This window comes from Phenylobacterium sp. CCH9-H3, assembly GCF_001557235.1.
In the GTDB taxonomy this organism is placed as follows: Bacteria; Pseudomonadota; Alphaproteobacteria; order Caulobacterales; family Caulobacteraceae; genus Phenylobacterium.
This window is the reverse complement of sequence record NZ_LSJI01000230.1, coordinates 1-96457: the sequence shown is the minus strand read 5'-3', so window position 1 is coordinate 96457 and position 96457 is coordinate 1. Positions and strand designations below refer to the sequence as shown.

Annotated in this window: 107 protein-coding genes, 1 tRNA gene and 1 pseudogene; 52 read left to right on the top strand and 57 right to left on the bottom strand. The window is 70.0% G+C overall.

The window, feature by feature from the left end:
• The coding region (locus AX721_RS20705) for a GTP-binding protein (RefSeq protein WP_068877872.1) at positions 1 to 920 on the top strand (920 nt) is incomplete at its 5' end.
• A gap of 8 nt (positions 921 to 928) precedes the next feature.
• Here AX721_RS20705 and AX721_RS20700 read toward each other — a convergent pair.
• From AX721_RS20700 to AX721_RS20690, 3 genes are all read right to left on the bottom strand, one after another.
• Positions 929 to 1114, bottom strand: a complete 186-nt coding sequence (locus AX721_RS20700; RefSeq protein WP_068877871.1) for a hypothetical protein — start codon at positions 1112 to 1114, stop codon at positions 929 to 931.
• A 97-nt stretch (positions 1115 to 1211) separates the two neighbouring features.
• The gene (locus AX721_RS20695) at positions 1212 to 1631 is read right to left on the bottom strand and encodes a biopolymer transporter ExbD (protein ID WP_068877870.1); all 420 of its coding nucleotides are present in this window, start codon (positions 1629 to 1631) and stop codon (positions 1212 to 1214) included.
• Positions 1632 to 1763: 132 nt separating this feature from the next.
• Complete coding sequence (locus tag AX721_RS20690; RefSeq protein ID WP_068877869.1) at positions 1764 to 2207, bottom strand: biopolymer transporter ExbD; 444 nt, start codon at positions 2205 to 2207, stop codon at positions 1764 to 1766.
• Positions 2208 to 2370: 163 nt separating this feature from the next.
• Here AX721_RS20690 and AX721_RS20685 point away from each other — a divergent pair, with 163 nt between their 5' ends.
• Together AX721_RS20685 and AX721_RS20680 are read left to right on the top strand one after the other, a co-directional pair.
• Positions 2371 to 3339 carry a WD40 repeat domain-containing protein gene (locus tag AX721_RS20685; RefSeq protein ID WP_068877868.1) on the top strand — a complete coding sequence of 323 codons (969 nt, stop codon included), beginning with the start codon at positions 2371 to 2373 and terminating at the stop codon, positions 3337 to 3339.
• A 63-nt stretch (positions 3340 to 3402) separates the two neighbouring features.
• Positions 3403 to 3651, top strand: coding sequence for a hypothetical protein (locus AX721_RS20680; protein WP_068877867.1), 249 nt, complete (start codon positions 3403 to 3405; stop codon positions 3649 to 3651).
• On the opposite strand, the gene ald is transcribed toward AX721_RS20680, so the two are convergent.
• The 4 genes from ald to mtgA form a co-directional block, all read right to left on the bottom strand.
• Positions 3648 to 4760: an alanine dehydrogenase gene (gene ald / locus AX721_RS20675; protein WP_068877866.1), complete on the bottom strand. Its 1113-nt coding sequence runs from the start codon at positions 4758 to 4760 to the stop codon at positions 3648 to 3650. The two genes, AX721_RS20680 and ald, sit on opposite strands and share 4 nt — an antisense overlap.
• Positions 4761 to 4885: 125 nt before the next feature.
• A complete protein-coding gene (locus AX721_RS20670; protein ID WP_068877865.1) occupies positions 4886 to 5311 on the bottom strand; it encodes a CBS domain-containing protein in 426 nt (141 codons plus the stop codon).
• A 158-nt stretch (positions 5312 to 5469) separates the two neighbouring features.
• On the bottom strand, positions 5470 to 5673 hold the full coding sequence (locus tag AX721_RS20665; protein WP_068877864.1) for a PEP-CTERM sorting domain-containing protein: 204 nt from the start codon (positions 5671 to 5673) through the stop codon (positions 5470 to 5472).
• Between the two features lie 168 nt (positions 5674 to 5841).
• Positions 5842 to 6543: a monofunctional biosynthetic peptidoglycan transglycosylase gene (gene mtgA, locus AX721_RS20660; RefSeq protein ID WP_255355351.1), complete on the bottom strand. Its 702-nt coding sequence runs from the start codon at positions 6541 to 6543 to the stop codon at positions 5842 to 5844.
• 69 nt (positions 6544 to 6612) lie between these two features.
• Between mtgA and AX721_RS20655 the strand changes: the two genes are divergently transcribed.
• The 3 genes from AX721_RS20655 (at position 6613) to AX721_RS20645 (ending at position 8463) form a co-directional block, all read left to right on the top strand.
• Complete coding sequence (locus AX721_RS20655; protein WP_068877863.1) at positions 6613 to 7278, top strand: nitroreductase; 666 nt, start codon at positions 6613 to 6615, stop codon at positions 7276 to 7278.
• Positions 7275 to 7928, top strand: a complete 654-nt coding sequence (locus AX721_RS20650; RefSeq protein WP_068877862.1) for a lysoplasmalogenase family protein — start codon at positions 7275 to 7277, stop codon at positions 7926 to 7928. The genes AX721_RS20655 and AX721_RS20650 overlap by 4 nt, the downstream gene beginning before the upstream one ends.
• Positions 7929 to 8010: 82 nt before the next feature.
• Positions 8011 to 8463, top strand: coding sequence for a hypothetical protein (locus tag AX721_RS20645; protein ID WP_156467297.1), 453 nt, complete (start codon positions 8011 to 8013; stop codon positions 8461 to 8463).
• Here the strand turns inward: AX721_RS20645 and AX721_RS20640 are convergent.
• Positions 8460 to 9227, bottom strand: a complete 768-nt coding sequence (locus AX721_RS20640) for a hypothetical protein (RefSeq protein WP_068877860.1) — start codon at positions 9225 to 9227, stop codon at positions 8460 to 8462. The genes AX721_RS20645 and AX721_RS20640 overlap by 4 nt on opposite strands.
• 88 nt (positions 9228 to 9315) lie before the next feature.
• Here AX721_RS20640 and AX721_RS20635 point away from each other — a divergent pair, with 88 nt between their 5' ends.
• Positions 9316 to 10170, top strand: coding sequence for a dienelactone hydrolase family protein (locus tag AX721_RS20635; protein WP_068877859.1), 855 nt, complete (start codon positions 9316 to 9318; stop codon positions 10168 to 10170).
• A gap of 6 nt (positions 10171 to 10176) precedes the next feature.
• Here the strand turns inward: AX721_RS20635 and AX721_RS20630 are convergent, their stop codons facing one another.
• From AX721_RS20630 to AX721_RS20620, 3 genes are read right to left on the bottom strand one after another with little or no spacing between them, the layout of a single operon-like run.
• Positions 10177 to 11541 (bottom strand): M20/M25/M40 family metallo-hydrolase, encoded by a 1365-nt coding sequence (locus AX721_RS20630; RefSeq protein ID WP_068877858.1) that lies wholly within the window; start codon positions 11539 to 11541, stop codon positions 10177 to 10179.
• Positions 11542 to 11561: 20 nt separating this feature from the next.
• A complete protein-coding gene (locus tag AX721_RS20625; RefSeq protein ID WP_068877857.1) occupies positions 11562 to 12287 on the bottom strand; it encodes a branched-chain amino acid aminotransferase in 726 nt (241 codons plus the stop codon).
• Positions 12284 to 13195: an aminotransferase class IV gene (locus tag AX721_RS20620; RefSeq protein ID WP_068877877.1), complete on the bottom strand. Its 912-nt coding sequence runs from the start codon at positions 13193 to 13195 to the stop codon at positions 12284 to 12286. The genes AX721_RS20625 and AX721_RS20620 overlap by 4 nt, the downstream gene beginning before the upstream one ends.
• Before the next feature lie 109 nt (positions 13196 to 13304).
• On the opposite strand from AX721_RS20620, the gene AX721_RS20615 reads away from it, so the two are divergent.
• Complete coding sequence (locus AX721_RS20615; protein WP_068877856.1) at positions 13305 to 14486, top strand: Xaa-Pro peptidase family protein; 1182 nt, start codon at positions 13305 to 13307, stop codon at positions 14484 to 14486.
• Positions 14486 to 15676 (top strand): gephyrin-like molybdotransferase Glp, encoded by a 1191-nt coding sequence (gene glp / locus AX721_RS20610; protein ID WP_068877855.1) that lies wholly within the window; start codon positions 14486 to 14488, stop codon positions 15674 to 15676. Before AX721_RS20615 ends, glp begins: the two co-directional genes overlap by 1 nt.
• Before the next feature lie 23 nt (positions 15677 to 15699).
• Here the strand turns inward: glp and AX721_RS28450 are convergent.
• Positions 15700 to 16578: pseudogene (locus AX721_RS28450) on the bottom strand (XdhC family protein); the annotation flags it as partial.
• Between the two features lie 115 nt (positions 16579 to 16693).
• Here AX721_RS28450 and AX721_RS20600 point away from each other — a divergent pair.
• Positions 16694 to 17560: a bifunctional regulator KidO gene (locus tag AX721_RS20600; RefSeq protein WP_068877854.1), complete on the top strand. Its 867-nt coding sequence runs from the start codon at positions 16694 to 16696 to the stop codon at positions 17558 to 17560.
• Here the strand turns inward: AX721_RS20600 and moaC are convergent.
• The 7 genes from moaC to moaA all read right to left on the bottom strand — a co-directional run bounded on the left by moaC (position 17557) and on the right by moaA (position 22535).
• Complete coding sequence (moaC, locus tag AX721_RS20595; RefSeq protein WP_068877853.1) at positions 17557 to 18024, bottom strand: cyclic pyranopterin monophosphate synthase MoaC; 468 nt, start codon at positions 18022 to 18024, stop codon at positions 17557 to 17559. The genes AX721_RS20600 and moaC overlap by 4 nt on opposite strands.
• Positions 18021 to 18569 carry a molybdenum cofactor biosynthesis protein B gene (gene moaB, locus AX721_RS20590; RefSeq protein ID WP_068877852.1) on the bottom strand — a complete coding sequence of 183 codons (549 nt, stop codon included), beginning with the start codon at positions 18567 to 18569 and terminating at the stop codon, positions 18021 to 18023. Before moaB ends, moaC begins: the two co-directional genes overlap by 4 nt.
• A 41-nt stretch (positions 18570 to 18610) precedes the next feature.
• A complete protein-coding gene (glmS, locus tag AX721_RS20585; protein ID WP_068877851.1) occupies positions 18611 to 20428 on the bottom strand; it encodes a glutamine--fructose-6-phosphate transaminase (isomerizing) in 1818 nt (605 codons plus the stop codon).
• Positions 20429 to 20440: 12 nt separating this feature from the next.
• On the bottom strand, positions 20441 to 20713 hold the full coding sequence (locus AX721_RS20580; protein WP_068877850.1) for a hypothetical protein: 273 nt from the start codon (positions 20711 to 20713) through the stop codon (positions 20441 to 20443).
• Between the two features lie 103 nt (positions 20714 to 20816).
• A complete protein-coding gene (locus tag AX721_RS20575; RefSeq protein WP_068877849.1) occupies positions 20817 to 21257 on the bottom strand; it encodes a molybdenum cofactor biosynthesis protein MoaE in 441 nt (146 codons plus the stop codon).
• A complete protein-coding gene (locus AX721_RS20570; RefSeq protein WP_068877848.1) occupies positions 21254 to 21493 on the bottom strand; it encodes a MoaD/ThiS family protein in 240 nt (79 codons plus the stop codon). Before AX721_RS20570 ends, AX721_RS20575 begins: the two co-directional genes overlap by 4 nt.
• 1 nt (position 21494) lies before the next feature.
• A complete protein-coding gene (gene moaA / locus AX721_RS20565; protein WP_068877847.1) occupies positions 21495 to 22535 on the bottom strand; it encodes a GTP 3',8-cyclase MoaA in 1041 nt (346 codons plus the stop codon).
• Positions 22536 to 22564: 29 nt separating this feature from the next.
• Between moaA and AX721_RS20560 the strand changes: the two genes are divergently transcribed.
• The gene (locus AX721_RS20560) at positions 22565 to 23161 is read left to right on the top strand and encodes an NTP transferase domain-containing protein (RefSeq protein ID WP_068877846.1); all 597 of its coding nucleotides are present in this window, start codon (positions 22565 to 22567) and stop codon (positions 23159 to 23161) included.
• On the opposite strand, the gene AX721_RS27545 is transcribed toward AX721_RS20560, so the two are convergent.
• Positions 23151 to 23324, bottom strand: coding sequence for a hypothetical protein (locus tag AX721_RS27545; RefSeq protein ID WP_156467296.1), 174 nt, complete (start codon positions 23322 to 23324; stop codon positions 23151 to 23153). The genes AX721_RS20560 and AX721_RS27545 overlap by 11 nt on opposite strands.
• A 232-nt stretch (positions 23325 to 23556) precedes the next feature.
• On the opposite strand from AX721_RS27545, the gene AX721_RS20555 reads away from it, so the two are divergent.
• Together AX721_RS20555 and AX721_RS20550 are read left to right on the top strand one after the other, a co-directional pair.
• Positions 23557 to 24030 carry a hypothetical protein gene (locus tag AX721_RS20555; protein WP_068877845.1) on the top strand — a complete coding sequence of 158 codons (474 nt, stop codon included), beginning with the start codon at positions 23557 to 23559 and terminating at the stop codon, positions 24028 to 24030.
• Positions 24031 to 24192: 162 nt separating this feature from the next.
• Positions 24193 to 24426: a hypothetical protein gene (locus AX721_RS20550; RefSeq protein ID WP_068877844.1), complete on the top strand. Its 234-nt coding sequence runs from the start codon at positions 24193 to 24195 to the stop codon at positions 24424 to 24426.
• 45 nt (positions 24427 to 24471) lie between these two features.
• On the opposite strand, the gene cysQ is transcribed toward AX721_RS20550, so the two are convergent.
• A complete protein-coding gene (gene cysQ / locus AX721_RS20545; RefSeq protein ID WP_068877843.1) occupies positions 24472 to 25254 on the bottom strand; it encodes a 3'(2'),5'-bisphosphate nucleotidase CysQ in 783 nt (260 codons plus the stop codon).
• Positions 25255 to 25260: 6 nt separating this feature from the next.
• The gene (locus AX721_RS20540) at positions 25261 to 25455 is read right to left on the bottom strand and encodes a DUF3553 domain-containing protein (RefSeq protein ID WP_068877842.1); all 195 of its coding nucleotides are present in this window, start codon (positions 25453 to 25455) and stop codon (positions 25261 to 25263) included.
• Between the two features lie 65 nt (positions 25456 to 25520).
• Here AX721_RS20540 and chpT point away from each other — a divergent pair, with 65 nt between their 5' ends.
• The 3 genes from chpT (at position 25521) to AX721_RS20525 (ending at position 27436) form a co-directional block, all read left to right on the top strand.
• Complete coding sequence (gene chpT, locus AX721_RS20535) at positions 25521 to 26171, top strand: histidine phosphotransferase ChpT (RefSeq protein WP_068877841.1); 651 nt, start codon at positions 25521 to 25523, stop codon at positions 26169 to 26171.
• Positions 26172 to 26255: 84 nt separating this feature from the next.
• The gene (locus tag AX721_RS20530; RefSeq protein ID WP_068877840.1) at positions 26256 to 26624 is read left to right on the top strand and encodes a PleD family two-component system response regulator; all 369 of its coding nucleotides are present in this window, start codon (positions 26256 to 26258) and stop codon (positions 26622 to 26624) included.
• Positions 26621 to 27436, top strand: coding sequence for a protein-glutamate O-methyltransferase CheR (locus tag AX721_RS20525; protein ID WP_068877839.1), 816 nt, complete (start codon positions 26621 to 26623; stop codon positions 27434 to 27436). The genes AX721_RS20530 and AX721_RS20525 overlap by 4 nt, the downstream gene beginning before the upstream one ends.
• A gap of 66 nt (positions 27437 to 27502) precedes the next feature.
• On the opposite strand, the gene AX721_RS20520 is transcribed toward AX721_RS20525, so the two are convergent.
• Genes AX721_RS20520 through AX721_RS20505 form a run of 4 tightly spaced genes read right to left on the bottom strand, consistent with a single transcriptional unit; the run spans position 27503 to position 30210 of the window.
• Complete coding sequence (locus AX721_RS20520) at positions 27503 to 27640, bottom strand: entericidin A/B family lipoprotein (protein ID WP_068877838.1); 138 nt, start codon at positions 27638 to 27640, stop codon at positions 27503 to 27505.
• 42 nt (positions 27641 to 27682) lie between these two features.
• Positions 27683 to 29401 carry a sensor histidine kinase gene (locus AX721_RS20515; protein WP_068877837.1) on the bottom strand — a complete coding sequence of 573 codons (1719 nt, stop codon included), beginning with the start codon at positions 29399 to 29401 and terminating at the stop codon, positions 27683 to 27685.
• A gap of 12 nt (positions 29402 to 29413) precedes the next feature.
• On the bottom strand, positions 29414 to 30022 hold the full coding sequence (locus tag AX721_RS20510; protein ID WP_068877836.1) for a sigma-70 family RNA polymerase sigma factor: 609 nt from the start codon (positions 30020 to 30022) through the stop codon (positions 29414 to 29416).
• The gene (locus AX721_RS20505; RefSeq protein WP_068877835.1) at positions 30022 to 30210 is read right to left on the bottom strand and encodes a NepR family anti-sigma factor; all 189 of its coding nucleotides are present in this window, start codon (positions 30208 to 30210) and stop codon (positions 30022 to 30024) included. Before AX721_RS20505 ends, AX721_RS20510 begins: the two co-directional genes overlap by 1 nt.
• 233 nt (positions 30211 to 30443) lie before the next feature.
• Between AX721_RS20505 and AX721_RS20500 the strand changes: the two genes are divergently transcribed.
• Positions 30444 to 31244, top strand: a complete 801-nt coding sequence (locus AX721_RS20500) for a response regulator (protein WP_068877834.1) — start codon at positions 30444 to 30446, stop codon at positions 31242 to 31244.
• A 73-nt stretch (positions 31245 to 31317) separates the two neighbouring features.
• Here AX721_RS20500 and AX721_RS20495 read toward each other — a convergent pair whose 3' ends face one another.
• The 4 genes from AX721_RS20495 to AX721_RS20480 form a co-directional block, all read right to left on the bottom strand.
• Positions 31318 to 31485, bottom strand: coding sequence for a hypothetical protein (locus tag AX721_RS20495; protein ID WP_156467295.1), 168 nt, complete (start codon positions 31483 to 31485; stop codon positions 31318 to 31320).
• 84 nt (positions 31486 to 31569) lie between these two features.
• Positions 31570 to 31773 (bottom strand): YtxH domain-containing protein, encoded by a 204-nt coding sequence (locus AX721_RS20490; protein ID WP_068877832.1) that lies wholly within the window; start codon positions 31771 to 31773, stop codon positions 31570 to 31572.
• A gap of 285 nt (positions 31774 to 32058) precedes the next feature.
• Positions 32059 to 32502: an OmpA family protein gene (locus AX721_RS20485; protein WP_068877831.1), complete on the bottom strand. Its 444-nt coding sequence runs from the start codon at positions 32500 to 32502 to the stop codon at positions 32059 to 32061.
• Between the two features lie 83 nt (positions 32503 to 32585).
• Positions 32586 to 32927, bottom strand: a complete 342-nt coding sequence (locus tag AX721_RS20480) for a YMGG-like glycine zipper-containing protein (RefSeq protein WP_068877830.1) — start codon at positions 32925 to 32927, stop codon at positions 32586 to 32588.
• A 198-nt stretch (positions 32928 to 33125) separates the two neighbouring features.
• On the opposite strand from AX721_RS20480, the gene AX721_RS20475 reads away from it, so the two are divergent.
• The 3 genes from AX721_RS20475 to AX721_RS20465 are packed head-to-tail and all read left to right on the top strand — an operon-like array spanning position 33126 to position 35114.
• The gene (locus AX721_RS20475; protein ID WP_156467294.1) at positions 33126 to 33449 is read left to right on the top strand and encodes a hypothetical protein; all 324 of its coding nucleotides are present in this window, start codon (positions 33126 to 33128) and stop codon (positions 33447 to 33449) included.
• Positions 33436 to 34335, top strand: coding sequence for a diacylglycerol kinase family protein (locus tag AX721_RS20470; RefSeq protein ID WP_068877828.1), 900 nt, complete (start codon positions 33436 to 33438; stop codon positions 34333 to 34335). Before AX721_RS20475 ends, AX721_RS20470 begins: the two co-directional genes overlap by 14 nt.
• A complete protein-coding gene (locus AX721_RS20465; protein ID WP_068877827.1) occupies positions 34332 to 35114 on the top strand; it encodes a metallophosphoesterase in 783 nt (260 codons plus the stop codon). The genes AX721_RS20470 and AX721_RS20465 overlap by 4 nt, the downstream gene beginning before the upstream one ends.
• Positions 35115 to 35120: 6 nt before the next feature.
• Here AX721_RS20465 and AX721_RS20460 read toward each other — a convergent pair whose 3' ends face one another.
• The 3 genes from AX721_RS20460 to AX721_RS20450 all read right to left on the bottom strand — a co-directional run bounded on the left by AX721_RS20460 (position 35121) and on the right by AX721_RS20450 (position 36097).
• Complete coding sequence (locus tag AX721_RS20460; protein ID WP_068877826.1) at positions 35121 to 35306, bottom strand: DUF1328 domain-containing protein; 186 nt, start codon at positions 35304 to 35306, stop codon at positions 35121 to 35123.
• A gap of 70 nt (positions 35307 to 35376) precedes the next feature.
• Positions 35377 to 35778: a hypothetical protein gene (locus tag AX721_RS20455; RefSeq protein WP_068877825.1), complete on the bottom strand. Its 402-nt coding sequence runs from the start codon at positions 35776 to 35778 to the stop codon at positions 35377 to 35379.
• A 10-nt stretch (positions 35779 to 35788) separates the two neighbouring features.
• Positions 35789 to 36097: a DUF883 family protein gene (locus AX721_RS20450; protein WP_068877824.1), complete on the bottom strand. Its 309-nt coding sequence runs from the start codon at positions 36095 to 36097 to the stop codon at positions 35789 to 35791.
• A 155-nt stretch (positions 36098 to 36252) separates the two neighbouring features.
• Between AX721_RS20450 and AX721_RS20445 the strand changes: the two genes are divergently transcribed.
• Positions 36253 to 37665 carry an HWE histidine kinase domain-containing protein gene (locus AX721_RS20445; RefSeq protein WP_068877823.1) on the top strand — a complete coding sequence of 471 codons (1413 nt, stop codon included), beginning with the start codon at positions 36253 to 36255 and terminating at the stop codon, positions 37663 to 37665.
• 225 nt (positions 37666 to 37890) lie between these two features.
• On the opposite strand, the gene AX721_RS20440 is transcribed toward AX721_RS20445, so the two are convergent.
• From AX721_RS20440 to AX721_RS20425, 4 genes are all read right to left on the bottom strand, one after another.
• A complete protein-coding gene (locus AX721_RS20440) occupies positions 37891 to 39114 on the bottom strand; it encodes a CaiB/BaiF CoA-transferase family protein (RefSeq protein WP_068877822.1) in 1224 nt (407 codons plus the stop codon).
• A gap of 59 nt (positions 39115 to 39173) precedes the next feature.
• Positions 39174 to 40022 carry a hypothetical protein gene (locus AX721_RS20435; protein ID WP_068877821.1) on the bottom strand — a complete coding sequence of 283 codons (849 nt, stop codon included), beginning with the start codon at positions 40020 to 40022 and terminating at the stop codon, positions 39174 to 39176.
• 109 nt (positions 40023 to 40131) lie between these two features.
• Positions 40132 to 42345 (bottom strand): NAD(P)-binding protein, encoded by a 2214-nt coding sequence (locus tag AX721_RS28100; RefSeq protein ID WP_068877820.1) that lies wholly within the window; start codon positions 42343 to 42345, stop codon positions 40132 to 40134.
• A 46-nt stretch (positions 42346 to 42391) separates the two neighbouring features.
• Positions 42392 to 43975 (bottom strand): tetratricopeptide repeat protein, encoded by a 1584-nt coding sequence (locus tag AX721_RS20425; protein ID WP_068877819.1) that lies wholly within the window; start codon positions 43973 to 43975, stop codon positions 42392 to 42394.
• Positions 43976 to 44540: 565 nt separating this feature from the next.
• On the opposite strand from AX721_RS20425, the gene AX721_RS20420 reads away from it, so the two are divergent.
• From AX721_RS20420 to AX721_RS20405, 4 genes are all read left to right on the top strand, one after another.
• Positions 44541 to 45221: a fumarylacetoacetate hydrolase family protein gene (locus AX721_RS20420; RefSeq protein ID WP_068877818.1), complete on the top strand. Its 681-nt coding sequence runs from the start codon at positions 44541 to 44543 to the stop codon at positions 45219 to 45221.
• The gene (gene maiA, locus AX721_RS20415) at positions 45221 to 45865 is read left to right on the top strand and encodes a maleylacetoacetate isomerase (protein ID WP_068877817.1); all 645 of its coding nucleotides are present in this window, start codon (positions 45221 to 45223) and stop codon (positions 45863 to 45865) included. Before AX721_RS20420 ends, maiA begins: the two co-directional genes overlap by 1 nt.
• Positions 45865 to 46491, top strand: a complete 627-nt coding sequence (locus AX721_RS20410; RefSeq protein ID WP_068877816.1) for a carbonic anhydrase — start codon at positions 45865 to 45867, stop codon at positions 46489 to 46491. Before maiA ends, AX721_RS20410 begins: the two co-directional genes overlap by 1 nt.
• A 96-nt stretch (positions 46492 to 46587) precedes the next feature.
• Positions 46588 to 48384: a M2 family metallopeptidase gene (locus AX721_RS20405; RefSeq protein WP_068877815.1), complete on the top strand. Its 1797-nt coding sequence runs from the start codon at positions 46588 to 46590 to the stop codon at positions 48382 to 48384.
• A 42-nt stretch (positions 48385 to 48426) separates the two neighbouring features.
• Here AX721_RS20405 and AX721_RS20400 read toward each other — a convergent pair whose 3' ends face one another.
• Entirely contained in the window at positions 48427 to 49380 is a 954-nt protein-coding gene (locus tag AX721_RS20400) for an isopenicillin N synthase family oxygenase (protein ID WP_068877814.1), read from the bottom strand.
• A gap of 21 nt (positions 49381 to 49401) precedes the next feature.
• Positions 49402 to 51282: a monovalent cation:proton antiporter-2 (CPA2) family protein gene (locus tag AX721_RS20395; RefSeq protein ID WP_068877813.1), complete on the bottom strand. Its 1881-nt coding sequence runs from the start codon at positions 51280 to 51282 to the stop codon at positions 49402 to 49404.
• A 110-nt stretch (positions 51283 to 51392) separates the two neighbouring features.
• Here AX721_RS20395 and AX721_RS20390 point away from each other — a divergent pair, with 110 nt between their 5' ends.
• The gene (locus tag AX721_RS20390; RefSeq protein ID WP_068877812.1) at positions 51393 to 52100 is read left to right on the top strand and encodes a CoA transferase subunit A; all 708 of its coding nucleotides are present in this window, start codon (positions 51393 to 51395) and stop codon (positions 52098 to 52100) included.
• 1 nt (position 52101) lies between these two features.
• A complete protein-coding gene (locus AX721_RS20385; protein WP_068877811.1) occupies positions 52102 to 52755 on the top strand; it encodes a 3-oxoacid CoA-transferase subunit B in 654 nt (217 codons plus the stop codon).
• Between the two features lie 7 nt (positions 52756 to 52762).
• Here AX721_RS20385 and AX721_RS20380 read toward each other — a convergent pair whose 3' ends face one another.
• Together AX721_RS20380 and AX721_RS20375 are read right to left on the bottom strand one after the other, a co-directional pair.
• Entirely contained in the window at positions 52763 to 53407 is a 645-nt protein-coding gene (locus AX721_RS20380) for an NrsF family protein (protein WP_068877810.1), read from the bottom strand.
• Positions 53397 to 53948, bottom strand: coding sequence for a sigma-70 family RNA polymerase sigma factor (locus tag AX721_RS20375; RefSeq protein ID WP_068877809.1), 552 nt, complete (start codon positions 53946 to 53948; stop codon positions 53397 to 53399). Before AX721_RS20375 ends, AX721_RS20380 begins: the two co-directional genes overlap by 11 nt.
• A gap of 152 nt (positions 53949 to 54100) precedes the next feature.
• On the opposite strand from AX721_RS20375, the gene AX721_RS20370 reads away from it, so the two are divergent.
• From AX721_RS20370 to msrA, 5 genes are all read left to right on the top strand, one after another.
• The gene (locus tag AX721_RS20370) at positions 54101 to 54382 is read left to right on the top strand and encodes a DUF2282 domain-containing protein (RefSeq protein WP_068877808.1); all 282 of its coding nucleotides are present in this window, start codon (positions 54101 to 54103) and stop codon (positions 54380 to 54382) included.
• Between the two features lie 24 nt (positions 54383 to 54406).
• The gene (locus AX721_RS20365) at positions 54407 to 55237 is read left to right on the top strand and encodes a DUF692 domain-containing protein (protein ID WP_068877876.1); all 831 of its coding nucleotides are present in this window, start codon (positions 54407 to 54409) and stop codon (positions 55235 to 55237) included.
• Positions 55230 to 55991, top strand: a complete 762-nt coding sequence (locus tag AX721_RS20360) for a DNA-binding domain-containing protein (protein ID WP_068877807.1) — start codon at positions 55230 to 55232, stop codon at positions 55989 to 55991. Before AX721_RS20365 ends, AX721_RS20360 begins: the two co-directional genes overlap by 8 nt.
• Positions 55988 to 56449, top strand: a complete 462-nt coding sequence (locus tag AX721_RS20355) for a DoxX family protein (RefSeq protein ID WP_068877806.1) — start codon at positions 55988 to 55990, stop codon at positions 56447 to 56449. The genes AX721_RS20360 and AX721_RS20355 overlap by 4 nt, the downstream gene beginning before the upstream one ends.
• A 69-nt stretch (positions 56450 to 56518) precedes the next feature.
• A complete protein-coding gene (gene msrA, locus AX721_RS20350; protein ID WP_068877805.1) occupies positions 56519 to 57097 on the top strand; it encodes a peptide-methionine (S)-S-oxide reductase MsrA in 579 nt (192 codons plus the stop codon).
• Here msrA and AX721_RS20345 read toward each other — a convergent pair.
• Entirely contained in the window at positions 57072 to 58610 is a 1539-nt protein-coding gene (locus AX721_RS20345) for a glycosyltransferase family 39 protein (RefSeq protein ID WP_068877804.1), read from the bottom strand. The two genes, msrA and AX721_RS20345, sit on opposite strands and share 26 nt — an antisense overlap.
• A gap of 204 nt (positions 58611 to 58814) precedes the next feature.
• Between AX721_RS20345 and AX721_RS20340 the strand changes: the two genes are divergently transcribed.
• The 7 genes from AX721_RS20340 to AX721_RS20320 all read left to right on the top strand — a co-directional run bounded on the left by AX721_RS20340 (position 58815) and on the right by AX721_RS20320 (position 65654).
• Positions 58815 to 61199: a TonB-dependent receptor gene (locus AX721_RS20340; RefSeq protein WP_068877803.1), complete on the top strand. Its 2385-nt coding sequence runs from the start codon at positions 58815 to 58817 to the stop codon at positions 61197 to 61199.
• Between the two features lie 132 nt (positions 61200 to 61331).
• A complete protein-coding gene (locus AX721_RS20335) occupies positions 61332 to 62324 on the top strand; it encodes an agmatine deiminase family protein (protein ID WP_068877802.1) in 993 nt (330 codons plus the stop codon).
• Entirely contained in the window at positions 62324 to 63202 is an 879-nt protein-coding gene (aguB, locus tag AX721_RS20330) for an N-carbamoylputrescine amidase (protein WP_068877801.1), read from the top strand. Before AX721_RS20335 ends, aguB begins: the two co-directional genes overlap by 1 nt.
• A 317-nt stretch (positions 63203 to 63519) precedes the next feature.
• Entirely contained in the window at positions 63520 to 64158 is a 639-nt protein-coding gene (locus AX721_RS28830; RefSeq protein WP_082765781.1) for a Fic family protein, read from the top strand.
• Positions 64056 to 64679 carry a hypothetical protein gene (locus AX721_RS27535; protein WP_156467291.1) on the top strand — a complete coding sequence of 208 codons (624 nt, stop codon included), beginning with the start codon at positions 64056 to 64058 and terminating at the stop codon, positions 64677 to 64679. Before AX721_RS28830 ends, AX721_RS27535 begins: the two co-directional genes overlap by 103 nt.
• 12 nt (positions 64680 to 64691) lie before the next feature.
• Positions 64692 to 65090, top strand: coding sequence for a hypothetical protein (locus AX721_RS20325; protein ID WP_068877800.1), 399 nt, complete (start codon positions 64692 to 64694; stop codon positions 65088 to 65090).
• A gap of 36 nt (positions 65091 to 65126) precedes the next feature.
• Entirely contained in the window at positions 65127 to 65654 is a 528-nt protein-coding gene (locus AX721_RS20320; RefSeq protein WP_068877799.1) for a GNAT family N-acetyltransferase, read from the top strand.
• On the opposite strand, the gene AX721_RS20315 is transcribed toward AX721_RS20320, so the two are convergent.
• Both AX721_RS20315 and AX721_RS20310 read right to left on the bottom strand, forming a co-directional pair.
• Positions 65651 to 66430, bottom strand: a complete 780-nt coding sequence (locus tag AX721_RS20315) for a phosphatase PAP2 family protein (RefSeq protein WP_068877798.1) — start codon at positions 66428 to 66430, stop codon at positions 65651 to 65653. The two genes, AX721_RS20320 and AX721_RS20315, sit on opposite strands and share 4 nt — an antisense overlap.
• Positions 66431 to 66444: 14 nt before the next feature.
• Positions 66445 to 67320 carry a MaoC/PaaZ C-terminal domain-containing protein gene (locus AX721_RS20310; RefSeq protein ID WP_068877797.1) on the bottom strand — a complete coding sequence of 292 codons (876 nt, stop codon included), beginning with the start codon at positions 67318 to 67320 and terminating at the stop codon, positions 66445 to 66447.
• 182 nt (positions 67321 to 67502) lie between these two features.
• Here AX721_RS20310 and AX721_RS20305 point away from each other — a divergent pair, with 182 nt between their 5' ends.
• Complete coding sequence (locus tag AX721_RS20305) at positions 67503 to 68300, top strand: SapC family protein (RefSeq protein WP_068877796.1); 798 nt, start codon at positions 67503 to 67505, stop codon at positions 68298 to 68300.
• Positions 68301 to 68412: 112 nt separating this feature from the next.
• Here the strand turns inward: AX721_RS20305 and AX721_RS20300 are convergent, their stop codons facing one another.
• On the bottom strand, positions 68413 to 68805 hold the full coding sequence (locus AX721_RS20300; protein WP_068877795.1) for an acyl dehydratase: 393 nt from the start codon (positions 68803 to 68805) through the stop codon (positions 68413 to 68415).
• 127 nt (positions 68806 to 68932) lie between these two features.
• Between AX721_RS20300 and AX721_RS20295 the strand changes: the two genes are divergently transcribed.
• The 10 genes from AX721_RS20295 to trxA all read left to right on the top strand — a co-directional run bounded on the left by AX721_RS20295 (position 68933) and on the right by trxA (position 83306).
• Entirely contained in the window at positions 68933 to 71059 is a 2127-nt protein-coding gene (locus tag AX721_RS20295) for a protein-disulfide reductase DsbD (RefSeq protein ID WP_068877794.1), read from the top strand.
• 27 nt (positions 71060 to 71086) lie between these two features.
• A complete protein-coding gene (locus tag AX721_RS20290) occupies positions 71087 to 71698 on the top strand; it encodes a thioredoxin family protein (protein WP_068877793.1) in 612 nt (203 codons plus the stop codon).
• A gap of 10 nt (positions 71699 to 71708) precedes the next feature.
• On the top strand, positions 71709 to 73325 hold the full coding sequence (gene pgi / locus AX721_RS20285; protein WP_068877792.1) for a glucose-6-phosphate isomerase: 1617 nt from the start codon (positions 71709 to 71711) through the stop codon (positions 73323 to 73325).
• A 37-nt stretch (positions 73326 to 73362) separates the two neighbouring features.
• Complete coding sequence (locus tag AX721_RS20280) at positions 73363 to 74235, top strand: GNAT family N-acetyltransferase (protein ID WP_068877874.1); 873 nt, start codon at positions 73363 to 73365, stop codon at positions 74233 to 74235.
• Positions 74232 to 74675, top strand: a complete 444-nt coding sequence (gene tsaE / locus AX721_RS20275) for a tRNA (adenosine(37)-N6)-threonylcarbamoyltransferase complex ATPase subunit type 1 TsaE (protein ID WP_068877791.1) — start codon at positions 74232 to 74234, stop codon at positions 74673 to 74675. The genes AX721_RS20280 and tsaE overlap by 4 nt, the downstream gene beginning before the upstream one ends.
• Complete coding sequence (amgK, locus tag AX721_RS20270; protein WP_068877790.1) at positions 74659 to 75753, top strand: N-acetylmuramate/N-acetylglucosamine kinase AmgK; 1095 nt, start codon at positions 74659 to 74661, stop codon at positions 75751 to 75753. Before tsaE ends, amgK begins: the two co-directional genes overlap by 17 nt.
• Positions 75750 to 76481: a nucleotidyltransferase family protein gene (locus AX721_RS20265; RefSeq protein WP_082765779.1), complete on the top strand. Its 732-nt coding sequence runs from the start codon at positions 75750 to 75752 to the stop codon at positions 76479 to 76481. Before amgK ends, AX721_RS20265 begins: the two co-directional genes overlap by 4 nt.
• Complete coding sequence (gene addB / locus AX721_RS20260; protein WP_068877789.1) at positions 76478 to 79432, top strand: double-strand break repair protein AddB; 2955 nt, start codon at positions 76478 to 76480, stop codon at positions 79430 to 79432. Before AX721_RS20265 ends, addB begins: the two co-directional genes overlap by 4 nt.
• The gene (gene addA, locus AX721_RS20255; RefSeq protein WP_068877788.1) at positions 79429 to 82899 is read left to right on the top strand and encodes a double-strand break repair helicase AddA; all 3471 of its coding nucleotides are present in this window, start codon (positions 79429 to 79431) and stop codon (positions 82897 to 82899) included. Before addB ends, addA begins: the two co-directional genes overlap by 4 nt.
• Before the next feature lie 77 nt (positions 82900 to 82976).
• Complete coding sequence (trxA, locus tag AX721_RS20250) at positions 82977 to 83306, top strand: thioredoxin (protein WP_068877787.1); 330 nt, start codon at positions 82977 to 82979, stop codon at positions 83304 to 83306.
• A gap of 14 nt (positions 83307 to 83320) precedes the next feature.
• On the opposite strand, the gene AX721_RS20245 is transcribed toward trxA, so the two are convergent.
• From AX721_RS20245 to aroA, 12 genes are all read right to left on the bottom strand, one after another.
• Complete coding sequence (locus tag AX721_RS20245) at positions 83321 to 83527, bottom strand: hypothetical protein (protein ID WP_068877786.1); 207 nt, start codon at positions 83525 to 83527, stop codon at positions 83321 to 83323.
• 14 nt (positions 83528 to 83541) lie between these two features.
• Entirely contained in the window at positions 83542 to 84903 is a 1362-nt protein-coding gene (locus tag AX721_RS20240) for a folylpolyglutamate synthase/dihydrofolate synthase family protein (RefSeq protein ID WP_231733445.1), read from the bottom strand.
• Positions 84878 to 85798 carry an acetyl-CoA carboxylase, carboxyltransferase subunit beta gene (gene accD, locus AX721_RS20235; protein WP_068877785.1) on the bottom strand — a complete coding sequence of 307 codons (921 nt, stop codon included), beginning with the start codon at positions 85796 to 85798 and terminating at the stop codon, positions 84878 to 84880. The genes AX721_RS20240 and accD overlap by 26 nt, the downstream gene beginning before the upstream one ends.
• A gap of 5 nt (positions 85799 to 85803) precedes the next feature.
• On the bottom strand, positions 85804 to 86637 hold the full coding sequence (gene trpA, locus AX721_RS20230; RefSeq protein WP_068877784.1) for a tryptophan synthase subunit alpha: 834 nt from the start codon (positions 86635 to 86637) through the stop codon (positions 85804 to 85806).
• A gap of 13 nt (positions 86638 to 86650) precedes the next feature.
• Positions 86651 to 87871, bottom strand: a complete 1221-nt coding sequence (gene trpB / locus AX721_RS20225; RefSeq protein WP_068877783.1) for a tryptophan synthase subunit beta — start codon at positions 87869 to 87871, stop codon at positions 86651 to 86653.
• Positions 87872 to 87880: 9 nt separating this feature from the next.
• Entirely contained in the window at positions 87881 to 88534 is a 654-nt protein-coding gene (locus tag AX721_RS20220) for a phosphoribosylanthranilate isomerase (protein ID WP_068877782.1), read from the bottom strand.
• Positions 88535 to 88568: 34 nt separating this feature from the next.
• Positions 88569 to 88985 (bottom strand): large-conductance mechanosensitive channel protein MscL, encoded by a 417-nt coding sequence (gene mscL / locus AX721_RS20215; RefSeq protein WP_068877781.1) that lies wholly within the window; start codon positions 88983 to 88985, stop codon positions 88569 to 88571.
• Between the two features lie 32 nt (positions 88986 to 89017).
• Positions 89018 to 89308 (bottom strand): integration host factor subunit beta, encoded by a 291-nt coding sequence (locus AX721_RS20210; RefSeq protein ID WP_068877780.1) that lies wholly within the window; start codon positions 89306 to 89308, stop codon positions 89018 to 89020.
• 150 nt (positions 89309 to 89458) lie between these two features.
• Positions 89459 to 91414, bottom strand: a complete 1956-nt coding sequence (locus AX721_RS20205) for a DUF3857 domain-containing protein (RefSeq protein WP_068877779.1) — start codon at positions 91412 to 91414, stop codon at positions 89459 to 89461.
• Positions 91415 to 91528: 114 nt separating this feature from the next.
• Positions 91529 to 93235, bottom strand: a complete 1707-nt coding sequence (rpsA, locus tag AX721_RS20200; protein WP_068877778.1) for a 30S ribosomal protein S1 — start codon at positions 93233 to 93235, stop codon at positions 91529 to 91531.
• Between the two features lie 164 nt (positions 93236 to 93399).
• On the bottom strand, positions 93400 to 94074 hold the full coding sequence (cmk, locus tag AX721_RS20195) for a (d)CMP kinase (protein ID WP_068877777.1): 675 nt from the start codon (positions 94072 to 94074) through the stop codon (positions 93400 to 93402).
• The gene (aroA, locus tag AX721_RS20190) at positions 94074 to 95417 is read right to left on the bottom strand and encodes a 3-phosphoshikimate 1-carboxyvinyltransferase (RefSeq protein ID WP_068877776.1); all 1344 of its coding nucleotides are present in this window, start codon (positions 95415 to 95417) and stop codon (positions 94074 to 94076) included. The genes cmk and aroA overlap by 1 nt, the downstream gene beginning before the upstream one ends.
• Before the next feature lie 124 nt (positions 95418 to 95541).
• Between aroA and AX721_RS20185 the strand changes: the two genes are divergently transcribed.
• Both AX721_RS20185 and AX721_RS20180 read left to right on the top strand, forming a co-directional pair.
• Positions 95542 to 95997: a TIGR02300 family protein gene (locus AX721_RS20185; protein WP_068877775.1), complete on the top strand. Its 456-nt coding sequence runs from the start codon at positions 95542 to 95544 to the stop codon at positions 95995 to 95997.
• Between the two features lie 116 nt (positions 95998 to 96113).
• Positions 96114 to 96189 (top strand) — tRNA-Ala (locus AX721_RS20180).
• Positions 96190 to 96457: the final 268 nt, after the last annotated feature.

Below are 96457 nucleotides of genomic sequence, written 5' to 3'. Positions count from 1 at the left end.
ACGAAGAGGTCTTCGAGATGAACAACGGCTGCGTCTGCTGCACGGTGCGCGGCGACCTTATCCGGGTGCTCTCGGGCCTGATGAAGCGCAAGGGGCGGTTCGACGGCATCATCGTGGAGACCACGGGCCTGGCCGATCCCGCCCCGGTGGCGCAGACCTTCTTCGTGGACGACGACGTCCGCGCCCGCACCGAGCTGGACAGCGTCACCACCGTGGTGGACGCCAAGCACCTGCCGCTGCGGTTGAAGGACTCCCGCGAGGCGGCCGAGCAGATCGCCTTCGCCGACCAGATCATCCTCAACAAGACGGACCTGGTCACCGAGGCGGAGCTGGCCGAGGTGGAGCGGGCGATCCGCACGCTCAATCCCATGGCGCCGATCCGCCGCGCCCAGCGCTCGAACGTGCCGCTGGACGCCATCCTGGGCCGGCATGCCTTCGACCTCGCCCGCGTGACCGAGCTGCAGCCCGATTTCCTGAACCCCGCCCATGGCGAGGCCGGGCATGTGCATGACGAGCACTGCGACCACGACCACCACGACCATGGGCACGTGCACGACGAGCATTGCGGCCACGACCACCACGATCACGGCCACGCGCACATCCACGACCACGTGGCCGAGAGCGGCATCTCCTCCATCTCGCTGACGGCCCAGAAGCCGATCGACGGGAACAAGGTAACCGCCTGGCTCAACAACGTCCTGCAGACGCAAGGCGTCGACATCCTGCGCGCAAAGGGGATCCTGGACGTGAAAGGTGAGGAGCGCCGCCTGGTCTTCCAGGCGGTCCACATGATCCTGGAAGGCGACTTCCAGGGCCCCTGGAAGGATAGCGACAACCGCTATTCGCGCCTGGTGTTCATCGGCCGCAACCTCAACGAGGACGCGCTGCGGGCCGGCTTCGAAAGCTGCATCGCCGCGTAAGGACGGCCTCAGGCCGCGATCGGCTGGCCGGCGACGCGGCGGAGAAGCTGGGCGGCGACGATCTCGGGGCGGAGCATTCCGCACCACACGGCCGTTCGTCCGCCGCGCCATTCCAGGATCAGCCGCCGGCCCTCGAGCCGGTAGCGCCCGCGGTGGATGGCGTGACCCGCCGTCACTTCAATCGTCTGCCACATCGCTGCGCCTTTGCGCTGGTCTCCGGGCGCGTTCTGCCCCCGCTTCAGGCCAAGCTTAGGCGCCTGGGGTTGCCTCGCGATTAATGATGAACGCGGGCTAGAACTCCTCGCCCACCAGCCCGACCTTCTCGAAACCGTGGGCGCGAAGGCGGTTCATCACGTTCATCAGGGCGCCATAGCGCACGCCTTCGTCGGCGCGGACATAGATCCGTTGTTCCGTGGGACGGGCGCCCGCGCCGGCCGCGACCACGGCGGGCAGATCGTCGAGCCCCACCGCCCGCTCCCCGACATAGACCTGTCCCGCCAGGGTCAGGCTGACGATCACGGGCGCCTGGGCAGGGGTCGGCGCCGCCTGGGCCTGGGGCAGGTCCACCTTCACCGACACGGTGGAGACCGGCAGCGCGACCATGAAGATGATCAGCAGCACCAGCATCACGTCGACGAAGGGCGTAACGTTGATGTCGGCGTTCTGGGTGACGTTCCAGGCATCGTTGCGGGCGGAAAGGGAAGCGGCCATCTGCGTCCTCCTGATAAGTGACGCATGTAATATATTATGGTTGTAATTCGCCGCAAGCCCCGAATCTCGCGCAAGGAAAAGGCCCGCCGGAGTGTCCTCCGACGGGCCTTCTCAAAATTCGGTCCGAAGCGCCTAGAGCTCTTCGTTGATCAGGGCCACCTGATAGAAGCCGTTGCCCTGCAGGTCGTTCATGACGCCCATGAACTCGCCGTACAGCACGTCCCGGTCGGCGCGGATGTAGACGCGCTGCTCGGTCGGCGGGATGGCCGGGTCATCGACCTGGAGGCGGGCCGACAGGTCCGACGCCAGACGGTCCAGGGTCGTGGCCTGTTCACCGATGAAGATGCGCTGGCCGCGCTGGATGTTGATGAGCGTCGGCTCCTTGACCACCGTGCCAGGGGGCGGCGGGATCGCGGGCGGCAGGTCGAGCTTGATCGACACCGTCGCCGCGGGGATCGACACCATGAAGATGATGAGGAGCACGAGCATGACGTCCACGAAGGGCGTCACGTTCATGTCGGAGTTCTGGCCGAGGTCGAATTTGGATCCGCCCCCTCCGCCAACCTTTGCACCCATACGTCCTGGTTCCTTACCCTAGGGCCCGCGCAGACCGGGCCTCTCGTGGCGACCATTGGCAAGCCGCCGGGAGCTTGTAAAGCCGAAAGCGCCGGAACGGTGTTCCCCTTTCGAAATCGCCCCGCGCTTGCCCGGCGGGACGTCGCCTCCTAGGAAGCGCGCCATGACCTTCAGCTTCGACGCCTATGTCACGGCCGCCCATTTCGACCGCGCGGGACGCGCCGTCTTCGCCCTCGGCGACGGCACGGTGCGTTTCGAGAGCGGCGAGTCGGTCCAGGCCCACGACGGCGCGGCGCTGTCCGCCTGCCTGCCGCCGAAGGGCGAAGGGCTGCTCACCGGGGGCGACGACGGCCGCGTGGTCCTGTCGACACCGGCCGGCGCCCAGGAAATCGCCAACCTGCCCGGAAAATGGATCGAGTCGGTGGCCGCCAGCGCCGAGTCGGGGCTGATCGCCTTCGCCGCGGGCCGCGAGCTTCACGTGCGCGATCCCGCCGACCCGGCGTTCGCCCGCGTGTTCGCGCATGAGAAGTCCGCCGCCGAGATCGCGTTCGACCCCAAGGGCCGGCGGATCGCCGTGGCCACGTATGGCGGCGTCTGGCTCTGGTACGCCCGCATCGCCGACCAGAAGCCGGTGATCCTGAAATGGGCCGGAAGCCACATCGCCACCTGCTGGAGCCCCGACGGCAAGTTCCTGGTCAGCGCCATGCAGGAGAACCAGCTCCACGGCTGGCGCGTGGCCGACGAGAAGAACATGCGCATGGGCGGGTATCCGTCAAAGGTGCGCAGCCTGGCCTTCATGTCCAAGGGCGCCCTGATGGCGACCTCGGGGGCCAACGGCGCCGTCTGCTGGCCGTTCGCCGGCGCGACGGGGCCTATGGGGAAGCAGGCGGCCGAAATCGGCTACGACGAGGCGGCGATGACCACGCGGATCGCCGCCCGGCTCGACCGAACCTGGCTGGCCGCCGGCCTGGACGACGGGCGGGTCTGGGCCGCCGACGTCACCGGCGAGCGGCTCGTCCCCCTCAAGTCGGAGAAGGGCGCCGCCATCTCGGCCCTGGCGCTGAGCGTGGACGCCACGCGGGTGGCCTGGGGCGACGAGGACGGCAACGCCGGCGTCGCTGCGATCCCCTGAGGGATCGCAGGCCGCCCTGCAGCGTTGTCAACCGGGTCCAGACATCCCGATAGGACCCCGACGATGCGAACCAACCTGGCGATCGCAGCCCTCGTCTTCCCGATGGCGCAGGCCGTGGTCTTCGGCGCCGGCCTGCTCGTTCTTCTCGCCCTGGGAGCGCCCCAGGCGGCCTTTGCGCCCGTTATCGCGGCCACCTTCGTCGTGTCCGCGCCCATCGCCGTCCTGATCGCGCCACGGCTGCGATCCCGGTCCTGGAAGCGGCGCCAGCGGCTGCGCCTGGTCCACGCGGTCCAGACGTCGCCGCGGAACTAGGCCCAAGCCCCGTAGGGATCGGCGAACGGCTTGCCCAGCGCCTCGGCGACGGCGGGGTGAGTGACTTGGCCGGCGAGCACGTTCAGGCCTTTGGCGAGGTGCCGGTTCGACGCCAACGCATCCAACCCCTTGTCGGCGAGCAGCAGGCCGAAGGGCAGGGTCGCGTGGACGAGGGCTTCGGACGAGGTCCGGGGCGCTGCGCCCGGCATGTTGGCGACGCAGTAGTGCACCACGCCGTCGACCGTATAGGTCGGATCCTTGTGGGTGGTCGGCCGGCTGGTCTCGAAGCAGCCGCCCTGATCGATGGACACGTCCACCAGCACCGAGCCCGGCTTCATCTTCGACAGGTGCTCGCGCTTGACGAGGGTTGGAGCCGAGGCGCCGGCGGTCAGCACGGCGCCGATCACCACGTCGGCCTTCAGCACCTCCTCGTCCACCGCATCCTGGGTGGAATAGCGGGTCAGGACGCGGCCCTGGAACATGTTGTCCAGCTCGCGCATGCGGGGGATGGAGCGTTCCACCACCACGACCTCGGCGCCCAGGCCCGCGGCCATTCGCGCCGAGTTCATGCCCACGACGCCGCCGCCCAGCACCAGCACGCGCGCCGGCGGCACGCCGGGCACGCCGCCGATCAGCAGGCCCATGCCGCCGTTGTGCTTGAGCAGCGTCTCGCCGGCCGAGAAGACGGCGATACGGCCGGCGACCTCCGACATGGGCGCCAGCAGCGGCAGACCGCCGGCCGCGTCGGTGACCGTCTCGTACGCCACGCCGGCGCAGCCCGAGGCCAGCAGGCCTTCTGCCTGGGCGGGGTCGGGCGCCAGGTGCAGGTAGGTGAAGAGGATGTGGTCGCTCTTGAGCCGCGCCCATTCGGCAGGCTGCGGTTCCTTGACCTTCACGATCAGCTGCGCGCCGGTGAAGACGGCGTCGGCGTCGGGCACGATCCTGGCGCCCGCCCGCATGTAGAGGGAATCGGCATAGCCGGCGCCGACGCCGGCCCCCGCTTCCACCAGCACGTCATGGCCGTGGGAGACGTACTCCCGCACAGCCGTGGGCGTCAGCCCCACCCGATATTCGTCCGGCTTGATCTCGCGGGGCACGCCAACGCGCATCTTGCGACCTCCCAGGGTCTGTTATTGCGATTGGGAGGGCATTTGGGGAAATGGCGTTGCGGGGTCAAGCCAAGACGGTGGAATGGCCCATCAGCGCCGCGCCATTCCGCCGCCGCCCGCCGGCGCTAGTGCGCCGCCGGCGTGTTCTCGGAGATTTCCTCCAGCGTCTCGCCGACCTTCTTCGCCCCGTAGTCGATGGCGATGTCGCCGAGCGAGACGATGCCGGCCATCCGGCCCTGGTCGTTCAGCACCACCAGGCGGCGGATCTGTTTCGCGCCCATCTTGGCGGTGGCGTCGGCGACGTTGTCGTCCTCGCGGCAGGTCTCCACGCCTTCGGTCATGACCTGGGCGATGGGGGTGTCGAGGCCCAGGCCCTCGGCCACCACGCGGATCACGATGTCGCGGTCGGTGACCAGGCCCACCACCTTGCCGTCGTCGACCACCGGCACGGCGCCGCTTTCGATCTGGGCCATGGTCTTCGCCACCTCGGCGATGGTGGACCGGGGCGTGGCGGTTACCACCTGGGCGGTCATGACTTCGCTGATGTTCATGCTCGGAGCTCCTTCGGGGCTTTGTCGGCCACAAGAACCCCTGCGGAGCGGCGCCGTTCCACCCCAGCGCCTCCTTCACGACCATTCAATATTCATTGAATATTGAAGTAACTATCAGGGCCGGGCGGGCCGGCCGCTCGCGGCGTCTTCGGGGCGCGTCAGGCGGGAGCCCGCCGGCGCCGGAGCCTGAGCATGGCGCCGGCTGCGCCGAAACCCAGGATCATCAGCCCCCAGCCCACCGGCTCGGGCGCAACGATAGAGCCCTGCGTGTTCTGGCCGGCGGCGCCCGCGGTATCCGCCAGCGCGGGCATGGCAAGCGAGAGCGTGAACGCCGCCGCAGCCAGGGTCGATCTCAATCTCATGACGCCGATCCTCTACCGAGTGCCGTTGGCGCCTCCCCACGCCCTGACGCTATCGTGGGTTTGCTGCACTGCAATGACAATCGGCGGATGAATCGCTGCACTGCAAAATTGCCGGCGGCATGGGCGCCGCGCGCACAGTCTATCGGCGTTCCGTGGCGAGAGCGGCGGCTACAGCACGCAGGCGGTCAGGCCCTCGCTCCGCACGACGCGGGCGTTGCGGTTGATGCTGCCGGCCCGCCGCTTCATGTACGGCCCCGGCTTGGCGGCCTTCCAGGACAGGGGCTTGGGCACGATGGCCGCCAGCCGCGCCGCCTGGGTGGCGGTCAGCTTCGAGGCCGGAACCCGGAAGTTCTTCTGGGAGGCCGCCTCCGCGCCGTAGACGCCCGGGCCCCATTCGATGGAGTTCAGATAGACCTCCATGATCCGCTCCTTGCCCCAGCCCACCTCGATCAGGACCGTGAACCAGGCCTCGAGGCCCTTGCGCACCCAGTCGCGGCCCGGCCAGAGGAAGACGTTCTTGGCCGTCTGCTGGCTGATGGTTGAGCCGCCGCGCAGCTTCTTGCCCGCGGCGTTGGCCTTCATGGCCTTCTCGATGGCCTCCAGGTCGAAGCCGTGGTGCTCGCAGAACCGCGCGTCCTCGGCGGCGATCACGGCGCGGACCAGGGCCGGGGAGATCTTCTCCAGAGGGACCCATTCGCGCTCCAGCCCGTGGCCCTCGAACAGCCGCTGGACCATCAGGAACGTCACCGGCGGCGGCACGAAACGGTAGACGGCCACCACGATCACCGGGCCGATGAAGAACACCATGATCGCGGCGACGAACACCGCCTTCACGACGTTCCAGAACCCGCTCTTGCCTCGTTTCGCCACGCGCGCTTGCCTTCACCTAGGGTGCGAATGCTAGGCGCGATTCGTGAGCCTGAGGTCAATGAGCCAGCCATGAACGTTTCCGACGCCATCGCGCACCGCATCTCGGTTCGCGCCTTCACCGACAAGGTCCCCTCGCAGGCCGTCGTGGCCGACATCCTGGAGAAGGCGGCCCGCGCCCCCTCGGGCGGCAATCTGCAGCCCTGGCGCGTCTATGCCCTGAGCGGCGAGCCGCTGGCCGCGTTCAAGGCCGAGGTTGCGAAGAACCCCATGGGCGAGACGCCGGAGTACGACGTCTATCCGCCGTCCCTTTGGGACCCGTTCCGCACGCGCCGATTCGAGAACGGCGAGCAGCTCTACGCCTCGGTCGGCGCTGCGCGCGACGACAAGGCGACCCGCCTGCGCTGGCTGGCGCGCAACGCCGAGTTCTTCGGCGCCCCGGTGGGCCTGTTCTTCTGCCTCGACCGCAAGCTGGGACCGCCGCAGTGGGCGGACCTGGGCATGTACATGCAGAACGTCATGCTGCTGGCGGTGGAAGCCGGCCTGGACACCTGCGCCCAGGAGTTCTGGGCCCGTTATCCGCAGACCGTGGGCCGGGCGTTGGACCTGCCCGACGATCACATGGTGTTCTCCGGCATGGCCCTCGGCTACCGCGACCCCGATCATCCGATCAATTCCTGGCGCTCCACGCGCGACGCCGCCACCGTGTGGCTGGAACTGAAGGGCTTCGAAGGTTGAGCCGCATCGTCCTCTGGGCCGCCCTGCTTGGCGGGATCACCTATGTCGGCGGCTGGTTCCTCGACCTCCCGCCGGGCTGGAGCACCGCCTGGAAAGGGACGGGCGTCGGCCTGCTGGCGCTCTACGCCGCGCTGAACGCCCGCGGCCTCGACGGCTGGCTGTTGGCGGTGGTCCTGGCGTTCGGCGCCCTGGGCGATGTGCTGCTGGAGACGCATGGGCTGGTGACCGGAGCCCTCGCGTTCCTGGCCGGCCATCTGACGGCGATCTGGCTCTACCTCAAGAACCGCCGCCCCAACCTGGCTGCCCGGCACTGGGCCATGGCGGCGCTGCTGCTGGTCACGATCACGGGGGTCGCCTACCTGCTGCCGCCCGACCGCGCGGGGGCGCCCGGCATCGCCCTCTACGCCGCCGGCCTCGCGGCGATGACGGCCGCCGCGTTCCTCAGCCGCTTCCCACGCGCGCTGGTGTTCGCGGGCGCCCTGATGTTCGCGGTGTCTGACCTCTTGATCTTCCTGCGCACGGGACGTCCGGCGCTGGATAGCTTCCCCATGGGACTGGCGGTCTGGGGGCTCTACTTCGGCGGCCAGGCGCTGATCGCCACGGGCGTGGTGCGAACGCTGCGCGACGGCTCGTCACAGGCGGTCCGGTGACGAACGGCTAACCAACGATCTTCAACGGGCCTTCACCGCATCCGGTCATGGTTTGGCGACCCTGCCGGACCTCAAGGACCCCATGCGGCTCACGCCCCACAAGCTGATGATGCTGCTGCGCGCGGGGGCCGTGGTCGCCGGGGTGTCGGCCGTGATCGCCCTGACCGGACCGTTCCGCTACGGGGACCTCAACCTGCCCTTCCCGGACACGGTGGCCCACGCGCTCCTGTTCTATGCGCTGACCCTGGTCGCCAGCGGCGCCCTGCCCCGATCCCGCGCGTCCGACGTCGCCTTGGCCTTCCTGGGCCTGGCCGTGGCCAGTGAGCTCGCGCAGTCTGTCGTCGGCCGGGAGATGTCGCTGCACGACCTCTTCGGCGATGCGTTGGGCGTGACGGCCGCCTACCTGCCCGTGGCCATGGGCCGGCTGCGCGAGCTGGCGCGAACGCACCCTCATGCCACCTTCGCCGAACTGCGCCGCATGGACCGCCGCCACGCGCGGACCGCCCCCGCGACCGCTCCGGACACCGCGGCCTAGAGGCGGTAGGCGGCGGCGAAACTCTCGATCGGAGCCTCCGTCGCCAGGACGCGCAGCGGGAAGGCCAGCCACGGCGCAGCCGGATCCAGGCTCTCCAACCGCTCGAACAGGGCCTCGCGGACGTCCGGCCGGATGCGCTCATGCGCATCGATCAGCTGCCCCCAGCTCGACGTGCCGTTCAGGCGAAGCGGACCCGACGCCACGGTGCGCGAGGCGGCGTAGTCCTCCGGAAACAGCCGGCGATAGGCTTCCAGGTTGTAGAGCCACGACTTGCCGCGGATGCAGGTGGCCTCGGGATAGGCCGCGCGGACATGCGCCACCAGGCTGGCGAGCTCGGCGCGCCGGCGCGGGATCTTCGACGCGGCCAGCGGCCCGCCGTCCGCGTCGGTATCCTGGTTATTGAAGTGCAGGCGCACGGCGCCGTCCTCGCCCGGGGCTTCGCAGGCGAAACAGCCGAACTGGCGCTGGCCCTGCAACGGCAGCACCTCGTCGGCGCCGCGCACGAAGGCGGCGAGGGTCGCCGCGAGCTGCGCCGGACCGTCCGCCGCCGCCTCGAGGGCGCAGGCGTAGTCGGCCCAGCCGGGCGCCGGGGGCCCGCCCAGGACATTCACTCCGAACCCCAGGCGACGGTGGAGGTTGGTGAACTGCAGGACCGCGGCGGCCAGCGGCGTCCCGGTCAGCTCGGCCATGCGCGCCGCCAGCCGCAACTGCGCGTCGAAATAGGGACCGAGGCGTTCGGCGCGGAGGTTGCGGTCTGCGATCATGCGGCCGGTCTAGCGCGCCGGGAAATAACACCGCAACATTCCGCCCGACGCTTGGCGACCCAGACAACAGAACGAGCGGGAGGCTCCCATGTGCGACGACATCCACGAAGGCCTGATCCACGATCCGACGGTCTCGCGCCGCACGTTCGGGCTGATGTCCGTGGCCGCGGCCGGCGCCGCCACCTCGGCCTACGCCGCCGACGTGGTGGAAAAGGATGTGGAGGTGAAGACCGCCGACGGTGTGGCGGATGCGGCCCTCTACTACCCCGCCGGCAAGGGGACCTGGCCGGCGGTGCTGATCTGGTGCGACTTCCTTTCGCTGCGGCCGGTCTTCCGCGAGATGGGGCGGCGGCTGGCCAGTAGCGGCTACGTGGTGCTGGTCCCCAACTTCTACTATCGCTCGCGCAAGGCCCCGGTGTTCGACGGCGCCTTCGACTTCGCCAACCCCGAGCATCGCGCCAAGATCACGCCGATGCGGACGGCCCTGACGAACGAGGCCGTCCAGCGGGACGCCGCGGCCTATGTGGACTTCCTCGACGCCCAGCCCCAGACCGACCGGAAGAAGGGCGTCGGCGTGCAGGGCTATTGCATGGGCGGGCCGCTCACCTTCGCCACGGCGCTCGTGAAGGCCGACCGGGTGCGGGCCGCGGCCACCTTCCACAGCGGGGCCCTGGTGACCGCCGATCCGCAGAGTCCGCACCAGGGCATTCCCAGGACCAAGGCCGCCTATCTCATCGCCACCGCGGAAAACGACGACAAGCAGCGGCCGCAGGAGAAGGACCAGCTGAAGGCGGCCTTCGCCGAGGCGAAGCGGCCGGCGACGGTCGAGGTCTATCCGGCCAATCACGGCTGGTGCGTGAAGGGCAGCCCCGTCTACGACGAGGCCGCCGCCGAGAAGGCCTGGGCCGAGCTGCTGAAGCTCTACAAGTCGAACCTGGGCTGACGGGCGTTACTTCGGCGCGCCGCCCCGCTCGAACGTTCCGGCGGCGCCCGGGAAGACCACCGGGCTCTCATAGCTGTCGGCGCCGATGGCGCTGACGCCGAAGAACCAGTCGTCGATGGTGACGCCCGTGAGCTTGGCTTCGCCCGTCGTTCCCACGACGCGGGAATAGCGCCACTGCGGATCGGTCGTGGACCGCCACCAGACCCGATAGGCGGCGGCGTCCGCGGCCGGCTTCCACTTCACGGTCGTGTCGGGGCTGACGGCGCCGGCGATCTCCACCCCCGTCGGCGGAGCCGGCGCCATGGCGAGCGCGGCCATGGTCGCCACGTTCAGCCGCGTCACCTGGGCCAGGTACGCGAAGTCCACGCCGTCGATGGTGTCGCCGTACTTGATGCCGTTCTCGGTCCGCAGATCCTGGTGCTGCCGGGTGTAGTTCTCGACGGCCTCGGTGATGCGAACGGCAGGGAAGCCGGCGCGCAGCATCTCCACCTGATCGCCGCCGCGGCCGAAGCGGTCGGTGCGATAGACCATCACCACGTCGAGGTTGGTCAGGTAGCGATCCGCGATGCCGTCCATGAAGCGGGCGAGGTTTCGCGAGGGGCTATCCACCTCCCCGCCGTTATAGCGCCGGCGGTTGGCCTCTTCCGGTGTCTCGGTGGAGCGCGTGCCCTCGGAGAAGACGCGCACATGGGTGTTGTCGCGCACTCCGCCCATGCCCTCGGTGTTGCCGATGATGTCGTTGTTGAGGTTGGCCTCGACCCGCCAGCCCTTCTCGATGGCGAAGTCGGCCAGGATCTTGCCGCCCAGCAGGCCCTGTTCCTCGCCGGCCAGGGCCGCGAACACCAGGGTGGCCGGGAACTGATGCTTGCACAGCACCCGCGCGGCCTCGATCACCGCCGCCGTGCCCGATCCGTCGTCGTTGGCGCCCGGCGCGTCCGAGGTGAAGTTCTTCGCGTCGGTGACCCGGCTGTCGTAGTGACCGGAGATCACGATCACCCGGCTGGGATCGCTGGCGCCCGGCAGGATGGCGACCACGTTCATCACCTCGGTCGGCCCCGCCAACCGCTCGGCGGTCATCACGCGCGAGGGCGTCTCGACCGTCAGCCTTCCGCCGCAGTCCTTGGAGGCCGCCTGGAACTCCGAGGCGATCCAGCGGCGGGCGGCGCCGATGCCGCGCTTGTCGGACTTGGTGTCCGAGCCGGTGTGGCGGGTGCCGAAGGACACCAGCTTCTCGATGCTCGCCTTCTGGCGGACGGGAGAGACCGCGGCGGTCACCTCCCTCAGCAGCGGCTGCTCGCCGCCGAGCGGCTGGGCCTGGGCGGTGGTGGCGAAGAGGCCGGCGGCGGCGAGCAGGGGGATGGCGATGCGCATGGCGCGACCATACCCAAAGCTCAGGCCGGCGAAAGCCTGTGCGCGCGCAGCGCCTCGTAGTGCGGGCGCGCGGCCTCGGCGATGCGACGCAGGTCGTCGGGCAAGGCCGGCGCCTCTCGCTCGCGCGGCGCCTCGAAGCCCGTTGAGCGCTCGACGGCGTCGTACCAGGCCGGCGCCCAGACACCGTCCGAGTCGCGACGGCCAGCGGGCCAGTTCAGCATCGCCGCGTCGAAACTGATCCCCAGCGCCGCACAGAGCGCCTGCAACATGCGGCGCGGATCGGCCAGGACGTCGGCGCCCTGCACCACCGGCGGCGCGCGGCCCAGCCGGTCGGCCTCCCGGTCGAACAGCTCGCGCTGCCGGACGACGCCGATGTCGTCCAGGGTCACCTCGGCGCGCTTGACGGTGTAGGAGGCCAGCACCTCGGCCGGGTCGCGGATCAGGAAGGCGTTGGCCCGACCCGCCGTCCAGTCGAGGCCGAAGCCCGGCAGCATGTGGTGGGTCATGTGCTTTTCGTAGACGACCGACCCGTCCAGCGCATCGAGGCCGGCGACCACCTCGCCCCAATCCTGCGGCTGAGACTCCAGCACGGCCTCGCGCATGGGATGGTCCAGCCCGGTCCGCGCCAGATAGGCGGCGTAGAAGGGCTCATCGACCACCTGGCAGTCCGCCCGGTTCTCGAAGCTGCGCATCATGGCCGTGGAGATGTTCCTCGGCCCCGACCACATGGCGATCCGCACCGTCACAGGCCGGCGTCCTCGTCCTTCAGCGCCTCGTAGGCGGCGCGGAGGCGGCGGGTCATCGGTCCGGGGAGCGCCTCGGGCAGGGCGTGGCCGTCGATGCTGCGCACGGGCGTCAGGCCGCCGAAGGTGCCGGTGACTAACGCCTCGTCCGCCTCGGCCACGTCGGCCAGATCGAAATCGCCCAGGGTGATCGGGATGTCGTGGCGGCGGCACAGGGCGATGACATTGGCCCGCGTCACGCCGTTGAAGCAGTAGTCACCCGTCGAGGTCATCACCCGCCCGTCCCGGACCCAGAAGAAGTTGGTGGCGTTGCAGCTCGACACGAAGCCGTTGGGGTCCAGCATCAGCGCCTCGTCGCCGCCCTTCTCGATGGCGTCCAGTAGGGCGCGGATCAGCGCGAGTCGACTGTGCGAGTTCAGCCGCATGTCGAACATCTCGGCCGGCGTGCAGAGGATCGAGGAGGTGGCCAGGGCGAGGCCGCGGGTCAGGATCTCGGGCGAGGGTTCCTTGTATTCGGCCGTGATGACGATGGTCGGCTTGCCCAGCCAGTTGCGCGGGTCCTGGTTGACCGCCTTCTTCTCACCGCGCGTCACCATGAGCCGCAGGTGCGCCCCGTGCTCCATGCCGTTGGCGTCCAGGGTGCGCTGGATCTCCGTCGTCAGCTCAGCCGGCGTCATGCCGATGTCGAGCGCGATGGCCCTCAGCCCCTCGTACAGCCGCTCCAGGTGGGCCTCCAGGAACAGCAGCCGCCCCTTGTGCAGGCGCAGGCCCTCCCACACCCCGTCGCCCAGGACGAAGCCCGCGTCGAACACCGAGACCCGCGCCTGGTCCTTCGGGACCAGCTCGCCGCTGACATAGACCTTGAGATCGGCGTTCCGGGGGTCCGCCGCGAAATCCTGACTTCCAGCCATGCCCTTTCCTAGCGCGCCGCCTGCGCCTGTCACCCGGGTTTCGCGAAGCGCGCTTTCCGCCGTGACGCGGGAGAGGTAGAGCGCGAGGGCGCTGACAAGGGAGTTTTGCATGATCGGCGGATCGACGGCGGAACGAGAGCTCGCGGAGCTGGGGCCCTGGCCGAGCCCGGCCCCGGCCATCACGCGGGAGGAGAGGCTCGCCCGCCTGGCCAAGGCGCAGTCGCTGATGACCACCGACGCCCTGATCATCGGCGCCGGCGCCTCGCTGCGGTACTTCGCGGGCGTCGGCTGGAACGCCACCGAGCGGATGGTGGCGATGCTGCTGCCCAAGTCCGGCGCGCCGATGATGATCTGCCCGCGCTTCGAGGAGGGCTCCTTGCTCGCCTCCCTGGGGATCGAGGCGCCAATGCGCCTTTGGGAGGAGCATGAGAACCCGGCCGTACAGGCCGCGCAGGTGCTGGCGGAATGGGGCGCGACGTCGCTCGCCATCGACCCGGCCCTGGCCTTCGCCATGTTCGACGCGCTGCGTCTGGCCGCGCCGGACGTCGCGACGGTCAACGCGGCCCCCGTGGTCGACGGCTGCCGGTCGATCAAGTCGCCGGCCGAACTGGCGCTCATGAGCCAGGCCAAGGCCATGACGCTGGAGGTCCACCGCCGCGCCGCCCGCATCCTGGCGCCCGGGATCACCACAGGAGAGGTTCGGCGCTTCATCGACCAGGCGCACCGGGCGCTGGGGGCCGATGACGGGTCGTCGTTCTGCGCCGTGCAGTTCGGCGAGGCCTCCGCCTATCCCCACGGCCTGCCGGGCGAGCAGAAGCTGCAGGATGGCGACCTGGTGCTCATCGACACCGGCTGCCGCGTACAGGGCTACAACTCCGACATCACCCGCACCTACGTCTTCGGCCAGGCGACCCAGGAGCAGCAGCGGGTCTGGGAGGTGGAGAAGAAGGCCCAGGCCGCCGCCTTCGCCGCCGTGAAGCCGGGCGTGCCCTGCGAGGAGATCGACGCGGTGGCCCGCCGCGTGCTCGCGGAGGAAGGTTTCAGCGCCGACTACGACCTGCCGGGCCTGCCGCACCGCACGGGCCACGGCATCGGGCTGTCGATCCACGAGGCGCCCTATCTGGTCCGCGGCGACAAGACACCGCTGCAGCCCGGCATGTGCTTCTCCAACGAGCCGATGATCGTGATCCCGGGCGAGTTCGGCGTGCGCCTGGAGGATCACTTCCACGTGACGGACGACGGGGCCGCCTGGTTCACGCCGCCCCAGCCCGCCATCGACCGGCCCGTCTGATGAAGCTGCTGTCCGTCGACGAGGCGCGGGCGCGGATGCTGGCGGAGGTCGCCGCCCTGCCCGCCGAGGCCGTGGCCATCCAGCACAGCATCGGCCGGGTGCTGGCCGAGGACGTGACCGCCATCCGCGACCAGCCGCCTTTCGCCGCCTCGGCCATGGACGGGTGGGCGGTGCGCAGCGCGGACACGCCTGGCGACCTGCGCATCGTCGGCGAGAGCGCGGCCGGGCACGGCTACGAGGGCGAGGTCCAGCCCGGCGAGGTGGTGCGGATCTTCACCGGCGCGGCGCTGCCCGCCGGCTGCGACGCCATGGTGATCCAGGAGGACGCTCGCCGCGAGGGCGACACGGTCACCGTCCCAGCGGTGGAGCCTGGGCGCCATGTCCGGCCTGGGGGCGGAGACTTCCGGGCGGGCGAGGCGCTGCTGTCGCGTGGAACGCGGATCGATCCCTGGCGGCTGTCGCTGGCCGCCGCGGCGGGGCGCGCGGAGCTGTCGGTGAGGCGCCGGCCCCAGGTCGCCCTCTTCTCCACGGGGGAGGAGATCGTCGAGGCGCCGGCGGTCCCCGGGCCTTTCCAGATCTACGACTCCGGATCCCGCGCCCTGGCGGCGCTGGCGTCGACATGGGGCGCGGAGGTGCGTCGCGCCCGGCCGGTGAAGGACGAGCTTGCGGCGACGGTCGAGGCCTTGCGACAGGCCGAGGGCGACCTGGTCGTCACCGTGGGCGGAGCCTCGGTCGGGGACCATGACCTGGTGCGCGCCGCTGCCGAGGCGCTCGGCCTGCAGATGAAGGTCGCCAGCGTGGCCGTGCGTCCGGGCAAGCCGACCTTCTTCGGCGTCCTGGAGGATGGCCGCCGTCTGCTGGGCCTGCCCGGCAACCCCGCCTCGGCCCTGGTCTGCGCGGAGCTGTTCCTGAGGCCGATCCTGGCCGCCTTTTCGGGGGCGGAGCCGGCGGTCCGGATGCTGCCGGCCCGGCTTTCCGAGCCGCTACCGGCGAATGGGCCGCGCGAGCACTGGATGCGGGCGAAGCTGAACTTCGAAGGCGGCGAAGTCCGGGTCCAGCCCTTCGGGGATCAGGACTCTTCGCTGGTCAGCGTCTTCTCGGCGGCCGACGCCCTGCTCAAGCGGCCGGCCGGCGCGTCCGCCGCCCCCGCCGGCGACGTGGTCGAGGTGCTGCCGCTTCCCCGGGCGTAGCGCAGGGCGGTGATCTCGCCGATCACGGACACGGCGACCTCGAACGGCGCCTTGCCGCCGATGTCGAGGCCGATGGGGGCGTGAAGCCGCGCCAGGGCCCCCTCGGCCATGCCTTCGTTCTGGAGTTCGGCGAGACGCCCCGCCAGCCGCCGCCGTGCGCCCAGCAGGCCGACGTAGCCCGCCTGGGACGGCAGGGCGGCCTTCAGCGCGGCGCGATCCGTCTCCAGGTCGTGGGTGGCCACCGCCACGCTGGTCCAGGGGTCGAGCCCGATAGCCCCCAGCGCCGGCGCCGGCTCGTCGCGCCGATAGGCCACCCCGGGGATTGGCGGGGGGACCTCCGGTCCCTTGGGTCGCACAAGGGTGGTCTCGAACCCTGACTTCACCCCCAGTTCGGCGATCGCCAGGGCGGTCGGGTCGCCGCCCACCACCACTAGGCGCGGCGTGGGCTCATAGTGCTTCACCACCGCCGCCTCCGGCCAGGGCGAGACGTCGGCGGCAGCGAGCCGGGTCGTCCCGTCGCTGACATAGGTCACGGGACGGCGCTCGGCCGTCGCGCTCAGCAGCTCGGCCAGGGCCGAATCACCCGCCGTGATTCGTTCGAGGAAAATCTCGATCCGAGCCCCGCAGAGCAGCCGGATGTCCGGCCAGGGGCTGCCCTCGCCATAGACCAGGGTCCGCGGCGCCCCGTCCTCGAGACAGGCCCAGGCGTGGCCGGCGACATCGCCCTCGACGCATCCGCCGGAGAAGTAGCCGGCCAGGATTCCCGGGGCGAAAACCATCTGCGTCCCCTCGGGACGGGGCCCGCCACCCGCCACGGAGACCAGGGTCGCCAGCACCAGCGCCCGGTGCTCATCCGAAGCGCGCCGCAGGGCCGGACGCACGTCTTCGGCGACGCCGAACATCGGCCACTCGGGAAGAGGGTCAATCACACCTTAACCTTCGCAGGGATACGGCTTCTTAGCCTTTCCTGCGGCAAAATGGCCCTTCGAACGGAATAGACCAAGCTTTTCAGGGCGCATGACCTCAACCCTCAGCAAGCTCGGCCTCGGGACCAGCCAGTTCGGTCTCGATCAGCCGCCCGGCCCGCGGGGGAAGCCGCGGGAGGCTGAGGCCAGGGACATCCTGTCCATCGCCGGCCGCTCCGGCCTGTCGGTCCTGGAGGTCGCCCGAGGCTCGTCTTCGGCCGACGGTCTGCTGCGCGGGGCCCTGCCCCAGCCCAATCCTTTCCGCCTCACTCTGACCAGCGTCCGGCCCGATCGCGGGCCCGAGATGGTGGAAGCCGAGCTGCGCGCGCAGATGCTGCGCCTGGGCGTCGAGCGGGTGGACACCATCGTGGCCCCTTCGGCCACGGATCTCTTCTCGCCCCTCGGGCCCCAACTCTGGGATCGGCTCAAGGCGCTGAAGGACGAGGGCCTCTGCCAGCGGATCGGCGTGCCGGTCTACGCCTCGGACGATCCGGTGGGCGTCGCCCGCCGCTTCAAGCCCGACCTGGTCCAGGCGCCGGCCTCCCTGCTCGACCAGCGGCTGCTGCTGGACGGCTCGCTCTCGACCATCGCCGAGATGGGCATCGAGGTGCACCTGCGCTCGATCTTCCTGAACGGCGTGCTGTTCCTGCCGCCGGACCGGGCCCCGAGCCACCTGAAGGCCGCCGCGGGCCGCATCTCGCGCGCGCGCCGCCTGATCGCCGAGGGCCGCTCAGACCCGCTACAGGCCGCCCTGGGCTTCGCCCTGACGCGTCCGGAAGCCTCCCACGTGCTGGTCGGCGTGACCTCGGCCGCCGAGATGAGCGCCGTGGTGGCCGCCGCCATGAGCCCGCCGCCGGACCTGGACTGGGACGAGATGGCGATCGACGATCCCGACGCGCTGAGCTGGGTCGCGGCTTAAGCCGTCCAATCTCCGCTCTTGCCGCCGGTCTTCGAGACCAGCCGCACCGCCTCGATCACCATGCCCTTCTCGGCCGCCTTCAGCATGTCGTAGAGCGTCAGGCAGGCCACCGACGCGGCCGTCAGCGCCTCCATCTCCACGCCCGTCCGGCCGGTGGTCTTCACCCGCGCGGTGACGGCCAGGCCGCCCTCGGCCGGCTCGACGCGCACTTCGGCCTTGGCGATGGGCAGGGGGTGGCACATGGGAATGAGGTCGGACGTGCGCTTGGCGGCCATCACGCCGGCGATCTCGGCCACCGCACGGACGTCGCCCTTCTTACCCTCCCCCGACAGCGCCAGGGCCAGGGTTTCGGGCTGCATGCGCACGAACCCCTCGGCCACCGCCTCGCGCGTCGTCACCGCCTTGTCCGAGACGTCGACCATGCGGGCGCGGCCGGTCTCGTCGATGTGAGTGAGGCGGCTCACGCCTCCATCAGCCGGGGCATGAGCTCGACCATGTTGCAGGGGCCATGGCGGCTGTCGAGCTGGGCCGAGATCACCTTGTCCCAGCCGTCCTTCACCGCCCCGTTCGAACCCGGCAGGCAGAAGACGAACACGCCCTTCACGATCCCGGCCAGCGCCCGCGACTGGAGGGTGGAGAGGCCTACCGACTGATAGCTGACCATGTGGAAGACCACCGAGAAGCCGTCCAGCTCCTTGTCGAACAGCGGGCGCACCGCCTCGGGCGTCACGTCGCGGCCGGTGATGCCGGTGCCGCCGGTGGTCACGATCGCCTCGACGAAGCCGGAAGCGGCCCAGGCCTCGATCTTCTCGCGGATCGCCACGATGCTGTCGGGGACGATGGCCTTGTCGACGAGCTCGTGGCCGGCCTCGGTGACACGCTGGGCCAGGAGATGGCCGGAGGTGTCGCTCTCCTCGTCCCGGGTGTCCGAGATGGTCAGGACGGCGATCTTCACCGGCTTGAGCTGGCGGGCGGTGTCGATCCGGCCGCCGGGCGTGAACGCGTTCATGGGAAGCTCCTTCGCCGGCAATCTAGCGCGGGCGACCGCCCCTATTCCACCGTCACCGACTTGGCCAGGTTTCGCGGTTGGTCGATGTCGCGGCCCAGCCCCTTGGCCACCTGGTAGGCAAGCAGCTGCAGCGGGATGTTGAGCAGGATCGGATCGAGCTCCGGCTCGGAGCGCGGCACGGCGAAGCTGGCCTCCAGGCCGGGGGCGTCGACACCTGGGTGCGTGATCGCCACCACCGGCCCACCCCGCGTGCGCACCTCGGCGATCGTCGAGAGGTTCTTGGGCAGAAGGTCGTCGTCGGGCAGGACGATGAGCGTCGGCGTCTCCGGCGAGATCAGCGCCAGGGGGCCGTGCTTGAGCTCGGAGGCGGCGTAGGCCTCGGCGTGGAGATAGCTGATCTCCTTGAGTTTCAGCGCCCCCTCCATGGCCACGGCGTAGCCGGCGGCGCGGCCGAGGAAATAGGCGTGGTCGGCGCCGGCCAGCCGGGCGGCCAGGGGCGCCAGCTCGGTCTCTCGCGCCACGATGTCCGCGATCTGGTCCGGCAGGGCCGCCAGCGCCGCCAGCAGGCGGGCGCCCTGTCCGGCCGACAGGTCGCGCACCCGGCCGAGCTGCAGCGCGAGCAGGGCGAACGCGACGGCGGTCGAGGTCCAGGTCTTGGTGGACACCACCGCCACCTCCGGCCCCGCATGCAGATAGACGCCGCGGCCGCACTCCCGCGCGATGGTGGAGCCCACCGAATTGACGACGCCCAGCACCCGGCCGCCCTTGCGCTTCACTTCCTGGATGGCGGCGAGCGTGTCGAAGGTCTCGCCCGACTGGCTGACGGCGATGTAGAGGGTGTCCTGTTCGATCACCGGGTTGCGGTAGCGGAACTCGGAGGCCGGCTCGGCATGGGCGGGGATGCGCGCCAGCTGCTCGATCAGATGCGCGCCCAGGGCGCCGGCGAAGAAGGCCGAGCCGCAGCCCAGGATCTTGACCCGCCGGATGTCCAGCATTTCGCGGGCCGCCAGTTCGATGCCGCCCAGGTGCGCAGTGGAGAAGCGATGGTCCAGGCGGCCCAGCAGGGTCCGGCGCACCGCCTCGGGCTGCTCGCCGATCTCCTTGCGCATGAAGTGGGCGTAGTCGCCCTTGTCGAAGCCGGCGACGTCGCCCGAGAGCTCCAGGGTGGCCTTGGTCGCCTGGCTGCCCTCCAGCGTCAGGACCGTGAAGCCGTCGGCCCGGACCTCGGCGATCTCGCCGTCGTCCAGGTGCGCCACCGAGCGCGCATGGCCCATCAGCGCGGCGGCGTCCGAGGCGACGAACATCTCGCCGTCCCCGACCCCGATCACCACGGGCCCGCCGTTGCGCGCCGCGACGATGGCCTCGGGCCGCGCGGCGTCGATCACCGCGATGCCGTAGGCGCCTTTCACCTGACGCAGCGCCGCGCGGACGGCTTCGGCAAGGGACGCCTCGGGCCGGCGGGCGATCAGATGGGCCAGGACCTCGGTGTCGGTCTCGGACCGGAACGTCACGCCGTCGGCCTGCAGCGCGCGCTTCAGCTCGGCGGCGTTCTCGATGATGCCGTTGTGGACAACGGCGATCCGCCCGCTGGCGTCGGTGTGCGGGTGGGCGTTGAGGTCACTCGGCGCGCCGTGGGTCGCCCAGCGGGTATGGGCGACGCCCACCGCCCCCGGCAGCTCGGCCGGCAGGACGCTCTCTAGTTCGCGCACCTTGCCCTTGCGTTTATGGACGATCAGGCCCCCCGCCTCGGCGACCGCCACCCCCGCGCTGTCATAGCCACGGTATTCGAGCCGCCGCAGGCCCTCGAGGAGCAGCGGCAGGGCCGTGCGCGGACCGATGTAGCCGACGATCCCGCACATCAGACGCGCGCCTCAGCCGTAAATGATCCGGCGGATCTGGCGGAGGCTGTAGGACGGAGCCGGGAAGCGGCGCTGGGCCAGCTCGTCCGCGATCCGCGCGTAGATCTCCTCGTTGCGCCGGCCCAGCCGGAGCAGCGCCGCATGGCGGCGGCGCACGAAGTCTTCGGGACCTTCATCCAGGTAGGTGAGCACGTCATCGACGATCCGCCTCGCTTGCGACGGATCGAGATCGCTGGACCGGGCCACATAGGCCACGAGATCGTCCAGGTCGCCCGCATCCGACATCGAGGGGTCTTCTGGCGTTCGCATTCCCGCCAGACAACGCCTTTGCCCGAATTCGGGCAAGCTCCGAAACATCTATGATTCCACGTTCGTCGAACGTGTTATTTTATGTCCAGCGCTCGCGGTCGGCGTGATCCTGCGCTGTCGGCTCGACCCATCGCGCGCCGCCGGGCCCGTGCTCCTTCTTCCAGAAGGGCGCCTGGGACTTGAGATAGTCCATGAGGAAGTCACACGCTTCGAACGCCGCACGCCGGTGCCCGGCTGCGGTGGCCACGAAGACGATGGGCTCCCCCGGGCCGATCTTTCCCACCCGGTGCAGGATCGCCAGGTCGTGCAGGCCGAAACGCTCGCGGGCCTGGTCGGCGATCCTGCCGATCTCGGCCTCGGTGAAGCCGGGATAGGCCTCCAGCTCCAGAACGGTCGTCGCCCCCGCCTCGGCCCGCGCGATGCCGGTGAAGGTCGCCACGGCGCCCGTCTCGCTGCGGCCGCGGGTGAACTCGGAGAGCAGGGTCCCCGGGTCGAAAGCTGTCTCGACCAGCCTGATCATCCGCCGCTCATCGGGGGCAGGAAGGCGACTTCGCTCCCGGGCGTCAGGGGGGCATCGCCCCGCACCAGGGCCTGGTCCACGGCCGTCTGCACGCCCGGCCCGCCCAGGGCTTCGCCCAGCGCGGCGTCCTCGGCCGCCAACACCCCCCGCAGGCCCAGGAGCGAGGCCGCCTCGACCTCACGCTCGCGCCAGCCGGCGAGGTCGCGCAGAGGACCGAACAGGAGCACCCGCGCCATCTCAGCCGCCCGTGGTGGACATGTGCCGCGCCACCGCCGGCCGGGCGCGCGCGATCTCGAAGTCGTGGCCCTTCGGTTTGCCGAGCACCGCCTCGCGTATGACCCTCGTCAGCTCGGCGTCGTCGGCGCCGGCGCGCAGCACCGCGCGCAGGTCGGTGGCGTCCTCCTGCCCAAGGCAGGTGTGCAGGGTCCCCGTGCAGGTCAGCCGCACGCGATTGCAGGCCTCGCAGAAATTGTGGCTGAGCGGGGTGATGAACCCCAGCCGCCCGCCGGTCTCGGCCACCCGCACGTAGCGGGCCGGCCCGCCGGTGGACAGCGGCAGATCTTCGAACATCCAGAAGCTCTCAAGGTCACGGCGCACCTTTTCGAGCGACAGGTACTGATCCGTCCGGTCCGCCTCGATCTCGCCCAGCGGCATGGTCTCGATCAGCGTCAGGTCGCACCCCTGGCCGTGCGCCCAGGCGATCAGGTCGGGGATTTCCGCCGCGTTGTCGTCCCGCAGCGCCACGGCGTTGATCTTGACCGCGAGGCCTGCCGTCTGAGCGGCGGCGATGCCCGCCAGCACCTTGCCGACGTCGCCGCCGCGCGTGAGCCGGCGGAACAGATCCGGCTTCAGGGTGTCGAGGGAGACGTTGATCCGCCGCACGCCCGCGTCGGCCAGCTCGCCGGCGAAGTCCGCCAGGCGCGTGCCGTTGGTGGTGAGGGTCAGCTCATCCAACGCGCCCGAGCGCAGGTGGCGGCCGAGGTTTCGCACGAGATCCATCATGCCCTTGCGGACCAGCGGCTCGCCGCCGGTCAGCCGCAGCTTGCGCGTTCCCAGGCCCACGAAGGCCGAGGCGATCCGGTCCAGCTCCTCGAGCGTGAGCACTTCCGCCTTCGGGAGGAAGGTCATGTGCTCGGCCATGCAATAGACGCAGCGCAGGTCGCAGCGATCGGTGACCGAGAGCCGCAAATAGGTCACCGTCCGACCGAAGCCGTCGACGAGGGGCAGGCCCGAAGAGGCGACCTGGGGCGTTGCGGCGATGTTGTCGTACGGCGTCATCCGGCGTCCAAGATAGGAGGGAACCGCGCTTGGCGACAGTAGGCAGGTTCGCCGCGGTGGTGCTGGCGGCCGGCGCGGGCGCCCGCTTCGGCGGCGGCAAGCTGCTGGCGAACTACGGCGGCGTCCCGCTGCTGCACGCCGCCCTCGCCGCGGCGCGGGCCGCGCCCGTGCGATCCATCACCCTGGTGACCGGAATGGATGCAGGGGCGGTGGCCGCCTGCGCCGCGAGCTTCGACCCCACCATCAGAACGGCCCACGCTGCGGACCACGCCGAGGGGATGGCCGCCTCGCTCCGGGCAGGGATCGCCAGCCTGGAGCCCGGGCTGGACGGCGCCTTCGTCTTCCTGGGCGACATGCCGCGCGTACCCCATGCCGTGCTGGCGCCGCTCGCTGCGGCCGTGGAAGCGGGCGCGCCGGCTGCAGCGCCGGTCTTCGCGGGACGGCGCGGAAACCCGGTGGTGCTGGGCCGCACCCTCTTCGGCGACGTCGGCGCGCTGCGCGGCGATGTCGGCGCGCGGCCGATCCTGCAGAGCCTCGGTGCGAAGCTCGCACTGGTGGAGGCCCCCGACGACGGCGTGCTGTTCGACGTCGACGTCCGCGAGGACCTGTCCCGCCCTAGACCTTGATGTCCAGCTGCGGGGTGGGCGCGGCCGGATGGATGCGCACCTGATCGGCAATGTTGAGCGTCTTCACGGCTGCGGCGATCGTCTGCGCCACCTGCACCGATGTGGGCAGGGTGAACGGCAGCCAAAGGCCTGAGCCGGAATTTCGCAGCTGTACGCTGACCATAGCGTCTGCCTCGATATTCTGGCGGTCACCATACAAGATCACCTCTTAACCGGGGGTTAATCGGAATCTCAATTGCCGGTTGCGGGCCTATGTGTCGCAGGTCGCCCGCCGAGTCCCCTCTCGGAGCGCGGTCCGCACGCCCGCCCCACTCGGCGATCCGCGTTCGCGGGACATGGTACGCGGACCGTGACCTGGACTTGCCGCGCTCCACCATGGCGCGCATGCTTGGCGGATGTTGAGCCGCGTCCTCCCCCTCCTCCTGGGCATTGTCCTGTCGGCGTTGGCCGGCGTGGCGGCCGCTCGGGACTACATCGTCGTCGCCTCGACCGACCCGGGGATTCCAAGGGGCGCCTCCTACGACGCGGGCGCCAGGGCGCCGCTGGCGCCGGGCCGCACGCTGACCCTGATGCACGCCTCCGGCGACATGGTGCGGCTGAAGGGCGCCCCAGGCGGCGTCGCGGTCCCGACGCGCAAGGCGGGCCAGGCCGAGGCCGAGCGGCTGGCCGTCCTGCGGACCATCGTAGCGCCCCCCGAGCGGACCAAGGCCGGGCTCTATGCGGCGCGGACGAGGGCGGGTGTCTGCCCCGAGGTCGCCAGCATCGCGACGCTGGACGCCATCGTTCAGGTTCACCAGGGCGGCTGCACCGATGAGGCGGCCCAGGCGCTCGAGAGCTGGATGGCGAACCATCCGGCGACGGACGGCTGAGAGCGCCCCGATCCTATCCTAGGTTAGCCCGGGTCCGTCGGCGTTCCGACACAAAAGAAAAAGACCCTTCATCGGGCCGAACCTTATGCTGGCTCAAGGCTTTAAGGGACGCAGCGCCGACCGCGGCGGACGCTGTCCATCGCCAACACGGAAGGACGAATCATGGGCCAGGACAACAATATGAACCAAGGCCAGAACGACCAGACCCGTCGCCCGCAGCAGCAGCAGGACAACCAGTCCCAGCAGCAGCCGAACCAGCAGAACCAGCAGAACCAGGGCGAACGCCAGGGCCAGCAAGGTGGCCAGCAGGACCGTCAGGGTCAGGAAAACCAGGCGGGCCAAGCCGGCCAGTCGGATCAATCCGACCAAGCCGGCCAGCGCGACGAAAACCGCTGACGGCGGACGAAGCCTCTCCCGGACGACGGGGGAGGCTTCGCCTCTTCAGTCAGCGCCGCGCGCCACGAACCAGCCGTTCCTGAAGCCGTCGCTCGCCTTTCCGTAGGCGAACGGCTTCCCCTCGGGCGTCAGTACAGAACCACCTGCAGCCTCCAGCACGGCGTGCCCGGCGGCGATGTCCCATTCCATCGTCGGCCCATGCCTCGGATAGATGTCCGCCGAACCTTCGGCGATGCGGCAGAACTTGATCGACGAGTCCATCGGCTCGCGCAGGTCGAAGCCGTACTGCTCGGCGAGCTTGACCGCCGTCTCCTCTTTCATGGTGTGGCTGACGAGCGCCACGGCGCTCCCCTTCGGCCACGGCCGTACGGCGACCGGAGCCGCAGCGCCGCCGTTCACGCGCTTCAGCGCCGCGCCGCCTTTCGTGAACCAGGTCTCTCCGGTGGGCGGGGCGCAGACGGCGCCGGCCACCGGGCGGCCATCCTCGATCAGGGCGACGTTCACGGTGAAGTTCGGATCGCCGCGAACGAAGGCCTTGGTGCCATCCAGCGGATCCACCAGGAAGAAGCGGGGGCCGATCGCATCCGGCGTCCCGAATTCGCTGGCGTCCTCCTCCGAGACGACCGGCACGCCCGGAAAATGACGGGCCAAGTGCTCCAGGATCAGCTTCTCGCCACGTTGGTCGGCCTCGGTGACCGGGCTCTCGTCGGCCTTGGTCAGGACTTCGACGCCGGAGCGCCACAGGGGCAGGATCAGGGCGGCGGCGGCCTCGCAGATGTCGGCCAGCACGTCGCCGACATCGTTCGCGTTCACGGAGCTCTCGGTCAATTCGTCCTACTTTCGGGGATCATCGCCCGCGAACACCAGCGTCACGACGGCGGCGTCGATAGTCTGCTTGCCCGCGTGCTCGAAGTTCACGGTCACCTTGCGCCCGGCCACGGACTGAACCTGGCCCAGCCCCCACGCGGTTTCGGTCGGGTGACGCACCAGGACGCCCGGTTCCAGGAACGGATCCCAAAACGTGTCCATGGGCGGGTCTATTAGAGAGGCCCAGGCGTTTCCCCAAGGCGCAAATCGCGCCAAGGTTACGCTCCATGACCGACGCCAACGCTCCCGCCGTGCGGCCCGCCGAACTCGCCGCCTATCTCGCGGCGCGGATGTGCCACGACTTCATCAGTCCGGCGAGCGCCATCTCCTCCGGGCTGGACCTCTTGGACGATCCCTCGGCGCAGGACATGCGCGAGGAGGCCATGGGGCTGATCACTTCCTCGGCCAAGAAACTGGCCGACCTGCTGTCGTTCTGCCGCGTCGCCTTCGGCGCTTCGGCATCGGCCGAGACCTTCGACGCCCGCGACCTGGAAAAGCTGGCCCAAGGCGTGTTCGCCCACATGCGCGCCGAGTTGGTCTGGGCTGTCGACACGCCGGCGGTGAACAAACCCGCCGCCCGCACCCTGCTCAATCTGTCGCAGATGGCCGGCGCGGCGCTGCCCACCGGCGGCGTGGCCAAGGTGCGCGCCGTCCAGGAGGGCGCGTCGCTGGCGATCGCGATCGAGTCGACCGGGCCCCGCGCGCGGCTCCGGCCGGAAGTCCTGGCGGGCCTGCAGGGTCAGCCGCCGGGCGAAGGCCTGCACGGCCACTGGGTGCAGGCCTACTACACCCACCTGTTCGTCGCCGATGCGGGCGGACGCGTGTTCGCCGACGTCCAGGAAGAGCGGGTCATCTTCGCGGCGACCTTGCCGGCCTGACGCCAGCTTCCGCCGCCGCCCATACCCCGCGTTAACCAACTCGGCGCGACATAGGCATCCAGACTCCTGGAGCGCCGTAGACCCTTGCAGACCTGCCTCGTCGTCGACGACAGCCGCGTGATCCGCAAGGTCTCGCGCCGGATCCTCGAGGATCTGGGATTCGAGGTCGCCGAGGCCTCGGACGGCGTCGAGGCCATGGCCTGGTGCAGCGCCGTGATGCCCGACCTCATCCTGCTGGACTGGCGGATGCCGGCCATGGACGGGCTCGAGTTCCTGAAGAAGCTGCGAGGGGAGCTAGGCGGCGATCACCCCAAGGTGGTCTTCTGCAGCGTCGAGAACGAGATCGAATCCATCCGCGACGCCCTGGACGCCGGGGCGGACGAATACATCATGAAGCCCTTCGACGGCGGCATCATCGCCGGCAAGCTGGGCTACCTGGGGCTGGTCGGATGATCCCGGCGCAGGACCGCGAATTCCTCGCCTCCCTGTGCCTCGCGCGCGCTGGCCTGCGGATCGACGCCGAGAAGGCCTACCTGATCGAGAGCCGCCTGGCGCCGCTGGCCCGGCGCGAGTGCTTCAGTTCCTCCGAGGCTTTCATCGACGCCCTGCGGCACGGCGCGGACGATCGGCTGGTCTGGGCTGCGGTCGAGGCCATGGCCCTGCCCGAGAGCGAGTTCTTCCGGGGTCACCACGTCTTCACCGTCCTGGCCGACGAGGTCGTTCCCGCCCTGGCCCGCGCGCGGGGCGGCGAACCGGTGCGGATCTGGAGCGCCGCCTGCGGCGCGGGCCAGGAGATCTATTCCCTCGCGATGCTGCTGGCGGACGCGCCAGGCGTCGGCAAGATCGAACTCTTCGCCTCCGACCTGTCGGAGCGGAGCCTGGAAAAGGCCCAGAGCGGCCGCTACTCGCAGTTCGAGGTCCAGCGGGGCCTGCCCGCCCGCATGCTGGTGCGGCATTTCGAGAAGGACGGCGAATCGTTCGTCCTCTCGCCGCGGATCCGGCAGATGGTGCGCTGGCGGCGGGTGAACCTGATGGACGACCTGTCCCGCATCGGCCAGTTCGACCTGATCCTCTGCCGCAACGTGCTGGGCCAGCTCGCGCCCGAAGCGGGCGCGCGCCTGCTCGATCAGATCGGAGCCGCCCTCGCGCCCGGCGGCGGCCTGCTGCTGGGCCAGAACGACTCGGCGGGCAAGGCGTTCGTCCGCGTCGCCCCGGACATGGCCCTGTACGCCGCGGCCGAACCGCGCGCCCGCTCGGCCGCCTGACCCACCAACCGCCATAACAAAAGGCCCCGGAGCAAGCTCCGGGGCCCTCTCAATCGGGATCGGGCGCTACTTCTTGGCGTCTTCGGCGGTCTCAGTCACCGCTTCGCCGGCGGATTGCACGTCCCTGCCGGCGCCGGACACAGTGTTGCAGGCGCTGGCGGTGAGGCTTGCGGCCAGAACGGCCAGCAGAACGACTTTACGCATGGTGGATCTCCCGGGGCTTCTATTGGTCCCCGCGGCAACGCTTCAGGCCGCAGCCTGGTTCCCCCGCGAGGCCATGGTGGCGTGATCGGCCGCCGGTGTCGGAAAGATCAGCCGGGCGGTCACCCCACCCGCCTCGTTGCGGACGAGTTCGGCGCGGCCGCGCAGCTGGCGGGCGAAGGCCGTCATCAGGGTTCTTCCGACACCGGTCGAGACCAGGGCGCTTTCCTCCACCGCGCCGTCGTCGGATATCTCCAGCTCCGCCTCCTCGCCGCGGACGGTGAAGTTCAGGCGCAGGACGCCGCCCCGGGCCGAGAAGGCGTGCTTCTGGGCGTTGGTGATGGCTTCGACGGCGAACAGGGCGAGCGGGGCGAGCCGGTCCGGGTCGATCACGAGCGGGTCGACCTTGAGCTCGGTCCGTACGGTCAGCCCTTGGGACAGCTCGCCGTTCACCAGCTGGGCGGTGAGCTCCTCGAGGAACGGACGTAGATCCACCCGCTTGAGATCCGGCCCCTGGTAGAGCGCGCGGTAGATCAGCGCGAGAGCCGTGATCCTCTGGCGGGTGTCGCTCATGGCCGAGCGCGCCGCCGGGTCGACCAGCGAGCGCTGCTGCATGTTGAGCAGGCTGGAAATGACCTGCAGGTTGTTCTTCACCCGGTGATGGATCTCGCGCATGAGCGCGTCCTTCTGGGCGAGGCTGTCGCGGAGCGAGGCGTCGCGACCGACGATGGCGTCGGCCATATCCTCCAGGGTCTCCGCCAGGTCACGGATCTCGCCGGGCATCTGTTCGGCCTGGACCGGACGAACGCTCAGCCGCCCGCGGGCGTAGAGCGCCGCGATGCGTTGCAGGTAGACGATCCAGCGCACGACGACCCGTTCGGTCACCGCCGACACCGCGATCAGCGCCAGCAGGAAGGTCAGCAGCGGAAAGACGATCCCGGTGAGCGGGTTCAGGCGCGCCCAGGAGAGGATGCCCGGCGAGGCGGCCGAGAGCACCACATAGACCTCGTCGCCGACCACGGGGGCGGCCGAATAGACCCGGCGGCGGCCCTTGCCGTCCTGGCCGTACCAGACCAGCGTCCCGCGCGCCTCGACCTTGGCCCGCCAGTCTTCCGGCAGGCGCGGGAAAGCGCCCGCGTCGGTGAAGGTGATGTAGCGGCCGGTCTTCTCGACCAGCCCGACCTCGGCGCCCTTCGGGAGCGACGGATCGCTGACCTGCGGCTGGAGGCTGGAGAGCGCGATCACCGCTGCGAAGGCGCCGTCGAACGCGCCGTCGATCCCGGTCGCGCGCGCCGCCGTCAGGATCGCCGGCTCCTCGGCATAGGCGGAACCGGGGTCGCGCGTGATGGAGATGGCGCCGCCCTCGGCCAGCTGGCGGAACCAGGGACGCTGGGCGCGGGCCAGATCGGCCGGCACGCCGCCGGCTGCGCAGACCACCCGCCCCTGCCGGTCGAACCGGATCAGGTTGAGATAGCCCGGAATGCGGGCCGTCACCTGCTCCAGTCGCTTCTGGCACTGGAATCCGACCGCGCCGGGCGCGAGCGTCTGCAGGAGGACGTCGGCCCCCTCCATCCGCGCACGGGCCGTCGCGGCGCTGCGCTCGGCGGCGAAGCCGAGGTTCTGGCGCAGTTCACGGCCCTCGCGCTGGAACCCGATCGCCGATTGCAACGCGCCCAGAACGAGCACCGGCAGCAAGGCGGCCGCCAGGGCCGCGATCAGGCGGACCCGGATCGTGCCAAGCGAACTCCAGGGGGAACCGGGCATCAGCTATCCGTCCTACCGGACGGTGCTTAGACGCTCCGCGTCGGCCAGGATAGAACGCATCGCGTCCCCGGCGGACGCGCCGTCCCGATCGTAGGCCCCATCTTCGAGGATGGCGTGCAGGGCCCGCCGCGCCCGGCTGACCCGGCTCTTCACCGTGCCCACCGCGCAGCCGCAGATCTCGGCCGCCTCCTCGTAGGCGAAGCCGCCGGCGCCGACGAGGATCAGCGCCTCGCGTTGTTCGGCGGGCAGCATCGCCAGGCCCTGACGGAGTTCGTCGAGGGCCACCGGCGCCTCCGGGTCGTCCACGGCCACCAGCGTGCGCTCGGCGGCCTCCTGGTCGAGCTGGCTCTGGCGCCAGGATCGGCGCTTCTCGGAGTAAAACTGGTTGCGCAGGATCATGAAGGTCCAGGCCTTCATGTTCGTGCCCATCTGGAAGCTGGCGCGCGCGTCCCAGGCCTTCATCATGGCGTCCTGCGCCAGATCGTCGGCCGCGGTCGGATCTCCGCAAAGCGTGCGGGCGAACGCGCGAAGGTGCGGGATGAGCTGGACCAGTTCGCGCTTGAAGGCCGCGTCATCGGCGGCGCTACGCTCCGGTCGGATCTTCTCGGCTGCGCCCTCCATCAGGCCTTCTCCGAGCCACGTTCATCGGCCCGACGAAGAATTTCCAGGAATTCGTCCGGGACTTCCTCGTTCACGACCTCGTCGAACATCTGGCGCAGGCGCACGCCGATCGCCTGCTGGCGCAGACGGGCTTCATCAAGAGCTGCGGAGGCCTTGCGGCGCTCCGCTGTTGGACGCTGTTCGATCATTTCGTCGGCGCTCCGCTCACGCGGAGTCCGCCCCCTCTCGTGTTCCTTGCGACTGCTCAACGCCGTTGTCCGATTTCGGGTTCCCTCCGGGCGAGGAACAAGATGCGGAAAACCGAAGGCAAAGGGAACCGGTTCCCAGCGGTGACGTTTTTGACCATCATGGGGTTCGGTCGGGGAACGTCTCCCTGCACCGGGCTGCCGTGTTCGAAATGCAATACGGGAGGGGTGTACCCTTGAGTCTTCTAGCCCGACTGGCGCCGCATCTGCCGTACGTGCGCCGTTACGCCCGCGCGCTGACCGGCGATCAGACCACCGGCGATCACTACGTTCGCGTGGCTCTCGAGGCGCTGGCCGCCGGCGAACGCACGCTGGCCGATAACATGACGCCTCGCGTGGCGCTCTATCACGTCTTCCACGCCATCTGGTGCACCTCGGGCGCTCAGCTCGAAGGCCCCGCCGATGACGACCTGGGCATGGACGATGCGACGCGCCGGCTGATGCGCATCGCGCCCCGCTCCCGGCAGGCCTTCCTGCTCACCGCGCTGGAGGGCTTCACCCCCACGGAAGCGGCTCAGATCCTGGGGTCGGATTTCGGCGAGGTCGAGCGCCTCATCGCCGAAGCCCAGGCCGAGATCGACGCAGAATTGGCCACCGACGTCCTCATCATCGAGGACGAGCCCGTGATCGCAGCGGATATCGAGGCGCTGGTCACGGAGCTGGGCCACACCGTGGTGGATATCGCCGCCACCCGCACCGAGGCCGTCGACGCGGTGACCCGCAAGACGCCGGGCCTGGTGCTGGCCGACATCCAGCTGGCCGACGGCTCCTCGGGCATCGACGCCGTGAAGGACATCCTGCAGCGCTACGACGTGCCGGTGATCTTCATCACCGCCTTCCCCGAGCGGTTGCTGACCGGCGAACGGCCCGAACCCACCTTCCTCATCACCAAGCCGTTCCAGCCGGAGACGGTGAAGGCGGCCATCGGCCAGGCCCTGTTCTTCCATCCGCGGCGGCAGAACAAGCAGGCCGCCTGACAGGCAAGGGTCCAAACGACGAAGGGCGCCGCTTCCGCAAGCGGCGCCCTTTTTCGTGGGGCCAGATCGACCCCTACGGAGTCTGGGGGTTGGGCGGCGGCGGTTCGGGCGCGCCATAGCCGCGGCCGTCCACAGTCTCCTGCCCCGTTCCGGGCGGACCCTCGTCCGCGGATTTCCAGGTCCAGGCCGCGAACATGCCCAGGGCGGCCAGCAGTGTGCCGAACACGAGCACCCAGAACACAGGGCGACCCCAACGCGCTTGACGAGCGCGGGTGGCGTTCATGACCGGTCTTTCGGTCTCGCGGGACGACATGGATCGGTCTCCTTATTCGGATGGGAAATAGCTGAATGGACTGGTGCTAGAGGCCCTGTCGCTTTGAGGGGCGGTCAGCAGGCCGAAGGCCGCGCCCGTGGCGGCGAGGCCGAGCAGCGCGCCGAGGACCACAGCCCGCCGACGGCCGACCTGCTCTCGCAGGCTCGGGCTTCGGGCCAGCTTCAGACCCGTGGTGGCGATGAAGGAACTGCGCATGCAAGACGCCCTTTCCTGACGGCGACCGACTAACGCGCACGGTCAAGCCGGCGTTCCCCCGGGGTCGCGCGCGGGTCGCGACGCCCCTTCCGAAAAAAATCGCGAGGACCCGGAACGGTTCGCAGGCGCCGGTGTTCTATGTCTGCGGAGGCGGCGACGCCCCCCCCGACTTGAGGCTGGCGAGCACGCCAGTCTGCCGTCTCCGCACCCCTTTTCTCGATGATGCACACCTGGGCGGGCCGCAAAGGCCCGCCCTTCTCTTTGTGTGCGACGTGGGGACTGCGCCTATTTCCGGGCGAGCTTGAGGGTGATGTCCGCCCGGCGGCGGACCGGCTGGAGCTTGCCGTCCAGGGTGACCGACCCGGTCTCGCCCGCTGCGGTGAGATCGAATTCGGCCGGCGGCAGGCCGGCCTTCATCAGGGCGTCCGTGACCGAAGCGGCCCGCGCCTTGGAGAGCTCAAGGTTCGCCGCAGGGTCGCCGGCGGCGTCGGCCAGCCCCATCACCAGGACCCGCTCGACCTTGCAGCGCCGCGCCTCCGCCGCCTGCAGTGAGATGACCCGCCGACCTTCGGGCGTGAGCTCGGCGGCGTCGGCCTCGAAATAGATCGGAATACTCACGTCATGGCAGGCCGCGGGCGCCCGAACGATGCGGTCTCGGGCATGGCGCATGGTGGTGCAGGCCGACAGCCCGACGAGCGCCACGAGGCCGCTTACGAACACGATCTTCATCTAGGCGCTCCCATCCAGCAGAACGGAAAAGGGGCGGCCGGGTGTCCGACCGCCCCATACTCAGGTCTGTATTGGCGCCCGCATCAGCGCGGGGTGCCGTTTTCCCAGTAATACCGGCCCGTACCCGGGTCGTAGTAATAGTAGCGGCCGGCGCGCTCGTCGTAGTACTGGCGACGGTTCGGCGTATCCTTGCCGCAGCCGCCTTCGTCGCGGCAACCCTTCACGGCGCCGACGGTGCCGCCGACGGCCGCACCGACCGCAGCGCCCGTGCCCACGCCGACATCACCCGAGATGGCGCCGATCGCTGCGCCGCCGAGCGCACCGAGCGCCGCGCCGCCAAGGGCGCTGCGTTCCGTATGGCCGGTGCTGGTGCAGGCGGCGGCTAGGACACCGGCGCCCGCGATCGCGATAAGAGGCTTCAACATTCGAATAGCTCTCCTTTGGGGTGTCCCCGGCGCCCCGCCCGCGGGTAGGCCGCCAGATCACTCGATTCCGGAGCGCATCCTCCTGCCCTTCGGCGAGGGGCGCTCACGGCGGAAACGCGTCGCCACCTGCACAGTTCCGTCCGGAACCAAGGCGGGCGGGCGCCGTTGCAATCGGGGAACACCTTGGAGACGAACGCCGTGACCTCCTACAGTGACCGCGACGCCGAGCGCAGCGACCTGCGGCAGGCATATGAGCTGGGCCGGCGCGACGCCGCGAAGCAACGTCGCCGCCATCCCATTCTGATGACCTTCCTGGTGGTCGCCGCCGCGGTGGGCCTCATCGTCATGGCGCTGGCCGCCGTGAACGGATCGTTCGGCGGCGCCGGCACGGTCGTCGATCAAAACCTTGCCACGGCGGCCGAGCAGGCCGAACCTGCGGTGCGCAACGCCGCCGCCGAAGCCGGTCAGGCCGTGCGCGACGTGACATCGACCGACGGGACGCCGACGCCTGCCACAAACTGACGCCGACCCCGCCGTCCGACCGCGCCTCGGCAAGATCGAGGTTGTCGTCAACGTCGCCTCCGGCAGCGTCGGCGCCACCGCGCCCGCCGACCTGGAAAAGCTGCTCGCCGAATTCGGGATCGCGGCCCATGTCCGCACACCGCAGCCCGGCCAGCTGATCGATCAGCTGAAGGCGGCCGTCGACGCTAGCCCCGACCTCCTCATTACCCTGGCCGGCGACGGCACGGTTCGGGCCGCCGCCGAGCTCTGCGGATCGGACGGGCCGATGCTGGTCCCGTTGCCGGGCGGGACGATGAACATGATGCCCCATGCCGTCTATGGGCAGAGATCATGGCAGGACGCCCTGCGCGTCGCCCTTGAGGATGGCCGGGAACGCGACCTGGGCGGCGGTTGCATCGAGGGCCATCGCTTCCTCTGCGCCGCGATTCTCGGTTCGCCCGCCCGCCTGGCCTCGGCGCGCGAGGCGGCCCGCCAGGGCCATCTGATCGAGGCGGCCGGGCGCGTCCGCCACGCCGTGCAACGCGCCTTCACGGGGCGCCTGCGTTATCGCCTGGACGACGGCAGGCGGTCCAAGGCCGAGGCGCTGGTGCTCATATGCCCGATCGCGTCGAAGGTCATGCACGCCGAGGACCCCGCGCTGGAGGCGGCGGCGCTGAACCCCCGCGGCGCGGGCGAGATCTTGCGCCTTGGTCTCAACGCGCTGGTCCGCGACTGGCGCGTCGATCCCTCGGTCGAGGACCAGTTCTGCCGGCGCGCGCACGTCTGGGCCGCCCAGGGGATTCCGGCTCTCCTCGACGGGGAGGCCGTCCGCCTGCCCAGCGTGACGGACGTCCGCTACGATCCCAAGGTCTGCCGCGTTCTCACCCCGCCCAAGGACGAGCGGTGAAGGTCCGCCTGGCGCATCTTTCGGACATTCATTTCGGCGGCGAGAACAAGGCCGCCGTCGCCGCCGCGGGCGAGCGGATCCGGGCGGGACACTTTGACCTCACCATCGTCTCCGGAGACCTCACCCGCTACGCCGAGACGCCGGAATTCGAAGCTGCGGCCGCCTGGCTCAGGGATCTGCCCCAGCCGCAATTGGTCACACCCGGCAACCATGACGCGCCCTATCTGGCCTGGGCGGAACGCATCTTCGCGCCCTTCCGCCGCTTCGAGCGCCACGTGGGCCCTGCCCCCGCCCAGAACTGGCGGCGGGACGGCATCGCCGTCCACGGCGTCAACACGGCCCGCGGGGCGCAGCCGCGCATCAACTGGTCGAAGGGCCAGATCTCGGCCCGCCAGGCGCAGCGCGTGGTCGAGTGGTTCGAGCCCTCGGACCGGCTTCGCGTCGTGGTGGTCCACCACCCGCTGATCGAGATGCTTGGGGGCCCGATGACGGCCCGGGTGTGGGGCGGGGAGAAGGCGGCTAAGGCATTTGCCCGGGCGCGCGTCGACCTGGTGCTGTCGGGGCACATCCACGCGCCCTTCACCTGGCCCTATCCGCACGCCGACGGGCGGACCTATGCGGTGGGCGCAGGCACCCTGTCGGTCCGCGAGCGGGGCGTGCCGCCCGGCTACAATGAGGTCGAGGTCGAGGACGGCTGCATTCGCGTCACCGCCCTCGCCTGGACGGGCTCGCACTACGAGCCCTATCGGACCTGGGCGCTGGATCGGCGCCCGGATTAGCCGTGGCTAGAGCGGTCCGGGTCCCACGCCCCGGCCACGCACCAGGTGCATGACCAGCGAGACGACGAACAGCACCAGGAACACGAAGAACAGGATCTTGGCGATCCCCATCGCGGCGCCGGCCACCGAGGTGAAGCCGAGGACGCCGGCGATCAGGGCGACCACCAGAAAGGTCAGGGCCCAACCGAGCATGTCGTTACCTCCGTTCGCAGGTCGAACCGCCTGCGGCAAAGGCAACGCTCCGGGGCGCGCGCCGTTCCGGCTACTGCGGCGGCTTGGGCGTGTTGTTGCCTGCGACGAAGGCGCTGATCAGGGCCGTGACCATCGCCGGATTGCGGATCAGCACCGTGGCCGCCACCGCCGCGGCGCCTAGAGCCAGCAACGGTCGCTCCTTGGCCATGGCCACCACGCGATCGACCGGCGAGGCCGGCGGCGGCGGCGCGGCGCCCCGGGTCTTCGGAACCACCTTGCGCGTCGCGGCCCAGGCCACGGCCAGCGCGACCACGGCGAAGACTGCGGCCACGACCGCCGCGCCACCCGCCGGTCCGATATATTCGCGCGCGAACGCATAGATCGCGAACGACGCCGCGACGACGCAAACGGCCGCGGCCGCCGCGACGGCGGCGATCGCCGCGGCCAGGCTCAGGATCCGCCTGAAGTTCAAGGGCGCAGGATCAGCGCTTGGATGCGAGCAGCATGCCGATCAGCACGCCGATGCCCAGCGCGGCGCCGGTGGCCGCGAGCGGGCGGGCGCGAATCTGCTCGCTGGCGATGCGGCTGGCCTCGTCGATCTGCTCGCCCGCCACATCCGCATAGACGCGGGACTGGGCGCGCACCTGTTCGAGCGCCTGCTGGACGGTGGCCTCGATCCGCTTGGCGGCGTCGGCGATCGCCTTCTGCGCGTCCGCGGTGATCTTGGCGGCGGTGTCGTTGGCCGCGTCGGCCACCTCGTCGGTCGTCAATTGGCCGGCCTTGGGGGGCATGTGTCGTCTCCGAACGGGAATGCGCTCCCCCGGGCGTGGGAGCTGCGCTGCAGCATAGGTGGATATCCGAGTGGCCGCAAAGGGCCGGCGGAGCGCCACGAAAGTTTGCGCGGTTTCCCGTCGCGTCGAGCCGCGGGCATGCCTATGTTGGAATCATGACGCGCGAGTTGGGACGCAGCTCCGACAGAGAGCGTCTGGAGCTGGCCCTCCAGATCGCTGGCCTGGGAGAGTTCGAATGGGACCTCTCCAGGGACGTCCTGATCGTCTCCGATCGATTATCGGCGATAACCGGGCTTCCGGCCGGCGAGATTCCCGCCGAGGGCGGCGCGGCCTTCGACCGCTTCGTCCACCCCGACGACCGCGAGGCGCTGGCGGCCGAGCAGAAGCAGCATCTGCAGGCCGGGGACAGCTACGAGGGCCGTTACCGGATGATCCGGCCCGACGACGGCCGGGTCCAGTGGATGCGGACCGCCGCGAAGATCGTGCGCGACGAGGCCGGCCAGGCGATCCGGGTCTGCGGCGTGGTCGAGGACGTCAGCCGCGGTCACCGGGAAGAAGACCAGCGGATGCAGCTCATGGCCGAGCTGGATCACAGGGTGAAGAACGTGCTTGCCGCCGTCCAGGCCTTGGCCCAGCAGACGGCCAAGCGCACGACATCGCTCGACGCCTTCCTTCAGACCTTCGGCGGGCGGCTGAAGGCCATGGCCTCGGCCAACGAACTGCTCACCGCCGCTCGCTGGCGCGGCGCCGCCATCGATCACCTGGCCGCCGCCGAGCTGGGCGCGATCGCGCCCGGCCAGACCAGTTGGGAGGGACCGGAGCTCTTCCTGACGCCCCGCGCCGCCAACGCCCTGTCGCTGGCTCTGCACGAGCTCGCCACCAATGCGGTGAAGTACGGGGCCCTGTCGGTCGAGACCGGCCACGTCAACCTTCGCTGGAACACGCGGCCGGGCGGCGGCTTCGAACTCACCTGGACCGAGAGCGGAGGGCCGGTCGTGGCCTCGCCGGCGCGCCGGGGTTTCGGCTCCACCCTGCTGGAGCAGGTGACGGGTCGCGAGCTGAACGGCGACACCCAGGTCGACTATCGGCCCGCAGGCGTCGCGGTCCGGTTGCGCGCCGGACCTCAGGCCATGGCCGATCGGCCGGACGTCATGCCCGAGGCGCCGGTCGCCAGGGTCACCGAGACCGTGCCCACCTCGCGGGGGCCGGCCAGTCTCAAGGGCGCCCGCGTGCTGATCGTGGAAGACGCGGTCCTGCTCGCGCTGGAACTGGAGACCGGCCTCTCCGAAGCCGGCGCCCAGGTGGTCGGCCCGGCCTATGAGCTCGAGGAGGCGATGGCGCTGCTGGACCAGCCGATTGACGCGGCCGTGCTGGACGCCAATCTCAACGGCCACTCGGTGACTCCCGTGGCCGAGGTGCTGCACCAACGCCGGATCCCGTTCGTGTTCGCCACCGGCTACGGCGAGACCGGCGGGGCGCCGGGCGGCTTCGAGGCGCCGGTCATCCGCAAGCCCTACGACGTGACCCAGGTCGCCGCAGCGGTCGCCGAGCTGCTGGGGAATCGTTAATCATTTCCGTTAGCTGTGTGGCGCGGCCGGTGGTCGCGCGGCAGGACGGCGCTGTGGCAAGTCGCCACCTGCGCAATGGCCGCGGAGCCCTCTATGTCGACGTCACGAAGGCCCGCGGCGAAGGTTCGCGGGGGCCAGGCCGGTGGCCAGGGGTGCTCGCCCGGACTCAGGCGACCCGAGCTTCGACGGCGGTCCGCGGCATAGGTCGCGGGCCGACGACCTTCATCAGATGACGCCGGCGGCCCGAAGATCGGCCAGCTTCTGCGGCGAGCAGCCCGCCCGGGCGGCCAGCACCTCGTCGTTGTGCTGGCCCAGGTCCGGCCCCGGCCAGCGCACCCGACCAGGCGTCGCGGACAGCTTGGGGAAGGCGTTCTGCATCCGCACCGGCCCGAAGACCGGGTGGTCCACCGACACGATCGCCTCGCGCGCCGCGAACTGGGGATCCTCCAGCATGTCGGGCGCCCGGTACACCCGGCTGGCGGGGATGCCCTTGGCCTCCAGCAGCTTCAGGAGGTCGGTCAGCATGAAGGTCGAGGTCCACGCCGACACGATCTCGTCCAGCTCGCGCTGATTGGCCCCGCGGCTGGCGTGGTCGACGAACTTCGGATCGTCCTTCAGCTCGGGCCGTCCCATGGCCTCCGTCAGCCGCGCATAGACGTTGTCGCCATTGCCGCCGATCAGGATCATCTCGCCGTTGGCGCAGGGATAGGCATTGGACGGGGCGATCCCCGGCAGGATCGAGCCCGACCGTTCGCGGACATACCCCGTGAGGTCGTATTCGGTGACCAGGTTCTCCATCACCGCCAGCACGCTTTCGTAGAGCGCCGCGTCGATCACCTGGCCCTTGCCCGTCTTCTCCTTGTGATGGAGGGCCATCATGATCCCCATGACCGAGTGCATGGCCGCGAGGCTGTCGCCGATCGAAATGCCCGCGCGGGCCGGCGCCCGGTCGGGCTCGCCCGTCACATAGCGCAGGCCGCCCATGGCCTCGCCGATCAGGCCGTAGCCCGCGCGCTGGGAATAGGGGCCCGTCTGGCCGAAACCAGAGACCCTCGCCATGATCAGGCCGGGATTGTCGGCGGACAGCGCCTCGTACGACAGGCCCCACTTCTCCATGGCGCCTGGCCGGAAGTTCTCGATCACCACGTCGGCCTGGGCGATCAGCGCCTTGGCCAAGGCCTGGCCCTCGGGCTTTCGCAGGTCCAGGCCCACCGATTTCTTGTTGCGCCCGATCACCGGCCACCAGGGCGACAGGCCCTTGGGCAGGCTGCGGCCCCACTGGCGCATGGGATCGCCCACGCGAGGGTCCTCGATCTTGATCACCTCGGCGCCGAAGTCGCCCAGGATCTGGCCGCAGAACGGCCCGGCGATCAGCGTCCCCATCTCGATGACGACGAGGTCGGCGAGGGGGCCCGTGGCCTCCGGACGGGGAGCGGCGTGATCGGTCATGGCTCTCGCTTAGCGCGGCGCGAGCGCCAGCGTAAGCCCGGTGACGCAGGGTGAGAGCGTCAATTTTGTTGTCGGTCAGCCAGGGCGACAGGCGGCCGGGACGCCGCCGCGGCGGCCGCGGCCTTCAGTTCCCGGATGCGACGGTCGTAGATCTCGGCCAGGGCGCGCGGGTCCGATACCGGGTCGCGCGTCCTGCGCCAGGCCGCCTGGCTTTCGCGGATGGCGGCCGGGTCGGCTCCGGCGCTCAGCGCCTGACCATAGGCGTCCCGCATCTCGTGGCTGAGCAGGTTCAGCGCCAGGTCGTTGCAGAGCGCGCGGTCGGCGGGGGTCGGCGGCGTGGCGCAGGGATCGAGACGCGCCGGAACCGTCGGCCTGGCCGGGGCCTTGGTCGGCGCCGCCGGGCGCGACGCGGGCGGCGGGGGAGGCTCCGGCTCGGATGGCGCCACCGCGGGCGTCGATGCTGGCTCGGGCGCCGGCGTGGACGCGGGCGCCGCGACCTGCGCCGCCATGACCCGCGGGGCGGGCGCTCGCTCGACGGATTGGTCCTGATCGGCGCGCCCCGAGAGCCAGGACTTCACACCGGGCGAGAGGCCCCAGCCCGCCGCGCCGCCCACGAGGACGGCGACCGCCAGGACCATGGACCAGGCTCCCGGCCGCGTTCGGCCGCGGACGGGAAGATCAAGGCGCAGATCCGGCGCGCCGTCGTCCAAGAACATCGGCCGCGTCTCGTCGTCTTCGGCGTCGGAATCCGGCGGCCGGCGGAGCGGAGCCTTGCGGCCGCTGGCGGACCTGGACGCGAGTTCGGCCTCGAGCTTCGCCGCGAACGCCTCCTGTCCGCGGGCCCGGGCCGCGGCGACCAGACGCTTCAGCTCCGGCTGGCCCAGGGTCGAGATATCGATCCGCAGCATGGCGGAGGCGCCCTCCCAGGCCCCCCCGGTACGGCCAAGGGAGGTTGGGGCAGGTCGGACGCAGGCGCAAGCGGGGCCGCACGCGGTGCGGCCCCGACGAGACGGGCGTCTAGCCTACCACCTTGCGCAGGCGCGGCGCGGCCTCGACAGCCGGCGTCCGCGCCCGGGTGGGCGCGTGAGGCCGCGGCATCGTGGGATAGCCGATGATGGTGTCCAGCGCCGGCGCGCCGCTGAGCGCGTAGCTGGCCAGCTTCCCGCTCATGGTGGCGCCTTCGAAGCTGCCCACGTTGAGCCCGGTATAGATCCAGTCGCCGGCCAGCGTGAGGTTGTCGAAGCCCGAGCCCCAGGCCTCCAGCCGGCAGGCGGTGCTGCCGGGCGGCGAGGTGACGTAGCGCTCGGTCGGATCGATGTTGGCCCGCCAGAACTGGCTGTCGAACCGCTGGACGCCTTCGGCCCGCAGCGCGCCGGGACCCGTCTCCCGGGAGTCGACCAGCAGGTTGAAGTCGAGACCCATCGGGTCGCCGACGCCGTAGTTCGCCCGCACAGTGGCCTTGGGCAGCATCGTGCCGATCGAGGCCTGCAGGTACTGGATGCACTGGGTCTTCACCCGCTCGGACTGGCGGCGCGGATAGTCGGTGTCCGAAAACGGCGGCGGCGGCTCGTAGTCGGGCATCAGGCCGCAGAAGTACCAGAGCGCCTTGGGCGCGTTCTCCTCGGGCCAGCTTTCCCACTTGAGCAGGTCCGGGAAGTTGGCGTTGCCGTTCGGCGGGCAGAAGTAGGTGCCGGAGAGCGCGAGTTCGTTCTTGGCCGGGTTGAGCGGCTCGGCCCAGCCCAGCTCGTACATATCCTTGGAGAGCCAGATCTGCATGGCCTGGGTCTGCAGCGCGGGCAGGGCGTCGACCATGTCCCGCCAGGCCTCGTCCTCGTCCATCAGCTCCTTGCAGAGGTAGCGCACGGCGCCCAGCGAGATGGCGAAGACGATCTCGTCGTAGTCGACGCCGTGGCGCAGGGTGCGCGGCGTCTTCAGGCGCGGGAAGGCCTCGTTCGGCCAGCCGTTCCAGTAGGATTCCAGGTCGATGCCCGTGGCCCGGAGATATTCGCCCTCGTTCAGCTGCTCGTACAGCGGCCGGTGCGGCCAGGACGGCAGACCCTTCACGTCGATCAGCGGCTGATAGCCCGCCTCCGGGTCCTTCAGCGTGGCCTGGACCGTCATCTCGATGGCCGCCACCTTGCGGCGGTTCACGGGATCCAGCCGCAGGGCCTCGACCTTGTGGAAGAACTCGAACTTCACGCCGCGGCGCTTCAGCACCTCGTAGATGGGCGCCACGACGGTCTCGCCCGTGCCGGCGGCGAAGCTCCAGATCAGGTCGCCCATGTAGGCGCAGGCCCGAAGGGTCCAGTTGAGGTAGCAGCCGGCGCCCATGCGGGCCGCCCGGCTCGTGTCGCCGTTGGGGCTCTGGTAGCAGATGTTGACCGTGGTCATGACCACCGGCGACTGGAGCGTGGCCGGATGGCAACCATGGCGGCTCAGCCAGTCGCTCCAGTTCTCCTCGTCCAGGCGGTCGTAGCCCTCCACCTCGACGTTGTCGCTGAGCGCGCCGACGATGAGCGTGGCGTAGAAGTCGAGCGTGAGCAGGGCCCGGCGCAGATCGTCCGCGTGGTTGGCGATGTGAGGAGCCAGGACGTCGACCGTCTTGACCACGCCCGCGATGAACTTCCGCGCCGCCTGGATCTCACCCACGAGGGGGTGGTTGGGGCCCTCGGACAGCGGCACGGTCTCGACCTGTTGCTTCGCCTTGTCGAGGATCAGCGAGATGCCCTCGGAGACCAGCTTCGGCGTCCCCTGGGCGGTCGCGAGCATCTGCCCGATCTCGTTCAGGATCGCGACGATGGCGGTCTGCAGGCCCTTGTAGGACGTTCCGTCGGTCGGCGGGGTGCTGTTGGACGGCGCGCGCGTAGGCCACGGCGTCAGGCGGTCCTTTTCCCACTCCCACAGCATGGTGAAGCCGGAGCCGAGGAACGCCTCCTCGAACGTGGCGAGCGGCGCACCGGCGGGACGGTTCAGTTCGGCGTAGACATCGGACATCATCGGCAGGGCGTTGAAGTAGCTGCCCATGAAGCCGTGGATGCCGTGCTCTTCGATGCGCGCGTTGGGACCGCGGGAAGAGGCGCACTTGCCCCCGAGTCGCCAGCCGAGCTGATAGACGGTGATGTCGAAGCGCTCTTGCCAGTTGGGCTGGCTGGTAAGCTGAAGGGCGGTCGTGAGACCACCCATGCCGCCCCCGAGGATGGCCACTTTCTGGGGCTGGGTCGCGTGGGACATGGGATCTACCCGAGGCTTTGACCCCGGTCTCGCCTAGGTTGCTGACCTAGGCAGCCTGCCACCCAGACTTTTGCAGAGCCTTAACAAGGTTAGCGAGGTCGGCGGGCCGCACGAACGGATGGCCGATCTTCAGCGCTTCCAGCGAGTACGGCGTCGCGTTGCTGCCCTGCCCGGCGCCAGCCCGGTTCCGGGCCAGCCGCTCGGCGTCTCCAAGCGCGCGTTCGGCCTGTTCCATCTCGCCCGCCGCGCTGTAGCAGGCGGCCAGCAGATATCGCAGCGGGAAGCGCTCCGGGCCGCGGGCGCAGGCGTCCGCCGCATCGCGGGCGGCCTGTTCGAAGTCGCCGGCGACGAAGCGGGCGATGGCCTTGCTGCGATACCAGAGCCAGCTGTGGGGATCGTTGGGGCTCGCGGCGATGGCGCGTTCGGAATAGGCGATCGCTTCGGCGGACTGGCCTTCGAAGGCCAGCAGGCGGCCCATCTCGCCCGAGGCCGCCGCCAGATATGGGTTGAGCTCGAGCGCCCGTCGCTGCTCGGCCTTGGCCTCGGCCAGCCGATCCATCATCGAAAGCACCACACCTAAGGTGTAGTGCGCAAAGGCGTCGGAGCCGCCCGACGCCACCGCCTTGAGCGCGATCCGGTGCGCCGCCTCGATCGCGGCGTCCGGGTCGTAGGACGTGCCGACCCAGACCTCGAACAGCTTGCAGTGCGCCAGGATCGACAGGGCCGAGACGTCGTTCGGCTCCAGCGCCAGGGCCTGTTCCAGGAAGGTCTCGGCCAGGCGGACGTCGGCGGGCGTCGAGCGCCAGAAGTGCCCGCGTCCGCGGACCAGCAGTTGCCAGAACTGCAGGCTGCGTTCGGGGACTTTGAGGGCCTGCGACTCCTCGCGCTCCAGCACCGCAGGCTCGACGGTGCCGATGATCGAGGTGGTGATCTCGTTCATCATCGAGAACAGGTCGGCCATCGGGCGGTCGTAGCGGCCGGACCAGGCGCTGGTCTCGTCCGAGCCCTGGATGAGGTCGACGGACACCCGGACCGTGCCGCCCAGGCTGCGGACCTTGCCGTCGAGCACGTAGTCCACGCCCAGGCGCGCGCAGATCGAACCGGCTCCATGGCCGACGACCTCGGAGTGCAGCAGCGCATGGCGCGGCATGACCGACAGCAGGGGCGACTTCGAAAGCCCCACGGTGAGCTCGTCCGCCAGGGCCTCGGCGAACCAGCCCTGCTCCTCGTCGCCGGCAGGGTGGGTGAACTCCAGCACCACGATCCGCGGCCGAGCCTTGCCCGACGGCGGCGGCGGCGGCGGTTCGGCCGTGGCGGGCGCGACCGTCAGCCGATAGCCCACCCGCGGCACCGTCTCGACGGTGAAGGCGCCGCCGGCCCGCTCGGCCAGCTTGCGCAGCTTCATCATGACGAGGGTGATGGCGTCGTCACCCACGACACGGCCGCCCCAGCATGTGGCGATGAGGTCGTCGCGGCTCACGACCGCTTCCTCGGCGCGCGACAGGGCGACGAGCACCTGCATCACCCGCGGCTGAAGCACCTCGCGGCCCTGTCGCCAGACGACCTCGCAGGTCGGCGGCCGCACCTCCAGCGCTCCCAGCGAAAAGGCGGCCTGATGGGCCAACTGCATCGAACCCCGGTCCCGTCCAAAAACCCGCGCGCAGAAGCCTCGCCCCGCTCCGCAACGCTCATCACTCCCTCGCCATTAGCACAACCGGAGGGCCTCGCCACGCTTCCGAGCTTGGAAAAGATCGGTTTCCGCTCGGCAAAAGATCGGCTGTCGGGCCTGTCAGCTCGGCGCGACGACTGGTCTTTATACCCCCGGGTTTAGACCTCTTCCCCAGGGTCATGGACGACCCGACAACCCCGTCCATGACCCTCGGGCCTCTGCCGCTTGTGCTGGCGTCGGAGGCGACGATCGTCATGTCGTTGGAAGCGCGTCGCGACCCCGTTCCGGTCCCTCGCCTTGCGGGGCCGGCGCGCCCGGTGCGGGTCAGCCGCGACGTCTGGGGAGGCGTTTCGGATGACCCGCATCAGCAGCAAGGACTCGTGGGACCTCCTAGACCTGCGAGCGTCTTTTTATAGGCCCCCGATCACAGCCGTGGTCGGGGGCTCCTTTTTTCGCCCCTGACGCGACGCGAGCTTCCCGTAGCGTGGGGTTCACATCGCCGCCCGGGAAGCCTAAACGCCCGGCCATGGCCGAGTTCGCGATAGCTCCCCCGCCCGTCCCCGTCGTGCCCGTCGAGGGCGAGGCCGGGAGCTTCCCGGTCCGCCGGATCCTCTGCGTGGGACGCAACTACGCCGCCCACCGCCGCGAAATGGGCGGCGACGACCGTGACCCGCCGTTCTTTTTCACCAAGCCGGCCGACGCCATCGTGCCGCCCGGCCGCGATCCGGCCTATCCTCCGCGCACCGCCAACCTGCACCACGAGATCGAGCTGGTGGTCGCCATCGGCGAGGCGGGCCGGAACGTGGCCGTCGCCGACGCGCTGAGCCTCGTCTACGGCTATGCGGTGGGTGTCGACCTGACCCGCCGCGACCTGCAGAGCGCCGCCAAGGACAAGGGCCAGCCCTGGGACGCCGCGAAGGGCTTCGACCAGTCCGCGCCGATCTCGGCCATCCGCCGCTGGCAAGGCCCGCCGCCACAGGGCCGCATCGCGATCTCCGTCAACGGCGTCGTGAGGCAGGACGCCAGCGTGGCCGACATGATCTGGAACGTCGCCGAGATCGTCGCCGAGGCGTCGGCGCTGTGGGCCCTGGCGCCCGGCGACCTGATCTACACGGGAACGCCGGAGGGCGTGGGCCCCCTCGTCAGGGGCGACCGGGTCGACGGCGAGATCGAGGGCGTGGGCCGGCTGGCCTTCACGGTGGCCTGATGGGCTGGACCCTCCATTCCGCCTGGCGGGCCACGGCGCCCTACCGGGTGCGCATCGGGCTGAAGCTGAAGGGCTGCGAGTACGACTATCACGCCGTCGACCTGATCGCAGGCCAGCAGCGCGAGCCCGCATACAGGACCGTGAACCCCCAGGGCCTGACCCCGGCGCTCGACCTGGGCGACGGAACGGTGCTGGCGCAGAGCCTGGCGATCCTGGAGTGGCTGGAGGAGACCCGGCCCAGTCCGCCGATCCTGCCACGCGCCGCGCTGGACCGGGCCGTCGTGCGGCGGATGGCCGGCATCGTCGCCTGCGACATCCACCCGCTGAACAACACCCGTGTGGGCCGCAAGCTCCGCCAGATGGGCGTCGAGCCGGCGGCGATCACCGAATGGATCCACGGGTGGATCCGCGACGGCTTCGATGCGCTCGAACCGCTCATCGAACGGCACGGCGGCCAGTATGCATTCGGGGACAGCCCAACCATCGCCGATTGCTGCCTCGTGCCCCAGGTCTATTCGGCACGCCGGTTCGAGCTGGACGTTTCACCCTGGCCGAAGCTGGTGGCCGCCGCGGACCGCGCGGTCGAGCACCCCGCCTTCGTCGCCGCCCATCCCGATCAACAACCCGACGCAAAGCCCCTCTGATGCCCAAGTCTCTGAACGACCTAAAGGCCAAGAACGCCGCCTGGGCCGCCGGCAAGGTCGCGGCCGACCCCGGCTTCTTCAAGCGCCTGGAGGGCCAGCAGGCCCCGGAATATCTCTGGATCGGCTGCTCCGACAGCCGGGTCCCGGCGAACGAGATCGTCGGCCTGGATCCCGGCGAGCTGTTCGTCCACCGCAACGTGGCCAACCTGGCCCCGCCGCAGGACGCCAACTACCTGTCGGTGCTGCAGTTCGCCGTGGACGTGATCAAGGTGAAGCACATTCTGGTCGTGGGCCACTATGGCTGCGGCGGCGTGGCGGCGGCGGTCGACGGCCAGCGGCGGGGCCTGGTCGACCATTGGCTGCATCCGATCCGCGAAGTGCATCACGAGCATCGCCACGAGCTCGACGCCCTGCCCGGCGAGAAGGAGAAATGGGACCGGCTGGTCGAGCTGAACGTCATCCGCCAGGTCCGGAACGTGGCCTCGGACGTGTTCGTGCAGGACGCCTGGGCCCGGGACCAACCACTCAGCGTGCACGGGTGGGTCTATACGCTGGGCACCGGCATCGTCACCGACCTGAACGTCAGCGTGGCGGGACTGGAAGACCTGGCCGAACTGCCGGACTGAGTTCGTCGCGACCGGGTTGACCGCACGGCCGCGCCTCGCTTGTCTCGGACTCAGAGGCGGCGGCAGGCCGCCAACGGAAACGACCGGGAACAGTCGATGAAAATGAAGCTCATGGCCGCGTGCGCGCTGGCCGTCCTTGCGTGCGCCGCGCCGGCCGCGGCCCAGCAGCCCACCGCCGCCGACGCAAAGGCCTTTGTCGAGAACGCCGAAGCCCAGCTCGACCGGGCCAACGCATTCGCCAACCGCGCCCAATGGGTGCGGGCCAATTTCATCACCGAAGACACCCAGTGGCTCGAAGCGAAGGCCAACGCCGAGCAGAACGAACTGGTGACCCGGCTCGCCACCGAGGCGGCGCGCTTCAATGGCGTCCAGGTCGATCCCGTGACCGCCCGCAAGCTCAAGCTACTGAAGCTCTACCTGGTCTCGCCGGCGCCGAACCGCCCGGGGGCGGCCGAGGAACTGGCCGGTCTCGTGACCAAGCTGGACAGCACCTACTCGTCCGGAAAGTTCACGTTCAAGGGCAAGCAGATCACCTTGAACGACGCCGAGGACGTCCTCGCCAAGAGCCGCGATCCGTCCGAGCTCAAGGCCGCCTGGGAGGGCTGGCACGGCGTCGCGACGGTGATGAAGCCGGACTACGCCCGTTTCGCCGCGCTTTCCAACGAGGGCGCCAAGGGCCTGGGCTTCAAGGACACTGGCGCGCTCTGGCGCTCGAACTACGACATGGATCCGGACGCGTTCGCCGCCGAGACCGATCGGCTGTGGACGCAGGTGGCGCCGTTCTACCGCAACCTGCATTGCTACGTCCGGGCCCGGCTGAACGAGCAGTATGGCGACGCCGTGCAGCCCAGGACCGGGCCGATCCGGGCCGATCTGCTGGGCAATATGTGGGCTCAGCAGTGGGGTAACATCTACGACATCGTGGCCCCGAAGACGGCGACCTCCAGCTACGACCTCGACAAGCTGCTGGAAGCCAAGGGTTACGACGCCGTCCGGATGGTGAAGACCGGCGAGAACTTCTACTCGTCGCTCGGCTACGCGCCCCTGCCCCAGACGTTCTGGGACCGATCGCTGATCACCCGGCCGCGCGACCGGGAAGTTGTCTGCCACGCCTCGGCCTGGGACATCGACGACAAGAACGACATCCGCATCAAGATGTGCACCAAGGTGAATGCGGACGACTTCCGGACCATCCACCACGAGCTCGGCCACAACTACTATCAGCGCGCCTATCAGAACCAGCCGACGCTGTTCCGGAACGGCGCCAACGACGGCTTCCACGAGGCGATCGGCGATTTCGCCGCCCTGTCGGCCTCGACGCCGACGTACCTCAATCAGATCGGCCTGCTCGAAACCGTGCCGGGGGCGGAAGAGGACATTCCCTTCCTGCTCAAGATGGCGCTCGACAAGATCGCCTTCCTGCCGTTCGGCCTGCTGGTCGACCGCTGGCGCTGGGAGGTGTTCTCAGGAGAGGTCGGGCCGGACAAGTACAACGACGCCTGGTGGGCGCTGCGGCTGAAATACCAGGGCCTGACCCCGCCCGCGGCGCGGCCGGCCGACGCCTTCGATCCGGGCGCCAAGTACCACGTGCCGGGCAACACGCCGTACACGCGCTACTTCCTGGCCCACATCTATCAGTTCCAGTTCCACCGGGCCGCCTGCCAGCAGGCCGGCTGGAAGGGCCCGCTGCACCGCTGCTCGGTCTATGGCCAGAAGGCGGTCGGCGAGAGGTTCAACCGGATGATGGAGCTGGGTCAGTCGCAGCCGTGGCCGCAGACCCTGGCGGTCTTCTCCGGCGAGACCCGGACGGACGCGAGCGCGGTGGCCGACTACTTCAAGCCGCTGGACGCCTGGCTGACCAAGCAGAACAAGGGCCGCGCCTGCGGCTGGTAGCGGCGTCAGGTTCCTCCCCCGCTGCGGGGGAGGAACTCCAGACTACGCCAGCTTGATCTCGCGCAGCCGCTCCTTGAGGTAGTCGTCGGCGGTGATGGGCTCGGGGTAGCGGTCCGGGTGCTCGGCGTCGATCGTACCGGGCAGGGTGCGGATCAGGTAGTCCGAGTTGAAGTGCAGGAAGAACGGCGTCGAGTAGCGCGGGAAGCCGCGGCGCTCGGGGGCCGGGTTCACCACGCGGTGGGTGGTGGACGGCAGCCGGTGGTTCACCAGGCGCTGCAGCATGTCGCCGATGTTGCAGACCAGGCTTCCGGCCGCGGGATTGATGGCGATCCAGCGGCCGTCGTGATCCTTCACCTCCAGCCCCGCCTCCTCGGCGCCGAGCAGCAGGGTGATGACGTTGATGTCCTCGTGCGCGCCGGCGCGGATGTGCGGGCCGTCCTTGGGCACAGGCGGGTAGTGCAGCAGGCGCAGGATCGAGTTGCCGACGTCGACCTTGTCGTCGAAGAAGTGGCGGTCGAGCCCGAGGTAGGAGGAGATGGCCTCCAGGACCTTCAGGCCCATGGCGTCCAGGGCGTCGTACAGCCACTGAACCTTCTCCCGGAACTCCGGCAGTTCCACGTCTGGCCAGACGTTGTCGGCCATGTGGTCGCGGAAGGGGTGCCCGGCCGGCAGGTTGCGGCCGACGTGCCAGAACTCCTTGAGGTCGTAGTGGGTGTGGCCCTTGGCCGTCTCGACGCCGAAGGGCGTGTAGCCGCGCTGGCCGGCCAGCGGCAGCTTGTACTTCAGCTTGGTCTCTTCCGGCAGGGCGAAGAACTTCTTCATCTGATCGATGGCGGCATCGACCTTATCCTGCGGCATCCCGTGGTCGGCGATCACGGCGAAACCCCAGCGCGCGTAGCTGTCGCCCAGCTTCTGGGTGAACGCTTGGAAATCCTTCGCATAAAGGTCGAAGGAGACGGGCTCGATGGAGTCCTGGATGTGAAGGGCTTGGCTCATCGGGTCCTAATACACCGCCAGCTATCCGGCCTCCAGCCGGCGCGCCGCGGCGACGTCGTTGTCCGCTTCCTCGGCCTCCTCCTTGCGCAGGCGGCGCATCTCGGCCGCCAGCAGCTTCTCCATGGTGTCGCGGCTGTCGCGCACGGCCATGATGTAGCGTTCCTCCTCGCCGTAGACGGGGGCCAGGCGCTTCAGCAGCGCCTTGTCGTGGTCGCGGAACAGGCTCGCCGCCTTGGCGGCGCGGCGTTCCGACAGGCCCAGACGCAGGAGCGCCTTCTTGCCGAAGGCCAGGGCGCTCTCGAAGGTCTCCCGCTCGATCTCGTCGGCGCCCACGCGGATCAGCTCGTAGGCGTGGCGGCGATCGAAGGCGCGGGCGATGACCGTCAGGTTCGGGAAGTACTCCGTGGCGGCCTTGGCGAGATCCACCGCCTTGTCCTTGTCGTCGATCGCGATCAGCAGCAGCTTGGCCTTGTCGGCGCCCGCCGCGCGAAGCAGGTCCAGCCGGCTGGCGTCGCCATAGTGCACCTGCCAGCCGAAGCGGCGGATCAGGTCGATCTGCTCGATGGACGACTCCAGCATCGTCACCTTGAAGTCGTTGGCGGTCAGCAGGCGGGTGGCGATCTGGCCGAAGCGGCCGAACCCGGCGACGATGGCGTCCGGCGCCCCGTCGGCGAACGGCAGGGCCTCCGGTTCCACGAGGCTGGCCGTCCGATTGAGGATCAGCTTCTCGTAGAGCGCGAAGGCGACGGGCGTCAGCGCCATGGACAGGGCCACCACGGCGGTGGCCAGGGCCGCCTCTTCGGCGCTCAGCACGCGGGCGCCGAGCACGAAGCCGATCAGCACGAAGGCGAACTCGCCGCCCTGGGCGAGGGAGACCGCGATGGTCGCCGCGTCGCGCCGGCTACGACGGAAGGCCAGGCCCACCGCCCACATCGCCACGAACTTCGCCGCCATCAGCCCGAGCGTCAGCGAGACGATCAGCACCGGCTGGGCGGCGACCAGGCCGAAATTCAGGCCGGCGCCGACGCTGATGAAGAAGAGGCCCAGGAGGAGACCGCGGAACGGCTCGATATCGGTCTCCAGCTCGCGGCGGAACTCGCTCTCGGCCAGCACCACGCCGGCCAGGAAGGCGCCCAGGGCGGGCGACAGGCCCACCAGCTCCATCAGCGCCGCCACGGCCACCACGAGCAGCAGGGCCGAGGCCGTGAAGATCTCGCGCAGGCGGGCTGCCGCGATGAAGCGGAAGATCGGCCGGGTGAGATAGCGGCCGCCGATGACCACGCCGGCCACCGCGCCGAAGGTGGCCAGGATCCGCACCCACTCCGGCTGGCCGGCCAGCACGCTGGCGCCGTGGCCGGAGGCTTCCGCCGCCACCGGGCCGCTTCCGACGGCCAGCAGCGGCAGGAAGGCGAACAGCGGGATCACCGCCAGGTCCTGGAACAGCAGCACGCCGAAGGCCGACTGGCCGATGGGGCCCTGCCGCAGCCCCTTCTCCTCCAGGCTCTGCAGCACGATGGCCGTGGAAGACATCGCGAGGATCAGCCCGATAGCCAGGGCGACGCGCCAGTCGGCGCCCAGCAATAGGACGACGGCGCCCAGCAATGCGGCGCTGGCCAGCATCTGGGCCATGCCCAAACCGAAGATCGCGGTGCGCATTTCCCACAGCAGGGCCGGCCGCACCTCGAGCCCAATGAGGAACAGAAGGATGACCACGCCGAACTCGGCGAAGGCCATCACATCGCCCGGCTCGCCGACGAGGTCCAGCACGAACGGCCCCACCAGCGCACCCGCGATGAGGTAGCCCAATACCGAGCCTAGTCCCAGCCTCTTGGCGATGGGTACGGAGACGACGCCGGCGGTCAGGTAGACCAGCGCCTGGATGAGAAGGGTGTCGGCGTGCATTGGGGCTCCAGCTCAGCCCCTGACACGTGGGTGTGACGCTCAAATCATCAATCGATGAATTTTTTCGGCGCCCCGTTCCCAACCGTCGTTTTGCGGCGTATCTGGCGAGCATGGCGGACAAGGTTTGCAAGGACGCTGTCGAGGCGCTCGCGGGTCGGCTCTTCGACGGCATGACGATCATGGCCGGGGGCTTCGGCCTCTGCGGCATCCCGGAAAACCTCATCGCGGCGATCCGCGCGTCGGGGGTCAAGGACCTGACCGTGGTGTCGAACAACTGCGGCGTCGACGACTTTGGCCTGGGCGTGCTGCTCGCCGGCGGCCAGATCCGCAAGATGATCTCGTCCTACGTCGGCGAGAACAAGCTGTTCGCCGAGCTGTACCTGTCGGGCAAGCTGGAACTGGAATTCAACCCCCAGGGCACCCTGGCCGAGCGCATCCGCGCCGGCGGCGCCGGCATCCCGGCCTTCTTCACCAAGACCGGCGTGGGCACGCTGGTGGCCGAGGGCAAGGAAGTCCGCGAGTTCGACGGCGAGCTCTACGTCATGGAGCGCGGCCTGACCGCCGACCTTTCGATCGTCAAAGCCTGGAAGGGCGACGAGGAAGGCAACCTGATCTATCGGATGACGGCTCGGAACTTCAATCCGATGATGGCGACGGCCGGCAAGGTCTGCGTCGCCGAGGTCGAGGAGATCGTCCGGACCGGCGCTCTGGATCCCGACAACATCCACACGCCCGGCATCTTCGTCGATCGCATCGTCGAAGGGCTGCACGAGAAGCGCATCGAGCAGCGCACCGTCCGCAAGCGGGAGATCGCGTAAGATGGCCTGGACCCGTGACGAGATCGCCGCCCGCGCCGCCCAGGAACTGCGCGACGGCTTCTACGTGAACCTGGGGATCGGCATCCCGACCCTGGTGGCCAACTACATCCCGACGGGCATGTCGGTGACGCTGCAGAGCGAGAACGGCATGCTGGGCATGGGCCCGTTCCCTTACGAGGGCGAAGAGGACGCCGACCTGATCAACGCCGGCAAGCAGACGATCACCGCCCTGCCGTCCTCCAGCTATTTCTCCTCGGCCGACTCGTTCGCCATGATCCGCGGCGGACACATCGACCTCAGCATCCTGGGCGCCATGCAGGTGGCCCAGAACGGCGACCTGGCGAACTGGATGGTGCCCGGCAAGATGGTCAAGGGCATGGGCGGAGCCATGGACCTGGTGGCCGGCGTCAAGCGGGTCGTGGTGGTCATGGAGCACACTGAGAAGTCGGGCGCGCCCAAGCTGCTCAAGGCCTGCACCCTGCCCCTCACCGGCGCCGGCGTCGTGGATCTGGTGATCACCGACCTGGGCGTCTTCGACGTCGGCCGGGGCAAGGCGCCGCTCACCCTGCTCGAATGCGCCCCCGGCGTCGGCATCGACGAGATCCGCGCCAAGACCGAGGCGGAGTTCCAGGTGGCGCAGACCGCGGCGGCCTGAGGCCGTCCTACCGCCAGCGCAGCGCCCAGGGGCCGAGGGCGGCGCCAAGCGCTGTGCTGAGCGCCATGCCCAGGCTGTACCAGGTCGCCAGGAACATCGGCGAGGTCTCGGCGCAGTGCAGGCCATAGACGCTCGCCCCGACGCCGCCCGCGAACAGGCCCGCCGCGGCGCCGGCCAGTCGCAGGCGGGTCGGCGCAAGCCGCCGCATCGCCCAGAGCGCGGCCGCCAGCGTCGGCAGGGACAGGGCGAGGATGTTCACCGGGCAACGCCGCCAGGAATGGCCCAGCCACAGGGCCACGCGCTCGGCCGGCTCGGCGGCCATCAGGGTCGCGGCGCCCAGCACGGCCATGATCGTCACCGCCGCCAGACCCAGGGCGGCCGCGCGACGCGGCGAGCCGACCGGACGGGCGAGACGTTCGGCGCACCAGAACCCCGCGAGCCCCAGGACGGCCGCATAGGCGGCCTTCATCCAGAACATCGGCCCCGTCACGGCGGCGGCCAGGTCGTGGCGCAGGCCCAGCCAAGCCAGCACGACGACCAGCGCCACGGCCCCGCCCGCGAGCGCCGTCAGGGCGATCCGGCGCGACACCGCCCCCGGCGAGACGGGCCGCAGGTCGGCCGCAAGGCCTTCGATGAGCCGATCAGTCTCCACGAGCCCCCACCTTCGCCATGAGGGCCTTCAGCGCCCGGTGCAGCGAGACCTTGGCCGCGCCCTCGGTCATGCCGAACCGCGCACCCGCCTCCGCCAGGCTCAACCCCTCGATCTTCACCCCGCGCACGAGCTGCTCCTGCCGCGTCGGCAGGTCGCCCAGCAGGCGGTCCAGGTCGGCCCCCGCCTCCGCGCCGCCGTCGGCCTCGACCCACAACGTCTCGGCGACATCATCCAGCGGCACGTGACGACGCACGCGGCGGCGGCGCCAGTGGTCGATCAGCTTGTAGCGCGCCACCGCATAGGCCCAGGCCGTGAACGGCTGGCTCGGGTCATACGTCATGCGGCGGCTGTGGACAGCCAAGAGGGTCTCCTGCACCAGATCGTCCGCTTCGTCGGCAAGGTCGGCGCCGAGGCGGCGGCGGAAATACACGGCCAGTCGGGCGCCGAGCAGAGTCAGCACCTCGCGCCACGCCTGGCCGTCCCCGGCCTGGGCGCGCAGCATCAGGTCCTTCAGCCGCTGTTCGACCTCGTCAAACGCCATGTCACCGCGTCGGAATGAATTCGCGCCACCCACCGGAAAGTTACATCGGGCGGCGAAGAAAAAGAGTCGGCGAAAGCTGTAACCTGCGCCGCGCCGCCCGCGAACTAGCTCCTGACTGCGCCGCTGTGGCCGGTCGCAATGAGGAGCTCGTCATGAAAACCGCTCAAACGACCTTGGCCGCCGCCGCCATCCTCGCCCTGATGGGCGGAGCCGCCATGGCCCAGGACAACATGGCCAAGAAACCGGCCGCCACCGAGAAGTGCTATGGCGTCGCCAAGGCCGGCCAGAACGACTGCAAGGCCGGCGCGGGCACGACCTGTGCAGGCACGTCCAAGGTCAACTACGACGGCAAGGCCTTCAAGGAGGTGCCAGTCGGAACCTGCGTCATCATGAAGACGCCCAAGGGCATGGGCTCGCTGACGCCCAAGGCCTGACCTCGCGTCTCGCGGATGCGCCTCATGACCCAGTCCCTCACTGCGGGCGTCAGCCTCAAGCCGCAGCACTATGCGGATGCCCTCGCCTGCCGGGCGGAGGGCCTGTGGTTCGAGGCGCATCCCGAGAACTACATGGCCGCCGGCGGGCCGCGGCTCGCCTGGCTGGACGCCATCGCCCGCGACCGGCCGATCTCCCTGCATGGGGTCGGCCTGTCGCTGGCGGCGGACGAAGCGCCGGACGAGGGCCACCTCGCGGCGCTGAAGCGCCTGATCGACCGCTGCAATCCCGTCCTGGTGTCGGAGCATCTGGCCTGGTCGATGCGCCGCGGCGTCTACGCCCCTGACCTGCTGCCCTTCCCCCGCACCTGCGAAGCCCTGTCGCGGATCGCCGACAATATCGACCGGATGCAGGAGGTCCTGGCCCGCCGCGTCCTGATCGAGAACCCTTCCCTGTACCTGCCGCTCCAGGGGCATGACTTCGGGGAGGTCGAATTCCTCACCGAGCTCAGCCGGCGCACGGGTTGCGGCCTCCTGGTCGACGTGAACAACGTTTTCGTCAGCGCGCACAACCTGGGCCATTCGGCCGAGGCCTATCTCGACGCCCTCCCTGCAGCGGCGATCGGCGAGATCCATCTGGCGGGCCATGCGCCGGACGCGCGGGCCGACCTGCTGATCGACACGCACGGCGCGCCGGTGGCCGAGCCCGTCTGGACGCTGTACGCGCGGCTCATCGAACGGGTCGGACCGCGTCCCACGCTGATCGAACGGGACGACGACATTCCCGCCTTCGCGGTCCTGATGGCCGAACGCGAGCGCGCCCATCGCCTGCTGGCCCGAGAGCTCGCCGATGCGTGACACCTTCCACGAACGCTTCCTGGCGGCGGTGGCCGGCGACGCCGCGACGCTCGCGCCCTGGTGCGCGTCCGACGCCGCCGAGGCGGGGCTCAGCGTCTATCGCAACACCAGCGCCAAGGGCTGCGCCGACGCCCTGGCGGCGCAGTTTCCGACGGTGGAACGCGTGGTGGGCCCGGCGTGGCTGGCCGCCGCCGCGACCGCGCATGCTGCCGCCTGCCCGCCGCGCTCGGCCAGCCTGCTGGCCTATGGTGAGGCGTTCCCGGCCTGGCTGGCGGATTTTCCACCGGCGGCGGAGATGCCCTATCTGGCGGGTCTCGCCCAGCTCGACTGGCTGTGGACCTGCGCGCATCTGGCCGCCGACGCCGAGCCGCTCGCGCCAGAGGCGGCGGCGGTCCTTTCACCGGCCGCGTTCTCGACCCACGCGCTCGCCCTGCACCCGGCGACGCGGTTCGCGGCCTTCGAGGACGGGACGCCGTCGCTCTGGCGCGCCCTCCAGGCGCCGGACGATCCGCCGAGGATCCTGGAACTGGACGACGCGCCCGAAGGGCTGTTGTTCGTCCGCCCCGGCCTCGACATCCGCCACCAACTCATCGGCCCCGGCGAGCTCCAGTTCCTGGCCGCCTGCGCGGCCGGAGCCAGCCTCCTCGACGCCGCCATGGCCGCCCTGGCCAGCGAGCCCGGCCTGGACCTTTCCACCGCGTTCGCCGGCCTTGTCGCCGCGGGCGCCTTCACCGCCCTGAGGAAACACCCATGAACACCCTGATCGCCCCGCTCGCTGGCAGCGGGCGCCCGACCCGCGCCTTCGGCCGCCTCGCCGAACGCCTGATCCCGGAGAACGCCATCGCCCTGGTCACCCGCCTGGGCGTGGCGGCGATCTTCTTCCAGTCGGCCCGCACCAAGGTGGACGGCCTGCTGCACATCACCGACGGGACCTACACCCTGTTCCGCGAGGAGTACCGGCTGCCGCTGATTCCGCCGGACGCCGCCGCCCACCTGGCCACCTGGTCCGAGCACCTGTTCTCGATCCTGCTGGTCCTGGGCTTGTTCACCCGGTTCTCGGCCCTGGCTCTCCTCGGCATGACGGCGGTGATCGAGATCTTCGTCTATCCCGACGCCTGGCCGACCCACCTCAGCTGGGCCGCGCTGCTGGTCTATCTGGTCGGCCGCGGCGGCGGCGGCTGGAGCCTTGACCGGCTCTTCCGGTTGGACTGAGGCTGGCGTCCCGGCGCCCGGCTCCCACGTATCCCCATGACCCAGACCCTGAAAGCCGAACCTAGACCGATGAAAATGCGCATCTTCACCGCTCTTGCCGCCACCTCTGTCCTCATGACCGGCGCCCCGGCCTCGGCCGCCGCCACCAAGACCGCGGTGTTCGCCGGCGGCTGCTTCTGGTCGGTGGAGAAGTTTTTCGAAGCCACGCCTGGCGTGACGAAGGCTGTGTCCGGCTATTCCGGCGGTACGTCGACCAACCCGACCTACGAGAACCACGCCGGCCACATGGAAGCGGTGAAGGTCACCTACGACCCGGCCCGGATCACCTACGCCCAGCTGGTGGATCGCTTCTACCACAACATCGACCCCACCGATCCGAACGGCCAGATCTGCGACAGGGGCCCGTCCTACCGCACCGCCATCTTCGCGGGATCCGCGGAGGAACGGGCGGTGGCCGAGGCGGCGCGGGCCAAGTACGCCAAGGAGCTGGGCGCGAAGATCACCGTCACGACCCGCAACGCCGCGCCCTTCTACAATGCGGAGGCCTATCACCAGGACTTCGCCAAGAAGAACCCGGGCCACTACGAACGCTACCGGATCGGCTGCGGCCGCGACCGGGCGCTCAAGGCGGTGTGGGGAGGCCGGTAGCCGCGTTCCGCGGGCGGGGGGCGAACCCCTCGCCCACGAACATCTCCACCTTGCGCTTGTGGCGACGATCGAGCCAGACGCTGGCGATCTCCAGGTCGCGCGAGGCGGCGAAGTCGGCCTGCATCTCGGCCCGGCGCCAGCCTTCGTAGGAGACCATCAGCACGCGACGGCCAATGGCGGCGGTCAAGGGCGCGGTGGTCTCCGCCTGGTTGCGCGGCCCTTCCATCAGGAGCCAGCTCGCCAGGGGCGGCGCGCCGAAGCCGAGGCGGTCGCGGCCGTAATAGCTCATGGCGTAGAACAGGAAGCGGTTGTTGACCGCGATGGCCGTGAGCCCAGGCTCCCGCTCGGCCCGGTCCAGGATCAGCTCGGTGGTCTGAGACCAGCCGCGCGCGCGCTTCAGCCCATTGGCCAGGCCCACCTTGTCGGCCAGCCCCGGCGAGATCACCGCAGCGAGGAAGAAGGCCGCCACCGCGCCCTGGATGGCGACGGCTGCGATCAGCCAACGCCTCGCCCGCCAGCGCATCAGCCAGGCGGCCACCAGTATCGCGCCGGCCAGATAGCCTGCGCCCGACCAGTTGGCGTTGGCGCGGCTGATGAAGGCCTGGCCTGTGACGATGAGCAGCGGCGGCAAGGAGAAGCAGAGCAGGGTCAGGTCGTTCGCGGAGAGCTGGCGGCGCCGCGCCGCCAGCGCCACACCGATGAGGAGGACCGCCAGGGGGATCGGCCCGAAGACGCCGAACTGAGACCCGACGAACGCTCCCATCTCGGCGACGTTGAAGAGTTGCACCCCGCTCCAGGCGGCATTGGCGGCCGTGTGCTGGAAGGTCGCGAAGCCATGGGTGGCGTTCCAAACGAGGTTCGGAGCCAGCACCGCGGCGAAGGCGGCCAGCGCCGCCGCGGCGGCCGGCGCGGTCCAGGCCGCGCGCGCCGCCGGCGACAGCGCAAGGTGGATCGCCAGGCCCACCACGAAATAGACCGCCGCGTACTTGGACAGGAACGCCAGGCCCAGCGCGGCGCCCAGGCCCGCCGCCAGCAGCACCCGCCGCCGCCCGTCGGCCTCCAGGAGATTCACATAGGCCAGGATGGTCACGCCCAGGAAGAACAGCAGCGGCGCATCGGTCGCCGCCACCAGGGCCGAGAGCTGGATTCCGGGCATCAGGCCGTAGAGCGCCGCCGCCGCCAGCCCGGTCTGCGGGCCGTAGAGGCGCCGCCCGATCAGGAATACCGCCAGGGTGGCGCCGGCCTGGAACAGGCAGGCCGACAGGCGCACCCAGGCCTCGGCGTCGCCGCCGATCGCCGTGGTGGCCCAGATCGCCCAGGCGATCACGGGCGGCTTCGAATAGTAGCCGAAGTCGAGCGTTCGCGACCAAAGCCAGTACTGGGCCTCGTCGGGGTAGAGTTCCAGCGGCGTGCCGAACAAGGCGATCAGTCGCGCCACGGTCAGCGCCGCCACCAGCAGCAGCGCAGCGCGGAGCTCGCCGTCGGACCCTTGCGGGCTATGGCTTTGCGGCATTTCGACCCTCTGAGGCCGCGGAACGTAGAGTGCGCTGCCCGTTCTGCAAGCAGACTGATGCGTATTTGCCTCAGTGTGACAGTGACCGGCGCACCGTCGCAAAACAGTCACCAACCACCTGATTTTTGGCGCTATAGGGGCGACTGAAGACTCAGGGGCGCCTCGGGGGGCCCCTCCGCTTGAGTCTGTGGAAGGGGTTACTGCATGAATATCAAACTGAGCCGCGCGCTTTGCGCGTCCACGGCGCTCGCCACTGGCCTGTTGCTCTCGGGCCAGGCGCTGGCGCAATCCACCGGCACCGCGATCGTCGAAGAGCTGGTCGTCACCGGCTCCACCGGGCCGCGCAACCTCGACGGCGTCATCGTCGCGGAAACCGCGCCGAAGTCGCGCGCGTCGATCACCGAAGAATTCATCACCCGCCAGGCGCCGGGCCAGACGATCCTGGACTCGATCAACCTGCTGCCCGGCGTGAACTTCAGCAACAACGACGCGTACGGCTCGGCCGGCGGTGACCTGGTGGTCCGCGGCTTCGACAGCCAGCGCGTGGCCCTGCTCCAGGACGGCGTTCCGCTGAACGACAGCGGCAACTACGCCATCTACCCGAACCAGCAGATGGATCCGGACCTGATCGCCCAGGCGACGGTCAACCTCGGCACGACCGACGTCGACAGCCCCACCGCGGCGGCCGCGGGCGGCACCATCAACTACATCACCCGCAGAGCCTCCAGCGAGTTCGGCGTCCGCGCCGAGGTCGGCTTCGGCAGCGACGACTTCCAGCGCTACTACGGCACGATCGAAACCGGCGAAGTGGGCCCGTTCGGGACCAAGGCCTGGTTCTCGATGACCTACACCCGCAACGACATCTTCAAGCCGCACGACGCCACCGTCGACCCGGCTGGCCAGATCAAGAAGACCCAGTACAACGCGCGGATCGACCAAAGCTTCGGCGACGTCGGCGAAGCCAGCCTGATCTTCAACTACAACGAAAACCGCAACACCTTCATCAACCGCATCAGCCTGGCCAACTTCCGGGCCCGGATCGCCCCGGTGAACAACCAGGCGGCGGCCAACGTGAACGTGAACCCGTCGAACACGGGCAACATCCGCGGCCTGTCGAAGTGGAACATCAGCGACAGCCTGATCCTGACCGTCGACCCTTCGTTCCAGTACGTTCTGGCTAACGGCGGCGGCGCGCAGAACTTCGCCGAAACCGACGCCCAGCTGCGCGGCAACTCCAGCGCCCTCGGCGTCGACCTGAACGGCGATGGCGACCTCGCCGACACCGTCTCGCTGTACCGCCCGAACAACACCAACACCCGGCGCTACGGCGTGACGTCGTCGCTGATCTGGAAGTTTGCGGACAACCAGAGCATCCGCGCCGCCTACACCTTCGACCGCGCCAAGCACCGCCAGACCGGCGAAGTGGGCTTCTTCAACGCCGATGGAACGCCCGAGAGCGTCTTCGCCGGCAAGCAAGGCCACGGCAAGCAGGTGGTCCTGCCCGACGGCACCATCCTGCGCCGCCGCGACCGTTACTCGGTGGCCCTGCTGAACCAGGTCTCGGTCGAATACCGGGGCCGGTTCCTCGAGGACAAGCTGCTGCTTAACGCCGGCGTCCGGGCGCCCTTCTTCAAGCGCGACCTGAACCAGTACTGCTACCAGCGCGACACCTTCAACGCCTACTGCACCACGCAGGTCGGCACGCCGGTCCCCGGCACCGACGACGGCACCGGCAAGCCGCTGGTCACCTTCCCGGTCAGCGCCCTGAACCCCAGCGCGTCGAACCGCTACGGCTCGCCGCGCTCGTTCACGCGCAAGTATGACGACGTTCTGCCGAACGTGGGTATCAGCTACGACATCAACGACGACCTGACGATCTTTGCCAGCTACGCCGAGACCCTCTCGGCGCCGCGGACCGACGATCTATACGACCGGGTACTGGTCGATCCGGGTCCGGAAAATGCCAAGACCTTCGACGTCGGCCTCCGCTACCAGAGCGGCCCGGTCATGGCGGCGGCTTCGGTGTGGCGCAACGAGTTCAGCAACCGCATCGAGCGCGTGTTCGACGAGCAGGCCGGCATCGCCTTCTCCGCGAACGTGGGCGACGTGGAACTGTGGGGCATCGACGGCCAGGTGGCCTTCAAGCCCACGGATCAACTGAGCTTCTACGCCTCGGCCTCGTACATCGAATCCGAGATCCAGGATGACATCCCGGCCACCGGCGCTGGGCAGCCCCCCCTGGCGACCAAGGGCAAGTCTCTCTACGAGACCCCGAAGTTCCAGGGCGGCGTCCGGGCCCAGTGGGATCCGATCGAGGCCGTCAGCCTGGGCGTGCAGGGCAAGTTCGTCGGCGACCGCTGGACGAACCTGACCAACACCGAGAAGTTCAACGGCTACACGCTGTGGGATCTCGACGCCCGCCTGAAGCTCGACCAGTTCGGCCTGAAAAACACCTATCTTCAGGGCAACATCCGGAACCTGTTCGATGAGCGTTACCTGGCCGACATCACGGCGAACCTGACCGGCACCGGCCTCGGCCAGCCGGGCTATCGCCGGACCTTCATCCTGACCCTGCACGTCGAGTACTAAGACCGGCAGGTCCGGGATCGGACTTCGGAACGGGGCGGCCGCAGCGATGCGGCCGCCCTTTCTCGTTGGGCGCGCGCTTGACGCGGGGGTCCGAGGGGGCCATCTGCGCCCGGCTTTGGAGATCAGCCTGAGATGAGCTTCGTCGTTCCTGCGGAATGGGCGCCCCACAAGGCCATGTGGCTGGGCTTTCCCAGCCATGCGGACCTGTGGGAGGACAACCTTAAGCCCGCCCAGGCCGAGGTGGCCGCCCTCGCGCGCGCCCTCGCAGGCCCGGGCGGCGAGACCGTCAAGCTGATGACCGGCCATCCGGACGGCGAGGCCGCCGCGCGCGAGTTGCTGGGCGGCGTCGCCCACATCGAGATCGTGCCGGGCGCCTTCGGCGACATCTGGTTGCGCGACACCGGCCCGATCTTCGCCGACGGCCGTGCGCATGGGTTCCGCTTCAACGGCTGGGGCGGCAAGTACGAGCTGGAGCACGACGACACCGTGGCCGCCCAGATCGCCGCGGCGTCGGGCGCCGAGCTCGTCGCCAACGACTTCATCCTGGAAGGCGGCGCGGTGGACCACGACGGCGCGGGAACCGTGCTGACCACCGGCCAGTGCCTGCTCAATCGCAACCGCAATCCCGGCTGGACCGAGGAGACCGCCGCCGAGGCCCTGGGCAGGGCGCTGGGCGCGAAGAAGCTGCTGTGGCTGGGCGAGGGCCTGGTGAACGACCACACCGACGGCCACGTGGACAACCTGGCCCGCTTCGTCGCCCCGGCGACGGTGGCGATCCCGGTGGCCTGGGGCAAGGGCGACCCGAACGCACCCGCCTTCGACGACGCCGCCCGCCGCCTGGCCGAGATGACGGACGCGGAGGGCCGCAAGCTGACGGTCGTCCGCATCCCCTCGCCGGGCTGGATCGACGGCGAGGACGGCCGGCCCGTGCCCGCCAGCCACATGAACTTCCTCATCGCCAACCGGGCGGTGATCGTGCCCCTCTATGCCGAGCAGCCCGGCCAGTTCGCGGTCGGCGCGCTGAAAGAAGTGTTCCCGGACAGGGAGGTCATCGGCCTGCCGTCCACCGCCATCCTGACCGGCGGCGGGTCCTTCCACTGCATCACCCAGCAGGAGCCGGCCTGATGTCGCGCCAGATCACCGTCGCCGCCCTGCAGACCTCGTACGGCGAGGACCTGGCGGCCAACATCGCCAAGACCGAGGCGCTGATCCGCGAGGCCGCGGCCGAGGGCGCGCAGGTGATCCTGCCGTCCGAGCTGTTCCAGGGGCCCTACTTCTGCGTGGCCCAGGAGGAGCGCTGGTTCGCCACCGCGCATCCCTGGCGCGAGCATCCGTGCGTCACGGCCCTGGCGCCCCTGGCCGGCGAGCTGGGCGTGGTGCTGCCGATCTCGATCTTCGAGCGCGAGGGGCCGCACTATTTCAACAGCCTGGTGATGGCCGACGCCGACGGCAGCCTGATGGGCGTCTATCGCAAGAGCCACATCCCCGACGGCCCCGGCTATATGGAGAAGTACTACTTCCGGCCGGGTGACACGGGCTTCAAGGTCTGGGACACGCGGTTCGGCCGGATCGGCGTCGGCATCTGCTGGGACCAGTGGTACCCGGAGTGCGCCCGTGCCATGGCCCTGATGGGCGCCGAGGTGCTGTTCTATCCCACCGCCATCGGCTCCGAGCCGCACGACCCCAGCCTGGACACCGCCGCCCCCTGGCGCCGCGCCATGCAGGGCCACGCCGTCTCCAACGTGATCCCCGTGGTCGGCGCGAACCGGACGGGCTTCGAGCCTTGGGACGGCTATCCCAACGGCGGCCAGCAGTTCTATGGCTCCAGCTTCATCGCCGACCACCGCGGCGACCTGGTCTCCGCCCTGGGCCGGGAGGACGAGGGCATCGTGCGGGCCTCTTTCGACCTGGACTTCCTGCAGACCCATCGCGCGGCCTGGGGCTTCTTCCGCGACCGGCGGACCGATCTGTACGGGGCACTTGGTCCACCCCCACCCAGATAGCATCTCTACCCCAGAGAAACCGCAAGCTCTACCACATTTCTAGGTTGCAGACCGCTTTCTGGTGGGTTACCCAGGATGGTGCACGCGGGGACGCTTAAGTGAAAGCTCCATCTGGGCCGCCGAAGAACCTTATTTGTCGATCTCATGAGCTGGAAGCTCGAATTCGAGATCTCTACAATACGTGGTTCTCTGAAGATTCAAGGTTGGTTTTATCCTTGGATTCTGAACTTATATTTGCCCACGAGGCTGGACTTCTAGCCAAATATTTCCCAGCACTTCCACATGGCAGGCAATTCGCAGCACCGTCCGTCAAGGAGATGCTTATCCGCCCCCCGGAGTCCGTGCTGACCTTCTACTTTTGGAAGCGCCTTCCAAATTTGTTGTCCGACCTTCTTCTCCTTGAAGAAGTCTCAAGTTGCTTGCTCGGGCATCCATCAATTCTGCGCCGCGGCCCTTGTTTTTCCAACCCCGATCTAACCGGTGTTCGATACGAGTTCCCAAAGGCCTGTCATCCCGAAATCTGGCTGGAGGAAGTGCGCGCGAACGCCAGCAGAACGGATTCTGCCCTTCTCAACGCATGGATGGCGATGGCGACGCTAGTGATGCGACATCCATTCCAAGACGGAAACGGCCGGACCGGACGGGCAGTCTTTTACTCTGTGCTCGCCGACAGTGGCTTGATAGGCGCACCGTGCCTCGGGCTCGCGGTGGTCAGTAAAATCCAGGGCGGCGCGCTAGTTGAGCAATATCGAATGCTCGGTCTGGCAGGGAGTTGGGCCGAATTTTGCGAATTCGCAGTGGTGATTACAGAACTTTGCTGCAACACAGTAAGTCATATTATGGAGCATAAGTCATGTCTGACGTACCCAACACTGTTGGCGAAGTCGTCGTCGTCGGCTCCCGCCCCATCGGCGGCGATGCGTTTGTCTACTGGGGCTTCGACGGGAGCCGGCTAGCAAGTGGCGGTTGGCAGACAGGCGGAGGCGGCGGCGGAACGAACGGACCCCCACATTGGTTCAATGAGCAAATCGTCTGGGACGAAGCAGCTGACGAGCTGGCCACACATCTGAGCGCGGCGATCGAGAACGACCCAATGTACAATCAGGTCGAAATCGGATTCGTAATGTATCGGGAGGCAGATGGTCAAGTTAAGTCACTTGGGCCATTCTATGGCACCGCGGCCGATCCGCATTCCATCAACTTCCAATTTGCTGGAGTTCAGCCGGGAGACATCATTGGCCTTATCCACAGCCACCCAGCAGCCCTGAACGACGCCAACTGGGCAATGACGCCGTGGCCGTCCGACAATGGGCCAGGACAGCCTTCTGATTGGAATGCAGCAGAGCAGCTAAGAAACGCTGCGCTGTCTCCAGCGGACTTCGAATTTTACTTCCGACACTATATAATTGGGCCAGACAACCTTACTCGGGAGTTCGGATACTATAATCGTTCCCACACTGCGGAAGAAATTTTCTAAGCAGGAGGCCGCATGAGCTTCGTCGCATTGACGCTGGGTTTGGGTGCATTGGCGCCGGCCTTGACAGCGGTCACCATTGAGGAGCCCAAGCGCAGCGACAGCGTCTACGCCGACTTCCGCTTCACCTGCGGCAAGGTGACGACGAACATCGCGCTGCAGTCTCGGCTGCCAAATGGACCGCTCACAGTGATAGCGCTTGCGCGCGACGGCGCTCCACTGCCGTCCGCCGAAATCGCGCGCGTCAACGCCGCCCTAGATGGCCTCGCTACGCTTGAGGCACCGACTGTCGCATGCAACAGGGGCCGACAGATTCTGACCCTCACAAGCGGCAAACTGAACACTCCCGACCACTCTACTACGATAATGGTCTTCATCGACCCGACAGGAATCGTAGAAATTAAACGCCAATAAGTGGTTCGCCGATCCAACCCTCGTGCCCAGACCGGCATGATCGAGACGGAACGCCTGATCCTGCGGGCTTTCCGCGAGGACGATCGCGCGCCCCTCGCCGCGATCAATGGCGACCCACGGGTGGGCGAGTGGCTGGGCGGCGCCATCGACCGTGCCGCGAGCGACGCCTTGCTGGACCGGCTGAACGCGGAGATCGCGCGGGACGGCTTCGGCTTCTTCGCGGCCGAACGAAAGGCCGACGGCCGGCTCGTCGGCATGATCGGCATCCGGGCGCAGACGGACGCGCCGCTAGCCCCGTGCCTGGAGCTGGGCTGGCGTCTGGCGGTCGAAGCGCAGGGCCAGGGATACGCGACCGAGGGGGCCCGGGCGCTTCTCGACTGGGGGTTCGCCACGCAGGCGAACGACGAGATCCTCGCCTGGACCGCCGCCTCGAACCTGCGCTCTCAAGAGGTCATGCGCCGCGTCGGCATGCGCCATGACCCGACGCGCGACTTCGACCACCCCGTCCTGGCCGAAGGCCACCCGCTGCGCCGCCACGTGGTCTTCGTGGCGAGGCGGCCCTAGCTCGCCGAGCATCCCTCCGGCGCGGCCTTCGCCCCGGCCAGCTCCCGGCGCGCGGCGGCCATGTCGGCCACGAACGTCGGGTCGGAATGCAAGCGCGCGACCATGCCGGCGGCCAGCGTGCGGCCGGCTTCGACGTCCGAGATGAAGTGCACGCCGCAGACCACGCGGCTCTCGCCCGACTCGCGGCCCAGCGTCAGCAGCGGGTCGGCCTTGGCCGGCGCGAGCTCCGTCAGGATCAGAGCCCACGACCAGGCGGTCATCGCGTGGCCGGACGGATAGGACGCGTTGGTCTTCATCCAGTCCTCACGCGGCACGCACACGGGCGCGTCGTTGCCGATCAGGGGACGCTGGCGGCCGTAGGCGTCCTTGGCCGGCGTGCCCACGGTGCGGACATCGAGCTCCACGCGTTCCAGAATGCGCAGCGTGCGCGGCGTCTGCCGCTCGTCCAGGCTGACGCCCATGGCGCATGAGAACCGCTTGATGGCGCCGCCGCCCCACAGGTCGTTGTCCTGGATCGCCGCCTTCCAGCGGGCCGAGCCCTCCAGCTTGCGGGTATCCTCGAACATCGCCCGATCCGCCCTCCCGTGCGGGGAGTCCACCGTCGGCGGGGGGCCGAGGATCGCCCGGCCGTCCAGCGGATTGGAGCCGAAGTAGCCCGTCAGCTTGCCGGACGCCGCCCCCGCGGAAGCGTGAGCGGCCGTCCCGCCAGGCGTCGAGGCCGTGGCGCAGGCGGAAAGGGCGAGTACCGCCGCGGCGGTCAGGAGGTGGCGGATCAAAGCGGAGGCCTCATTCAGGTTCGAAGTACGGTCTTGCCGTTCTTGATGACGGTCGCGCCCCGCTCCTTAACCCGGGCCTCGAACGAGATCACGGGGCCATCGACCCAGAGGTCGACGGTGATCGTATCGCCTGGGAAGACCGGCGCGGAGAAGCGGGCCTCGTGGCTGGCGATCCGGTCGGATTCCCAGTCCACGATCTCCTGCAGCACAGCGCGGCAGGTGATGCCGTAGGTGCACAGGCCATGCAGGATGGGGCGGGGGAAGCCCGAGCGCCTGGCGCTGTCGGGGTCCGAGTGCAGCGGGTTGCGGTCGCCGTTCAGGCGATAGAGGAGCGCCTGGTCCTCCCGGGTCGCGATGTCGACCGACTTGTCGGGGGGTCGTTTCGGCGTCGGGTGCGGTTCCGGCGCGCCTTCAGCCGGGCCGCCGAACCCGCCGTCGGCGCGGCAGAAGCTGGAGCCGGTGAGGGTGGCGACCTTCTCGCCCGCCTCGTCGCGCCAGATGGTCTGGCTGACCAGCACCGCGCCCTTGTCCTTGCCCTTGTCATAGGCGCCGATCGTGCGGCTTTCGGTGGTGAAGGCCCCCTCGGTCGGCAGGGGTCGGTGCAGCTCCACCTTCTGCTCGCCGTGCACCAGCATCAGATAGTTGGGCATGCTGGGCCGATGCCCTTCCGGCGTGGGCAGCGGTTCGGAGGTTCCGCGGCCGGCCAGGACGGTGGCGGCGGTGGGCACGACCTTCAGGCCCTTTTCGTAGACGAAAGCCAGCTCGGTCTCGTTCACCGGGTCGGCGCCCAGGCCGATGCCCAGGGCGTACAGCATCACGTCCTTGTCGCCATAGCGGAAGGTCCGCGGCTTGGTCCCCTGGTCCAGGATGTCCGGATAGTAGATGGGCATGGCGTCTCCCCGTCCTCGTCTTCGCGTGGCTTGTTGTGCGGACGCAATTGAAGGGGCTGGCGGCCGGGGGCGCAAGCGCCGCACCGCATTTGCCCGGCGTAACGGGATCGGCTAGAGGAGGCGACCTCGGCGCGCGAGCCGAACGACGGCGCGCGCCTGCTCCACGAATTCGAAGGTTCTACATGGCGACCCAACCGATGCCGCCCGGCCAGCTCTCCGGCAACGTCCTGTTCTATTCCAAGCCCGAGCCTCTGGCGAAGGAGCTGCACGGCAAGATCGGCGTGAAGCGGATGGACGGTCCGTTCAAGTTCGCCAAGACCGGCCACGCCATCCCGCTGACGGTGGGCGAGTTCCCGCTGGCCGCTGTGACCGGCCCGATCATCTTCGTGGGCGACGAGAAGCTGCCGATCGCCGTCATGGGCCTGAACGCCGGCGAGAACATGTTCGTCAAGGACGACGGCACGTTCGAGAGCGGCATCTACATCCCGGCCTACGTGCGCCGTTACCCGTTCGTGTTCGCCAACGACGAGGCGAACAACCAGATGGTTCTCTGCATCGACCGCAACGCCGAGTTCATCGTCGACAAGGGCTACGACATGGCCTTCTTCGACGAGAAGGGCGAGCCGACCGAGTACACGAAGAACTGCATCGAGTTCTGCAACAACTTCGAGGTCGAGCGTCAGCGTACGGTCAGCTTCGTCCAGATCCTCAAGGACCTGGACCTGTTCGAGACCAAGGAAGCCACCTTCACCCCGGCCAACCCGGACGGCACCGCCGGCGAGACCCAGAAGATCGCCGAGTACTTCGGCGTCTCGGAGGAGAAGCTGAACGCCCTGCCCAAGGACAAATTCATCGAGCTGCGCGACAACGGCGCCCTGGGCCAGATCTACGCTCACATGCATAGCCTGGTGGGCTGGGACCGCATGATCGCCCTGGCGCTCACCAAGGCCGCGCAGCAGCCGCAAGCGGCGAACGCTTAAGAACGACGATTCCTCGCTGCGGGGGAGGTGGCGCGCAGCGCCGGAGGGGGCTTTCGCTCAAAAGGCGGGGCCCCTTTCGATTCGCGAGCTCGCCGGCGGGAGCAGCGATCCGCTACCGCTGGAACACGCTCCGGGTCAGGCAGCTGAAGACCAGCCGGCCCGCCTCGTCGAGCAGGTCGTGCTGGGCGATGACGATGCCCTTGTCGTCGCCCACCGGGTCCTTGGCCATCACGGTCATCCGGCCGCGCAGCAGTTCGCCCGCCGGCGGGTTGCGCATCCAGCGCAGCGCATCGACGCCCAGGCGCTTGGTCTGGGGCCAATCCGTGGCGGCCACGGCGTCCAGCTTCGCCCAGATGGCGTAGACCATGGCGTCGGGCGCGCCCCGGTCCAGCGCCCAGCCGGGCGTGAACGCGGCGACGAAGACCTCCAGCGCGGCGGGGTCGACGCCGCAGGCGCCCAGCGAGGCCACCTGGCCGATCTCGATGTCGTCGAACGAGGCGGGCACCTGGACTCCTTGCGTCAGCGAACCTGATTCCCGATCATGGCCCGGGAGGCCCCGAAGTCGAGCCCGCTTTGCGCGCGCGACACAAGCCCGCCATATAGCGCCCACAAGACCGGCGCAGCTTGAGGTCATGATGCGGTTCCTGCTGGGCGGCCTGTTCGCCCTCGCCATTTCGAGCGTCGCGGCCGCGCAGCCGGTGAACACCGGCCACCTGACGGCCGAGCTCGTCCCGGCGGCGCAGGGGATCGCGCCCGGACAGACGATCCACGTCGCCCTGCGCCAGAAGATCCAGTCCGGCTGGCATACCTATTGGCGAAACCCCGGCGACAGCGGCGAGGCCACCAAGATCGCGTGGACCCTGCCGGCCGGCTGGACCGCATCCGGCTTCACCTGGCCCGCGCCGCACCGCCTGCCGCTGGGGCCGCTGACCAACTATGGCTACAAGGACGAGGTGCTGCTGCCGATGGCGCTGACGGCGCCGGCCAGCGCCACGCCGGGCTCGACGGTGTCGCTGCAGGCCAAGGCCGACTTCCTCGTCTGCGCCGACATCTGCATCCCCGAGAGCGCCGCGCTCACGCTGTCGCTGCCGGTCACCGACGGACCCGCGCCGGCCGACCCGAGGTGGGGCTCTGCGATCGCCAAAACGCTCGCCGAGGCGCCGAAGCCCGCCGGCCTGACCGGTGCGTTCGAAGCGCAGGGGCAGGCGGTGAAGCTGGCGATCACGGGCGCGGCGCTGAAGGGCGCGGACATGGCCGACGCCTATTTCTACCCCTTCTCCGGCACGGCCATCGACCACGCCAAGCCCCAGGCGATCGAGCGCGGGCCCGAAGGCCTGACCCTCTCGATCGTCGCCGGCTACGACTTCCAGTCGCCGACGCCGCCCAAGGACCTGGCGGGCGTGCTCGTCGTGGCGGACAAGGCCTATGAGGTCACGGCCGCACCCGGGCCGCTGCCCGCCGCGGCCGCCGGGCTTGGACCGCCGCCCGTGAAGCTGGCTGCGCCGGCCGGGGCGGCCAACCTCGGCCTCGCCTCCGCCGCCTTCTTCGCCCTGCTGGGCGGGCTGATCCTGAACCTGATGCCCTGCGTCTTCCCGGTGCTGGCCATGAAGGCCGCCTCCCTGGCGGGCCACGGCGGCGAGCAGGCCGAGGCGCGCCGTCAGGGGCTGGCGTTCGGCGCTGGGGTCCTGGTGACCTTCCTCGGGCTCGCCGCGATCCTGATCGCGTTCAGGGCCGCGGGCTCGGCAGTGGGCTGGGGCTTCCAGCTCCAGGACCCGCCGGTCGTCGCGACCCTGGCGCTCCTCATGCTGCTGGTGGGCCTGAACCTCTCCGGCGTCTTCGAGATCGGGACATCGCTGCAAGGCGTCGGGACCGGCCTGGCCTCGCGGGGCGGCCTGGCGGGTTCGTTCTTCACGGGCGTCCTGGCCGTGGTCGTCGCGGCGCCCTGCACGGCGCCCTTCATGGGGCCGGCCTTGGGTTGGGCCCTGACCCAGCCGCCTGTCGCCGCCCTCGTCGTCTTCCTGGCGCTGGCGATCGGCTTCGCCCTGCCCTTCGTGGCGGTGGCCTTCGTCCCCGGCCTGCTGTCGCGCCTTCCTCGGCCGGGCCCCTGGATGGACATCTTCAAGAAGGCCCTGGCCTTCCCGATGTACGGCGCCGTCGCCTGGCTGGTCTGGGTGCTGACCGTGCAGGTGGGTCCGGACGCCGTGCCGCGGATCCTCGGCGCGGCCGTCCTGCTGGCCCTCGCCGCCTGGATCGCCGGAGCCGCTCAACGCCAGCACGCCATCGGGGGCCGGCACGTCGGCCTCGCCGCCGCTGCGACCGTCGTCGGCGCCGTTGCGGTGGTCGGCGGCGCGCTCTGGCCCGCCTACGCCATCGCCGACGCCGCCCAGTCCTCCGGCGAGGCCAAGCTGGACGACGAGGCGTACACGCCCGAACGGCTGGCCGCCCTGCAAGCCGAGGGCCGCCCGGTGCTGGTGAACTACACGGCCGCCTGGTGCGTGAGCTGCCAGGTGAACGACCGGACCGCGCTCTCCACCAAGGCCGTGTCCGAAGCCCTGGCGCGGAACAACGCCGTCTACCTCAAGGCCGACTGGACCAAACGCGACGCGGTCATCGCCGCTGAGCTCGCCAGGTTCGGCCGCGCCGGCGTGCCGCTCTATCTCGTGTATGGCGCGAAGGGCGGCGAGCCCGCTATCCTGCCGTCGATCCTGACCGAAGGCGTGGTGGTCAAGGCCCTGGACGCCGCCGGCAGGACCAGCTGACCCCTTTCCCCCGAAGGAGCCGCAACCATGACCCGCTTCCTCCTCGCCTTCACCGCCGCCGCGGCCATCGCGGCGCCCGCCGTCGCCGCGCCGGTCCTCGGCCAGCCGGCGCCCGCGTTCCAGGCGCTCGACGCCTCGGGCAAGACCCGCTCCCTCTCGGAGTTCCGCGGCAAGACCGTGGTTCTGGAGTGGACCAACAATGGCTGCCCATATGTTCAGAAACACTACAACGCAGGCGCCATGCAGGGCCTTCAGGCCCAGGCCGCCAAGGATGGGGTGGTCTGGCTGACGGTCATTTCGTCGGCGCCCGGCATGCAGGGCCACCTGACCGGTCCGCAGGCTATGCAGTGGAAAACAAAGGAGAAAGCGGCGCCAGCCGAGGTGCTGTTGGATCCGGCCGGGACCGTGGGCCGCGCCTACGACGCCAAGACCACGCCGCACATGTACATCGTCGATAAGACCGGCAAGCTGATCTATATGGGCGGCATCGACGACAAGCCGTCATCCGACCCGGCGAGCCTGAAGGGCGCGAAGAACTACGTGGCCGCCGCGCTCGCCGACGTGAAGGCCGGCCGGCCCGTGGCCCAGGCCGCCACCCGGCCGTACGGCTGCAGCGTGAAATACGGCTCCGCCGGCTAGAGAGGTATCCTTGTCCAAGTCCGACGCCGCCTGGGCGGCCCTTTCCAAGGCCGCCGAGGCCGCGCGCGACCGGCGCATCGCAGGCCTGTTCGCGGCCGAGCCCGACCGGCTGGCGCGGCTGACCCTGTCCGCCGCGGGGCTCGAGCTGGACCTGTCGAAGCACCCTTGGTCGCTGGCCGATCTCGAGACGATGCTGTCCCTGGCCGAGGCGTCCGGGATCGAGGCCGCGCGGGGTCGCCTGTTCGCCGGGGAGATCGTCAACGCGTCCGAGGGCCGCCCGGCCCTGCACATGGCGTTGCGCGCGCCGCAGGGCGCGGACTTCCGGGCCGACGGCCAGCCGGTCTCCGCCGACGTGGAGACCACCCGGGCCGCCATGGCCGCTTTCGCCGACGCCGTCCGGTCGGGCGCGAAGACGGGCGCCACGGGCAAGCCATTCCGGGCCATCGTGCACATCGGCATCGGCGGCTCCGACCTGGGGCCGCGGCTGGTGTGGGAGGCGCTCAAGCCGCTGGATCCGCAGATCGAGCTGCGCTTCGTGGCCAACGTCGATCCGGCGGAGCTCGCCCAGGCGCTGACCGGGCTGGATCCCGCCGAGACGATGGTCGTCACCGCCTCCAAGACCTTCACCACCCTGGAGACCCTGACCAACGCCGAGGCCGCGCGCGCCTGGCTGCGCGACAGCCTGGGGACCGCCTCGGACAGCCACCTCGTGGCGGTTTCCGCCGCGCCCGACAAGGCGCAGGCCTTCGGCGTGCCGGCCGACCAGGTGTTCGGCTTCTGGGACTGGGTGGGCGGCCGCTATTCGATCTGGTCGTCGGTGGGCCTGTCCTGCGCCGTGGCCCTGGGCTACGACATCTTCGCCCGGATGCTGGCCGGCGCCCGGGCCATGGACGAGCACTTCCAGTCCGCGCCGCTGGCCGCCAACGCCCCCGTGCTGCTGGCCCTGGCCCACGTGTTCAACCGCAACGGCCTGGGCCGTTCGATCCGGGCGGTGGTGCCCTACGCCCAGCGCCTGCGCCTGTTCGCCGCCTTCCTGCAGCAGCTTGAGATGGAATCGAACGGCAAGCGGGTGACCGCGACCGGCCAGCCGGTGGCCCATCCCACCGCCGCCAGCGTGTTCGGCGATGCGGGCACCAACGGCCAGCACGCCTTCTTCCAGCTCCTGCACCAGGGCACCGACGTGGTCCCGGTGGACATCCTGGCGGTGGCCCAGGGCTCCGAGGGCGATCCGGCCGCCCAGACCAAGCTGCTGGCCAATGCGGTGGCCCAGGCCGAGGCGCTGCTGGTGGGTCGCACCGAGGCCGACGTCCGCGCCGAACTGACCGCCGCGGGCAAGTCCGCCGCCGAGATCGACGCCCTGGCGCCCCAGCGCACCTTCCCCGGCGACCGGCCCTCCAGCTTCATCCTGCTGGACCGGCTGGACCCGGAGCGGATGGGCGCCCTGGTCGCCCTCTACGAGCACAAGACCTTCGTCGAGGGCGTGCTGTGGGGGATCAACAGCTTCGACCAGTGGGGCGTGGAGCTGGGCAAGACCCTGGCGACCCGCGTGCTGGGCGAGCTTGAAGGCGGCCCCGCCGGGGCCCACGACCCCTCCACCGCCGCCCTGATCGCCCGGCTGCGCGCCTGACTTGCTCGCGCCGGGCGCAGCGGTCCATCCTGACGCGATGACGCTCGCCACCCCGGCCGGCGCGGTGCGCACTGCGGGCCGCCACGACCACATCGTCGATATCCTGATCGCCGAGCGGGCCCCGAAGCTGGCGGCCAGCCCGGTGTGGCCGGTGGCCCGGCCGCTGCTGTACGCCATGCTCGACTACGCCAAGGCCGTGCGCATGGCCGACGCCATCGCGCCCCTGCCCGGGCGCGCGGCCCTCGACCATGTGTCCGACCTGCTGGCGCTGAAGGTCTCGGCCCGGGGTCTCGAGCGGACGCCGGCCACGGGACGCTGTGTGGTGGTCTGCAACCATCCCACCGGAATCGCCGACGGGGTCGCGGTGTTCGACGCCCTGAAAGCGCTGCGGCCCGACATCTGTTTCTACGCCAACAGCGACGCCCACCGGGTCGCGCCGCGCTTCGACGAGGTGCTGATCCCGGTGGAATGGGTCGAGGCCAAGCGCACCCGCGAGCGGATGCGCGCCACCCTGGTCCAGACCCGGGAGGCCATGGCCGCCGAACGCTGCCTGGTGATCTTTCCCGCCGGCCGCCTGGCGCGCAAACAGGCCGACGGCTCGCTGGCCGATCCGGAGTGGATGGCCTCGGCGGTTTCGATCGCGGCGCGGCACGAGGCGCCGATCGTGCCGGTCCACCTGAGCGGGCCCTGGTCGGCGATGTTCCACTTCTTCCACGGGCTCTCGCACGAGCTGCGGGACATCACCCTCTTCCACGAGCTGCTGAACAAGCGCGGCCGCGGCTTCCAGCTCATCGTCGGCCAGCCGATTCCGCCGTCGGCGCTGGACGGCGACGCCGCCACGGTCACGGGGCGGCTGAAGACCTATGTGGAGCGCGAACTGCCGGCTGATCCGGACCTGGCGTTCGCATGAACCTGCCGGACGAGGCGGCCACCGCGCGCCTGGGCGCGGCCATCGCGGCGGCCCTGCGGTCGGGCGAGGCGGTGTGCCTGTCGGGCCCTCTCGGCGCGGGCAAGTCCACCCTGGCGCGGGCCCTGGTGCGGGCCCTGACCACGCCGGACGAGGAGGTGCCTTCGCCCACCTTCACCCTCGTGCAGTTCTACGAAGGCCCCCGCCTGCCGGTCGCCCATTTCGACCTTTATCGCCTCAGCGATCCGGACGAGGCCTACGAGATCGGCCTGGACGAGGCGCTGGACGCCGGCGCGGCGGTGATCGAATGGCCGCAGCGGCTGGAGGGCCGGCTGCCCCCCGACCGACTCGACGTAGAGATCGAACTGACCGAAGACGCAGGCGCGCGCCGCGCGCGGCTCACCCCGCACGGCGCCTGGGAAGGACGTGGACTTGAGCTCTGAGCGCGAGGCGGAAAAGGCGGCGTTCCTGCAGGCCGCCGGCCTGGGGTCGGTGCGGCGCGAACCGCTGACCGGCGACGCCTCCACGCGGCGCTACGAGCGGCTGCATCTGGCCGACCGCACGCTCATCTTCATGGACCAGCCGCCGTCGGTGGAAACCTCGCCCTGCCCCCCGGGGGCCACGCCCGAGGAGCGCCAAACCCTGGGCTACAACGCCCTTGCCCGGCTGGCGGCGGGCCGCGTCGACGCCTTCATCGCCACGGCCGGCTGGCTGCGCGAACAGGGCCTCTCGGCGCCTGCGATCCTGCATGCCGACGCCGCCCGCGGCCTGGCCGTGCTGGAGGACCTGGGCGACGACCTCTATGCCCGCCTGATCGAACAGGGGCAGGACGAGGCGCCGCTCTACGACGACGCCATCAGCGCCCTGGTCCGCATGCACCAGGTCGAGCCGCCGCCTGTGCTGACCTATGACGGCGCCGCCTGGCCGTTGCTGACCTACGACGACCTGGCGCTGAAGACCGGCGGCGAGATCATCCTGGAGTGGCTGCCCAAGCTGAAGCCGGAGCTGTCATTCGACGCCGAGGCGGCCGCGGCGTGGGAGGCGATCTGGGCGCCCATCCGCCGGCGGGGCGAGGACGGCGCCCGGGTGTTCTGCCACCGGGACTACCACGCCGAAAACCTCATCTGGCTTCCGGTCCGCGAGGGCGCGGCCCGCGTGGGCCTGCTGGACTTCCAGGACGCGCTGAAGGCCCATCCGGCCTGGGACATGTCCATGCTGCTGCACGACGCGCGCCGGGACGTGTCGGCCGATCTCGAGGCGCGGTCGCTCGCCCGCTATTTCGCCCTGCGGCCGGACCTGGATCGCGCGCAGTTCCTGGCCGACTATCACGCCCTGGGCGCGCTCAACGTCTCGCGGATCATCGGAATCTTCGCCCGGCTGGTGACACGCGACGCAAAGCCCCGCTACGCCGCCTTCATGCCGCGCCTGTGGACCTATCTGGATCGCTGCCTGGCCGACCCGGAGCTCGCTGGACTGAAGGCCTGGTTCGACCGCCATGTGCCGGCGGGATCACGCACATGAGCCCGGGCCCGAAGACCGCCATGGTGCTGGCCGCGGGGCTGGGCACCCGGATGCGCCCGCTGACCGACACCATGCCCAAGGCCCTGGTTCCGGTGGCCGGCAAGGCGCTGATCGACCACGTGCTGGACCGGCTTCGCGACGCGGGGGTCGAGCGGGCGGTGGTGAACGTCCACCACTTCGCCGACCAGATGGAAGCCCACTTGGCGGGCCGCCGGGACCTTGAGATCCTGATCTCCGACGAGCGCGCCGCCCTGCTGGATTCCGGCGGCGGCATCCGGCATGCGGCGGACAAGCTGGGCCGCGAGCCGATCTTCGTCGCCAATATCGACAGCCTCTGGATCGAGGGCCGCACGCCGGCGCTGGAGACGCTGAAGCAGGCGTGGGACCCGGCGGCCATGGACATCCTGCTGCTGCTGGTGAAACGGGGCCAGGGGATCGGCTTCGAGGGCCCGCAGGGCTTCTTCCGCGACGAGGCGGGGCGGCTGACCCATTCGACCGCGGCGGCGCCGCCCACGCCGTTCGCCAACATCGGCTTCGCGATCCTCAAGCCCGAGCTTCTGGACGACCAGCCGGACGCGGCCTTTTCCATCATCCCCCTCTGGCATCGGCTGCAGGCGGAAGGCCGGCTCTACGGCGTGCCCATGGACGCCTTCTGGATGCACGTGGGCGACCCGGCGGCGCGCGACCAGGCCGAAGCCCGGATCCTGGGCGAAGCCCCGCTCTCATGACCGCGGCCTTCTTCGAGCAGTCGGGCTCGCGCTGGTTCAACATCCCGGCGCACCGGCCGTTCGCGGAAGACCTGGCGCAGGGCCTCTACGACGCGCTGGCGCCGCGGGGGCCGGAGGCCCTGGCCGACGCGGTGGTCCTCACCCCGACCCGCCGCGGGGCCCGCGCGCTCGCCGACGCCTTCATCAAGGCCTCGGGCGGCCAGGCCGTGCTGCCGCCGCAGATGCGGCCCCTGGGCGACCTGGAGGCCGGCGAGCCGCCCTTCGAGCCGGGGGATCTGGCGCTGGACCTGCCCGCGGCGATCGACCCGCTGCGCCGGCGTTTCGAGCTCACCCGGCTGGTCTCGGAGCTCTCGGAGCACATTCCGGGGGGCCTGGTCAGCGCCGGTGCGGCCCTGGAGCTGGCCGACGCCCTGGGGGGCTTCCTGGACGGTCTGCAGATCGAGGAGGTCGATGTCGGCGACCGCCTGGCCAGCCTAGTGGGCGCGGAACTGGCCGAGCACTGGGAGGTCTCCCGCACCTTCCTGGAGAAGGCGCTGGCGCTGTGGCCCGAACGCCTGCGGGCCCTGGGCGTGGCCGACGTGAGCGAGCGGCGCGTGCGCCTGCTGCGCCGCCTCGCCGAGGTCTGGACGCAGTCGCCGCCGAAGGGCGTGCTGGTGGCGGCCGGCTCCACTGGCACCGCGCCCGCGACCCGCGCCCTCATGATCGCCGTGGCCGCCGCGCCGAGGGGGGCCGTGGTGCTGCCGGGCCTGGATCAGGACCTCGCCGACAAGGCCTGGGCCAAGGTGGACGTGCAGCATCCCCAGGGCGCGCTGAAGCGCCTGCTGGACGAGGCCCGGGTCGGCAAGCGCGACGTCTCGCTGTGGCCGGCCTCGATCCGCGCCGAGAGCGCCGGACGCTGGCGGCGCCGGATCGTCAACGAGGCGCTGCGTCCGGCCGAGGAGACCGCCGACTGGCTGGCGGTGATCGCGGGCCTGAGGGCCGAGCATCCCGACGCCATCGCCGAAGGCCTCGCGGGCCTGTCGCTGGTCAACGCCCGGACCGAGGAGGAGGCGGCCACCGCCACCGCGCTCCTGCTGCGCGAGGCGCTGGAGACGCCCGGGCGGACGGCGGCGCTGGTCACCCCGGACCAGGTGCTGGCGCGGCGGGTGACCGCCCGCCTGGCGCGCTGGGGCGTGGTCCCGGACTCCTCGGCAGGCGAGAGCCTGGCGGGAAGCCGCTGCGGCGTGCTGGCCGCACTGGCAGCCCGGGCCGCGGTGGACCCGACGGATCCGGTCACCTTGCTGGGCCTGCTGAAGCACCCGTTCACCCGGCTGGGCGACAGCGCGGCCCTGGAGCGCGCCGCGCTGCGTGGGCCACGGGCGCGGGACTGGGACGAGCTGAGGGCCAAGGCCGGGAACGCCGCGCCGCTCGCGGCGCGCCTGCAGGCCGTCGTGGCGGGCCTGGCGTGGGACGACGACGCCGAGAGCCCCGCCCTGGCCGCCCGGCGCACCGTGGAGGCGATGGAAGCCCTGGCCGCGGACGAGGCGGGGAGCACGGGCGAGCTCTGGGCCGGGCACGGCGGCGAGGCCATGGCGCGGCTGCTGGGCGCCCTGGTGCGCGAGGGGGACGCCCTGCCCCGGGTCACGCCGCGCCAGTTCGCGGACCTGCTGCAGCGGCTGATGGACGGCGAGACGGTGCGCAGCGGCGGGGCCACCCATCCGCGCCTGCGCATCCTGGGCGCCATTGAGGCCCGGCTGGTGCGCGCGGACCGGCTGGTGGTGGCGGGCCTTGAGGAAGGCGTGTGGCCCGGCGGCGCGCCGCTGGATCCGTTCCTGTCGCGACCTATGCGGGAGATGCTGGGCCTGCCCTCGCCCGAGCGGCGGATCGGCCTGGCGGCCCACGACTTCGCGCAGGCCGCCTGCGCGCCCGAGGTGATCCTGCTGCACACCGAGCGCCGGGAGGGCGCGCCCGCAGTCAAGTCGCGGTGGCTGTGGCGGCTGGAGACCCTGGCGCGCGGCGCCGGGCTGGCCATACCCGGTCATACCGAGGTGCTGGCCTGGGCGCGGGCCCTGGACGCGCCCGGCGGCTACGACCCGGTGAAACGGCCGGCGCCCGTTCCGCCCGTGGCGCATCGCCCCCGCGAACTGGCGGTCACCCGGGTGGAGAGCCTGACGCGAGATCCGTACGCCGTCTGGGCGCGCGACATCCTGCGGCTCTATCCGCTGGACCGGCCGGACGAACAGGCCGACGCCCGCGCCCGGGGGACGGCGATCCACGCGGCCTTCGAGCGCTTCGCCGAAACCTATCCGGGCGAGCTGCCCGCCGACGCGGCGGCGACGTTCCAGGCGCTCTACCTGGAAGAACTGCTGAAGGCCGGGCTGCCGCACGAGGCCATGGCCCGCGAGGCCGCCCTGGCGGCCGAGGCCGCCGCCTGGGTCGCCGACCTGGAGCGGGAGCGGCGGGACGGCCGGCAGATCACCGTCGAGCTGAAGGGGGAGCGGACCATCCAGGCGCCGGCCGGGCCGTTCAAGGTCACCGCCCGCGCCGACCGGATCGAGGTCACCGCCGACGGCCATGGCCACATCCTGGACTACAAGACCGGCAAGGCGCCGTCGAAGAAGGAGGTGCAGACCGGCTTCTCGCCCCAGCTCACCCTGACGGCGGCGATCCTGGAGGCGGGCGGCTTCCCGGACCTCGGCCCGCTGAAGCCCGGCGACCTGACCTATCTGGAGATCACCGGCCGCAAGCCCGCCGGAAAGGTCGAGACCCGCGCCGCAGCGGGGGACGAGAGCGCCGAGGCCGCGGCCCGGGCCCTGGAGGGGCTGCACAAACTGGTCGGCCGCTTCGACGACCCGGCCCAGCCCTACCTCTCCCGCGTGGCGCCCCAGTTCGTGAAGGCGCGGATGAGCGACTACGACCACCTGGCGCGGGTGTTCGAATGGTCCACCAGCGGCGAGGAGGGCGAGGAATGAGCCTCGACCTGAAGGACCGCGCCGTCGATCCGCAGAAGCTGGCCGCCGACCCCGGCCTGTCGGCGTTCGTGACCGCCAACGCCGGCTCGGGGAAGACCAAGACCCTGATCGACCGGGTGGCGCGCCTGCTGCTGGCGGGCGCCGAGCCCGAGACCATTCTCTGCGTCACCTACACCAAGGCCGCGGCGGCCGAGATGCAGCGGCGCCTGTTCCAGGTGCTGGGCGACTGGTCCGTGCTGCCGGACGCCGAGCTCGCCGGGAAGCTCGCGGCCCTGCAGGATCGCCCGTTCGACGACCTGTCCCGCGCCCGCAGCCTGTTCGCCCGGGCCCTGGAGACGCCGGGCGGGCTGAAGATCCAGACTATCCACGCCTTCTGCGAGAAGCTGTTGCGGCGCTTTCCGCTGGAGGCGGGGATCTCGCCCGGTTTCCGGGTGATGGACGATGCGGCCTCGGCGGCGGTGGCCCAGGCGGCGCGCAAGCTGGTGGCCGAGATGTCGATGAAGGGCGGGCCGTTGGGGGACGCCTATGCCGCCATGTCGGTGCAGCTCGACTTCCAGAGCTTCCACGCCATGTTCGCCGACTTCGAGGCGCGGCGCGCGGCGCTGCAGAGCTTCTTCGACGGCCAGGGCGGGTTCGACGGCGCCGTCGGCTGGGTCTGGCGGGCGGTGGACGTGCCGCGTGGCTCCGACCCGGAGGCCCTGGCGGCCGAGGCCATGTTGCGGATGGACCGGGAGCTGTGGCGCGGCGCGGCCGAAGTGCTGCGGCTGGGCGGGGTGACCGACCAGAAGTGCGCCGCGCAGATGGCCGCCGTGGCCGACGACCCGGCGGCGACCTTCGACCAGGCGCTGGCCGTGCTCTTCACCGAGCGGGGCGAGGGCGATGCGGTCAAATGGGTCGGGAAGACCAGCGGTCTGAAGGCGCACGAGGGGCTGCGGGTGCGGCTCCTGTCCGAACAGGCGCGGCTGCACGAGGCCCGGCAGCGCCGGCGCTCGGCCCAGATCGCCGCCGACACCGTCCATGTGCTGGTGCTCGCCTACGCCTACCTCGAGGCCTACAAGGCGGAGAAGCGGGCCGCCGGCGCGCTCGACTTCGCCGACCTGATCGAGAAGGCCTGCCACCTGCTGCGCGACCGGCCGGCGGCGGCCTGGGTGCTCTACAAACTGGACGGCGGGATCGACCACATCCTGGTGGACGAGGCCCAGGACACGGCGCCGGACCAGTGGACGATCGTCGACGCCCTGTCCGAGGAGTTCTTCGCCGGCGCGGGCGTGCAGGGCGAGAGCCGGCAGCGGCGGCTGTTCGTCGTGGGCGACGAGAAGCAGTCGATCTATTCGTTCCAGGGGGCGCAGCCCGAGCTGCTGCTGCGCAAGTTCGAGTTCCACCGGGACCGGGCGGTGGGCGCGGGCTATCGGTTCGAACGGGTGGACCTTCTGACCTCCTGGCGGTCGACGCCGCAGGTGCTGTCGTTCGTGGACGCGGTGTTCTCGCCGCCGGAGCTATCGAAGGCGATCCAGCCGCGGGAAACGCCCGAGGAGGTCAAGCACGAGCCGACGCGCCGGGACCTCGGCTGCGTCGACGTCTGGCCGCTGGAGGTGGACCGCAAGGGCGAGGAGCGGGAGGCCTGGGACGCGCCGCTGGACGCCGAGCCCGAGGACAGCGCCAACCGCCGCCTGGCCCGGCGGATCGCCACCGAGATCGGCGCCCTGATCGCCCGCGGGGACGCGGTCTACGACAAGGACCTGAAGGGCGAGCGCCCGGCGCATGCGGGGGACGTGCTGATCCTGGTGCGCCGCCGCCGGGCCCTGTTCGAGGAGATCCTGCGGGCGCTGAAGCATGCGGGGATCCCGGTGGCGGGGGCGGACCGGCTGGCGCTCAGCGAGCACATCGTGTTCGACGACCTGACAGCCCTGGCCAGGTTCCTGCTGTTCCCGGGCGACGAGCTGACCCTGGCGGCGCTGCTGAAGAGCCCGTTCTGCGGCCTGGGCGACGACAGCCTCTATGCGCTGGCCCACGGGCGGGGGAAGGAGCCGCTGTGGGACCGGCTGCAGCGGCGGGCGGGCGAACAGTCGGACTGGGGCGAGGCCTGCGCCTTCCTCACCCACGCCCTCGTCGAGGCCAGGGTGCGACAGCCGTTCGAGCTCTATGCGCGGCTGCTGGGCTACATCGACGCTGAGGGCCGCTCCATGCGCCAGCGGCTGCTGCGGCGGCTGGGGGCGGAGGCGGAGGACGCCCTGGACGAGTTCCTGAACCAGGTTCTGGCCGCCGAGGCGCGCGGGGTCCACGACCTGGAAAGCCTCGCCGCCGAACTGGCCGGCCTGGACATCACCGTGAAGCGGGAGATGGAGGCCGAGCGGCAGGAGGTGCGGGTCATGACCGCGCACGGGGCCAAAGGCCTGGAGGCGCCGATCGTCTTCCTGCCCGAGACCACCCTGACCCAGACCGCCCGCGGCTCGCCGCTGCTGCGGGTGCGGCACGACGGGGCGGACGGCTTCCTCTGGTGCGCGTCGTCGGCCCGGGACTGCGCGGCGACGGCGGGCGCACGGGAGCAGCGGGCGGCGCGGGAGGAGGCGGAGGCGTATCGGCTGCTGTACGTGGCCCTGACCCGCGCCCGCGACCGGCTGGTGCTGTGCGGCCGGGTGGCCGAGCGGACCGACCAGGCCAAGCTGCGCGGCTGGTGGGGCGCGATCCGCGACGCCCTGGCCCACGCCGACGTCGCCGAGGGCGTGCGGACGGCGCAGTCCGGCGACCTGACCTTCGACCGCTATGGCGCCGACCCGCGGCCGCTCGGGGGCCGTGCGGCCGCCGCGGTGGAAACCTCACCGCTCCCCGCCTGGGCCGCCGCCATGGCCGCGCCGGAGGCCTTTGCCCGCTACGCCTCGCCGTCGGACCTGGGCGAGGGCGCCGCCGTGCCCGCGCCCTCGCCGCTGGCGGCCGCGCAGGGGCTGGGGCGGTTCCGGCGGGGCGACCTGATCCACCGCCTGCTGCAGCTGCTGCCCGACCTGCCGCCGGCCGAGCGGGCGGCGGGGGCCGCAGCCTTGCTGGCGCGGGAGACCGACCTCACCGACGGCCAGCGCGCCGAGATGGCGGACGCGGCCCTGTCGGTGCTGAACGACGCCCGGTTCGCCGAGGTGTTCGGGCCCGGCTCGCGCGGGGAGATCGCCGTGGCCGGGACCGCGGCGGCCCTCCCGCCGGGCCTCAGGATTTCTGGCCGGATCGACCGCCTCGTCGTCCTGCCCGAGCGGGTGCTGGTGGTGGACTTCAAGACCAACCGCCCCTCGCCCGACGTCATCGAAGCGGCCGAACCGGCCTACCTGCGCCAGATGGCGCTCTATTCGGCGGTGCTGGCCGACATCTTCCCGGGCCGGCGCATCGAGGCCGCCATCGTGTGGACCGACGGCCCGAAGCTGATGCCGGTTCCAGAAAAGCTGGTGATCCAAACGCTTGCCGAGCTCCGCCGTGACGGTTGATACAGGGTCAGGGGCCGCCTACATCGCGGATCGAGAGGCCGTGGCGGCGCATTCCACCGCGGCATAGGAGTTTTAAGATGAGCACCGTGAAGGTCACCGACGACACCTTCCAGACCGACGTCCTGGGGTCCGAAACCCCCGTGCTGGTCGACTTCTGGGCCGAATGGTGCGGCCCCTGCAAGCAGATCGCCCCCGCCCTGGAGCAGCTCTCGGAAGAGCTGGCCGGCAAGGTGACCATCGCCAAGCTGGATATCGAGCAGAGCCCGACCACCCCCTCGCGCTATGGCGTCCGCGGCATCCCCACCATGATGCTGTTCAAGGGCGGCCAGATGGCCTCGATGAAGGTCGGCGCCATGCCCAAGCAGAAGATCCTCGAGTGGCTGGCCGAGGCCGGCGTCGCGGCCTGATTTGACTGTTCTCGTCAGTCGCCGCTGCGCTTCGGCCGGCGGCGGCTGACGATGTAGTTCACGATCCGGCTGACGATCAGCCAGCCGATGAGCCAGCCGATCAACACGGTGGACGTTGGCCCGTAGATGCTGGTGAGCGCGAACAGCACCACCAGGGCCACGGCCAGGGTGACCAGCCACGGGATCGGCAGCGCCAGGCGCCAGGTGCGCTTTCCGAACATCGAAGAAAACCTCTCTAGGTCGGCCAGGTCTCGGGGCTCATGGCCAGGACCTCGCCGGCGAAATGCAACCCGCCGCAGATCAGGACGTGGGGGGCGGGGCCGTCGGTTTCCAGGGCCCGGGCGACCGCGTCGGAGACGTTGGCTGAGGTCTCAGGCGCCAGGCCCGCCCGCACGCCGGCCTCGACCAGGTCGTCTGTCGTGGCGGCGATGGGGCTGTCGAAGCCGGTGACGATCACCCGGGGCCGCATCTCGGCGAAGGGCCGGAAGAAGCCTTCGGCGTCCTTGCGGGCGAACATGCCGGTCACCAGCACCAGGGGCCGCGGGTCGCGGTCGATCAGCCGGCTCGCCGCCTCGGCCAGGGCCCGGCCCGCGTGGGGGTTGTGGCCGCCGTCCAGCCAGAGATCCGCCCCGCGCGCCCTCGCCAGCTCGGCCAGCGGGCCGGCGGTCAGGCGCTGCATGCGGGCCGGCCAGACGGTCGAGGTCAGGCCCCGTCCCAGGTCCTCGTCGCTGAGCTCGCGGTCGAAGGTCAGGGCCGCGGCGACGGCCAGGCCCGCGTTGGCGAACTGGTAGCCGCCGAACAGGCTGGGCGCCGGCAGGTCCAGGAGCCGTTCGGGCATCTGCACCAGCAGGCGGCCGCGCTCCTCCCAGGCGTCGAAATCGCGGCCCATCAGCAGCATAGGGGCCATGCGGTCGTCAGCCTCGCGCTCGATCATCTCCAGCGCCTCGTCCGGCTGGCGGGCGACCACCACCGGGCGGCCGTGCTTGATGATCCCGGCTTTTTCCCAGGCGATCTTGGGCAGGCCCGGGCCCAGCATCTCCAGGTGGTCGTAGTCGACGGGGGTGATGACGCTGACCGCCGGGGCGTCGAAGACGTTGGTGGCGTCGAACCGCCCGCCCAGCCCGACCTCGACGATGCAGAGGTCGGCCGGCGTCTCGGCGAAGGCCAGGAGCGCGAGCACCGTGGTGATCTCGAAGAAGCTGATCGGCTCGCCGGCGTTGGCGGCCTCCAGCCGGTCGGTGAGGTCGGTGAGCTGGGCGTCGGTGATCAGCCTGCCGGCGAGGCGGATCCGCTCGGCGAACCGCACCAGGTGCGGCGAGGTCAGGGCATGGACCCGCAGGCCCGCGGCCTCGGCGATGGCGCGCAGGTAGGCGACCGTCGAGCCCTTGCCGTTGGTGCCGGCCACATGGATCACCGGCGGCAGCTTGCGGTGCGGGTCACCCACGGCCGCCAGGAGCCGCTCGACCCGGCCGGTCGACAGATCGATCAGCGTCGGGTGGTTGGCGCGCAGCCGCTGGATCACCGCGTCGGAGGCGCGGATCGGGTCATGACCTGGGTCGAAGTTGGTCAGCTCAGGCGGCGGAGGAAAGGCGCTCACGCCCCATCATAAGGGTCTTCAGGATGGAACTCAGCTTTTCCGGAAGATCGGCGCGCTTCACCACCTGATCGACCATTCCGCGCTCCATCAGGAACTCCGAGCGCTGGAATCCGGGCGGCAGGGTTTCGCGGATGGTCTGCTCGATCACGCGCCGTCCCGAGAAGCCGATGGTGGCGTTGGGTTCGGCCAGGTGGATGTCGCCCAGCATGGCGTAGGAGGCGGTGACGCCGCCCGTGGTCGGGTCGGTCAGCACCACGATGTAGGGCAGGCCGGCGCTCTTCACCTCGTTCAGCGCCAGGGTGGTGCGGGCCATCTGCATCAGGGACAGCGTCCCCTCCTGCATCCGCGCGCCGCCCGAGGCGGTGAAGATCACCAGGGGAACCTCGCGCTTCACGGCCTCCTTGGCCGCCACCACGAACGTCTCGCCCGCGGCCATGCCGAGAGAGCCGCCCATGAAGGCGAAGTCCTGGACGATCACCACGGCCGGCTGACCCAGGATGTGGCCGTAGCCGACGGCCATGGAATCCTGCTCGCCGGTGGCCTTGCGGGCGGCCTTCAGGCGCTCGGGGTAGGGCTTGTCGTCCGGGAACTGCAGCGGATCGTCCGCCACGATCGGCGTCGCGATGCGCTCGTACTTGGCGTCGTCGAACGTGTAGTCCAGGCGCAGCTTGGAGCCGATGCGCATGTGGTTGCCCGACGGCGTGACCCACATGGCGGCCTCGAGGTCGGGCCGATACAGCATCTCGCCCGTATCGGGGTCCTTGACCCACAGGTTCTCGGGCGTGTCCTTCTTGGTGAAGCCGCGGACGCCGGGCGCGATCCGCGAAAGCCAGCCTCGGCGCCGTTCGGCCGGCGGACGGCCCGGTTTGTCGTTACGCTGTTCAGCCATCGCCATGGTTTTCAGACCGCCGTGAGGCCCCGACGCGCGAAGCGCACAGCCTTAGCTAGAGAATCCACTTTGGAAAGAACTCGCCGGGTCACGTCTTCGTTCAAATCCACTGCTTCGGCCACTTCGTCCACAAGGGCGGATCCCACGACCACGGCGTCAGCGACCTGGGCTATAGCCGAAGCGCGCTCCGGTGTCTTGATGCCGAAGCCTACCGCGACCGGCAGGCCCGCAGCCTTCCGGATCCGCTCGACGTTCGGCGCCACGGCGGCCGCGTCGGCTTCCTTGACCCCGGTCACCCCGGCCACCGAGACGTAGTAGACGAAGCCGGAGGCGCGGCGGATCACCGTGGGCAGGCGCTTGTCGTCCGTGGTGGGCGTCGTCAGGAAGATCAGCGCCAGGCCATTGGCCTCCAGCGCGTCCGCGAGCGGGTCGGCCTCTTCCGGCGGGCAGTCGACGACGATCACCCCGTCCACGCCGGCGGCCGCCGCGTCGCGGGCGAAGGCCTCGAAGCCCCAGGTCACCAGGGGGTTCATGTAGCCCATCAGGATCACGGGCGTCGCCTGGTCGTCCGCGCGGAAGCTGCGGATGAGGTCCAGCGTGCCGGTCAGCGTCATGCCCTTGGCCAAGGCGCGCTGCGCCGCCCGCTGGATCGGCGGGCCTTCCGCCATGGGGTCCGAGAACGGGAAGCCCACCTCGATGAGGTCGGCGCCGGCCTGCGGCAGGCCCTTGAGGATCGCGAGCGCTGTCGCCGCGTCCGGGTCCCCAGCCATCACATAGGGGACGAAGGCGGCCCGGCCCTCGGCCTTCAGGGCCGCGAACCGCGCGTCGATACGGGTCTTGGTCAAAGTCCGGCGTCCCTCAGATCTGGCGGCCAAGGTGCGCGGCCACCGTGCCCACGTCCTTGTCGCCGCGCCCCGACAGGTTCAGGACGACGATGCCGTCCTTGCCCACGTCGCGCGCCACGTCCCCGATCCGGGCCAGGGCGTGGGCCGACTCGATGGCCGGCAGGATGCCCTCCAGCTTCGAGAGCAGCATGAAGGCGTTCAGGGACTCCGCATCGGTGGCGGTGAGGTAGGTCGCCCGGCCCACGTCGTGCAGCCAGGAGTGCTCCGGCCCGATGCCGGGATAGTCGAGGCCGGCCGAGATCGAATGGGCCTCGGTGATCTGCCCCTCTCGGTCCTGGAGCAGGTAGGTCATGTTGCCGTGCAGGACGCCGGGGCGGCCGCCGTTAATGGCGGCGGCGTGGCGGTCGGTGTCCATGCCCTCGCCCGCGGCCTCGACGCCGATCAGCTTCACGCCCTCGTCGTTGAGGAACGGGTGGAAGATGCCGATGGCGTTGGAGCCGCCGCCCACGCAGGCGACCACGGCGTCGGGAAGGCGGCCCTCCGCCTCGACGATCTGTTCGCGAACCTCGCGGCCGATCACCGCCTGGAAGTCGCGGACCATCTCCGGATAGGGGTGCATGCCGGCGGCGGTGCCGATCAGGTAGTAGGTGTCGTGGACGTTGGTGACCCAGTCGCGCAGGGCCTCGTTCATGGCGTCCTTGAGCGTGGCCGAGCCGGAGGTCACCGGCCGGACTTCCGCGCCCAGCAGGTTCATCCGGAACACGTTCGGCTTCTGCCGCTCCACATCGACTGCGCCCATGTACACGACGCAGGGCAGGCCGAAGCGGGCGCAGACTGTGGCGGTGGCGACGCCGTGCTGGCCGGCGCCGGTCTCGGCGATGATCCGCGTCTTGCCCATCCGCATGGCCAGCAGGATCTGGCCCATGCAGTTGTTGATCTTGTGCGAGCCGGTGTGGTTCAGCTCCTCGCGCTTCAGATAGATCTTGGCCCCGCCGAAATGCTCGGTCAGCCGCGCAGCGAAATAGAGCGGGCTGGGGCGGCCGACATAGTGCGTCAGGTAGCCGGACAGCTCGGCCTGGAACGCCGGATCGGCCTTGGCCGCCGCATAGGCCGCGTCCAGGTCGTGGACCAGCGGCATCAGGGTCTCGGGGACATACTGGCCGCCGTAGTCGCCGAAACGCCCCTTGGCGTCGGGATAGGCGGTGTAGTCGTTGGGTCGGGCTGGGGCGTCCAAGGCAGGCCTCTACGCGCGGCGAACAGCGTCGAGGAACGCCGTGATCAAGGCCGGGTCCTTTAGTCCCGGACCGCGTTCCACGCCAGAGGAAACGTCCACCAGCGGGGCCTGGGACGCGCCGATCGCGCCCGACACGTTCCACGGATCGAGGCCGCCGGCCAGAAACCACGGCCGCTGGAAGCGACGGCCCTGAAGCAGCGTCCAGTCGAAGGCGACACCCAGCCCCCCCGGCCGGTCGGCGTCCTTGGGGGGCTTGGTCTCGAACATCAGGTGCTCGACCAGCGGTTCGTACGCCGCCGCAGCGGCGAAGTCCGACGGCTCCGAGACCGGCACGACCTTGACGATTCCGCGGCCCGACCGCTGCGCCACCTCGCGCACGCGGGCCGGCGTTTCCTTGCCGTGGAGCTGGATGAGGTCGGGGTCGAGGCCCGCCACGATGGCGTCGATCTCGTTGTCGGACGGGTCGACCACGACCGCCACGATCTTCACCCCGCGCGCACGCGCCGGGGGCGCCAGCCGCGCCGCCGCCTCGGGGGCAATGTTGCGCGGGCTCCTCGGGAAGAACATGAAGCCCAGATAGGCCGCATCGCCGTCCACGACGGCGCGGACCGCCTCGGGGGTCGATACTCCGCAGATCTTCGCCTTGGCTGCCATGAGCCGGATTAGGGGCGCCGAGGCGCCCGGCGCAAGGCCCCGGTCAGGCTCGCGTCTTCAAGAGGTCGCGGATCTCGGCGAGCAGGGCCTCCTGCGGCGTCGGGGCGGGCGGCGCTTCGGGCGGCTTGGCGGCCTCCTGGCGGCGCAGCGAATTGACCGCCTTCACCAGCAGGAACACCACCCAGGCGACGATCAGGAACTTGATGCCGGCGTTGATCAGGGCGCCGTACTGGATCGCCACCAGTTCACTCACTTCGGTGGCCGGATCGTCCGGCTTCAGCACGACCGCCAGCCTGGAGAAGTCCACGCCGGAGGTGAGCAGGCCGATCGGAGGCATCACCACCTGGTCCACCAGGACCTTGACGATGTCGTTGAAGGCCGCGCCGATGATCACGCCCACCGCCAGATCGACGACATTGCCGCGGTGTATGAACTCGCGGAATTCCGAGAACACGCCCATCAGACCCTCCCATACGAGGGCCTGACCGGATTTCAGCCCTCGTCGTCGGCGTTCAGCCGTTCGCGCAGCTCCTTGCCGCTCTTGAAGAAGGGGACGTGTTTGGCGCGGACGTCAACCGGCTCGCCCGTCCGGGGGTTGCGGCCGGCGCGGGCGTCGCGCGAGCGGACCGAAAGGGCGCCGAAGCCGCGCAGTTCGACGCGGCCGCCCTCTTCCAGGGCCTCGATCATGCGTTCCAGGATCACGCCCACCACACGCTCGATGTCGCGTTGCGTGAGATGCGGGTTTTCCTCCGCAAGTTTCGCGATCAGCTCGGACTTGATCATACGCGCCCCTCGAACCGGCGCGACCATGGCGGACCCCGACACGGGGATCAAGGCGCAAAACGCGTGTTTACTGTACTCCAAGGCCAAGCTTGGCGGCCGGCGCGGCGACACAACTCCTGGACGGCGCCCCTTGCTTACGCGACTCCGCGCCTAGAGGGGCGCGCGGATCAGGCTGTCCTCGCCGGCGATCCGCCGAAGCGTGCGGGTGGCGGCCTCGGCGTCGGCTGCCGAAATCTCAGGCGCCAGCGAGCGCATGTCGGTCGTAAAGCGGGCGACGCCGCCCGTGATCGCCGAGCCGCGGCTGAGCTCCATGGGCCCGATGGTCTCCTTCCCGCTGGGCCCGCGCACGGTGAAGCCCTTTCCCCCGCCCGGCAGCACCACCTCGGTGGTCGAGCGGACGTAGATCGGGAACGGCACGGCATAGGGCGCGTCGCGGTTCGGCCCAGGTTCCCGGCGCGGGAAGCCCGGCGCGCTCGTGGTGGACGCCGTCACCTTGTACTCGAGCATCCCGAGGTCCGGGTTCTTGCGCCAGTCCAGGTCGGCCATGCCCGCCATGCGCACCTCGAAGGCGTCGTTGTCCACGTCGTCCTTCCACTCCACTTTCTCGACCTCGACCCAGCTCATGTTGCCCGACATCTGCTGGCGGAAGTTGCGCTCCAGGTCGGCGCGCGGGACCGCCGCCACCATCTGGCGCAGCCCGTTGGCCGCATCGCCGCGGAAGCGGCTGACCATTTCCATGGGCGCCGGCGCGTCCAGGCCCTTGGAGGCGTCGAAGCGCGTGGTCGCCTCCACGAACGGCTCGCTGAGCGGCGGGACCACGATCTCGACCAGGTCGGCCCCCTCCGCGCGGACCGGCAGGGCCCAGCGGTGCGGCGGCGGGCGCAGGGCGTCCAGGCCGCTGCGGTCGCCGGTCCGCGTGCCGTCCAGCCAGTAGGTCTTGCCCTCGATCTCGGTCCGCACGATCACATGGTTGAACGCCGCCAGCGACGGCAGCCGCTCGTTCATCCCGTCGCCGCCGCCCAGGCTGACCAGGGCCGGTTCGGCGGGGACCTTGAGCTCCGCCAGGATGGCCAGGAGCAGGGCCGTTTTGCCCTTGCAGTCGCCGAACTTCCGCCGCCAGGTCTCGTCGGCCGAGGCCGGAACATAGCCGCCGTCGCCGATCCCGATGAAGAAGTAGCGGGTCTTCTCCTCCACCAGCCGCAGGGCCTCGAAGGCGCGGACCTTGGGATCGGCGGATCTGGCCGCGATGGCGTCGATCTCGGCGCGCAGGTCCGAACCTTGGGAGATGACCGCGGCCCGGGCGTACAGCGGCGCCATGATGCGCGAGATCTCGTTCCAGCTCTCGAAGCTGGAGGTCTCCATGAAGCCCAGGCGGCGGAAGCGGGGCGGCGCGCCGACCGGCGGCTTGGGCGCCTGGACGCCCGCCGCGTCCAGCACGAGGTAGGTCCAGTCGCCGTCCTGGGTCAGCTTCGGCTCGCCGAAGCCCTCGGTGGTGCGGTAGCGGATCGGCGCGCCCGTCGGCCACGACAGCCGCACGCGGTAACGGCTGGCGACGCCCGGAAAGGCGAGGCCCTCCATGTCGTACGAGCGATTGCCCGCCACGGGGTCGCGGCCCGAATGGGTCCAGGAGGCATCCAGGATGTCGCCCACCTGCAGGCCTTCGATCTGCTGGGTGGCGCTCATCCGGCCATCCAGCATGGCCTTCTCCAGGTCCTGTTCCCGGCGCAGGACCAGCATCTGCCGCCCCTTGCCCAGCAGGTCGATGGCGCGGCCGCCGCGCAGGATGCGCAGGGTGTGGATCGTCACCACCTCATCCTGCGGATCCCAGGTGACGCCGAAGGTGGTCAGGGCCGGCAGGCCCTCGGCCTTCAGCACCTTGCGAACGCGCCGGTTGTAGTAGGTGTCGCCCTCCGGCGTCAGGCGGCTCTGGTTGTCGTCCAGCAGGGTCTGGACGGCGGGCGCGCCCTCGGCGGGCGGTGGTTCGGGCACGGGCGCCACGTCCACCCACCTGGGCGGCGGACCGAAGACCGGCTTGGGCGCGGCGATCGCGGGGACGGAGAGCAGCAGGGCCGCGGCGAGGCCGGCGGCGATACGGGCGAAACGCACTTTTGAGGCGACCCTTCGAAAACCAGGGACGCACGATAGAGCGAGCGCCCCGAAACGAAAACGGCGGACCGGTTTCCCGATCCGCCGCTCGTGGTTCAAACCCTCAGGCCTGAACTATTCCTTCTGGGCCTTCTCGCGGAGAGCCGCGCCCAGGATGTCGCCCAGCGAGGCGCCGGAGTCCGACGAGCCGAACTGCTCGATGGCTTCCTTTTCTTCCGCCATCTCCAGGGCCTTCACCGACAGCGAGATGCGGCGGGCGGCCTTGTCGACGTTGGTGACCTGGGCGTCCAGGCGGTCGCCGACGGCGAAACGCTCGGGGCGCTGGTCGGCGCGGTCGCGGGAGAGGTCCGACTTGCGGATGAAGGCCGTCATCGGGGCTTCCTCGTCGCCGAACTTCACCTCGATGCCGCCCGAGGTGATCTCGGTGACGGTGCAGGTGACGGTCTGGCCCTTGCGGAAGGTGTCGCCTTGCAGCGGGTCACCCGACAGTTGCTTGATGCCGAGCGAGATACGCTCCTTCTCGACGTCCACGTCCAGGACGCGGGCCTTCACGGTCTCGCCCTTCTGGTACTTGGCGATGGCTTCCTCGCCGGGCGTGGCCCAGTCCAGGTCGCTCAGGTGCACCATGCCGTCGATGTCGTTTTCCAGGCCGATGAACAGGCCGAACTCGGTGGCGTTCTTGACCTCGCCTTCGACGACCGTGCCGATCGGGTGGGCGGCGATGAAGGCCTCCCACGGATTGGCCAGGGCCTGCTTGAGGCCCAGGGAGACGCGGCGCTTGGACGGATCGACGTCGAGCACGACCACGTCGACTTCCTGCGAGGTCGAGACGATCTTGCCGGGGTGGACGTTCTTCTTGGTCCACGACATTTCCGACACGTGCACCAGGCCCTCGACGCCGGCTTCCAGCTCCACGAAGGCGCCGTAGTCGGTGATGTTGGTGATGCGGCCGGTGAACTTCGCGCCCACCGGGTACTTGGCTTCCACGCCGTCCCACGGGTCGGACTGGAGCTGCTTCATGCCGAGCGAGATGCGCTGGGTGTCCGGGTTGATCTTGACGATCTGGACCTTCACCGTGTCGCCGACCGCGAGCACCTGGCTCGGGTGGTTGACGCGCTTCCAGCTCATGTCGGTGACGTGCAGCAGGCCGTCGATGCCGCCCAGGTCCACGAACGCGCCGTAGTCGGTGATGTTCTTGACCACGCCTTCGCGGACTTCACCCTCTTGCAGCTGGCTGACCAGCTCGGTGCGCTGCTCGGCGCGGGCTTCTTCCAGGATGGCGCGGCGCGAGACGACGATGTTGCCGCGCGGGCGGTCCATCTTGAGGATGGCGAACGGCTGCTCGCGGCCCATCAGCGGGCCGACGTCGCGCACCGGGCGGATGTCGACCTGCGAACCCGGCAGGAACGCCGAGGCGCCGCCCAGGTCGACGGTGAAGCCGCCCTTCACGCGGCCGACGATGACGCCCATCACCGGCTCGTTCTTCTCGTAGACGCCTTCCAGGCGCGTCCAGGCTTCCTCGCGGCGGGCCTTTTCGCGGCTGATGACCGCCTCGCCCATGGCGTTCTCGACGCGCTCCAGGAACACCTCGACGGTGTCGCCGGCCTTCAGCGCCGGACGGCCTTCGTCCATGCCGAATTCCTTCAGCGGAACGCGGCCTTCGGTCTTCAGACCGACGTCGATGATGGCGAAGTCCTTCTCGACGGCCACCACGAGACCGTGGACCACTTGGCCTTCCATGAAGTCGCGCCCGCCGAGGGACTCGTCGAGCAGCGCGGCGAAGTCGTCGCGCGAGGGGTTGAGGCTCAGATCGTCAGCCATGTGTACTTTCGTCTTCAAATGACCAATGGGCCCGCACACCGGATGGTGTCGGACGGAATCCCGCTGGTCGGGTTAAGGGTTGCAACCGAAGGCGCGAAGCGGACCCCGCGCCGTGAAATTCGCCCGCAGCCGTACGAGGGAAAGGCGCGGTTGGATTTGTCCGGCTAGTCGGCCGGCTGACCGGCTTCCCAGCGGACGCGCGCCGCCTCGACGATACGGCGGGCCGCATCGGCGGCCTGCTCTATAGTCATTTGCGTCGTATCGAGCAAGGTCGCGTCGGGCGCGGCCACCATGGGCGCGGCGTCGCGGCCGCCGTCGCGGGCGTCGCGCTTGCGGATGTCGGTGAGCACGTCCTCGTACGACACCTCCTCGCCCTGGCCGAAGAGCTGCTTCCAGCGCCGCTCCGCCCGCACCTCGGGCGTGGCGGTGACGAACAGCTTGGCCGGCGCCTCGGGGCAGATCACGGTGCCGATGTCGCGGCCGTCCAGAACCGCCCCGCCCTCCTGGCGCGCGAAGGTGCGCTGGAAGTCCAGCAGGGCGTCGCGCACCCGCCGGTGCACCGCCACCCGGCTGGCCAACTCGCCCGCCGCGCGGGTTCGCAGCTGCGGGTCGCCCAGCAGGTCCGAGGTGAGCGTCACCGCCGCCGCCGCCGCCGCGCCCTCGTCGTCCAGCGACAGCCCGGCCCGGTCCATCAGCACGCCCACGGCCCGGTACAGCAGCCCGGTGTCCAGCACGGGCAGGGCCAGGTCCTGCGCCAGCCGCGCCGCGATCGTGCCCTTGCCCGACGCCGCCGGCCCGTCGACCGCGACGATGAACGTCCCCCGCACCGGCTTACCCATCAGGCCGCCGCCGGCTGGTCTTCGCCGATCTCCGCGCCCAGGCCGCGCATCATCTGGACGAAGCCGGGGAAGCTGGTGGCGATCATGCCGGGCTCGTCCACGGTCACCGGCTCCTCCGCCGCCAGCCCCAGGATCAGGTGCGACATGGCGATCCGGTGGTCGCCGTGGGTGGTCACGCCCGCGCCGCCGGCCACGAGGTGGTTGCCGCGCTTGGCGCCGACGACGGTGAGGGCCTCGGGCTCCTCCTCGACGCCGATGCCGCAGGCGGCCAGGCCGGCGGCCATCAGCGCGATCCGGTCGCTCTCCTTCACCCGCATCTCGCCGATGCCGCGCATGACGGTCTTGCCCGAGGCGAACGCCGCGGCCACCGCCAGGATCGGGTATTCGTCGATCATCGACGGCGCGCGCTCGGGCGGCACCTCCACGCCTTCCAGCTCGGAGTGCCGCGCGGTGACGTCGGCGACGGTCTCGCCGCCCTCGTCCCGCACATTCGTCACCGAGATGTCGGCGCCCATGTCGCCCAGCGTCTCCAAGAGGCCGATGCGCAACGGGTTCAACAGCATCCCCTGCACGGTCACCTCGGACCCCGGCGTCACCAGGGCCGCCACCAGCGGGAAGGCCGCCGAGGACGGGTCGCCCGGCACATGGATGCGGGTCCCGCGCAGCGTCTGGCCGCCGGGCAGAAGGATATGGCGCCCGACGCCGGCCTCGCGCACCTCGATCTCGGCGCCGAAGCCCCGCAGCATGCGCTCGGTATGGTCGCGGGTGGCCTCGGGCTCGATGACCTCGGCGCCGCCGTCGGCGTGCAGGCCGGCCAGCAGCACCGCCGACTTCACCTGCGCCGAGGGCTCGGGCAGGGTGTAGGCGATACGGCGCAGGTTCCCGCCCTTCAGCGTCAGAGGCAGCCGCCCGCCCTGGCGGCAGATCCAGCTCGCCCCCATCTCGCCCAGCGGCTTCAGCACGCGGTTCATCGGCCGCCCGCGCAGCGAGGCGTCCCCGGTGAAGGTGGCCGCCATGTCGAAGCCCGCCGCCGCGCCCATGATCAGGCGCACGCCGGTGCCTGCGTTGCCGCAGTCGATCACGTCGGCGGCCTCGGAGAAGCCGCCGCGGCCCTCCACGCGCCACTTGCCGTCGCCGAGGCGCTCCACGCCGGCGCCGAACGCCGCCATGGCCGCGGCCGTGCGCTTGACGTCGTCGCCTTCGAGCAGGCCCTCGATCTCGGTGAGGCCCGTGGCCAGGGCGCCCAGGATGAGCGCGCGATGGCTGATGGATTTGTCCCCCGGAGCACGCACCACGCCCTTTAAGGGGCCTGCGCGCCTGGCGGTCAGGTTCGCCGCCGTCATGTGTCGAAAACTCGCCTCCGAATGTGGGGTCTGGTCGTGCGGGGGATTGCTTTGACAGCCGTCCCCCTGCGTGGCAAGGGACGCCGCCTTATCGCAAAATCGCTATTTATGAGGGTCGCCGCCTTTGGCCAATCCCGAGCTGGGCACCAAGCAAATCTGCCCCAACTGCCAGGCTAAGTTCTACGATCTGAACAAGCGTCCCGCGCACTGCCCAAAGTGCCAGACCGAGTTCGATCCCGACGAAGCCGTGCGCAACCGCCGCGTTCGCGCCCGCACCATCGTGCCTGAAGACGATCAGGTCGAAGATCAGGTCGCCGAGAAGGAAGCCGACGAGGACGAAGAAGAGGAAGAGGCGGTCACGCCCGAACTCGACGAAGTCGCCGACGAGCCGCCGCTGGTCACCGACGACGACGACGCCGACGAACCGGCGCCGGTGTCCGAGGACCTCGGTGAGTTCACCGACGAGGACGAGGTCGAGGAAGACGACGCCGACGTTCCGTTCCTCGAGGACGAGGACGAGGACGACTTCGACGAATCCGAGATCGAGGGCCTTCCGGACGAGGGGGACGACGACCGGTAGGGACCCCTCCGGCGCCTGCGACGAAAAAAGCCTGAAAGCGGGCTTGATCGCGGGAACCGGTTTGAATAGGTTCCGCGCCTTCCCGGGGGGCCAGCCTCCCGGGAAGACCCGACCTCGGGGCTATAGCTCAGTTGGTAGAGCGCTTGAATGGCATTCAAGAGGTCAGCGGTTCGACTCCGCTTAGCTCCACCACGGAGGCCCCCAGTAACCCACTGGGGGCCTTCACCATTTTCAGGCAAGCGCCTGAGCGCGCATACCAATCCTACGAAAGCCGAGCCGGGCTGGGTACCACCGGGGTACCACTTGCAGTCTGCCACTGCCCGGCGTTTCGCCGCGTTCCACGCAGCGTCAGGTGTTTCGCCGGCGCCACGCCAAAGACTGGCCTGCCCGAAGCGCAGCCTGGCGGAAGGGGGGTAAGGTTACGTATCGACGGACGATCGTGATCGCGGCGATGATGTCG

What these genes read in the sequence shown, in the direction of transcription:
- AX721_RS20700 (WP_068877871.1), bottom strand. Translation starts at nt 1,114, where the DNA reads ATGTGGCAGACGATTGAAGTGACGGCGGGTCACGCCATCCACCGCGGG.
- AX721_RS20695 (WP_068877870.1), bottom strand. Translation starts at nt 1,631, where the DNA reads ATGGCCGCTTCCCTTTCCGCCCGCAACGATGCCTGGAACGTCACCCAG.
- AX721_RS20690 (WP_068877869.1), bottom strand. Translation starts at nt 2,207, where the DNA reads ATGGGTGCAAAGGTTGGCGGAGGGGGCGGATCCAAATTCGACCTCGGC.
- AX721_RS20685 (WP_068877868.1), top strand. Translation starts at nt 2,371, where the DNA reads ATGACCTTCAGCTTCGACGCCTATGTCACGGCCGCCCATTTCGACCGC.
- AX721_RS20680 (WP_068877867.1), top strand. Translation starts at nt 3,403, where the DNA reads ATGCGAACCAACCTGGCGATCGCAGCCCTCGTCTTCCCGATGGCGCAG.
- ald (WP_068877866.1), bottom strand. Translation starts at nt 4,760, where the DNA reads ATGCGCGTTGGCGTGCCCCGCGAGATCAAGCCGGACGAATATCGGGTG.
- AX721_RS20670 (WP_068877865.1), bottom strand. Translation starts at nt 5,311, where the DNA reads ATGAACATCAGCGAAGTCATGACCGCCCAGGTGGTAACCGCCACGCCC.
- AX721_RS20665 (WP_068877864.1), bottom strand. Translation starts at nt 5,673, where the DNA reads ATGAGATTGAGATCGACCCTGGCTGCGGCGGCGTTCACGCTCTCGCTT.
- AX721_RS20655 (WP_068877863.1), top strand. Translation starts at nt 6,613, where the DNA reads ATGAACGTTTCCGACGCCATCGCGCACCGCATCTCGGTTCGCGCCTTC.
- AX721_RS20645 (WP_156467297.1), top strand. Translation starts at nt 8,011, where the DNA reads ATGCGGCTCACGCCCCACAAGCTGATGATGCTGCTGCGCGCGGGGGCC.
- AX721_RS20640 (WP_068877860.1), bottom strand. Translation starts at nt 9,227, where the DNA reads ATGATCGCAGACCGCAACCTCCGCGCCGAACGCCTCGGTCCCTATTTC.
- AX721_RS20635 (WP_068877859.1), top strand. Translation starts at nt 9,316, where the DNA reads ATGTGCGACGACATCCACGAAGGCCTGATCCACGATCCGACGGTCTCG.
- AX721_RS20630 (WP_068877858.1), bottom strand. Translation starts at nt 11,541, where the DNA reads ATGCGCATCGCCATCCCCCTGCTCGCCGCCGCCGGCCTCTTCGCCACC.
- AX721_RS20620 (WP_068877877.1), bottom strand. Translation starts at nt 13,195, where the DNA reads ATGGCTGGAAGTCAGGATTTCGCGGCGGACCCCCGGAACGCCGATCTC.
- AX721_RS20615 (WP_068877856.1), top strand. Translation starts at nt 13,305, where the DNA reads ATGATCGGCGGATCGACGGCGGAACGAGAGCTCGCGGAGCTGGGGCCC.
- glp (WP_068877855.1), top strand. Translation starts at nt 14,486, where the DNA reads ATGAAGCTGCTGTCCGTCGACGAGGCGCGGGCGCGGATGCTGGCGGAG.
- AX721_RS20600 (WP_068877854.1), top strand. Translation starts at nt 16,694, where the DNA reads ATGACCTCAACCCTCAGCAAGCTCGGCCTCGGGACCAGCCAGTTCGGT.
- moaB (WP_068877852.1), bottom strand. Translation starts at nt 18,569, where the DNA reads ATGAACGCGTTCACGCCCGGCGGCCGGATCGACACCGCCCGCCAGCTC.
- glmS (WP_068877851.1), bottom strand. Translation starts at nt 20,428, where the DNA reads ATGTGCGGGATCGTCGGCTACATCGGTCCGCGCACGGCCCTGCCGCTG.
- AX721_RS20580 (WP_068877850.1), bottom strand. Translation starts at nt 20,713, where the DNA reads ATGTCGGATGCGGGCGACCTGGACGATCTCGTGGCCTATGTGGCCCGG.
- AX721_RS20575 (WP_068877849.1), bottom strand. Translation starts at nt 21,257, where the DNA reads ATGATCAGGCTGGTCGAGACAGCTTTCGACCCGGGGACCCTGCTCTCC.
- AX721_RS20570 (WP_068877848.1), bottom strand. Translation starts at nt 21,493, where the DNA reads ATGGCGCGGGTGCTCCTGTTCGGTCCTCTGCGCGACCTCGCCGGCTGG.
- moaA (WP_068877847.1), bottom strand. Translation starts at nt 22,535, where the DNA reads ATGACGCCGTACGACAACATCGCCGCAACGCCCCAGGTCGCCTCTTCG.
- AX721_RS27545 (WP_156467296.1), bottom strand. Translation starts at nt 23,324, where the DNA reads ATGGTCAGCGTACAGCTGCGAAATTCCGGCTCAGGCCTTTGGCTGCCG.
- AX721_RS20555 (WP_068877845.1), top strand. Translation starts at nt 23,557, where the DNA reads ATGTTGAGCCGCGTCCTCCCCCTCCTCCTGGGCATTGTCCTGTCGGCG.
- AX721_RS20550 (WP_068877844.1), top strand. Translation starts at nt 24,193, where the DNA reads ATGGGCCAGGACAACAATATGAACCAAGGCCAGAACGACCAGACCCGT.
- AX721_RS20540 (WP_068877842.1), bottom strand. Translation starts at nt 25,455, where the DNA reads ATGGACACGTTTTGGGATCCGTTCCTGGAACCGGGCGTCCTGGTGCGT.
- chpT (WP_068877841.1), top strand. Translation starts at nt 25,521, where the DNA reads ATGACCGACGCCAACGCTCCCGCCGTGCGGCCCGCCGAACTCGCCGCC.
- AX721_RS20525 (WP_068877839.1), top strand. Translation starts at nt 26,621, where the DNA reads ATGATCCCGGCGCAGGACCGCGAATTCCTCGCCTCCCTGTGCCTCGCG.
- AX721_RS20520 (WP_068877838.1), bottom strand. Translation starts at nt 27,640, where the DNA reads ATGCGTAAAGTCGTTCTGCTGGCCGTTCTGGCCGCAAGCCTCACCGCC.
- AX721_RS20515 (WP_068877837.1), bottom strand. Translation starts at nt 29,401, where the DNA reads ATGCCCGGTTCCCCCTGGAGTTCGCTTGGCACGATCCGGGTCCGCCTG.
- AX721_RS20510 (WP_068877836.1), bottom strand. Translation starts at nt 30,022, where the DNA reads ATGGAGGGCGCAGCCGAGAAGATCCGACCGGAGCGTAGCGCCGCCGAT.
- AX721_RS20505 (WP_068877835.1), bottom strand. Translation starts at nt 30,210, where the DNA reads ATGATCGAACAGCGTCCAACAGCGGAGCGCCGCAAGGCCTCCGCAGCT.
- AX721_RS20490 (WP_068877832.1), bottom strand. Translation starts at nt 31,773, where the DNA reads ATGCGCAGTTCCTTCATCGCCACCACGGGTCTGAAGCTGGCCCGAAGC.
- AX721_RS20485 (WP_068877831.1), bottom strand. Translation starts at nt 32,502, where the DNA reads ATGAAGATCGTGTTCGTAAGCGGCCTCGTGGCGCTCGTCGGGCTGTCG.
- AX721_RS20480 (WP_068877830.1), bottom strand. Translation starts at nt 32,927, where the DNA reads ATGTTGAAGCCTCTTATCGCGATCGCGGGCGCCGGTGTCCTAGCCGCC.
- AX721_RS20460 (WP_068877826.1), bottom strand. Translation starts at nt 35,306, where the DNA reads ATGCTCGGTTGGGCCCTGACCTTTCTGGTGGTCGCCCTGATCGCCGGC.
- AX721_RS20450 (WP_068877824.1), bottom strand. Translation starts at nt 36,097, where the DNA reads ATGCCCCCCAAGGCCGGCCAATTGACGACCGACGAGGTGGCCGACGCG.
- AX721_RS20445 (WP_068877823.1), top strand. Translation starts at nt 36,253, where the DNA reads ATGACGCGCGAGTTGGGACGCAGCTCCGACAGAGAGCGTCTGGAGCTG.
- AX721_RS20440 (WP_068877822.1), bottom strand. Translation starts at nt 39,114, where the DNA reads ATGACCGATCACGCCGCTCCCCGTCCGGAGGCCACGGGCCCCCTCGCC.
- AX721_RS20435 (WP_068877821.1), bottom strand. Translation starts at nt 40,022, where the DNA reads ATGCTGCGGATCGATATCTCGACCCTGGGCCAGCCGGAGCTGAAGCGT.
- AX721_RS28100 (WP_068877820.1), bottom strand. Translation starts at nt 42,345, where the DNA reads ATGTCCCACGCGACCCAGCCCCAGAAAGTGGCCATCCTCGGGGGCGGC.
- AX721_RS20425 (WP_068877819.1), bottom strand. Translation starts at nt 43,975, where the DNA reads ATGCAGTTGGCCCATCAGGCCGCCTTTTCGCTGGGAGCGCTGGAGGTG.
- AX721_RS20420 (WP_068877818.1), top strand. Translation starts at nt 44,541, where the DNA reads ATGGCCGAGTTCGCGATAGCTCCCCCGCCCGTCCCCGTCGTGCCCGTC.
- maiA (WP_068877817.1), top strand. Translation starts at nt 45,221, where the DNA reads ATGGGCTGGACCCTCCATTCCGCCTGGCGGGCCACGGCGCCCTACCGG.
- AX721_RS20410 (WP_068877816.1), top strand. Translation starts at nt 45,865, where the DNA reads ATGCCCAAGTCTCTGAACGACCTAAAGGCCAAGAACGCCGCCTGGGCC.
- AX721_RS20405 (WP_068877815.1), top strand. Translation starts at nt 46,588, where the DNA reads ATGAAAATGAAGCTCATGGCCGCGTGCGCGCTGGCCGTCCTTGCGTGC.
- AX721_RS20400 (WP_068877814.1), bottom strand. Translation starts at nt 49,380, where the DNA reads ATGAGCCAAGCCCTTCACATCCAGGACTCCATCGAGCCCGTCTCCTTC.
- AX721_RS20395 (WP_068877813.1), bottom strand. Translation starts at nt 51,282, where the DNA reads ATGCACGCCGACACCCTTCTCATCCAGGCGCTGGTCTACCTGACCGCC.
- AX721_RS20390 (WP_068877812.1), top strand. Translation starts at nt 51,393, where the DNA reads ATGGCGGACAAGGTTTGCAAGGACGCTGTCGAGGCGCTCGCGGGTCGG.
- AX721_RS20385 (WP_068877811.1), top strand. Translation starts at nt 52,102, where the DNA reads ATGGCCTGGACCCGTGACGAGATCGCCGCCCGCGCCGCCCAGGAACTG.
- AX721_RS20375 (WP_068877809.1), bottom strand. Translation starts at nt 53,948, where the DNA reads ATGGCGTTTGACGAGGTCGAACAGCGGCTGAAGGACCTGATGCTGCGC.
- AX721_RS20370 (WP_068877808.1), top strand. Translation starts at nt 54,101, where the DNA reads ATGAAAACCGCTCAAACGACCTTGGCCGCCGCCGCCATCCTCGCCCTG.
- AX721_RS20365 (WP_068877876.1), top strand. Translation starts at nt 54,407, where the DNA reads ATGACCCAGTCCCTCACTGCGGGCGTCAGCCTCAAGCCGCAGCACTAT.
- AX721_RS20360 (WP_068877807.1), top strand. Translation starts at nt 55,230, where the DNA reads ATGCGTGACACCTTCCACGAACGCTTCCTGGCGGCGGTGGCCGGCGAC.
- AX721_RS20355 (WP_068877806.1), top strand. Translation starts at nt 55,988, where the DNA reads ATGAACACCCTGATCGCCCCGCTCGCTGGCAGCGGGCGCCCGACCCGC.
- msrA (WP_068877805.1), top strand. Translation starts at nt 56,519, where the DNA reads ATGAAAATGCGCATCTTCACCGCTCTTGCCGCCACCTCTGTCCTCATG.
- AX721_RS20345 (WP_068877804.1), bottom strand. Translation starts at nt 58,610, where the DNA reads ATGCCGCAAAGCCATAGCCCGCAAGGGTCCGACGGCGAGCTCCGCGCT.
- AX721_RS20340 (WP_068877803.1), top strand. Translation starts at nt 58,815, where the DNA reads ATGAATATCAAACTGAGCCGCGCGCTTTGCGCGTCCACGGCGCTCGCC.
- AX721_RS20335 (WP_068877802.1), top strand. Translation starts at nt 61,332, where the DNA reads ATGAGCTTCGTCGTTCCTGCGGAATGGGCGCCCCACAAGGCCATGTGG.
- aguB (WP_068877801.1), top strand. Translation starts at nt 62,324, where the DNA reads ATGTCGCGCCAGATCACCGTCGCCGCCCTGCAGACCTCGTACGGCGAG.
- AX721_RS28830 (WP_082765781.1), top strand. Translation starts at nt 63,520, where the DNA reads ATGCTTATCCGCCCCCCGGAGTCCGTGCTGACCTTCTACTTTTGGAAG.
- AX721_RS27535 (WP_156467291.1), top strand. Translation starts at nt 64,056, where the DNA reads ATGTCTGACGTACCCAACACTGTTGGCGAAGTCGTCGTCGTCGGCTCC.
- AX721_RS20325 (WP_068877800.1), top strand. Translation starts at nt 64,692, where the DNA reads ATGAGCTTCGTCGCATTGACGCTGGGTTTGGGTGCATTGGCGCCGGCC.
- AX721_RS20320 (WP_068877799.1), top strand. Translation starts at nt 65,127, where the DNA reads ATGATCGAGACGGAACGCCTGATCCTGCGGGCTTTCCGCGAGGACGAT.
- AX721_RS20310 (WP_068877797.1), bottom strand. Translation starts at nt 67,320, where the DNA reads ATGCCCATCTACTATCCGGACATCCTGGACCAGGGGACCAAGCCGCGG.
- AX721_RS20305 (WP_068877796.1), top strand. Translation starts at nt 67,503, where the DNA reads ATGGCGACCCAACCGATGCCGCCCGGCCAGCTCTCCGGCAACGTCCTG.
- AX721_RS20295 (WP_068877794.1), top strand. Translation starts at nt 68,933, where the DNA reads ATGATGCGGTTCCTGCTGGGCGGCCTGTTCGCCCTCGCCATTTCGAGC.
- AX721_RS20290 (WP_068877793.1), top strand. Translation starts at nt 71,087, where the DNA reads ATGACCCGCTTCCTCCTCGCCTTCACCGCCGCCGCGGCCATCGCGGCG.
- AX721_RS20280 (WP_068877874.1), top strand. Translation starts at nt 73,363, where the DNA reads ATGACGCTCGCCACCCCGGCCGGCGCGGTGCGCACTGCGGGCCGCCAC.
- tsaE (WP_068877791.1), top strand. Translation starts at nt 74,232, where the DNA reads ATGAACCTGCCGGACGAGGCGGCCACCGCGCGCCTGGGCGCGGCCATC.
- AX721_RS20265 (WP_082765779.1), top strand. Translation starts at nt 75,750, where the DNA reads ATGAGCCCGGGCCCGAAGACCGCCATGGTGCTGGCCGCGGGGCTGGGC.
- addB (WP_068877789.1), top strand. Translation starts at nt 76,478, where the DNA reads ATGACCGCGGCCTTCTTCGAGCAGTCGGGCTCGCGCTGGTTCAACATC.
- addA (WP_068877788.1), top strand. Translation starts at nt 79,429, where the DNA reads ATGAGCCTCGACCTGAAGGACCGCGCCGTCGATCCGCAGAAGCTGGCC.
- trxA (WP_068877787.1), top strand. Translation starts at nt 82,977, where the DNA reads ATGAGCACCGTGAAGGTCACCGACGACACCTTCCAGACCGACGTCCTG.
- AX721_RS20245 (WP_068877786.1), bottom strand. Translation starts at nt 83,527, where the DNA reads ATGTTCGGAAAGCGCACCTGGCGCCTGGCGCTGCCGATCCCGTGGCTG.
- accD (WP_068877785.1), bottom strand. Translation starts at nt 85,798, where the DNA reads ATGGCGATGGCTGAACAGCGTAACGACAAACCGGGCCGTCCGCCGGCC.
- mscL (WP_068877781.1), bottom strand. Translation starts at nt 88,985, where the DNA reads ATGGGCGTGTTCTCGGAATTCCGCGAGTTCATACACCGCGGCAATGTC.
- AX721_RS20210 (WP_068877780.1), bottom strand. Translation starts at nt 89,308, where the DNA reads ATGATCAAGTCCGAGCTGATCGCGAAACTTGCGGAGGAAAACCCGCAT.
- rpsA (WP_068877778.1), bottom strand. Translation starts at nt 93,235, where the DNA reads ATGGCTGACGATCTGAGCCTCAACCCCTCGCGCGACGACTTCGCCGCG.
- cmk (WP_068877777.1), bottom strand. Translation starts at nt 94,074, where the DNA reads ATGGGTAAGCCGGTGCGGGGGACGTTCATCGTCGCGGTCGACGGGCCG.
- aroA (WP_068877776.1), bottom strand. Translation starts at nt 95,417, where the DNA reads ATGACGGCGGCGAACCTGACCGCCAGGCGCGCAGGCCCCTTAAAGGGC.